Genomic DNA, 115,343 nt, shown 5'->3' with positions numbered 1-115,343 from the left:
TGCCGTGATCTGCTGTAATAATTAATAAATCGTCTTCTGACATGGCTTCTAGAATTTCTGGTAGGCGTGCATCAAATTCTTGTAATGCTTGTCCATAGCCTAGTGGATCACGACGATGGCCGAAATTGGCGTCAAAGTCCACTAAATTTAAGAAGCTAAGTCCGCGGAAGTCACGACGTACAACCTCTGCAAATTGATCCATACCATCCATATTATTTTTTGTACGGACAGAATCTGTCACACCTTCACCGTTGAAAATATCTGAGATTTTTCCAATGGCAATCACATCTAATCCCGCGTCCTTCAAAACGTTCATCGTTGTACGACCAAATGGCTTTAACGCATAATCATGACGATTGGATGTACGAGTAAAGTTTCCAGGCGTACCCACAAATGGTCGGGCGATGACGCGACCTACTAAATAGTCAGGCTGTAATGTTAATTCACGAGCAATTTCGCAAATTTTATATAACTCTTCTAGTGGAATGATTTCCTCATGAGCCGCAATTTGTAAAACAGGATCGGCTGATGTATAGACAATAATCGCTCCTGTTTCCATATGCTCCTTCCCGAAGTCTTCAATCACTTGTGTACCACTTGCTGGCTGATTGCACAGTACTTTACGACCTGTACGTTTCTCTAGCTCATCAATTAGCTCCGCTGGAAACCCATCTGGATACACTTTAAATGGTTTATCAATATTTAACCCCATGATTTCCCAATGGCCTGTCATCGTGTCTTTACCAACTGATGCTTCTTGCATTTTACCGTAGTATGCTTTAGGGTCAGTAGTTGCATGTATTCCATGCAATGGTTCAATATTCGCTAAACCAAATGACTCCATTACTGGCATTGTAAGCCCATTCATTTTTTCAGCGATATGTCCTAGTGTATGTGCGCCAACATCACCGAAATTGGCAGCGTCTGGTGCTTCACCAATACCTACGGAGTCCATGACAACGACATGGATTTTATTAAATGGTTTATTCATAATGGTTGCCTCCTAATCTCATGACTCTATTTTACCAAAAAAATGCGAAAAATAAAGGTCAGACATCCGACTGAAACATAATTTTTTCCTATTAAGTTTTAAGCACGTGGATGGAATTGCTTATAGACCTCAGATAATCTTGTTTTGCTAATATGTGTATAAATCTGCGTAGTAGAAATATCTGCATGACCAAGCATCTCCTGTACCGCTCGTAAATCGGCTCCATTTTCAACCAAATGAGTGGCAAAGGAATGACGCAATGTATGTGGTGTTAATTCATGTTGGATGCCTGCCTTTAATGCATGCTCCTTCATTAATTTCCAACAACCCTGCCTTGTTAAACGTTTCCCTCTTTGATTAATAAAAAACGCATCTGTTTTGGGGTGCTTTCCCTGTAATTGACCACGAGCACCGTTTAAATAGCCATTTATTGCCGAAAGTGCGCTTTTGCCGAGTGGAATGATACGCTCCTTGCCACCCTTCCCAAATACACGTACAAAGCCCATGGTTAAATGAATATCAGCTAAATCCAGTGCAATGAGTTCACTGATACGCATACCAGACCCATATAATAACTCCAGCATGGCGAGATCACGTATACCTTGTGGCTTACTTCGATTCGGAGCTGTTAGTAACGCTTCAATTTCTTCGATAGATAAGATATTAGGCAGTTTTTGCTCAATTGTAGGCATTTCCAAATGAACTGTTGGATCGGTTTCTGCACGCTTTTCTCGTAGTAAAAATTGGTGGAAACTCCGAATAGATGAAATATGACGGGCAACTGTACGACTTGTCTTCCCCTGTGCCCGCAATTGCTCTAAATGGCGTAATATAGTTGTCCGTTCCACACGACTAAAATTAGCCATACCCTCTGCTTCCTGTAAAAAATGCACATAGCTTTCTAAATCTCGGCGATAGGATGCTAATGTATTAACAGATAACTGCCTTTCCACCTGAATAAAATGGATATAGTCCTCTACTGCATATTGAAATTCATTCATCACAACGCCCCCTTACTGTCAATTATTCTCTATTTTAGCATGGCCTTAAGAAATGTGCTAAAGCACCCTCCGTTCGACATAAACCACCAACCATAATAGAATTTGTACTTCATTTTTATAAAAACAAAAAACTGCCCGATTCAATCTATACAAAAGATTAAAACAGACAGTTTTTTGTTATTTTTCTTCATTCGATTCGTCGTTTTTATCATGACAGCGCCAGCATATGCCGTGGAAAGTTAGTCGGTGATCTTTTATGATAAAGTTCCAACGTTTTTCAACAACGGCTTCCACATCTTCAAGTAAATCTTCTTGAATTTCATCAACAGCACCACATTCGATACAAACAAGATGATGGTGGAAATGGGCAGCTCCCTCTTGGCGTAAGTCATAGCGCGATACGCCATCGCCAAAGTTGATTTTGTCGACAATTTTGAGCTCCGTTAATAATTCTAACGTTCTATAAACAGTAGCTAGACCAATCTCTGGTGCTTTTTCCTTTACCAAAAGATAAACATCTTCAGCACTTAGGTGGTCCTCTTCGTGCTCAAGCAAGACAGCAACTGTCGCTTCTCGCTGCGGCGTCAGCTTGTAACTAGCACTATGCAACTGTTTTTTTATACGATCAATTCGGCTCTCCATGTGACGCCCCCCTAAACTCTTTCCATTATACCAAAGGAGTAAATCCTATTACAAGATAGTGAATAGATTTCTAACCTGTTTCTACTTTTTTATCTGATCACAATTTTTGTCTATTCAATCCATCATTTTAACACATATGAAATAACAATAAACTCAGCAACTATTATGATGAAAAATGCGATAAAATTCAACAAAATTGTCCGACCAGATACTTGTTTCCCGATTTTTCGCTTTGACCAAGCGGGTACAAGTAAATTGCATAGGACTAGCAACAATATACAATAGATGAGCTGAAATGGAAACCACCAAATCGTATAAAGCCAAAAAGCTTCAAGTTTTTGTAATAAAAAAACCGAACTAAAGCCAAAAAAAGTGGCACGCATGGCTACGGTCACACGCACTAACACCTTTAAGACGCTATGTGTTGCTAGTAATAATACAAGACCTATGGAAATAGCGACAGGCAGCACTAAACGAAAAATGGATTGCCTGTCCCCATCTGCTAAACGAGGCTCTATAAATAAAATAAAGGGTTCCGCTTTCGGTCCACCAATAATATGAAAGAAAATAACGCCACAAACAAAACTTACTGCAATGATGGAAGCGTGATAAAAAATAGACACCGTACGAGACATAAACATGCTCCTTTTCTATCAAGGTTTGTACAGCTTATGCTCGTCCGTCTCTATTATGCTAAAAGATTATTTTCTAAATTTGCAGCCAGCCACAGTACTGCAAATGCTGTTTTAGCATCATATATACGCTGGTCAGCCACCATTAATTGTGCTTCTTCCAACGAAACTTCTAAAAGTTCGACAAATTCATCCTCATCTAAATCTGCTTTATTGTCTATTGTATATAATTCCTTTGCTACAAACAAATGAATGACTTCATCCGCAAAGCCTGGTGATGTTGCAAAGGTTTGTAAAAAAGTAAGTTTATGCGCTCCATAGCCTGTTTCTTCCTCTAATTCTCGGCGTGCTGTCACCACAGGTTCCTCACCAGGCTCAAGTTTTCCAGCCGGAATTTCAATAATAGAACGCTCCAGCGCTTTGCGATATTGTTCTACTAACACTAGTTTCCCCTCGTCCGTAACAGCAATCACTGCTACGGCACCTGGGTGCTTAATTATTTCACGTTTTGCAACCTGTCCATTTGGTAATGTAACATCATCAATTTGTAGTTTTATTATTCTTCCGTCATAGATTGGTGTCGATTTCGTTGTTTTTTCCTCAAACTTTTTCATTGACGATTACCTCGCTTGTTCTTCAGATATGTTCATTGTACCATTACAAGTAGAGAAATCGAAGGAGGTCATTCGTATGAAAAAAAGACAGCTTGGTACAAGCGAATTGTTTATTTCAGAGATTAGTTTAGGAGGCATGTCTCTTTCGACAGATAAAACACAAGCAGCTGCCATTGTCGATATGGCACTAGATGCTGGTATTAATTATATAGATACAGCTGATTTATATGATTATGGTGCTAACGAAGAGATTATTGGCACAACGTTAGGTAAACGTCGTCATGATGTCATCTTAGCAACAAAAGTAGGTAATCGTTGGGTAGAAGGTGTAGATGGCTGGCAGTGGGATGCATCACCATCCTATATAAAAGAAGCTGTCCATGCTAGCTTACAACGTTTAGGAACGGACTATATTGATGTATATCAATTACACGGTGGCACAATCGAGGATGATTGGGATGGAATTATTGACACTTTTGAGGGATTGAAAAAAGACGGGCTCATTCGTGAATATGGCATTTCCTCTATTCGTCCAAATGTTTTGCAACGGTTTTTACCTGTAAGCTCAGCTAAAAGCGTTATGATGCAATATAGTGCTCTAGATCGCCGCCCTGAAGAATGGCTTGAGTTTATTGCGAGTCAAGGTGCATCTGTTGTAACACGTGGCACAGTGGCAAAGGGCTTATTAACGAATAGCTGGCAACAACGTCTACAACAGGTTAATGGTTTTAACACCTATACAGCTGAGGAGTTAACAACAACGTTAACAGACTTAGCTTCACACTATGATGATTTGCATGCATTGGCTATCGCTTTTAATCTGAAAGAGCCGACAATCGCTTCTACGGTCATTGGCGCAAGCTCACAACAACAGCTAGCTCAAACACTTGCTGCCTACGAGAAAATCAATTCCATAACAGATTTTAAGTTAGCGAATGAGCGAACAAAAAATGAGATTTATCAAGAACATCGATGAAAAAATGGCTAATTTTTATCATTTGTCTAGTTGTACTAGTAATCTCCTCTAGTATGACCTATGAGCAACAGAGCATACTACCAGAATTAGAAGATTTGCTTGCCAATAAACCTTTTGAAAAACAACTATCTATTTTAAAAATTCCCTATTGGGGAACCATCGTTTCAGTTGAAGAACGTGGTTATTTTCCATTTGTAGAGTTTTTAATTCGTAAATTGACACACTTCATGGGATTTGGCTGTATCGCACTTGGCCTATACTTTGCCTGGGGAAAACGACGTTTTGCAGCAAGTATTGCCATTGGTGGAACAGCTGTGATTGCTACGCTTGATGAATTTCGCCAAAGCTTTACACCAGGTCGTACAATGAGTGCTCAGGATGTACTTGTCGATACAGCTGGAGCCATTGTTTTTGTTAGTCTCGCTGTAGCACTGAGAAAAATACTCAAAAATAAAAGACAAAAGGCATTATCCTAGCCTTTTGTCTTCATTGTGTTGAATAACAAAAAATCCATCGAAATTAAAGTAAAAAAGGTTTGCCGTTCCGCAAAAGAGCGCTATTTTTTACAAAGGTTTCACAAATAAAATGAAGGTGTTCACTACTCACTTTATTGATGGTCGTTGTGATGAATCCCTTCTCCACTCTCTAAAAATAGAAATATTTTATTCACTACTGCTACTATGAAGGACCATGAAGTGGCACTTTTGCAGCATGGTTGATTGAGCGGAGCCAGCATCACTCCTAGGGGATTTAGCGTCACAGTGAAGCGGCTCATCGGACGCCCCACGGAAAGATCTCTGGCGGAACGGAAATCAACCCCACGCCTTGCTAAAAAATCTTTTTCTTGTGACATTACCTTTTTTCAACAACATAAAGACAAAAGGTACAATCATAGCCTTTTGTCATAGCCATTTATTTCAAAGTTGGAACCTCCAAAAATAGAGGGAGTTTGTTTCTTTATACAAGGCAGCTCCTGCTTTTTCTAAAACTCGATGGGATGCCACATTATCTTTTTCGGTATCTGCAATAACGTATTTTACATTTGGCTGATGAAGTAACCAGTTTTTTAGAGCGATGATTGATTCTGTCATATAGCCCTGCCCCTGATAATAAGGAAAAGTATAATACCCAATCACAACTTCCTCTTGCTCATTCGGCATACCTTTTAGCATTATGCCACCAACAGCACAATTTTTTTCTGTTAACACAAGTAACCAATTCGTATGCCACAGATAGTTTTGCTCATCTTCTACTACTTTGGAAAGTCTAAAATACAGCGCTTGTTTAAGCTCGCAATCTAAACTCCCTACACCTTTAGACAATGACAATTCCTCCGCCATTCGCTCCTCATGCTCTATTAGTAATTTTAGATACTTGGCGTTTAAAGGAATTAAACTTATTCTTTCTGTCTGTAATTCTACCATGTTGTTCTCCTAACATAATTTAATCGATACTAAACTACAATTAGGTATATGTTATTGGCAGCGTCTCCCGTTCCATTGAATTCAAAAATCTCTCTTTATATATCGACTATAACGACATAATTTTAATGCTGTAAAAGACAAAACAGTGAACCCACCTGTGTGAATTCACTGCTTTTTTCTTAAAATTTAGAGCCTTTATCGCCATATTCGTTTAGTAGTTCTTCAAACGATTTATTTTTTTCACGTTGTTTACGTTCAAAAGCTAGTTTTGCTTGGCGTTCTTCTTCTGTTGCCTGCTCTTTCGCAGTTAAATCTTGCTTCGCTGCTTTTAATTTTGCTAGCACATCGCCACCTAGCTGATCCGCTAATGTGACCGCCTCTTGCTTAGGTAGGCTAGCTGTTAAGCTATTATCTGTATGTTGTTGCTGTTTTCGTTTCTTTCCCATTTCATTCACCTTCTTATTGACATCAAGGGCGCTTCACTACTGTTGCTACGCCTTGTCCACCACCGATACATAATGTGGCTAAGCCCGTGCTCACATCACGCTTTTCCATCTCATGTAATAGCGTTACCAAAATACGAGCACCACTTGCACCGATTGGGTGACCAAGAGCAATAGCACCCCCGTTAACATTTAGTTTATCATGATTAAAGCTTAATTCACGATCTACAGCAATCGATTGTGCTGCAAATGCTTCATTTGCCTCAATTAAATCGATATCGTTTAAAGTAATCTCGGCCTTTGTCAGCGCTTTTTGTACTGCTTTTACAGGACCTGTCCCCATAATAGCAGGATCTACACCAGCACTAGCATTCGCTGTAATAATCGCCATCGGTTGAATTCCTAGCTCTTGTGCTTTTTCCTTTGACATCACCACTACCGCTGCCGCACCATCATTAATACCAGATGCGTTCGCTGCTGTGACAGAGCCATCCTTTTTAAATGCTGGTCGTAGCTTAGCTAGGGACTCCGCTGTCACACCTGCTCGTGGGAATTCATCTTGATTGAAAAGAAGTGGCTCTCCCTTACGCTGTGGAATTTCGACAGCGACGATTTCATCTTCAAACTTGCCAGCTGCAATCGCTGCCTCTGCACGTTGCTGAGAACGAGCTGCAAAAGCATCCTGCTCTTCTCGAGAAATTTGGTACATATCACATAAATTTTCAGCTGTAATCCCCATATGATAATCATTAAAAGCACACCATAGGCCATCATGAATCATTGTATCTACTACCTTTTGATCGCCCATTCGGAAGCCTTCTCGTGCATTTTTTAAGACATATGGAGCCTGACTCATATTTTCAAATCCACCTGCAACAACAATCTCAGCATCTCCCGCTATAATCGCCTGTGTTGCTAAATGAACTGCCTTTAAACCTGATCCACATACTTTATTAATTGTTAATGCAGAAACCTCATGTGGTAAACCAGCCTTAATTGCTGCTTGACGAGCTGGATTTTGTCCAAGTCCAGCCGCTAAAACATTCCCCATAATGACCTCATCGACGTGTTCCCCTGCTACGCCAGCACGTGCTAATGCCTCTTTAATGACAATGCTGCCTAACGTTGTCGCTGGTACGTCTTTTAATGTCCCCTGAAATGAGCCGATAGCTGTACGCACCGCACTCACGATTACTACCTCGTTTGTCATAATCATTCTCCCCTTTTCCCCGTTCAAAAATCAACACTGCATGCATATGCTACTAGCAGATATGTATATTTTAACAAATATTATGACGATTTTCGATAATAGAAATAATCGTAGTTTTGCCAAAGATATTGTAAAATGTTGACGTGTTTTAAACAATCTTAGTTGGGAACATTACAAATAAGAAACAGCATGTGGAGGTGTTTTATGATGAAAAAGAAGATGCTTTTATTCTCTGGTATTACAACAACGCTAGCCGCAGCTGCAACAGGTCTGTTCGGCTTTGCGCTTTCCAATAAATTAATGTATATCCAACAAAAAGACCCTGAATTTATTCGGGAACGAGAAACGACCGCAAAGCGCTTTGATGAGGCTTGGTACAATAAAAACTTGAAATGTGAGCTGAATATTGATTCCCCAAATGGCTACTCAATTCGAGGCATTATGTTTCAGCCTTTGCAAACCAATAACACCATCATCATTTGCCACGGGGTTACCGAAAATAAAATAAATTCCGTGAAATATGCTCGCCTATTTGAAAGACTTGGCTATAATTCCGTTATATTTGACCACCGTCGCCACGGTGAATCGGGAGGCAAGACAACCAGCTATGGCTACTATGAGAAGAATGATCTTGATGCCGTTGTGAAAACAGTAAAAGCCATGATTGGCGAGGATGCTATTCTTGGCATTCATGGTGAATCGATGGGTGCTGCAACCATGCTCCTCTATGCAGGAACGGTTGAAGATGGAGCTGATTTTTATATCTCAGATTGTGCATTCTCTGATTTTTCTATGTTACTCAAACAAATTGCAAAAACTGAATTTAAATATGGCTCCATTATTCCTATTCGTTTTGCTGACTTTTTTGTTCGTCTCCGAGATGGTTACTCATTTAAAAGTGTAACACCTGCCGAAGCCGTCACACATATTGAAAAACCTGTGCTCTTTATCCATAGTATTCCAGATACGTTTATTCCAGCTTCCATGTCACTCGATCTCTACAATAAAAAAACCGGTCCAAAAAAATTAAAACTTTTTGATACGGGGGCACATGCACAATCCTTTAATGAAAATATGGATGAATATGAGGATTTAATTCATGATTTTTTAGACAATTTTATTTATCAAAAAATCAATCGGGATTCCTCTTCTTCGAATGTCATTCCATTCCATTTTTAGGGCAATGAAAAACCTTGCGTTATTTTACTCGCAAGGTTTTTATTTTATTTAATCTTCAAAAATAATATGCCATTCATCACGTTTCGCTAAAAACTCTTTCGCTAATGCTTGGGCCCCTTCTAAACTATGGCTAGCAGCCCAGCCACATTGCACTTCATTGCAGGCAGGCACTGCGGTTGCCTTTGTCACATCTGTAAATGTGTTCTCTAAAATAGCTAATAAATCCTCATAATCATTATGATTGATCAAGGACACATAGAAGCCTGTTTGACAACCCATTGGACTGAAATCAACAATATGATCAGAGTAATTACGGATAATGTCAGCAGATAAATGCTCCAAAGAATGCAATGCAGGCATTTCCATATGCTCCTTATTTGGCTGTTTAAAGCGAATATCGTATTTATATACCTCATCGCCATTTTTGCCCGTTTTCACACCTGCTAAACGAACATAAGGTGCCTTTACTTTTGTATGATCTAGATCAAAACTTTCTACATTTGTTTTTTCTTTTTGCAATATACACTACTCCCTTCCGTATAGTAACTCCATTATACATAGTTTCCCGATAGAGTTGTATGATTTTTAAGAATTATTTAAATACTATTAAAAATAAAAAAACAACTAGTTAAGCTTGAACTAGTTGCTCGGAACATTCCAAATTACTTCTGGAATTTATTCATTTGCGCCATCATTTGACGTACTTGCTTTTCAGACGGCGTACGACCCATTTGCGCCATCATCATACGAATCATTTGCTCATTAATAGGTGGGTTTTCTTTCAAATATTTCATCATAGCTTGACGAGCGAAATAGAAACCAAGTGCTGCGCCCGCTGCTAATGCGATAATTACGATAATAATCCAGCCCCATGTAGGCATACAACCAACCTCCTCCACTACAATATACCGAGAAAAACTCTCCACGCTCCATTATACACCAAATAATAGCGTGTTACTATATATTGTAGTGAATTTTCCTAGTGCATTGTATACTTCATCGGCTTTAACCACCCACACTCATTATCCTGTTTATTAAAAGCAATAAAACGTTCACTCATTTTAGCAAGCATTTGAAATAAATCTAAATCTAGCATTCGCGAACCTTCACAGTAAACACAAATTTTACGATCTACTAAATAAATAGCCATTTTACCTTTGATCGGATGTTCTAAAAACAAAGCATTACGAGCTCTTTCTAGGTGTGCATATTTGGAATCAAGTTGATGCTCTAACATGGCTGCAATCTCCTCAAAACGAACGGATTCACATATATATGCAAGCTCTTTTAAGGATTTCTCATTGGCATCTTCACAACCTTGCATCATCTCTAACAACTTACGCTCTCTGCCAAAAATAAACGTTAAATGCTCTTCTTTTATCTTATATATAGAATAGGTTCTCACCAGAAATCCTCCTTCGCTCAGTTTCTTTTTCATAAGTATAGCTCATTCAATCTTGTTTATTTGTCAAACGAAGGAGGGATCTCTCTTCTATTTTTGTCGAAAAAATTCTAGTTTCGGGTCTATAAATGACTTTATGACAAATGGTATTTCCAACCAAAAATAATTAATATTTTTCCAAAAACAAGAAAAAGTCTTATTAAACACGGCTAAAAAGCTTCTATTTTGGCTGCTTAGATGAATCTCAGCCTCAAGACCTAGTTCAAAATCAATTTCGAGTCCGTTTTAGACAATCTTGTAAATAGGTAACATAAAGGTACAAACGAAAGGAGCTAAAACAAATGAAAAAATTTCTTTTATTAACTGGAGGCGTCATTGCAGCATGTGTTGCACTAGCGTTAATTGGACCACTGGCGGGGTTATTATTCTCTGGATTATTTGTAGCACTGGGCATGCACTTCTACATTGCTAGTAAGTCATCTTTCGGTAAAATTTTCTGGTTTACAGTTGGTCTAATCGGTGTCCTATCAGCAGTGTCTAACATTCCAGCAATGGTAGGTCTTGCTGCCATCGCCATTATCTATGTTATCTATAAAAAATGGAATGGCGAAGATGTAAAAATCCCTACAATTGAAGGAAAAAAAGAAGAAGATCCGTTTACAAACTTTGAAAAAGAATGGTCAAATTTAACAAAATAAAAGGAGCGATTTTAAATGAACTTATTTCAACGTTTTAGATATACAATAGAGGCAGACTTACACCAATTATTTGATAAGAAGGAACAAAAAAATCCGATTGCGATGTTAAATCAATACATTCGTGAAGCAGAAAAACAAACAGAACAAACAGGCAAATTATTAGAGCGACAAGGGCAATTAAAAGAAAAGCTAGAGCAAGAATATAAAGAAAACGCAGATTTACTAGCGAAACGTGAATCTCAATTGGCACTAGCAAAAACGAGCGGAGAGCAGGACTTAATTGATTTCGCTACGGATGAAGTAACAGCTTATTCAGCCCGTAACCTTACATTACAAGCTAGCATTGAAGCAAGTACACGTGAATACTTCGAGCTTGAGCGTAAATTTGAAACAATGAAGCATAAAATTAAAGATATGAAAGTGCGTCAATTACAGCTGATGGGGAAAGAAAATGTAACTCGCGCCCATCATCAAATGGATGGAATGATTGCAAAAAACAATAAAACAAACTTTGAAGATTTAGAAGCGTATATCGATAAATTAGCTTATCAAATCGATAAAGATCATGAGCTAACAACTTTTGAGGCAAGACTCGCAGAATTAGAAAAAAAAGCAGTAGAAGATAGCTCACCACTGCTAATTGAAAATAAATAACATGGTATAATATAAAGAGATAAGGGATGCCTCTATTTAGGAAGCATCCCATTTCTTTGAAGAAAAGTAGTCTAGTTTATAGGAGCTTTTCTCTTCCAAATCACAGAAAGTTCAATGCAACAGATTTTGCAATAGCATTTTTCCTTGGTGGTTTATTGATATTTGTAGTCACCTTGATTTGGGTATTGTACTAGCGATTTATACTGGAAAAGGAATTAACTAAGATGAAAATTAAAAAGTGGGTTCATCATATGATTAAAATCTGCCTTTTTGCTTTAATTTTTTTCCTTGTACTAACAATCTGCTTATTGTGTTATCGTTTCATTGTTCAACAGCAGATAAAACAACAAAGTGCGGCCATTATTGAAAATGGTGGTATTAGTGAAATAAAAGAAATAACTGTAAATGGAGATAAACAATTTATATTAGTAGAAGGGCAAGATAAAGAAAAACCTTTTTGTTTTATTCCTACATGGTGGCCCTGGCTCCCCGTTTCCATATGGGGTAAGTGCTAGAACACTGTTTCCTGAGATTACTGAGAATTGCGTAGCTGTATTTTATGATCAACGTGGTTCTGGTAAAAGTTATAATAAAAACTTATCATTGAACACAATGAACCTAGCTCAATTCACTGAGGATGCTAATAGTATTGTGGATTTTATAAGAGTACATTACAAACAGGAAAAGATCTTTATCATTGGGCAATCTTTTGGAACAGTAATCGGAACACAATTAATAGCTCAATATCCCGAAAAGTTTCACGCTTATCTAGGTATTTCGCAATTAACGAATCCAACAAAGGGACAGGAACTTGGTTATGAGTGGCTAAAGAACGAAGCCCAAGCAATTGACGATGAGAAAACTCTTAGAATCTTGGAGAGTTTTGATAAAAAACCCTATCTTGAAGAAGATGAAGACCAGTTTAGTAAACTTATCAATCAATATAAAGGAATGAATTATTCTGATGATACCATAGAAAAGGTGAACCTTTTTAATTTAATCAAAGGGGCTTTCACATCACCTGACTATTCTTTACAAGATATTTATCATGCATTTATTTCTGGTCCCCAATTTAGTCTTATCAAAAGCAAGGAATTAAAAAAAGAAATTATCCTTACTAATTTTTTTGAAACTGTTAAAACTATAGAAATCCCTGTTTATCTTATTCATGGAATATATGATAAACAGGCAAATTATGAATTATCTAAACAATATTACGAGATTTTAGATGCACCAAATGGCAAGGAGTTTATCACATTACAACACTCTGCTCACTATCCAAACAAACTTGATGTCACACTAATAAATGACACATTGAAAAAAATGCTTGAAAGGTATTAAAGCATGTAGAGAAGTTCAGCTTCTCACATCAATTTCTAGAAGGAAGGGTGACCCTCTTGCAAAATTTCACAACAAATAAGCTCACATTTTGGGTACTTTGCTTCTTTTTACTCGTCTTCGTGGAGCTAACTATTTTTAATAACGGTGGTGCCTTCTGTTTATTGATTGGGGCTGTACTTCTTTATTTAAGTTTTTCCAAAAAAGTTCGATTTTTTAAATGGACAGGAATTTTCTTTATTGCCATTGCTTTGTTCACGATGTGGAGCTTACGTTTATTTATCGTCATCATGCTCTTATATATGCTCTATCAATACTTACAAAGAGAAAACGAGCCAAAAGTAGTTGGTGCTGAGCTTTTTGAAAAGCTTCCTACAATTAAAAATGACTTAATTGGCACAATGCCAGCGCCTACAGAAGCATATAAATGGCAAGATGTACAAATTCAGCGCCTTGCAGGAGATATTACCATCGATACAACGCAAACGATTTTACCTGCTGGTACTAGTCTAATTACAATTCGACAAGGTATCGGTAAAGTTCAAATTTATATTCCTTATGAAATTCCATTCCGTTTACAGTATACGACGTTATTTGGTGAGCTTACCTGCTTACATGTCGGGCCACAACGTATATTAAATGAAAGTATTACTTTCTCCGATGGCAACCCTGAGGATGCTAAACGTGTACTGATTATTCATGTCGCAACCTGGCTTGGAGATTTGGAGGTGCTACGAAAATGATTGCCTTTATCTCAAGATTATTTACATTATTTTTTATTTTAATGAGTGCTGTTTTCGGTCTTCTTGTCGCACTATGGGGCAATCCTGATGAAAAAACATGGGAGCCCTTGTGGCAGCAGAATTACGATAATATCCCTCTAGGTGGCATCATTATAGTTAGTCTGTTTATTCTTAGCTTCCTGTTTGCCAGCTGGATCAGTATGACTGCAAGGGCACGAGAAGCGCAGGCAACACGTATAGTGAAACAATTAATCGAGCCTGATTTTGTTTTTCCTCAAAAACAAGCTCTTCCGAAATCGTTAAAAAAAGCTCTTGTCCAAACGAGTGAATTAATCGATACGCAACGTAAAAGTTTACAGCGTTTATCCAATGAACGGGCTGAGGCCAATGATAAGATTATTCAGGAGCGTATTATTGCTGAACGCCAACGTCTAGCTAGAGAACTACATGACTCTGTGTCACAGCAACTATTTGCTGCCTCTATGTTACTATCCGCATTAACTGAAAATGACGAACATGCTACTAGCTTAAAACAGGTGGAGAAAATCGTTCAGCAGGCACAGCTAGAAATGCGTGCATTACTGCTACATCTACGACCTGTAGCTCTACACAATAAAACTTTGGCACAAGGCTTAGAGGAATTAATTATTGAGCTTCAGCAAAAAGTTTATTTCCATATTGAATACGAGCTAGAGGAAATGGCCTTAACAAAAGCAGAGGAAGATCATTTATTTCGTATTGCACAGGAAGCCCTCTCCAATACGCTTCGTCATGCCAAAGCAAGTGAGGTCGAATTACTGCTTGTGGCAAGAGACGACTTAGCTATTTTACGAATTCAGGATAATGGGTTAGGCTTTGATGTGGAGGCTGATAAATCGACGTCGTACGGCTTACAAAATATAGCTGAACGAGCTGTCGAAATTGGCTGCACCTATAAAATTGTGTCCGTGCCTGAAGAAGGAACGATTGTGGAGGTTAAAATTCCACTACATAAGGAGGAGGTTCATATCGATGATTCAAGTGCTCATAGTGGATGATCATGAAATGGTACGGATTGGTGTTTCAGCCTATCTTTCAGCACAGCCAGATATTACGGTTGTAGGTGAGGCTGAGAACGGCAAAGAGGCTGTGGAACGTGCCTTAACGCTAAGGCCTGATATTATTTTAATGGATAATGTGATGCCCGTTATGACAGGAGCAGAGGCGACAGTAGAAATATTAGCAGCATGGCCTGAGGCTAAAATCATGATGGTGACTAGTTTTTTAGATGACGATAAAGTCTATCCTGCCTTAGAGGCTGGCGCAGTAAGCTATATTTTAAAAACATCAAATGCCAAACAAATTGCCGAGGCTATTCGTAAAACGATGGGTGGCGAAACGGTGCTAGAGCCAGAGGTCACTTCCAAAATGATGCACCGCATGCGCCATGGCAATAGTACACCACTATACGAACAATTGACTGAACGTGAAATGGAAGTATTATTGCTGATGGCTCAGGGCAAAGCGAATCAGGAAATCGCTGATGAGCTATATATCGCCCTAAAAACGGTGAAAACACATGTTAGTAATATTTTAGCCAAGCTAGAAGTTCAAGATCGTACACAAGCCGTCGTCTACGCATTCCAAAACGGACTTGCTAAATAATCCTACATAAAAAACTGCATTTTGACATGCAGTTTTTTCGTGCTTTTAGAGGTATTTTAGGAGGTCGTTTACATGATCCACAATATATGTAGGCTTTTCATTTTTTAATTCTTCTAGTGACCCAAAACCATATGTTACACCGATGGCATCAATTTGATTTTCACGAGCGCCGATCAAATCATATTTTCGATCCCCAATCATAATAAATTGCTCCTTTGGATAGGAAGCAAATTGTTGTATCACCTCTGCTATAATCTCACCTTTGGCAGAACGTGAACCATCTAAGTGACTACCTACGACAAGATCGAAATAGGATTCTAGCTGAAAGTACTTTACGATTTGTTCTGCAAAGACAGTTGGTTTTGAAGTGGCAATAGTCAATATATATCCTTGTTGCTTCAAATTAGCTAACAAAGCTGGAATATCTTCATAGAGTTTATTTTCAAACATTCCCCTTTCCGTAAATCGTTCGCGGTAATCACTAATTGCTTGCGTTATTTGTCTATCATTGAAGCCATAGATTTCTCGAAAAGATACTTGTAATGGTGGTCCGATGAAAGGTTCCAGTTCATCCAAATCATTCACCACGATGCCTGCCTTATGTAAAGCATATTGCACTGATTTAGTGATTCCTGTTTTGGGATCAGATAATGTTCCATCTAAGTCAAATAACACAACACTATAATTCTTCATTCGCTCACCCTTCTTTTTGAGTTTTTACATTACTGTGTTTGACGCTATAAAAAGTACCGCAACACGCAGCTCATGTTTATTTCGCTGCGTGTTGCGGTATTGGTTGTAAATTATAGTGCTTTCACTTTTGCTACTACGTTTTCAACAGTGAAGCCGTATTTTTCCATTACTAATTCACCTGGAGCAGATGCACCGAACTTATCAATTGCTAGAACATCGCCTTCAAAGCCAGTATATTTATGCCAGCCGAATGATGCGCCCATTTCAATTGCAAGACGTTTTGTTACAGCTTTTGGTAGTACAGATTCTTTGTACGCTGCATCTTGTTTTTCAAAGCGATCCATAGATGGCATTGAAACAACTGCTACATCTACGCCGTCTGCTTTTAATGCTTTTTGTGCTTCAACAGCAAGCGAAACCTCAGAGCCAGTTGCAATTAAAATAGCATCTGCTACTTCTTTCGTAGCTGGAGACACTGTGTAAGCACCTTTCGCTACGCCATCACGTACTGTTTCAATAGAAGCGTCAAGAACAGGTAGGTTTTGACGAGACAATACTAGAACAGTTGGTGATTTTTCTGATGCTACTGCAAGCTCCCATGCAACTGCTGATTCATTTGCATCTGCAGGACGAATAACAGATAGGTTTGGCATTGCACGTAATGATGCAAGGTGTTCGATTGGTTCATGTGTTGGACCATCTTCCCCTACTGCAATCGAATCATGTGTGAATACATATGTTACTGGAAGACCCATTAATGCAGAAAGACGAATTGCTGGACGAACGTAATCAGAGAATACGAAGAATGTACCACCGAATACATTTAAACCACCGTGAAGAGCCATTCCGTTCATAGCAGCACCCATTGCAAATTCACGAACACCGAACCAGATGTTGCGACCAGCATAGTCGTCTGCTGAGAAATCTCCAGCACCCTTCATCGTTGTTTTATTGGAGCCAGCAAGGTCTGCTGAACCGCCAAAGAATGAAGGTGTTTTCTTCGCAATAGCATTAATCGCATCGCCTGAAGAAGAACGAGTTGCTACAGATTTACCTGCTTCATATACTGGTAACTCAGAAGCAAAGTCCTCTGGTAATTCACCATTCATCGCTTTCTCGAATTGAGCTGCTAACTCTGGGAATTCTTCTTTGTATGCAGCAAATTTAGCATTCCAAGCTTCCTCTGGTTGTGCTCCTTGCACTTCAGCAGCCGCATTAAATGTATCGTAAACTTCTGCAGGAATTTGGAATGGTTCATGTGCCCATTCATAAGCAGCTTTCGTTAAGACAACTTCATCTGTACCAAGTGGTGCACCGTGTGAATCTGCTTTACCAGATTTATTTGGAGAACCAAAACCAATCACTGTTTTCACTTCAATTAATGTTGGTTTGCCAGTTGATTTTTTCGCTTCCTCAATAGCAGCATTAACAGCATCTACATCTGTACCATCTGCCACTTTTAAGTAATTCCAGCCATAAGATTCGAAGCGTTTTTGCACGTTTTCTGAGAATGACTTTTCTAAGTCACCATCTAAAGAAATATCATTAGAATCGTAAAGCACGATTAATTTTTCAAGTTTTAAGTGACCAGCTAATGAAATAGCTTCTGCTGCTACACCTTCCATTAAGTCACCATCGCCACATAGCGCAAATGTGTAGTGGTCAACAATGTCATGACCTGGTTTATTGTAAGTAGCAGCTAAATGGCGCTCAGCCATAGCCATACCAACAGTCATAGCGATTCCTTGTCCAAGAGGACCAGTTGTTGCCTCTACCCCTACTGTATGACCGTATTCAGGATGTCCTGGTGTTAATGAATCCCATTGGCGGAAGTTTTGAATTTCTTCCATTGGTAAACCATAGCCTCCAAGGTGCAGTAAGCTGTATAAAAGCATTGAACCATGGCCTGCTGATAGTACAAAACGATCACGGTTAAACCATTTTGGATTTGCTGGATTATGGCGTAATTGTTTTGTCCAAAGCGTATAAGCCATTGGCGCTGCCCCCATTGGTAAACCTGGGTGACCAGAATTTGCTTTTTCAATAGCATCGATTGACAAAGTTCGGATAGCATTAATTGCTAAAAGATCCGCGTGTTGAGTCATTATATTGTGACATCCTTTCTCGTCCTATATATTGTTCTTTTACAGTTTAGTCAACATTGCTTTAGAAAACAATGCTTTTGTTATACTATTTGTGTTTTCATACATACTTTATTGAATTGTGTCACATTAATTTAGAAATTTATTTTTTTTCGCTTGTTTTACCTTCTCTGGGGTTACATCATTTCCTTCTGCGTCTACCACTTTTACGTTTTCAATCGTATCTCGCATAGTCGCTCTAAACGTATCTAAGTACTCCTTACGAAGCGCTGTTCGCTCCTTTGCCTCTGCCTCTGTTAATTGTCCGCTTTTCGCTTTAGCAGATAATTCATTAATTCGGTTAATTTTTTCCTTTGATAACATTGTTACACACCTTTCAGTACCTAGCTTAATGACCTCAGTATGCAAAGTATAGCACGGTTTCCCTTAAAATGCAGTTATACCAACCCTTAAAAACACTTCTTAGCCATTATTTACATGACTTCCAGATGTTAGAGGTGTATAACTAATTATAAAAGGAAAAATTTGATAGATAATAGGAGGAAATATTGTGAACATCACAACACCGAGACTACTTATTCGAACATTTGAAGCACAAGATTGGCAGGCTGTTTATAGCTATATGTCCGATAAAACAGTGATGCACTATATGCCTGAAGGTGTGTTGAATGAAGAACAAGTTCAAAATTTCATAACAGAGAATAACAACGAGCAAGCAAAACATTTCGCCATTGTTTTACGTGAACAACAGCGAGTCATTGGTCATCTTGTTTTCCACAAATACTTTGGTGACCATACTTATGAAATTGGATGGGTTTTGAATCCTGTCTATCATAATCATGGCTACGCTTCTGAAGCTGCTCATGCCCTATTAAATTATGGCTTTACTAAAATGAAACTTCATCGAATTATCGCCACATGCCAGCCAGAAAATGTAGCTTCATACCGAGTCATGGAAAAGATCGGGATGCGCCAAGAAGGATTTTTTAAAAAATGCATATCACACGGAGATGATTGGTGGGATGAATACTATTACGCTATTTTACAGGAAGAATGGAACAATCTAAAGGTAAGGAGTGTGTGAAATGAAAAAAACTGCGGTGTTATTATACCCACAATTTAATGAATATGAATTGAGTGTTTCTTTGTCCATTTTAATGCAGGCTGCTCTTGCAAAAGAATGTGGGGTTGTGAGGCAGACCATTAATAGTATTGAAAATGATAAATATGATCCAACCCTTGAATTAGCTTTTAAGATTGCTAAGGTTCTCAATAGTCGTATTGATGAGGTTGTTTATCTATGACTAAATTTCACCCCAATTATATGATTACAATGAAGGATTTCGTGAAAGAACACTCGACAATTTTAAGAAAACAAACTCAAGAAGTGGCGATACCTGTGACCACAGAGGACCGAAATACCCTCTTATCCATGCTACAATATTTAAAAAATAGCCAAGATCCTACTCTAGCAAAAAAATATAAGCTTCGCCCTGGAAGTGGACTCTCTGCTAATCAAATTGGCGTAGATAAACGAATGTTTGCTGTGCTCTTTGATGACCAAGAAATGATGCTGATTAACCCTAAAATAATGAGTCATTCCCTTAATATGATTTATCTACCTGAGGGAGAAGGCTGTCTATCTGTAAATCGTCCTGTTCCTGGTTTTGTACCGAGATACGAACGCATTAAAGTTAAAGCTTACGACATCGATGGACATGAAATCATTGTTCAGTTACATGGCTATGGGGCTATCGTTGTACAACATGAAATCGATCATTTAAATGGCATCATGTTTTATGACCGAATAAATAAAGAGCACCCATTCCAACTGCCTAATCATGTTATCATCGAAAGCTTTTCTTCCTTTCAATAGTCTCTTTACAGAAAAAAAGATTAGCAGGAATATTATTTTCCTGCTAATCTTTCTTGGTGCTCTTGGAAACGACGATGTACAGTCGCCTTACTTACCTCAAAGCCTAACCCTCTAAGCGTTATAGAAATTTCTTCAAAGGTAAATCCTCGTTTGCGTAGCTTCACAATTTCATCTACAGGTAGATCTTTACGCTCCTGACCTTGCGGATTACCCCGGTTCGATAAATTATTTTCAGGACGATAACCGTTTTCTACAGCACGTCGCATACCACGGCGTATTTTAGCATTATGAATTCTACGCTGATATTCCTCTACAATCGCTAAAATTTCAAGCAGCATCGTGTCCATTTCATTTAATTGGACTGGGCCTGCATCACGCATAGAAAAAACATCCGTTGCTGATTTTTGTAATAAATGCAATACAGCCATCCTCGCATTGCCTCGTCCTAAACGAGTTTCATCTTGTACAAAAAGGGCATTAATGTCCTTATCTTTTATGAAATCAAGCATTTCTAGTAAGCCTTCACGTTCTACATCATAGCCACTATGCTGATCTTTAAACACGCCCTTCACCGCATAGCCTTGCTCTTTAGCATAGTGCAACAACTCTTCCTGCTGGCGCTCTAATGAGGAACTTTGTGTTTCTTTTTCAGTACTTACACGACAATAGACAACAGCCGACAGTTGATTATTTATCATTGTTCATTTCTCGCAATTTCGATAGTATTGATGGGACTGGCTTGATCACTCACGACAGGAATGACTAGAGATTTTCCTGCTACAATTTTAATATCCGCTAGTTCATTTTCAGTTTTTACAAGCTTTATCCAATCATCTGTACTCATTTTACCACGATATTGCTCCGCTAACGACCACAAGCTATCCCCATGTTCGATTTGGATTTCTGCGTAACTAACTTTTCCAGGATCAGTGATGTAAAGATATGCTGCAAATAGTAGACAAGCTCCTAATAAAATTGAGATATGTGTGTTTTTTTTAAACCATGTCATAATCATTACCCCTTTTAAGAATGTTTGTTCGGAATGTATGTTCTCATAATAAAGCGAACAAACGTTTTTGTCAAACACTTTTCGAACCTATGTTTGCATACATGTTCGCATTCTGTTATACTATCAAATAAGAAGAATGATATTAGAAAAAAGAGGTGAGCACTCATGAAAAAAGTTTCGAAAAGACAAGAGGACATTTTAGCTTTCATTAAGGAAGAGGTACGAGCTAAGGGCTATCCGCCATCAGTACGTGAAATTGGTGAAGCAGTTGGCCTTGCTTCCAGTTCAACTGTTCATGGTCATTTGGCTCGATTAGAACAAAAGGGTTTTATTCGTCGAGATCCAACAAAGCCACGTGCAATTGAAATTTTAGAGCCTGAAGAATCCATCCAAAAGCAACAGGTGATTCATGTACCACTTGTCGGGAAGGTTACAGCTGGTTCTCCCATTACAGCTATTGAAAACATTGAAGAATACTTCCCATTACCCGATACGTACGGCACAAGTGAAGATCAATTGTTCATGCTAGAAATTATGGGGGAATCAATGATTGAAGCTGGGATTCTAGATGGGGATTTAGTCATTGTGAAACAAAAGGCAACAGCTAATAACGGGGATATTGTTGTAGCTATGACAGCTGAGGATGAAGCAACTGTAAAACGTTTCTTTAAAGAGAAAAACCATTTCCGTTTACAGCCTGAAAATTCATCTATGGAACCTATTATCGTCGATCAAGTTTCGATTTTAGGACAAGTTGTAGGTCTTTACCGTCGTGTACATTAATCATTAAAGTAGGTTTCGAGGATTATGTTCCTTCTTAGAGCATGTATCCTCTTTTTTACGCAAAAAAAGAATCCAATCATGTATGGATTCTTTGTACAATGCCCCATCTAAGCTTCCTTCTTAAATTTCAAGCTAGCTTCAACAAAGGCTGAAAATAGTCTTTGAGCACTGTCATCTCCTGCTATGGCCAGTTCCTCAGGATGCCACTGAACAGCCAAGCAAAATGGTAATTCCTCATGAACTACCGCTTCGATAATACCATCATTTGATTTTGCTGCTACTTTTAATTTTTCCGCTAAAACATTCACTGCTTGATGATGAAATGAATTCACTGCCAGTTTCTCTTGTTCTACTATAGTCGCTAATAAATTGTCAGCAATAACCTGTACAGAATGGGTAGCTACAGCTCGACCTGATTGCTGCGTATGTTGGAGTAACTTGGTACTAAAATGGTCACTATCAATGTCCTGATATAAAGTACCACCTAATGCAACATTTAATATTTGAATCCCTCGACAAATACCGAAAATAGGCATTTTCCGTTGGAATGCAGCTTCAATTAAGGCTAATTCAACCGTATCTCGCGCTGGATGAATTTTTCCAAGCTTTAATGAAGGCTCGGCCCCGAACAGAAATGGATGCACATCATGGCCACCCGATAACATTAAACCATCCGTCATGGCTAAAATCTGTGCTGCCTCTTCCTCTACTCCAATCGGAATAATCAGTGGAATTCCACCTGCTTCAATAATGCTTTTGCTGTAAGCAGCATTTAATCGAGAGGATAAATCATCCTCCACAAAGGCTGTAATACCAATAATCGGTTTCACTTGCTTCCCTCCACATTCTTGAAGATTAAACAATTACCAAAAGCCTAAATACCAATTGATTAATAGATCGCCATAGAAATAAACAATGACTGCGGCCAGTGCAATAGAAGGCCCAAACGGAATGGGTGTTTTTCTCCCCTGTTTGTTCTTCGATAACACAGTAAATCCGACAATCATACCAATAACAGCAGCTAAAAACAGCGTTAACAGTGTATCAATTGTACCCAGAACGAGACCAATTAAAAAGAATAATTTAATATCGCCTCCACCCATGCCACCGTTCGATAGCACAGCAATTATATATAATATGCCAAAACCAACAACAGCACCCACAAGAGAGTCCCACCAAGGTGTTAATGGTGATAGAACTCGTCCAATAGCAAGCAAGGGTAAAAAGAATAATAGCACCTTATCTGGAATCTGCATATAGGCCAAATCTGACACTACAATGATGACTAATAAGGAGATAAAAACGAAAGCTACTATTAATTCTATGCTCCAGCCTAGCCGCCAATAAGCAAAGGCAAATAATACACCTGTCATTAATTCTATGACTGGGTAAACCCAAGAAATTTTGTTGCCACAACTCCGACATTTTCCTCCTAAAAATACATAGGACAATACTGGCACTAAATCAAGCGCCGTTAGTCGTCTCTGGCATTTCGTACAATGGGAAGGAGGGTGTACAATCGACTCCTTCTGCGGTACACGTAAGCCGACAACATTATAAAAAGAGCCAAAGACAAGTCCAAATAAAAAAATAAAGATCGTATAAGCCATTTCCAATTTTATGTCCTCCTAAACCAATAGGCGCCCATACAAATGAAGTATGGTGCGCCTATCAATAAAGTTTATTGTTGTTCTTCGTAATAGAACGTCGTCACTTGCACTGTTGCCTTTAACGTAAGATCTGCATCTTTCTCTAGCTGTTCCTGCTCTCCAGGTAATTTAAATTCAATCTTATCGGTTTTCATCACGCGCTCTAATTGTTCAACCTCCTGTAAAAAGCTTTCAAGCGAATTAAAATCAAGCGCCCCAACCTCTAAGATAAAAGTAATGAGCTTTAAATTAGCTGGTAAAGAGTCCTTTGAAAGAGAAGCAATCGGTGTAGTGGTCTCCTTGTTCTCCTGATCACCATTGACCTCTGCTTCAGCCTGTTCTAACATATTGAGCTCATTCGATACATCTGAAGGTTTCACAGTGCCATCCTCACCTTGAACAGTTAAAGTCTGTATACGAGTTCCTGTCACCTCTTCAATCTCAGCCAAATCGAGAATTATCTTTTCAACGGCTCTTGTTGCAGGTAGCTTTTGTCTTAGCGTTAATATATTAATAGTAGGCTGTCCCTGCTCCTTGTCCAATTGAGCGAGTTGTTCTTTGACACTAGCTAATCCTTGCTGCACCTGCAATACACTACGCTCTTTTTCATTCACTTCATTCAATTTTGGTGATAGCAAATAATAATACAGCGCAAATAAAATAGCAGCTATCAGCGCAAGCAATAAGATGATGGATGAATTTTTACTACTCGTTAATTTATTCATGAGCGTCGTCCTCCAGCTAAATACATAAAGTCGATTGTCGCTGTAATAGACACTGAATAGCGCGGTACTTCTTTAAATTTTTGTTGGGGTGTTAATTCCCTTTGTTCCCCTAGCTCTATATCAAAGTTTGAGACCGTGTTAATTTGAGCGTCTGTAAAATAGCTACTCATTAAAAGTCGCTCCACATATTTCGATATATCTGTCATCGTTTCAAAATCTACTTCAATGTTTACCGTATTCTCCCCGAAAACGTAGCTACGTAAATACGAATGAGTTGGTAATAAAGTTCTCGTTTCATCAATCAACGGTGTTACAGGATAAGAAACACCTTGAATAAATGTCACAGATTCTTCCAACGAACCTTGGTCGACACTTTGTCTTGCATCTAGCTCTTGCTGTAATTGATCAAGCTGTGTCGTTAATGCCTGTTCCTCTGCAGTCAATCGTGCTAAATCACTTTTTGACGTAAAAAATAAAAAAAGTAAATAAGCCACAATGAGTCCAACAATGACTATCACCAAGCTATAAAAAAGCTTTGGAGAGGTCGTTCTTTTTTCAAGTTGTGGTAAGAGGTTTATATCTGGAACCATTAATGAACCTCCTTCAAAGCTAAGCCAAGCAACGTTGAAAATTCTCGCTTAAAGCGAGGAAACAATTTCTCAATTTTTTTCCCATCGACAACCCTCAGTGGTGGTTCTAAATTAGAAGCTAATAAGTTTCCTATTGATTTCAATAATGGGTTATCCCCAAGCATGATAATTTCATCCACTGCTTTTTCACCTTTATGTAAAGAAAACTTAAAGAAATTCATCATTCGATCGATCTCCAAAACCTGATCCATCACGACCATTTGATAATTCTCAGCCTCGCCATTATAGATAAATTGATAGTTAAACTCATTCTCTTTCTTCCCCTGCCATTGCGTCATATCCACTTCAATCGATTGATAGCGCAAAAACTCCACTTGGCCATTGGAAAAAATACTGATAGAGAGCTCATTAATCGACCATTCCGCAATTAAATACGTTTTATTAGGCATTAATAATGACATGTGCTCTAATAAACGTATATTGCATAGCGCTCGAATATCGGCAGCTTCCGGTTCTAATGAAACATCTAGCAGCATCCCTACCATTTTCGTAATCTCTTCAGAGGGCGCAGCAAATAAAATGGCCTTACCATCCTCGGCATCTGCATCATAAACATCAATTAAAGGGTCTTGAAATGGTAAATGAATGGAATGCCCCAATTCCATTTCAGCATATCCTCGTAATTCCTGAGGTTTGACATCTTTAGGGTGCTCAAAGTTTTTTAATAAAACCGTCGTATCAGGTACAAACATACGGACAACCTGTTTTTTCCCTGTCCATTTCATCACTTGCTCTTTAATAATCTCAAAAAGAGCTACCTCATCGACGATTGTCCCATTTTCAACGATTCCAGCTGTTAAAGGGTATTCATAGCCTTGCCACTGATTAGGCTCTGGTCCTTTCGCCACAATCGCACGCAGCACATAATCCTTCAGTTCAATCGAAACATGCGACTTTCTTTTTCTCTTAAACATGTGAAAAGACCTCCTTATCCTATTCAGTATAAATGATTTTTTCAATTAGTCATCCATTTCCCAGCCAGAAACGCAAATTTTCTTGCGCTTCTGAATGGGTTGGGAGGACTGATTAAGGAGATACCGTTGATGTAATTGCATTTAATGGTGACTTACTACCTTTTTGTTTGTCTCCATTGATAGATTGTAATGTTGCTCCTGTAAATGAAATAGTTTTTGTAGAACCACTATATGGTACATTCGCAGCAGTTAATGTGTTAGGACTTCCTTTAGTAACTGTAGCAGTTGTAGAAACACTTTCAAGTTTACCTGCATTATCCAAATATTTTTCCGTTTTTAATGTAGATACTGTCACTGAAGTTTGATCTGGCTCATCAGTAAAATAAAGATTTGCTGCATTTAGAACATTAATTGCATCCGCTTTTGCTGCGTTATAACGCGTATTCTCAATAATATTCCCAATTGCTGGAACTGCTATTGCTGAGATAATAGCTAGAATAACTATTACAGCTAAAAGCTCAATTAATGTTAAACCCTTTTCATTTTTCACTATTCTTCCATTGCTTAATTTTTTGAACACGATAGGTTCCCCCTTATAATAATATTTGAAGTGTAATCACACATACTTCCTTATTTCACAGATTTTCATATAGTTGGAACATTGGTAAGAATATAGCCGCTACAATTACTCCTACAACTAGGGCCAACACCACTATCATTAAAGGCTCGATAAGTGACTTCATTGTATCGACGGCACGGTTTACTTCTTCTTCATAAAAATCAGCAATCTTTTCAAGCATGTAATCCAAGGACCCTGTTTTCTCACCAATTGATGTCATTTGTGTAACAAGTGGTGGAAATAGCCAGCTTTTTTCAAGTGGCTCTGATAATGTGCCGCCCTTTTCTAAATTATCGCGGGCTTCCAGTACTACTTTACCCATTACTGGATTACCACCAACCTTTTCGACAATTGTTAAGGCTTGTAGAATTGGCACGGAGCTACTAAAGAGTGTCGACAAAGTTCTTGTCATTCTCGCGATAATATCCTTTTGCAACAGCTGTCCAAAGATTGGCATACGCAGTAAAAATACATTGACGGCATAATGAAACTCTTTATTATTTTTATAGAAATAGTGTAAGCCCACTACTAACACCAATAGTCCCAAAATCACAAGGTACCAAAATTGAATGAGCCAATCACTAATACCTACTACAATGACCGTTATTAATGGCATTTCCAAATTCATTTCTTTAAATGCATCCATAAAGGTTGGCACAATGAAAACCATTAAAAACATACCAACCACTAGTGTTAAAAGTGATAAAATCGCTGGATAGGTCATGGCAGATTGAATTTTTTTCTTAATGTTATATTGCTTTTCTAGTGTGCTTGCAAGGCGATCTAATGTATCATCGACGTTTCCTGTAGCCTCACCAGCACGCATCATATTGACAAATAGCAATGGGAACACTTTTGGGTGTTTGCCTGCCGCATCTGAAAATGCCATCCCATTTCGAATATCCTCTTCAACCTGCATCAATGCTCGCTTCAGTGGTTTACTCTGCGTTTGCTCACCCAAAATATGGGTTGCTTCAACGACAGGAACGCCAGCACGAATTAATGTCGCATATTGCCGACAATAAATAACAAATTCCTGGTGCTTTACTTTTGTCCCAAAAGCAATATCTTTATGTAAAATGCTATTTGATTCTTGAAGTTCTCGTGCATTAATTCCTTGTGCTCGAAGCTTTTCCATGGCTACCTTTTTATTTGGTGCCTCGATAATGCCCTTTTTAGGTGCTCCTGTTTTGGTACGACCACTATAACGAAATATCGTCAACTATAATCACCAGCGTTCATATATGGTCGTGCATCCTCAAGTGAAATCTTACCTGTCGTAATTAAGTGTTGCATCGAATATTCCAACGTGTGCATACCTAATGCTTTACTTGTCTGCATCACACTTGGAATTTGATGGATTTTTTCATTACGAATTAAATTCGAGATGGCAGGTGCCTGTACTAAAATTTCTGTCGCCGCAATACGCCCTTTTACATCCTTACGTACAAATAAACGCTGAGAAACAATACCTTGCAGTACATTCGCAAGCTGCACACGAATTTGACTTTGCTGATGTGGTGGAAATACGTCTATAATACGGTCGATCGTTGTTGGTGCACTACTTGTATGAAGTGTAGCCATGACTAAATGCCCTGTTTCAGCAGCCGTAATAGCCGTTGAAATGGTTTCGTAATCTCGCATCTCACCGACTAAAATAATATCTGGGTCCTGACGTAGTGATGCACGTAAACCATTTGCAAAGCTCATCGTATCGACACCAATCTCACGCTGATTGATGACAGATTTCTTATGTGTATGCAAGTATTCGATTGGATCCTCTAACGTAATAATATGTTTTGATCTCGTTTCATTAATATGATCAATCATTGCTGCCAAGGTAGTTGATTTCCCTGAGCCTGTTGGGCCAGTCACTAAAATTAAGCCTTGTGGTTTTTCCGCAAGCTTATATAACACTTGTGGCATATTGAGCGCTTCAATAGAAGGAATTTTAGCCTCAATTAAACGAGCCGCAATCGTTACTTCATTTCGCTGATGATATGCGTTGACACGGAATCGACATTTCCCAGGCAATGAAAAGTTAAAGTCCGTTTCTCCTTTGTCCTCAAACTCCTGTTGTTTATGGACAGGGAGAATGACCTTTACCATTTCCTTTAAATCTTCTGTTTCTAGCGGCACTGTGCCATAATGCTCCAGTTGCCCATGAATACGATATACTGGTGGAATATCTTTTGTTAGATGTAGATCCGATGCTTTCTCTTCAAATGCACGTGTTAATAATTCAACGATTGAATATGCTGTCATTTCTTTCACCCCTAGTCTGCACTTGCAACACGTAATATTTCTGATGTGGTTGTTTTGCCAGCTACAACCTTTAGTAATCCATCTACTAATAAGGTATGGAAGCCTTTCTCATTCATATAATCACGTAGAACGCTATCACCAACACGATTTAAAATCATATCCTTTATTTGGCGATCAACAGGGAGGATTTCATGAATCGCCATACGCCCTCGGTAGCCTGTATGGTTGCAGGCAGGACATCCACGACCTTTTTTTCCATGCGTTACGCCCTCCACCCCATTTTCTTCAAGTATTTCAAGTTCACGAGAAGTGAATACATATGGCTCAGCACAATCACGACAAACTTTACGTACAAGACGTTGCGCCATGATTCCTACAAGGGAAGAGGATAGTAGAAATGGCTCAATTCCCATATCATGTAGTCTTGAAATAGATTCTATGGCACTATTAGTGTGCAGCGTACTTAACACTAGATGGCCTGTTAGTGAAGCACGAATAGCAATTTGAGCTGTTTCAAGGTCACGAATTTCCCCCACCATCACAATGTCAGGATCCTGTCGTAAAATCGATCGTAAACCTACCGCAAATGTTAAGCCGACTTCCTCTTTTACTTGTATCTGGTTGATACCATCTAATTGATATTCCACTGGGTCCTCAACCGTAATAATATTGACGCCTTCTTCATTTAAATGAGAAAGTGCCGCATATAAAGTAGAGGACTTCCCTGAGCCTGTTGGACCAGTAATCAACATCATACCGTTTGGATGGGCTATCATTTTCCTAAAAAGTGCCTCATTACTTGCACTAAAGCCTAATTTATCAATATCATTGGCTGAATTGGTTAAATCTAAAATACGCATAACAACCTTTTCACCATAGACTGTTGGTAATGTGGCTAAACGTATATCGACAGGTCTAAAATTAACATTGGTTTTAATACGTCCATCCTGTGGGATACGATTTTCTGTAATATTTAAATTCCCCATAATTTTAATACGAGCCAATACGACATTTTGCATATGCTTGGGCAAGGATCGTTCAGTACGAAGCACACCATCTACTCGATAGCGGACACGTAGCTCTGTCTCTTGTGGATCAAAATGGATATCACTTGCGCGCTGTGCGACACCATTGGCAATTATTTGATTCACTAAACGAACAATAGGTGAATCCTCATTCTCAATTTCGTCTTGTGTTTCCGTACTTGTGGCAGCCAAATCCAACATGGCCGCATCCATTGATTCCTGCAAATCATAGTATTTTGTTATCGTCCGATATAAATCATCTTTTGCTGCAATACTTGTCTCGATTTGACAGCCCGTCGTCATACGAACTTCCTCAATGGCGAAATAATCCATCGGGTCTTCCATTGCAATAAACAATTTATTTTTTTCTTTGCGAATCGGCATAATATTTGTCCGCTTCGCAAGCTCTGCAGGAATTAGCTGTAATAATTCGGGACTAATTGAAAACTGATTCAAGCTGATATGAGGAATACCCAGCTGGAATTCTAAGACCTCAATAAGCTGCTGCTCTGTTAGGAAGTTTTCTTTAATAAGGAAATCTCCAAGCTTCTCATTTTTCATCTTAGTAGTTAATGCGTACTCTAGCTGGTCAGCTGTGATAACACCTGATTCAACCAGTAAATCCCCTAAACGTTTACGCCCTGGCTTCATTGCCATAAACATACCTCCAATCGTTATGGACTTGTTTGTACAAAATTACCACCCTTGTCATAGTAGCCATAGACAATTTCTGGTCCATCTTCTTCCTTTGTTTCCTCTGGTGTTGAAGGTTTCACGTCAGGCAAGCCATTGCCATCTAAATCCACTTCTAAATCAGGATCTGATGTTCCTGCCCCAACGTTTTGAGTAGGTGTTGTGATCGTAACAGGCTCCTGCGATGAACGCGTAACAATTCGATTTTGAGGTGCATAATAATCTCTACTAATGAATTGTTCTTCTGTTGCTCCGTTCTCTACAATGGAACGATACACTTCCACTCTTGAACCCTCCTTACCCTCTTGCTCCACTCGTTCTTGTCCAGCTTTTAAATCCTCCGAATAGCGATAAATAATTCGTGGCTTCACGATTTTATCCTTGCTGACGCGAACTGTAATGTCCTTGTCTTTCGCTGCTGCAAAAACTTCTATCTTTAATTGATTACCTTCCATAGATGCTTTCATTTTACCAAGCTGTTCGGAACGATTAATAAATTGTAAGTCTTTTACTAATGCTGCATTGATATCCGCTTCAATTCCCTGCTGTAAATAGCTTGGATTGATTTCCTGAGAATGTCTTTCAAGAATTTCGTAATCTGTTTGAAGAATGACACTATATAGGATAGACGCGACAAAATCTAAACCTGCATCATTGACAACCCCAGCCTGTTCACCTAAAAGTGTAAGCAACGAGATTGATTGATTTGGAACAAGATTAACATCATTTAATAACGGAATGATTTTCGCTACCCCTTGACTATTTGCTGGTAGCTCGGCAATCTGAAAGGCAATCCTTTCCTCGGTTTGCATGGAATCTTCATTGATAACGGCTTCAACCTTATGCTCCTTCAAATAGCTGGCCTGTAAGATTAATTTCTGAAGTGTTTTATCTGTATCCCAAATACCTGCTTCATCTATTTGCTGTGTAATTACTTCATTAACGGTAACAGGAATGGGAATATGAACAATTTTCTCTTTTTGCCAAAATGCATACCAAGGCTTTTTTGTCAGCGTTCCGTACTGAGCAATAGCTGAAGATGTATCAAAAACAAATTGTTTTGGGTCAATGGTTTTGGAAATGCCCTCACTAACAACTTCCATTTCCCCACCTTGCCATTCTGAGATTGCATTTTGTAAAGTTGTGGCTAAATCTGATGTTTTTACATCATTGATCTCAATACCTCCAATGGTGGAAGATTCGGGACCTTCTTTAGCAAAAACTGTGTCATTTAGCACAAATGATGGAATAAAAAATCCCACAATTAGAACAATTACCAAAAACAAGCTAATTATTTTTATGTATGTTTTCATCCACATCATCCTTTATTTTACTTAGTGGTTTTTCTATTTATATACAAATGATACTACAACTATGGTATTCTGACACTACCAAAATGCAACTTTGTTCCGTCATTTCTTTTAACGATTACACAGAAATTCAAAAATTCTTCAATACTTAGTTAAAAAGAACTACCGATAAATCTAAATATTATTAGATGCAAGTTTGGGATTTGTTATAATATCCTTGATAGTCATTTTTATCTAGTTTTAAATAATAAGTTTACTTTAATAAATCAAGAGCAAGAGAATGAAAAGAAACATTTAAATAAAAAAATTTGATTGAGCTTGCTGAATAAATCTAAGTTAAAAAATTATAAATTATGGCTAATTTAGGAGGAAATCATGAAAAAGACTAGTCTTATAAATCAAGATTGTGGCCTAACATTAATTGAAGTTATTGCCTCAATCGTATTAATCTCTGTTATCCTTTTAAGTTTTATGGGGATGTTTTTACAAACTAGCAAAACCACAGCAACCTCAGATGATATTGTAAATGCTACATATATTGCGCAAAAAGAGATGGAAAGTATTTATAAATATCGAACTGCACTTACACGTGAAGCTTTAATTGACGAGTTAAATAAGCAAAGTACAATTCCTTATGTAGCTACTAATGAGGATACTTGGTTAAAGCAAGACAACACTATACTCATCTATTTAACACTGAAAAAACCTGACGATTTAGGATTAACTCCTATTATTATAAAAGTATTAGAAAGTGGAAAAGAAAAAAGTAAAATAGAAAATAGATATAAATTAGGGGGCTAATAAAAATGCAAATAAAACAGCAACAGGGCTTTACTTTAGCTGAAGTATTAGCCGTCGTAGTTATTGTCAGCATTATCTCCGTTCTTCTATTTAGTATATTAAGTTCCAGTACATCAACACACCAAAAACAAGCTAAAAAAAATAAAAATTTACAGGATACCTCTTACGCCCTAAAATTAGTTACCAAGGATTTTAGGAAAGCAACGCAATTTGATGATGCTACTGATACATTCACTACTAGAGATGGACAACAAACATACACCCTTTTGAATAATACAATTACCCGAAATGGGGAGATTATTGCAAATAATATTAAAGAATTTAAACTAGAGGCTAAAAAAGATACTCCTGTTGTTCTAACCATAAAAATTGTAAATACATCTGATAAAGAAATAAATGCAGAATTAACTTCACGTGGTATCAAAATGCCTGATAAGGAAGAAAACTAGTTAAACAAGGTGGGAAGTTTTATGAGGAAAATAAAAATATTCGTATTGAAAAATGAAAATGGCTATACTTTTCTACTTGTTTTTTTTACCATTATTTTAATATCGGTATTAGGTTTAAGTATTCTAAAAGTTTCCAGTAATACTTTAAAAACCTCTGCTCATGAACGAGACGATCAATCAGTTTACTATATTGCAGAGGCTGGATTAAATTATGGGCGTGAGCATACACGTAAAAATTTTGAAATTGCTGAAAGTTTAGCGACTACAGAGTATCAAACAAAAAAAATTGCTTATGAAAAAAAGCTACTTCCTAACCCTCCAGATTTTAGTGAAATTATAAAAAATAAATTAAAAGACTTAGGATACCCTACTACAGATAAGGATGAAGGAATACCAATAGAATTAGAAAAAAGATTTAGAGATGATTTTAAAACACCTACATTTGAAGACCAATTTAAACATACTCCTAAAGCAAGTGTACTTCTTACACTAAAAAATGCGGCTAGCCTTCAATATATAATTGAGTCGGAGGGTGAGTTTGAAGGAACATCTATAAACAGAACATTACAACAAAGTATAGCAGTGAAATTAAACTATTCAGATGATAATGAAGACATAGACGACGGTAGTTCACCTAATGAAGGTTCAAATAGCGGATCAAATAACGATGGTCATTTTGTTCCAAATGAATATACTGTACAAACAAAAGGCGATATTATTCTAAATGGTGGTGGTAAAATTAATGGTAATGTAGCAAGTGCTAACGGAACAATAACGTTAACAGGTGGAGCCTCTATAACAGGTAATATAGGTATTTCTCCGGATAAATTAATTGTCGATAATGAAGGCCTTCATAAACACAAAGATCAAATAACAGAACATCAAGACTTTCCAACTGGCAATTTACTAGCACCTTTTCCAGATGATAAAATGAATAATCTATCGCAATTGAGTTTTCCTCCTAATCAAGTGGTTACAGCAAATTCTAGTAAAACTAATGTTATTAATAATGGTAATTTCCAAGCAACTAACTGGATAACAGATAATTACACACTTAATTTAACTGGAGACACACATTTTAAAGAATTTAAAGTTGCTGAAAACAATACTATTACCATCAATGTTGGTGATACGGATAAAGATCTTTATATTGAAAATCTAAATATTTTACAGGGACATATTAAAATCATCGGTACAGGAAAGCTGAATATTTATGTGAAAGACTCACTCTATATTAAAGGCTCCTTTAACGATGGCGGTGATGTTAGTCAAATTAATTTTTTATATAGTGGCTCTAAATCGTTAGCGCTTACAGATGAAACAAAGCTTAATGGCTCTCTTTATGCAAAAGACGCGGATTTATCATTTACAGGCGGTGTTGGTGTAAAAGGAAATATCTATTCTGGTGGAAATAACATTACATTTAATGGTGGTTTTAATTCAGAAGGGCAGCATATTATTGCACCGAATGCCGATGTGAAAGTAGTGGCAGGCGCACATATTAAAGGGGCAATTGTTGCAGATAGAATTATTGTAGATGGTGGTGCTTCCATCACCTTTAGCGAAAGTAATGCTTCAAACGGAAATGGCGGAAACGATAACAACAATCAACCAAACGTACCTCCTGCTCCATCTCCACCTAAGGTAGATATCACAGAAGATATTATACTAGAAATATAAATTAGCACATGGACAATAATTATTGTCCATGTGCTTTTCCATTTACTCATTTTTCCTCAACAACCTACCCGACAACAGCATGCCAATACCACCAATGGTAATAAATAGAATAGCTCTAATCAATAAATCAAGGGCAGATAAGTCAAAGAAAATTAGCTTAATAAATGCGATGACTAAAATAATAAAGCCTGTTGTGCGCAGTGTTTTTAAATGATGTGTGGAACTAATCCATAGTGAGACACTGGCTGTTAAGAATAATGTAATGGTTGCAAGGGCGATGCTTAGCTTCCAATCAAGCACGTTATTATACGTGAATTGATGGATTAGCCCCCATATTGAAATCATCGTGAGCACGATACCACCGCTTACAATGGCGTCCACATATTTCCCTAGACGATCCTCGTACAATCGATAAATAATTCCTTTTACAAGCACATCCACGATGATTGCTACAATGACTGCTATATAAATTAATCTAGTAATACTATTGAAGCTTTCCAGCATTGACAGTCTCGTGCCAATCATCAAGGAGACTAGTAGGAAAAATGCGCCGAGAACTGGCGTTAAAGCACGTCCTTTATAGGTTTCCTCTACAAATAGAGAGCCCGTAAATAAGGCAGCTAATACGATACACACCATGTATGGAATGTCATTTGTTGCTGCAAAATAAACGGTATCTAGTTTGCTAATATAGGCTAAGAAATAGCCAGTTGTGACCACTGCTAAAATATCAATCACATACAAATCCTTCATGACCTTTTCAAAAGGTGAGAGTGTCTCTTTTGGACGTCTTGCATATAAATAAATAATGATGAAATAGATGATTGGCATAAATAAGCTTAAATGATCTATGCTGAAAAATGGACTTGGTTCATGAAAGAAGAAGTTTAGTGTAAATGTGATCACAAGAGAAAGCGAAGTGACAACCTTCATTATACTTGCACGTATTCGCAAGCTCATCATCACGCCTGCAAATGCGATGAGTGGATACAATAAATCATCCACTTTATTCGGTATGTTCAATAGCAGTATCATATTGCAGAAGGTGATAAACGCAAGTGTCACAGCACTATCCAATACTTCCTGCCATTTCTGACGATAGCTATAAAACGCTAGTGCTCCAAATAAAACCATTAAGATAAGGAGTAGCATTTCTCCATTTTCAAGAGAACGAATGATCAGGTTCAGCAGTAATAAACTAAATGAGCCTAAAGAAAATTGGACGCCGATGTGAAGCGGCTTCCATTTTGATTGTGCATTATACAGTAGGCACCAAATTGCATAAAAGATTGCTAAAATTGCAATCAAACCAAGTGCGAAAACTACTTGCTGATCACTATTCATAAACGCTACAACACTCACTGCTAGCACCGAAAAGAATGTGGCAATATAAAGGGCTAGCTTTTGCTTGTGCTGATAAATGACCCATTGCAATGCAGCAAACAAGACGATCACAAATAGTAAGATAATGACGGCACTAAAATCCATATATTCTAGTAAATAAGGCAGTAATAACGACGTAAAGGCAACAAAAACAGTTAGTGCTTCATTTTTCTTCAAATAGCTAATGGCGATACCATAGGCTATATAAAGTAGCGTAATGCCTAGTGCTGGGGTAAGACCAATGATTTCGTATAAAATGGCACTCGCTGCAGTTGTTAAAATACCAACAATAAATGCCCCACCGTATAAAGAGATCGTTATCGCCGTTGAGCCTACTTTTCTACGTTCTAGTGCATAGGCTATAACCGCTAACCCTACCGATAGTGCATAGGCAAGGATGATTTTCACGCCATTCGATAAATAACCATAATCACTTACAAGTTTTAGACCCCAAAGTACGCCCATTACTAAAATAACCATGAATACTTTTGGAAGTGCCCACATAACACGTTCCTCCATCGATGGCTGTGGTTGCACTTCTTTTTCCGTTACTTTAGTCGGGATAGGCTTCGACTCCAGTACTGGTTTTGGTTTTATTGGTTCTGATTGCTTGATCATCGACTGTCTGGCATCAAGAGTATTTATTTTTTCAGCGCTTTGTGAGCCTTTTAATAAAGACAACTCCTGACGTAAATCTGCCATTTCCTCCTCAAGCTTAGCAATTCTTCGCTCCAATTCAACAGACATTCAATCATCCTCCCCACTTTATCAATTTTCTAACAGTATAACATATTTATCCTTATTGTAAAATTACACTTTTTGTTTATTTTATCTCGGTCTCCGATACATTAAGGCACGCTCACTATCACTGGTGCCCCGTGTGGTTGGATCTACAATGACACCCATTAACACAAGAATGGATAAAACTGTATTTAAAATAGATGACATTTGCTCACTCATCACCCCTGTAAAATCATAGCCAAAAATCGCTGCTACTTGTTGTGCGAGTAAGAGTAACAATGAAAATAGCCCTAGTAAAAATGGAATATGTTGAAGACGAACCTTCCAATTGATTCTCATAAAAGCTCACCTCCCCCCCTCTTGCCACAGTATATGCATAATGGTTATGTGACACATATGCAAAAATGGAACTCTCGCTATGTTACTAGGATTTTTTAATAATATTTTGTGATGCAAACTATTTTCAGACGTTGAAAGAAAGACAGGTTTTATCATGAATGACATGTTCATATATTTAGTTAGGTTGCATCGCTGTAGCGAGATGCCCACCAATTTACTGAAAATGAGGGTGATGGAGATGGTGTATGAGTGGAACGCAGTAAGGGTAATGGCTTGCTTAAGTATTGTGTTATTACATGCTACAACCAATATTGAAATTATGAATGGCTATATAGAACAGCCATACTACCAGTTTTTTAGATTATTGTTATGTTTCGCTACACCGACTTTTATCTTATTATCCATTTTAATATTAGCGAAACGCTATCAACACCAGCTTCCTCCCCATTTTTTATGGCGTCGTTTTCAGTTTATTGTCATACCGTTTGTAGCAGCTGGCATTTTATATGCCGCTAACGCAGCCTTTCATTATGATGAAAGCTTTTGGGATGCATTATATCGACATATTGTGTTAGGAGATTTTTCAGGTTGGTTTGTCATGACTATCTTTCAGCTCTATATACTCTTTTTTTTAGTCAAAAAATTTCAGCTATCTAGCATCTGGTTCACGCCTATTATGTTTTTGCTTGGTATTTTCTATATGACACTGGCAAATGTAAAGATAGATTATTTCATCCAGAATGAACATTTTATGCGCCTACTTTTTGTGGGCTGGCTCCCTTATTTTGCACTAGCCTATATGATGGGCAGTCATTATGAAAAAATCGCCCATTATCTCGTCCGATATAAATTTTTCACAGTTCTAGCTGCCCTACTTGCAATGGCGATTTTATATACAAATTATTATTCAGGTGCCCAACAGATTACATCAAGAAGAATTGATATGATGCTATTCGTATTGGCGATGACGTTTTGCATCCTAGCATTTGCACAAATTTTGCCCAAACTCCCTTTTATCCCTATTTTAAGTCGCTATTCCTTTGGGATCTTTTTAATTCACTGGCTAATTCAAGAATATATAGCACCCTATAGCGCATTACTACCCAGTACCTTCCTTCAAGTCACTTCTCTTTTTTTATCCAGTTTACTTGTCTGTATGTTGCTCATCAAAATCATTTCTTTTATTCCTTTCAGTGCCTATCTGATAGGAAAATCTCATCAAAAGCCCTCTCAAGAATGAGAAGGCTTTTTTGATGATTGTGTACAGATTTTTTTTGCCAAGTGATTGACAGTTGACGCCATAAGTTATATGGTTAGTTACACAAGTAATTAACCAACTAACAAGTGAGGTGGATTGTGATTCATTCTTTAAATAACGAAAAGCCTATTTTCCAACAAATTCGCGAAAGAATAGAAGATGCCATTCTAGATGGACAGCTACAGCCTGAAGATCGCATTCCATCTACGAATGAATTTGCCAAAGAATATCAGATTAATCCTGCAACTGCTGGGAAAGGCGTGAATGAATTAGTGGATAAGGGTGTCATTTATAAAAAGAGGGGTGTCGGCATGTTTGTACATGAGGGCGCCAAAGATATTTTAATTACTGAGCGTAAAGCAAGCTTCTTCCAGCAACATATTGAACCATTGAAAAAAGAAGCGAGACGTCTAGGCATTTCAGATGAAGAGTTACAACAACTACTACAAGGAGGATCATGAATGAAAATCAATGTGAACCATGTCACGAAAACCTATAAGCATAAATCAGCCTTGAAAAATGTCACTTTCACTATGGAGGGTCCAAAAATTATTGGCTTTTTAGGCCATAACGGAGCTGGCAAAACGACTTTTTTAAATCTATTATCAGGACTCATCACTACAACAAGCGGTGAAATTTTAGTTAACGGAGAAAATGTTTTCAATGCCCCTTCTACATTACGTGATATTTGCTTTATCGCTGAAAGTGGCAATTTTCAAGAAGAAATGACCATTGCCCAAACATTAAAGGCCAATCGCTTCTTTTATCCAAAATGGGATGAAGAGCTAGCTCATGAACTGCTACAAGTATTTGCCCTGAATCCAAAAGATAAAGTGCGGAATCTTTCAAAAGGAATGGTATCTGCACTTGGAATTATTACGGGCTTTGCGAGTTGTACATCCATTACTATCTTTGATGAACCGTATATCGGTTTAGACGTAGCTGCACGTAATATGTTTTATGATTTGTTAATTGAGCAGCAAACAGAAAATCCACGATTATTTATTTTATCCACACATTTAATTGATGAGGCGAGCGAGCTATTTGAGGAAATTTTTATTCTACATGAGGGCAAGCTTTTGCTCCAAAAGACCACTGATGAATGGCGAGAGCATATTGTGGCTGTAAAAGGCAATGCCTCAGATGTTGCTGTAGCAATTGGCGATTTACAAGTAATCTATCAGCATACATTTATGCAAGAAATGACAGCTGTTGTTTTTGCAAATGGTCAATCCATAGAAGGTCAAAACATCTCGATTGAATCTGTTTCTCTTCAAGATATGCTTGTCTATTTAAGTAAACAGAAAGTGAGGTCTGGGCGATGAACACAATGAGCGGCAGTTTTTATATCTTATTTCAAAGCTATAAGAAGCAAAATATTATTTTTTGGAGCATTTTATTTTCTATCGTGCTTTTGTCATTTTTCTTAGATGCATTTTTTGGTCAATATGTATCTTTTGCTATGACTATTTCGATTCCAGTCTATATTTTTTACAGTACGATGGCAACAAAGCTTCTAAATAAAACCTTACCCTATTTTTTAAAGCTAGGATTAAGTCGCCAGCAATATATGTTATATGTCGGACTATTTTTCATTAGCTGGAGTCTAATCGGTGCCTTCATTATTGCGAGTGCACATCAAATCATTTCCTATGTTTCTACGCTATTCAATATCAAGAATATTATAATTATCCACCCTATCCTATTTTTTGATATCACCCATTCATTTTTACAAACCGTAGTATTGGATACGGTCTTACTACTATTTTGTCTTAGTTCTGGCCTTCTCCTTAACGTTGTTTTTTATCGCTTAGGCATACTTGGTGGCTATAGCTTAATTGGTTTACTAGCATTGATTCCTATATTAATGGTGATCTTTGAATGGTATTCTCCGTTGTATGAGCTTTTAGCCCAATCATCCATATTAGGTATTTTAGGTAGCCTGTTTATTTTTAGTATCTTACTCTATTTAGTTATTGCAGCTAACATGCGAAAGGTTTCTGTGAATCCTGTATAAATACAGAAAAGGAAGAAGGTAATAGAATGAACAAAAATGTGCTGATGAAAATAATTGCCTTAGAGTTTCTGCTCATATTTTTCTATGTTTTAAACGGTGCCTTTGTTTCCATTAAACAACCTACAAGCCCTTTTCTACAGTTTGCACTGTTAATCCCATTCGCATTGGGTCTCTTCATATATACAGGAATGAAAAAGAACTGGCAAAAATATTTCTTTCTTCCTATTAAAAAGAATCATTTCTTCATCACCTTACCGCTCCTTATTATTTTATGTATCATTTTAGTGAGTACAAAAGGATTGAATATGACATCTATTAGTGATTTCATTGTCATGTTTATCATGCAAATCTTCATTGTAGCGTTTATAGAGGAGACTGTATTTAGAGGCATTATGCTACGAATGCTATTAACAAAAGGAACATTCACTGCTGTCTGGGTTTCTAGTATATTGTTTGGCATCACACATGCGCTACAATTACTAGGTGGTCAATCTCTAGAAGATACGATTGTTCAAATCATCTATGCCCTTTTAGTTGGCCTTGTTCTAGCATTGCTTGTATTAGATGGTCAGTCGATTATCGTGACGATTCTTTTCCATGGCTTGAATAATTTTTTCAATTTTATGGGGAATATGGAAGGCTCCATGTTAAGTGCCTATCTTATCATTTTTGTGCTCTTTATCTATATGCTTCTGTTATGGAAACGTGTAAAGAAAACCAATCACAATCCGTTTACGAAAAATGCCAAGTCCATTTAAGACTTGGCATTTTAGTTAGAAAAGTAAATGACCAACCAATGCGGCAATTGGAAGAGAAATGAGCGTACGTAGTATAAATAAGACGACTAAATCGAAAAACTTCAATGGAATTTTTGTACCTAAAATAAGTCCACCTACCTCAGACATATAGATCAGCTGTGACACAGAAACAACAGCAATGACAAATCTAGTAACATCCGATTCAATGCCCGCACCTAAAATAGAAGGTAGAAACATATCGGCAAAGCCAACAACCATTGTTTGCGCTGCTTCAGCGGCTTCAGGCAAGCCAAGTACGGTTAAAATTGGCTCAAACGGCTTTCCTAAAATCGCAAAAATACTTGTAAATTCAGCAAGCATTAAGGCAATTGTCCCAAAAGCCATAACGATAGGCGCAACACCTACCCATAAATCAATTACGTTTCTAGAGCCATCTTTTAAAAATTTTCGAGGATCACGATTTGCATGCGCAATAGCAAGTGCATTTTCTAAGCCATGTGAGACGGAATTATAGCCCTCAGGTAATTTCTCACGTGAATAATCTACTGGTGTCCCATCTATATACGTATCCTCCTTCTTCGCAAGTGGATAGATTCGAGGCATAATAATGGCTAATACAATTCCACAAAGGACTACTGTCAAATAATAAGGAATAAAATAGCGTGCCAAATGTACCGTATCCAATACAACGATACAGAATGTGATAGACACTACCGAGAAACTTGTAGCAATAATCGCAGCTTCTTTTTTTGTGTAGTTCCCCATCTCATATTGTTTACTTGTCATTAACACACCTATTGTGCCATCGCCAACCCATGACGTAAGAGCATCAATTGATGAACGTCCTGGACTTTTAAAAAGAGGTCGCATAATTTTCACCATCATTGTCCCGAAAAATTCAAGTAAACCGAAGTTTGTTAAAAATGGTAAAAGAAAACCTGCAAACAAAAAAATGGTAAACAAAAACGTCACAAGTCCCCCATTTGGATCCATTAGGAGTCCACCCGTATTTTCATTATTGATGGCAGAAGGTCCAAAATTGAAGACCACCATTGAAGCAAAGACTAAACCGATAAAACGAGTAATTGTCCAAAACCAATTAACATAAAACAATGTATCTAAAATACTAGGTTCTTTCGCATTTTTACGAGGTATAAATTTCGCTATAAGTGCACCAATTGCAGATATTGCAAACATTATAATTGTAAAATAACTAATGACTGGAGCCACATTACCCGCTAAAATATTGGCTAAAATGGCAATAGGCACTTTCCAGCCCTCTACCGTTAAAATGGGGGTCATAAATAGGAAGATACCAATTAAAGAAGGAATAATGAAATAAAAATATGTAGAAACAGAATATTTTTTCATTTTTTATAAAGCCTCATCTCTATTAATCTCAATAATTTATGTATTTTTCATTACAACAATTCGAATAGTGTTTATAAGAAGCATTTATTTGTCCATCGTTGTACTACTATACAAACAAATATATGTTGTTTTCATTCACTACCTCATTCCTCCTTCTGTTATAGAACGTTTTTAAAAGCTTTGAAGTATGGAGCATTAAACAGAAAAACACTCAAATTATTCATGTTTTTATAACATAAATCTGTTATAAAACTATTGTAAACGCTACACGCTAGTTGGTTCAACCTCGCAATATTCTGAATATTTATACATCCATTGTTTTTACATTTACTGACCATCCATAATATATAAAAGCCTAACTTCTTTATAAGAAATTAGACTCCTTGATTTAGATAGCAATTCTATTATTGCATCAACGATTTTTTAATGTTTTACTGGACCTTTCGTGATTTTAGTCAGTTTTGAATTGATAGCAAAAATCTTTGCGTTGAGATTTGTGATTCCAAATTCAGCTAATCTTTTTGAATGCATTTCTATATATTGTTCAGCAGCGTGTTTTGTTTCGAACATGTAGATTCCGCCTGCTTCGTTTGTTTCAGGGCTCTCCGTCCAAATTTTCCACAAAAGTCCTTTCTCTTCATTAATACTTCTTGCTAGATCCGAAAATGCTTCTGCCATGTCTTCTCCAAATGGTCCATCCATTTTAAAATCCACCTGTAATACGTATGTCATTGCCATTCTCCTTATTATTTAGTCGTAATATAACATTCACCAAGCATTTCCTTCATTTCATATTGATCTGATGAAAGCTCTTTTTTCACATAAGACGTAACCTCTGACTTTTCCAGATCATACATGACTTCAATTTCTTTCGAAAATAGAAGTTTTTCTTTTTCGAGCAAGCTTAAAAGAGATGGCTGTTGTCTTGGTTGCAGTTCCTCGATATTAAGAACCTGTTTTAGTCCATCCACATAGTTTACAAATGGACGCCCACCAACAATTTTTAAGCCTTTATTGTCCTCATTCATCATAATAATAGTTGGAAACCCTCTAACACCTAGGTTTCTTGCACGGTCAAAATCTTCATTTAATAACTGCTGTCCGATTGTTTGTTGTGACTCATTTACAATGGCCTCTCCATCAAGACCAAGTTTATTTACAATATCAATCATAACGGATTTATCTGCAATATTTTGATTGAATATGAATAGTGCTTCTCTTGCTCTGCGCAAATATTCATAGGCTATAGCATCATGATGATTTTTTTGAATCACTTTAAATACCCGAGATGGTGGGTAGGATGATTGAACTGGATTGTCAATCATGACTGTTCCATCAATTGGCATGCGGTAATATGCACCAACTTCTCTCCAGTGTCCCACAACATCGGCAGGTCCTGATATTCCATTTGCAGGATCAACTGGACCATCACCCCATTTTTCTAGTAATCCTCCCATTATCGTATGAAAGTTAAAATAGTGGCCGTACTGCTCGATAAAACGGCGAAGAACAGGCTCAAGCGCCCAACAATGAGAGCAAATCGGATCAGTTACATAATATACTTCAACGGATTTCTTTGGTTGATTAAAATCAATCATTCCGAATTCCTCCTCTCCAGCTACTCCACATACACCTGTCTCTAAATCACAAATCATAGGATTGTTCTTCATTTTATTTTCCTCTTTTCTTACTTGAATTAAGCATAGAAAGATTACTCTCTCATTTGCCTTACACTTGTATTTTATTCATAATAAAATCATCAAGAAACCAATAATCTATTTGATGCGTTGTTTATACAACACATTTAAGAAATTGTTTAAAAAAGGAGTGACAATAAAATGACCTCACCTAAGACAGACCTTCGCGTTATACGTACGCGTAAATTAATTATGGATTCTTTCATTGAACTTTCTAGTAAAAAAGAATTCAAGGATATTACGGTTAAGGATATTACGACAGAGGCCATGATTAATCGTGCGACTTTTTATTATCATTTCGAAGATATATATGATTTGTTAGAGAAGGTATTATCAGAAGTTTTGTTAGTTAATTTGAATGATGATTTCCTTCAACATAATGAACTTAATGAAGAAGCTTTCGTTATTATCTTTAAAGCAATAACTAATTTTCAAAAGTCATTATCCAATCGGTGTCATAGAGGCTATGAAGAGACGATTGCTCGTATTATTAGAGAACAGCTAGAAATTATTTTTTACAAGATGTTATTGAAACAACATGCAACGACTGAGAACAAAGCACTAAAAATGACTGCGGTTATATTAAGCTGGGGAATCTATGGTGCTTCTATAGAATGGAAAAATAATCATCAGGAGAGACAGCCCGAAGAATTTATCAAATCTGCAATCCCTTATTTATTGGCAGGTATTGATAGTCAAGACAATGTGTTATAGATTAACGTTCACATTTAGAAAGCATTCTGCTAAAGAAGTTTTATTGGCATGCTAGATTTTACAAAGATAGAAAAAGTGAATAAACACTTATATGATTTCATCAGTGTTTATTCACTCTTGGTGGTAGAATATTTTGTTGAGGTTATGATTGTCTTTTTATTTTTGGACAGGAGATACAATAATCATTTGCTTCATCAGAGGTGTGATAATAGAAACAACATGTTTTTCTCAAGCGTACAGGTTGCTCCGATTCTTTGATGGTCACTTTAGGCCCACAATAGTTCGTCAAAGGATTTTTTCTTTCACCAAAAAGGGTGCCTGGTGCTAGGTTTACAATATAGTGATAATCCTCTTGTATACGAACCTTTTCTTGCTCGCTGGCCCCTTCCCTTATTTTCGTTTCATAGAGCCAATTCACATAAATAGCTGTGTTTTCCCATAAGATTGATTTTGGGATTTTACTTATTTTCGTTAATGACTGCCACACCTTCGCTAAATTATTCGCAAAGATTTCTCTAAGAACCTCATCACGCCATTTTTCACGGTCTTCAGTAGGTATTGACACTGTGCTATCGATTAGCCGAATATTTGGAAGCCATGGCTTCGCATATTCGGCTTCTACCCATGTATTTTCGATTCCACACTGTAGTCCTTTATCGTATCTGGACATAGCATAGAATGCTGAAGCCATCGTTAAGACGCTATAGCGCTTCGCAAATAACGATGCCGTAACTAGTGTAGATGGCGAATGGAAGAAGTGGGCAATTTTTTGTAAATAATCTAGCGCTTGTTCAGTATCCAATAGACTTTGGGCACATATAGAATAAGTAGCGTCTACTGCTGGCTCTATCGCCAATCGATAATCTCGTAGTAGCACGGATGATTCTTCAGCTGACAGTGTTAAGCTCAACTGATGCCTACCTCCTCTAGTTCCTTGGTTTGAACTGTTCGTCCCTTGCCATGTGGAACACATAATGGTGTACCAAATATTGGATCTTCAATAATGGTACAATCCATACGAAAAACTTCTTGTACCATCTCAGCTGTCACTACTTCCTCTGGCTTGCCTTGCGCATAGACCTGTTTATTACGCACCGCCACAATATGATGGGCATAGCGACAGGCTAAGTTTAAATCGTGCAATACCATAACGACTGTACGGCCTTCATTTTCATTTAAATCAAATAGTAAATCTAAAATTTCTACTTGGTGAGCCATATCTAAATAAGTTGTAGGTTCATCTAGTAAAATAAGATCTGTTTTTTGAGCCAATGTCATGGCAATCCATACACGTTGCCGCTGACCACCTGATAATGCATCTACTGGTCGATCCGCAAATTCAGTCATCTGCGTTACCTCAAGTGCATTGTTCACAATTTTTTCATCCTCTGTAGACCATTGCTTTAACCAGCTCTGATGCGGATAACGACCTTGTTTAATCAATTGCTGAACAGTTAATCCTTCTGGCGCAACAGGACCCTGCGGTAGAATAGCTAAACGTTTCGCCACCTCTTTCGTTGAAATGGCATCGAGTTTATTATCATCTAAGAAAATTTCACCCGACTTCGCTTTTTGTAGCCGTGCAAACGTTCGTAGTAGCGTAGATTTCCCACAACCGTTGGCCCCTACTAGTACCGTAATTTTCCCTTTTGGTATTTGAAGATTCAAATCTTCCAATATAAGATTTTCACCATAGCTTACATGTAAATTTTGTGCCTCTAAAACATTTTTCAAAATCCTGTCACCTTCTTCTCACGCTTTTAACTTTTTTATCATGAAGCTTTATTGATTGCGCGTTCTAAATAATAAATAAATAAAGAATGGTGCGCCAATTGCAGCAGTAAAGACACCTGTTGGTAAATCCTTTGGTAAAAAGGCTGTTCGTGCCACAATATCAGCTACAATGACAATGATTCCACCTATAATAGCTGTCACAGGAATTAACCCTGCAAAGGAACGCCCTACAAGCATTCTGCTCATATGAGGGGCCACTAATCCAACAAAGGCAATGCCACCAGCAAAAGCGACAGCAGAGCCAGCTAGCATCACACTAATGAGTAGAAAAAGCAAACGATACACTTGCACTTTTACACCTAGCCCTATCGCTATTTCATCGCCTAATTCCTTCACATTCACCGTTCTTGCTAAAATAAATGTTAGTGGTAATAAAATAACTAGCCATGGTAATAGCAAATAGACATCCTGCATATTCGCCCCATACAAACTACCTGTCAGCCATAAATAGGCCTTCGTTGTTGCGGCTACATTACTGATCACAAGCAACATCGTCACAACGGCCTTTGCTAAGGCTGAAATCCCAATACCAATAAGCACCATACGTATAGGTGTGACGCCTTTTCTCCATGACAGTAGATAAATGATAAAGGAGACAATGCCTGCACCTAAAATCGCAGCTAACGGTAAAAATTGAATGCTGACTGACCCCATAAAGTACACGATAAAGATAATTGCCCCCATGGATGCACCACTCGTTACACCGATAATATCTGGAGCAGCAAGTGGGTTACGGATAATTCCTTGTAAAATTAAACCGGCAACTCCTAGCGCAGCACCAACTAATAATGCCATCAATACGCGTGGAAGCCTTAATGTATGTAAAACAAAATCATAATCTCCATTGCCATAGCCCAATAATTCTTTCACCACTGTAAAAGGATGGATAAACTCGCTACCCGCAGATAAACCCAGAATCGTTATGATGACTAATAATAAGCTTAATAGTAGTAGTATCCAACCTGTTCTTTTAGCAATTTGAAAAGAGATACGATTAGATTTCGTTCGAACTGTTACATAATTAGGCATTTTTTGCTAACCCCTTTCGTGCAATATAGATGAAGAAAGGAGCTCCGATTAAGGCTGTCATGACACCTATTGGCATTTCTAATGGCATAATCACATACCTCGCCGCTATATCAGCCAACAGTAGCAATATCGCTCCCAACACCGCACTATACGGAATAATCCAGCGATAATCCGTCCCAACAAGATGGATCGCCATATGAGGGACAATCAAGCCAATAAAGCCTATTGAACCTGCAACCGCTACTGAGCTGCCTGCAAGTATAATAATAATGATGCCTAATGTGATTTTCGTCATCATTGTTCGTTGTCCTAATCCTTTGGCAATATCATCACCTGATTGTAAAATATTTATCGAACGCCCCATAAATATTGCCACAACAGTAACCACTAAAATAAACGGTAGGACAGGTATGAGCATTTCAATGCTACGACCCGATACAGAACCTGCTAACCAAAACAGGACACTTTGTAAACCTTGTTCATCAATGACTAAAAGTCCCTGCGTAAACGAGACAAATAGAGCTGTAATCGCTGCACCAGCTAATACTATTTTAATCGGTGTTAAACCTTCTCTTCCTAATGAACCTAGGAAAAATACCATAGCTCCCGCGGCACCTGCTCCTAAAAAAGCAATCCACATATAGCTCATTAAAGATTGAATGGAAAAAAGAGTAATGGCACTGACAATAAAAAATATGGCTCCTGCATTAATACCTAAAATATCAGGAGCTGCTAAAGGATTTCTTGTTAATGCTCGCATTAATGCCCCCGCAATGGCAAGGCTTGCGCCAACTACTGTAGCGATCACAGCTCTTGTAAATCTAGATGTTCGAATAATGACATGCTCCTTATTAGCAGCATCAAAATGAAAAAAAGCATCATAGATTGACGAGAAAGGTATGGGCGTTTGACCAATAGCTATGCTGATTATAAATGCCAGCAAAAGGATCAAACAACTGATGAATAAGCCTATTTGTTTCATCGGGGTACTAGAAAGAATAATTCTCATTTTATGCCAACTTTCTTGATCCACAATTTATCTTATGCATATAGCTGTAGGTTTCAATTATGCTCAAACACTACAATGAGAGGGCTGTTATTCAAGTATTCTCTAACACTTTTAACAGCCCATCCCTCATTCACTATTTTTCTAATTCAAACTTGTCATAAATATCATCTAGCATTAAATTAGCACTAATAATGCCACCTGCTAGATTCCAATTGATTTCATCTACTTGGTAAACTTGATTTGCTTTCACTGCGTCAAGCTCTTTCCATAGTGGATGGTTTGTCCAATCTTCATAAGTTTTTTTCACTGTTTCATCATTTTCCATAAACATATAAATAACATCCGCATTCATTTGTGTAATGCTTTCCTTATCAGTTAGCTTCACAATTTCTAAAGAATCATCTGTTAAATTTTTAGGACCTTGGAATCCAAGCTCAGATAAAATAGAACCCGCATACCCTGTCACATAAATACGAGCATGGTCTGCTCTGAAGTTGACAACAGAAACATGGAATGGCCATTTGTCTCCAAGTTTCTCTTTGATTTTTGTTTGGAAATCAGCAACTCGCGTATCCCAATTGCCTAGTAATTCTTTCACCTTATCTTCTTGATTCATTGCTTGACCCATCATTTCAGCTGTTCCTTTGAAATCGAAAACTGTTTCATGAGCAACGGTTGGAGCAATCTGTGATAACTGATCATAGATTTCTTCATGACGTACTTTAGAAGCAATAATTAAATCTGGTTTTAGCTTTGCAATTTCTTCAAGGTTTGGTTGTGTTTCTTGTCCCACAATTGCAACGCCATCAAGATCATTTTTCATATAATTATAAACAGGCGCTTCAGCCCAAGATTCTACTACCCCAACTGGCTTAATGCCCATTGCTACTGCAACATCTGTAGCACCTTGATATAGTGTAACGATTTTTGTAGGTGTTCCTTCAATCGTTGTAGTACCCATAGCATGTGTAATCTCGCGACTAGTAGCTTCTGATTCTGTGTTACTTTCTTCTGCTTTGTCATTTTCTTGTGAACTACTGGAGTTCGATGATTTCTCCCCACAACCCACTAGTAATAACGCGAAGGTTAATAGCAGTGTGAAAAGTACAAAAAAATTCTTTTTTTGTAGTGATAATTTTGGCATATATTTCCTCCTAAGAAATGGTCGACAACGATAATCATTATCAATTAAAGAGTATACTGTACGTTTGTTTTATTGACAATATGTATTTTTTCAAAAAACATACTTTTTTAATAAAAATTTATTTTAAATTAAAAATTCATGACATTGAACCAATTCGATTGCTCTAGACAATGAGCGAATGACGCTAGGAAGAACGTTTATTATTCAACCTATTCATCGTGTCGGAAAACAAGCAAATGGATGATTGTTATGACTCATTACTTCTTCACATTGAAAATATGCGCCTTCCCTTTCTCTAAAAAGTAGAAATAATGGGCTATTTTGTTCACTACTGTAAGTATGATTTGCAGCATGGTTGAGGGGAGGCAGATCATTGCCCACGAAAAGGACACTAGCGGAACGGAAATCACCCCTCGCCTTGCAAATTTGCTTTTTTTGTCGTTGACATCATCTTTTTTCAACAACATGGAATGCTTTCATTTCACTCACTGGCGTAGGCAAGTTGATTAAAGATTTTCTAGCATTTTAGTTACTTGTTAGATTTACCTATGCATTAATAGGCAAATAAATAGACCCTATCGACGTATATCTCATATCTTAATAATGAACTACAACTTATCAAAACAGGAGGTAATAACATGTTTCAACGAAGACGCCATCCGGCAAAAGGTCCACACTGCTGTCCGCCACAAATGATGCCAATGCAATATGATCCACCGCAGTTTTTACCACCAGAGCAATATGTTCGCACAAATTATATCCATACGGTTGTTCCCCATGTTCAACCAGCACACGTTACAACGGTGAACAAACATATGATTGATCATCAGTACTATTTCCCATGCACAGAGTCTGTTGTTAACGAATGCTGTGAAACACATACAATGTGCGGTATGCCACCTAACCCTTGCCATATGCCACACCATCATAAACATATGCGCTAATCATAAAATAACGATGGGGTTATCACACGACCCCATCGTTCCTAATAAGTTTAGACAAAAAAACCGAGTAACCTTTATGAGGCACTCGGTATCTTTATGATTAATACATTTTTAAATATTGATCGCGTTCCCATTGATGAACGGTTGTACGGTACATATCGAACTCAATTTCTTTTGCTTCTTTAAAGTTTGCATAAATATGCTCACCTAAAGCTGCTTGCGCTACTTTATCTTTAGCAAGTAATGTTAGTGCATCATCAAGTGCTGCTGGTAAGTTTTCAATACCATTTGCTTGACGCTCTTCTTCAGACATCACATAGATATTGCGGTTAATAGCTGCTGGTGGCGTTAAGTTTTGACGAATACCTTCAAGACCTGCCTCTAAAATAACAGCCATTGCTAAATATGGGTTTGCTGAAGGGTCCACAGAACGTACTTCTACACGAGTTGAAAGACCACGTGCTGATGGAATACGAATTAATGGTGAACGGTTTTGTGCAGACCAAGCTACATAACAAGGTGCTTCATAACCTGGTACTAGACGTTTATAAGAGTTAACTGTTGGATTTGTTACAGCTGTGAAACCTTGTACGTGTGCAAGAACACCCGCCATGAATTGCATAGCTGTTTCAGAAAGACCTAATTCTGTAGATTCATCATAGAACGCATTTTCCTTGCCTTTAAATAGTGACACGTTAAAGTGCATACCAGAGCCTGCTTCACCAAATAGTGGTTTTGGCATAAATGTAGCGTGTAGGCCATGTTTACGAGCAATTGTTTTAACTACTAATTTGAATGTTTGGATGTTATCACACGCAGTAACAGCATCAGCATATTTAAAGTCGATTTCGTGTTGTCCTGGAGCTACCTCATGGTGTGATGCTTCAATTTCAAAGCCCATTTCTTCTAGCTCTAATACGATATCACGACGGCAGTTTTCGCCAAGATCTGTTGGAGCTAAGTCGAAGTAGCCACCATGGTCATTTACTTCTAACGTTGGCTCTCCTTTTGCATCTAATTTGAATAAGAAGAATTCTGGCTCAGGCCCTAAATTGAAGCTTGAGAAGCCCATTTCTTCCATTTTTTTAAGAATACGTTTTAGGTTGTTACGTGGGTCACCAGCAAACGGTTCGCCTTTCGCAGTGTATACGTCACAGATGAGACGTGCCACTTTCCCTTTTTCAGAAGTCCAAGGGAATACTACGAAAGTATCAAGATCAGGATATAAATACATATCAGATTCTTCGATTCGAACGAAACCTTCAATAGATGAGCCATCAAACATCATTTTATTTTCTAATGCTTTGTCTAATTGACTTACAGGAATCTCAACGTTTTTGATTGTGCCAAGAATATCTGTAAATTGTAAACGAATAAAGCTTACGTTTTTTTCTTCGATGAGACGTTTAATGTCCTCTTTTGTGTATTTACCCACAGTTTTCCACACTCCTATAATTTGTCTAGCTTTTATGTTTACCCTACCCTATTTATTAATAGAATCGAGATAAATCCCCTCGTCGGATGGATGATTTTTGCATGCGCTGTGCTTGACGCATTTCTTCGCGCATAATTTGGCGTAATTCTGAATCACTTAAATCTTGTTCATCAGTTGTAGCAACAGGATTTTTCTTTTTAGCAAATATTTTTTTAATCTTCGCCATATTCATACCCTGTTCTAAGTAGTCTTTAACCTCAAGCAATGTATCGACATCATTTAGTGAAAACATACGTCGATTGCCTTCTGTTCGGTGCGGCTCAATTAAATGGTGTTCTTCATAATAACGAATTTGTCTTGCCGAAAGCTCTGTTAATTGCATCACAATACTCATCGATAATAACGGCATAGTTCGTCTAATTTCACGACTCATTTAAGTCCTCCTCCAATACCCGCTTATCATATAACGAAATTTTTTCACTGTCAACCAACCATGTAAGGTTATCTAACATGGTTGGTACTATTTTTTTCAATCTCATAGAAAATTGTAAAAAACTATTCATATTTAGGCTTAATCTATTGTCTTGTTATGATTTTTGAATGGCTTGAACCGCACTACAAATTGCAAATTTAACGTGTTCATATGTTAGTCCACCTTGGATAAAAGCAGTAAATGGCGGTCGTATTGGGCCATCTGCTGTCAGCTCAATGCTGGAACCTTGAATAAACGTTCCAGCCGCCATGATGACATCATCTTCATAGCCTGGCATATATGCTGGTTCCGGAGCATAATGGGCATTGATTGGTGAATTCGCTTGTATTTCACGACAAAAGGCAATCATTTGCTGCGCTGTTTGGAAAGACACAGATTGAATTAAATCTGTACGTTTCGCATGATAGCTTGGAGAAGTGTTCATACCGATTTCCTCCAGCATTCCAGCTGTAAAGATCGCACCTTTTAATGCTTGCGATACAACATGTGGCGCTAGGAAAAATCCTTGATAAAAATCACCTAGTGTATTTAATGTGGCTCCCGCTTCTGCACCTATACCTGGAGATGTCATGCGGTAGGCACATTTCTCCACTAAATCTGCTCGGCCAGCAATATAGCCTCCGATTTTCGCCAATCCTCCACCAGGATTTTTAATGAGCGAGCCAGCCATTAAGTCAGCACCAACTTCTGTAGGTTCCTGCGCCTCTACGAACTCACCATAGCAGTTATCTACAAAAATAACAGCTTCCGGGGCTAATTTACGTACCTTTGCACACATATCAGCAATTTCATCAATCGTAAAGGATGGACGTGTTGCATAGCCTTTTGAACGTTGAATGGCAATCATTTTTGTTTGTGTTGTAATGGCCGCTTCTACACCTGCCCAATCAATGGCCTGGTTATCTAGTAAATCCACATGTCGATAACCGATTTTATAATCTTTCAGTGAGCCTGTATCTTTATCACCACCATCAACAATGGATTGCAATGTATCATATGGCTGACCAGAAATATAAAGCAGCTCATCACCAGGACGCAAAACACCGAATAGACTAAGCGTGATTGCATGTGTCCCTGAAATAATTTGGGGGCGAACAATGGCAGCCTCTGCTCCAAATACTTCCGCATAAACACGTTCTAGGTTATCCCTTCCCTCATCATCATAGCCATAGCCGTTAGATGGATGTAAGTGGTAGTCACTCACTTGATGCTTGCGAAATGCTGCTAGCACCTTCTGCTGGTTATAAAATGCCATTTCTTCTACCTTGGCATGATAAGGCCGCACTTGCTCCTCTATTTTTGTCGCTAAGGATATCGTTTGTGTAGATAAATTTGATGTAAACGTCATTCTTTCTTCTCCATTTCACAATTGTCCCGCATTTCATTCAGTAAGATTTATTGACTATCTAAATTGACATCAATCACTCTAGAATTCCCTAACCAAACACTGGTATATAAATGCTTTTGACGAATGTTTTTCTTTATTTTAATCACATTTTATCAATTTGTATGTGCACCTGTAAAACTTGCCTATTGTTTCTAAAGGAATTTTACGCTAAGCTAATGTGCGGACTTATTTCAAGAAGCGTATTTAATGACTGATTTTGGCTATTAAATTCATAGATTCTGTTACGTAAAAAAGTCTTTTAACTTATAAAAAAGTTTATTTATTGATAGAAGGGGTGAAAGGGATGGCTTGGGAGGTTTTTAGTATTATAGGAACAATTGCCTTTGCTATTTCTGGGGCAATCATTGCCATGGAAGAAGAATACGATTTATTCGGTGTATATATACTTGGTATTGTTACGGCCTTTGGTGGTGGAGCAATTCGAAATTTACTCATCGGACTACCTGTCACAACACTATGGGGGCAGGATATGATGTTTCAAATTGCACTGGCTGCAATTACGATATTCTTTATTTTTCCACATCATCTGATTCAGCATTGGCATCGTTGGGGTAACTTCACAGATGCTATTGGCTTATCAGCATTCGCTATTCAAGGGGCACTCTATGCTGTGAAGCTTGATATGCCAATTAGCGCGGTCATTGTAGCTGCAGTTTTGACAGGTTCAGGTGGTGGTATTGTACGAGATTTATTAGCTAGACGAAAACCACTAGTTCTCCGTGATGAAGTCTATGGTGTTTGGGCAGCTCTCGCAGGGCTGATAATCGGATTTGAGGTTTTTACAGGGGACATTTTCCTTTATATTTTATTCGCAGTAATTACAGCGTTACGTATTCTTTCCTATATGATGAAGTGGCGCTTGCCATTACGAAAATTAAATCGTGCATAAATACCATTCAGCCAATGACCAAAAATTAAGTCATTGGCTGTTTTATTGTTTTTATCTTTTTAACAACTGCATTGATTCTTCTAAAGTCACCATATTTTTCATCATCGAGCAGGCTGCATCTAAAATGGGAAAGGCTAGGGCTGCACCAGAGCCTTCACCTAAACGCATATTCATGTACAACATTGGTTCAATGCCAAATAATGCAGCGGCAATTTTAGCCCCTGGTTCCTCTGAGACATGGGAAGGAATAATATAATCTTTTACTTTTGGTTCGAGCTTATAAGCAATGAGCGCGGCAATAGTTGAAATAAATCCATCAATGACAACAGGTTTACGATGGACTGCAGCGCCAAGTATAATGCCTATCATCGCCCCTATCTCTAACCCGCCAACCTTAGCTAGAACATCGATGACATCTTTAGGATTAGGCGTATTTAAGCTAATTGCTTTTTCAATAATCGCCGCTTTATGGGCAATTCCACCTTGACCAACTCCTGCTCCAAATCCTGTTACTTCAATTGGGTCACAGTCAGTTAGAACAGCTAATATCGCAGCACTCGGTGTTGTATTGCCGATGCCCATTTCCCCAGTTCCAAGTACATTGGCACCTTTTCTGATTTCCTCTGTTGCCACACGAATTCCTACTTCAATGGATTGAATAGCCTCTTCTCTAGACATAGCTGGACCTTGTGCCATGTTATCTGTACCATATTTAATTTTATGAATGAGGACACCTGCATCAAGTGGAATATCTTCTTTTACCCCAACATCTACTGTTACTACCTTTGCATTGGTAATGCCCGCAATCGCACAAACACCTGTACCTCCCTTAGGAAAATTTAATGTTTGAAAGACCGTCACATCTTGTGGATTCGTGGTTACACCCTCCTCACAAACACCGTGGTCTGCTGCACAAACAATGATGACTTTTTTATCAATCACCGGAAATAATTGTCCAGTTATGCCAGAAAGCTGCACGGCAATGGACTCTAGTTTTCCTAAACTGCCAGGGGGCTTACATAGGGCATCTATACGCTGTCTAGCTTGCTCCATCACCTTCAGGTCAGCACCTTGGATGTTTTGTATCGTGTCTTGTAGTAATTGCATGATAATTGCTCCTCTCTTTTTAAGACAAAAAGAAAAAGTCTGTAGTTTATTGTCATGACAAATAAACTACAGACTTTTCCATCATCTATATCTTCTAAAGCATGTAGGCAGGTCTCCTGGCTCAAGTTCAACATCTCATAGCACCTTCCCAGCAATTTGCTAGTGGCATTCACTATGAAACTCCCTTATACAGTGGCGGGTCCGCTAAAGCTTTTCACTTTATTCCCTATTCTCCCTATTGGGCACCTATTGCTTTTATTTAACTACTTTAAATCTACGACAGCTCACTTTTCCTGTCAATATGTGAAAAGTAAACTTGTAAAACTAAACAATAAACTATAAAGTGGCTTATGTCTTTTCCAATTCACTTAGTAATGTTGAGCCTAATAGAAGAACAGCCCCTATTATTTGTAGGACTGTCATTTGTTCACCAATAATCATTGTTGAGATTACTAATGATGTCAGTGGATCAATATAGCTAAGAATGGCTATACTTTGACCTTTTAGCTGAGACATACCTAAAAAGAACAAAAAGAACCCCACACCTGCATGCACAATACCAAGTACAATTAATACTAGAACGAACCCAAAACTAATTTGCATCACTTGGAAACCCGTAGTCCCTACAATATAGAGACAGAGGAAAAATGCAGCTAAAGAGAGTTGGATAATTGTATTTTCGGGCTCTTTTAAACCACGAATACGTTTATTTGTAAAGGTTAGTACCGTGTAAAAGCATGCTGCGATCAAACCATAGACAATACCAATAAAGTGACCACTGTTGTCTATGCTTTGACTTTGGACAATCAAAAATAGACCTATTAATGCTACACCAACATACACTATTTTTCTCCCTACTAACTTCTCTTTTAAAATAATAGGAGATAAACAGATGACTAGTACTGGCGCAAAATAATAACTTAGTGCTGCATTAGCAATGGTCGTTTCCTTATAAGCCTGAAATAAAAATATCCAATTACCGCATAATGCTAAACTTGAAAACATTAACGGCCATTTATTTTGGACAATCGTGATCCTCGAAAAGCTTTCCTTTTTATAAACAAATATGGCCAACAAAAAACAAGAGCCAATGATACTCATCCAAAAGGCAATTTCACTTGAGGATAAAGGAATAAACTTCGCAAAAACACCGACAGCGCCAAAAATAATCATGGACAATACAAATGCTAATTTTCCGCTCATTACAAATTCCTACTTTCTACGTATATCGTTTTAGCCTATACAGTAGAATCTATCGAAATGAGCAAGCTATTATCGAATGCCTAAACAGTAGATTCTACTGCAAAGACATTGTTGGGGGTGCTATGGATCGAAACATACAAAATCCCTCCTTCATTCACTATAATCATAACATATTTCTGAAAATTCGGGATTTAAAATATTAAAATTAGGGTAAGGTTCAGCAAGTAATAAAACGATGAAAAGTTAGGGGAAGATACGATGAATGCAAAAGAATTAAGAAACGCCATTGCTGAAACCTGTGAAACGCATGATAGCCTCTATGCCAAGTTGGTAAAACCGATCAATCAGCTGCTAATAAATGTCGACGCTTCTATTAGTGAAGAGACAGCAAATAAAATACTAGAAAACTTAAAGTTATTTCATAGTGGTGATAAATACATTACGGAGTGTCATTTCGAGGAGAGTCAAAATTTCTTGAAAGACGGCATTGAGCTTCTCCAAAAGGGTGATTTGGCGAATGGAGCACTACAAATTTATGGCGCTGGTCTAAACTTTGCTAGCTATGCTTCAAAGGTACAGGGACAAAAAAATGTTCATCTCTACAAAAATTTTGAAGAGAATTTTAATTTCATCATGGACTCCCTGAAAAAACAAGCATAAGAAAAACAAAACCAGCAATAGCTTTTTTTGTGAAAGGTGAAAATGGTTTCCGTTGCAGGCTACTTGCTTTCCTGTGGGCGAACGCTAGTGAGGGAAGGCTCATCGGACGCCCCCTGGAAAGGACGCTGGCAGAGCGGAAATCAACCCCTACCTTGCCAAAAGGTCTTTTTCTGCTAGTGACACGATTTTTTTCAACAACATAAAAAAAGAAAGAGTATATGCTCTTTCTTTTTTCATGGTTTATTTAAATTCTAATTCTCCATCATAAGCCAGCATGCCGCCTTCAAGGTTTGTTACATCAAATCCTTGTGCCTCTAAGTAAGCACACGCATTGGCAGAACGAGCTCCAGCCTTACATACAATAATATATGGCTTTTCTACATCTAATTCCTCTAAACGTTCAGGGATAGTTCCGAGTGCAATATGTTGAGCACCTGGGATCATGCCATGGGCTACTTCATCCTCTTCACGTACATCGATAATATATAGGTCCTCATTTGCATCTAACAGATCTAATAATTGTGTTGTTTCCATTGTTTTCATAAACTTTGTCCTCCAAAATATCAAATTCCACTATCATTATAGCTTGTAGCAAAAAAAACAGCCAGTGTGAGAACACTAACTGTTTAACAAACTTATTATACTTCTGTCTCTAAAAACTCTATTTGTTTTGCTGGTACGAATGTAGAAATGGCATGCTTATAGATTAGGTGCTGCTTATTTTCAGCATCAAGTAGTAATACTGTAAAATTATCATATGATTTCACAGTCCCTTTTAACTGAAATCCGTTTAATAGAAATACAGTTACAAAAACACTGTTTTTACGTAGTTGGTTCAAGAACGTATCTTGCAAATTGATTGATTTCATCAAATAGCCTCCCTACTAACTTTCTACCTCTTCATTCCTATAGTAGCATGTTCTACCAATTTATCAATTAGTAATTTTTAGAAATTTTTCTTTATTCTTATAATCGATCATCCGGCGTAATAAAATGGACATCCATTTTATTACGGAAATAAGTAAGCTGTCTTTTTGCATAGCGACGGGAATTTTGTTTTAAGCTATCAAGGGCTTCCTCTAGGGTACATTTGCCATCTAAATAATCATATAATTCTTTATACCCGATGGCTTGTATAGACTGCACTCCACGGATATTTTGCTGCCATAATCCCTTCACCTCTTGCAGAAGACCATTTTCCACCATTAAATCAACACGACGATTAATACGGTCATATAGCACGTCACGGGACATGTTTTGACCTAGCCCTAAAATAACATGGTCGTAAAGGGGTACTTCCCCTCGATTTTGCGCTTCCGCTGCTTTTGATACACCGCTTAATTCCAGCATTTCTAATGCACGAATAACACGACGTGTATTGTTTGGATGGATTGTCTCCGCTGTTTGAGGGTCTAGTTGTTTTAGTTTGTCATGCATTGCCTCAGGGCCAAGCTTTGCTAATTCCTCATAGTAGGCTTTTCGTGCTTCTTCATCTACTTTTTCATCAGTAAATTGGAAATCATAGAGGACAGCTTGTACATATAAGCCAGAGCCTCCTACTATTATAGGTAATTTTTGACGAGCTTGTATTTCCGCGATCTTCGCACGTACTAATTTTTGATAATCTGCTACCGAAAAAGATTCTGTAGGCTCTAAAAAGCTAAGTAAATGATGAGGAACGCCCTCCATCTCTTCTTCGGTAATTTTAGCTGTCCCAATATCGAGCCCTTTATAAACTTGCATGGAATCACCATTAATGACTTCACCGTGATATTTTTTTGCCAGTTCAATGCTTAATGCCGTTTTACCTGAGGCAGTCGGTCCTACTATTGCTACGACCTCTGCCTGCTGCAATTTAGTTTCTATCATATTTTTCTAACCACCGTAATAAAACTTGAAAGACCGCTTCTTGATTGTCTTCATTTAAAATTTCATGTCGTTTATCCTCGAATAAATAAACCGTTACATCCTCTACACCCACCGCTGCTAACTGTTCAGCAACTTTGTAAACGCCTAGCCCCTGTTCACCAACCGGATCTTTACTGCCACTAATCAAGAGAATAGGGAGGTCTTTTCTTACTTTTGCTAATTCTTTTTTACGATTTAGTGTGGCAAAGCCAGTTGTCAAATCCACGAAAAATTGATTCGTTGGAATAAAGCCACAATAGGGATCATCGATATACTTTTCCACCTCTTGTTGTACTGAACATAACCAATCATAGGCAGTCTTCGGATTGGGAAATTGCTTATTAAAGCTACCAAAGCTCAATTGATTTAACAGCTTACTTTCAGTTTCTTTTCCTAGTCCCTTTGCTAAAGCCTTGGCTACTAGATTTCCTACAGCATGCAAGGCTGTCACATTTCCAGTGCCACAGAGAATAACATTATCTACTTGCTCTCCGTATAATTGAATATAGCGTCTAGTAATGAAAGAACCCATACTATGGCCAAAGAGAATTAATGGTACATTAGCGTATGGTACGTGAAGTTGTGTAATCACTTCATGAGCATCTTTTACAACACGCTCAAAGCCGTTTTCTTCAGCAAAAAAGCCCAATGTCCCATTATATGCTGCCGTTTCACCATGCCCACGGTGATCGTGCATCGTCACAACATAGCCTGCTGCGTTGAGTGTTTTCGCAAATGTTAAATAGCGACCGCTGTGCTCTGCCATGCCATGCAAAATGTGAATATGTCCAATACATGGCGTTGAAGGCTCCAATGTTCGCGTGAAGACAAATTGTTCATCCGACATTTGAATATAACGCTCCATCCCTTACTCCCCTTCTTTCACAAAATTTGTTGCATCGTTAATGGCTTGCTCTAATTCAGCAATATATCTATTTTTTTGCTCCTCTGTATAATTTAAGCGTTGTTGCATCACCTGAATCACTTGCTGTTTATAAAGCTTTACTGCTTCAATATCGAAGTATAATAAACCAGTCCGACGGATAAAGAAGTCGCTTGGTGTATAGACCATTTCGGCTTCAATGCCATACAGTAGCATCGCATGTAAGGCAAGAGGCATTGTACTACCATGTTCATGTAAAAATTTCACCCGATCAAATAAGGCATCTACATTCGTGCCATACTTTTGTACGAGATGCTTTGCTTCATCATAATTTAAGCCATATTGTACGCCTTCACGTGCTTTATAGGCAATATAGTCAGGGAAATTAATAGCGTTAATCCCCTTTGCACCAGAAAGTGCTAGCTCACGTGTTAAACAGGCACTTGCATGCTTGTAGCGACGGGATTTCACAATTTTATCCACAATCGTTTCAGCCATTTGGCGATAGCCCGTAAGCTTACCACCCGCAATCGTCATTAAACCACTTGGCGCTGTCCAAATTTCATCTTTCCTTGAAATTTCTGATGGATCCTTACCTTTTTCATAAATCAGAGGTCGGACGCCTGCCCAAGAGGATTCAATTGTGTCTCTTGTGATAGTAGCAGTTGGAAAGACCTTTTTAGCAGCCTCAATTAGATAATCCACATCTTGCTGTGTTGCCACTGGATGTACAGGATTACCTTCATAGACAGTATCCGTAGTCCCTACATAGGTTTTGCCATCTCGTGGAATGGCAAAGGCCATACGACCATCAGCAATATCAAAATAAACAGCTTGCTTTAGCGGGAAATCCTTTTGTTTGAGGACAATATGAACGCCCTTTGTTAGACGTAATTGCTTGTTATCTGCTACTTTATCTTTTTGTCGTACGTCATCAACCCAAGGACCCGTTGCATTCACAATTTGGGCGGCATGGACATTGAGCATTTTCCCCGTCACATGATCCCTCACTTTAATGCCAACAAGCTTTTTCTTTTCATAAATAAATTCCGTCATTTCAGCATAGTTGAGGCAAAGCGCTCCATATTCTACAGCCTTTTTTAATACTTCAATTGTTAGACGGGCATCATCTGTACGGTATTCTACATAATAGCCACCGCCGACTAAGCCATCTTGATTAAGTAAAGGCTCTAATGCCAGGGTTTCCTGAGCATTTAACATCGTTCTACGTTCATGTTTTTTGACGCCCGCCAAGCGGTCATAGACCTTTAATGCCATAGATGTTGTGAAGGGACCGAGTGAACCCTTTTTATATAAAGGTAATAGCATTTTTTCAGGCGTTGTGACATGTACAGCATTATCATAAACAATTTCACGCTCTCGCCCTACCTCGGCTACAACTCCTACATCAAATTGCTTTAAATAACGTAGACCACCGTGAATCAATTTGGTTGAACGGCTCGACGTACCAGCTGAAAAATCCTGCATATCAATTAATGCGACAGAAAGGCCTCTTGATGCGGCATCTAATGCAATTCCTGCACCTGTTATACCACCACCAATGACTAATACGTCAAAGCTATAGTGCTCTAGATAATATAAAATTTTTGGTCGCTGCTCAAATGAAAACATACCTTTCTCCCCCAATAGCTATGATTTAAAAATTCGTGTTGCCTCTACAGCCTTCTGCCATCCTGTATACAGAGCTGTGGCTTGTTCTTCATCCATGTGAGGTTGATAGGTTTCCCCACTCACCCATAATGCAGATAAAGCCTCTTGGTTTGGCCAGAAGCTTGTCGCCAGCCCCGCTAAATAGGCTGCACCGAGTGCTGTTGACTCATTCAGTTTTGCTAGCTCTACTTGTAGCTGTAAAACATCACTTTGGAACTGCATTAAAAATTGATTTTTGACAGCTCCACCATCTACACGGAGTACTTCAATCGGAGTACCTGCTGCTTCTTCCATTGCATCTAGTACATCTTTCGTTTGATAGGCTAATGATTCTAGTGTTGCTCGAATAAAATGTTCTTTTGATGTTCCACGTGTTAACCCGAAAATGGCGCCACGTGCATCTGTATCCCAGTAAGGTGTACCGAGTCCAACAAAGGCAGGGACAACATAAACCCCATCGGTATGATCTACTTTTCTAGCATAGGATTCAGAATCCTCTGCTGTACGAATCATCCTAAGTCCATCGCGTAGCCATTGAATAGCTGACCCTGCTACAAATACACTACCTTCCAATGCATAGGTCACTGTCCCATCAATTCCCCACGCAATGGTTGTCAATAAACCATTTTCCGATGTCACTGCCTGCTCTCCTGTATTTAATAGCATAAAGCAGCCAGTGCCATACGTGTTTTTAGCCATTCCTTTGGTAAAACAAGTTTGTCCAAAAAGTGCGGCTTGCTGATCACCCGCAATTCCAGCTATCGGAATTTTTTCTCCAAAAAATATACTTGGAGCCGTTTCTGTATATATTTCTGATGAATTTCTCACTTCTGGAAGCATGGACATTGGGATAGCTAAAAGCTCACAAAGTTCCTCATCCCACTTCAATTCATGAATATTGTAGAGCATTGTTCGAGCTGCATTTGAGTAATCGGTCACATGAGCCTTTCCCTTTGATAATCGCCAAACAAGCCATGTATCAATCGTCCCAAATAATAAATTCCCATTGTCTGCCTTTTCACGAGCGCCTTCAACATTATCTAAGATCCATTTAATTTTTGTCGCTGAAAAATAAGCATCTAAGCGAAGCCCTGTCTTTTGCTGAAAATGTTCTTCCTGTCCTTGTTCTTTTAAGGTATTCACAATGTCCTGTGTTTGGCGTGATTGCCAGACAATCGCATTGTAAATCGGCTGACCTGTGTGTTTATCCCACACCACTGTTGTTTCGCGCTGATTGGTAATGCCGATCGCATGAACCTCACTTGCTTCATGGCCACTTTCGGTTAATACCGCCGCAATAACGGACAAGATAGAACCCCATATTTCATTGGCATTATGCTCTACCCAGCCAGCCTTTGGAAAAATTTGTTGAAATTCTTTTTGTGCTACATGAACAATTTGACCTTTTTTATCAAATAAAATGGCTCTTGAACTTGTCGTTCCTTGATCAATCGCTAAAATAAATTCACCCATCCATTTTCCCCCTCTCCCTTACATAACCCGTTTAAACATTTTTTCCACTTCATATGATGTAAAGTGAATAAGCACTGGACGTCCGTGTGGGCATGTAAATGGATTATCTGCATTGCGTAAATCTCGTAGCAATGTTTCCATTTGCTCTTTTGTTAAATAATGATTGGCTTTGATTGATTTTTTACAGCTCATCATAATTGCGGCTGCCTCACGTAGTTTTTTGATATCGGCCTTTTTAGTTGTCAACACCTGTTCAATTAAATCCTCAATGATTTCCTGTTCCTCCCCTTGTGGGAACCAACTCGGATGCTCACGTACAACAAAAGATGACTGTCCAAATTCCTCTAAAAATACGCCTACAGCTTCTAATTCATGCCTGTGTTCTCGTAAGATCAGAGCTTCATCTGCTGCATAATGGAATGTTAGTGGTAACAATAATGCCTGACGTTCATGAGGATTAACTTGACCGACTTTTTCACGGAAGAATTCATATTTAATACGTTCCTGAGCAGCATGCTGATCAATTAAATAAAAACCATCCTCCATTTGTGCGACAATGTATGTGCCATGGATTTGTCCCACTACTTCGAGTTCAGGAAAGGGTTCCTTCGTAGGCATCTCTTCTAATATTTCCGACTGTACGGCTATTGTTACTTCATCAATTGTTTCAGCCTCTATTTGTGGTGTAGGCTGCCAACTTTCCTCTCTAACCGTAGAAATAGGCTTAGGCTCAACTATCTGTTCAAGATTGTTTTCTTGAATGGTTTGGACATCATATAATTTTTCTACGATGGCATTCATTTTCTCCACATCAATCTTCGGAGCAGGCTTCCAAATGTTTAATTGCTCAGTAGCTGGTTTAACTATTTTTTCTTTCTTTTCCATTTGTGGGACTCGAATAATTTTGCGTATTGTTTCACGAATGGTTTCCTCTATTAACTTTAAAAGCTCAGCCTCTTTACTTAAACGAATTTGATGTTTTGCAGGATGCACATTCACGTCTGTTAAGTAAGGATCACCCTCTATATATAGAACAACTATTGGGAAGCGCTCGATAGGTAAATACGTATGGTAAGCATCTACAATGGCCTTTTGTACTAAATAATGCTTGACCCAACGACCATTAACAAATAGAGACATATAATTTTTAGAAGCACGTGTTACCTCCGGTAAGGATACAAAGCCAGAAATTCGATAATCATGTGACTCGCCTTGGAATGACACCATTTTCTTCGCATTATGTATTCCATAAATAGCTGCTAGCACTTGTTGTACATCTCCTCGGCCATTTGTTTGCAGTAGTTGTTGACCATTATGCAATAATCTGAATGCTATTTGTGGATTACCAAGTGCGAGGCGATTCATCAGGTCTATTGTATGCCCTAGTTCGGTTTGAATGGTTTTCATATATTTTAAACGGGCAGGTGTATTAAAGAATAGCTGGGAGACTGTTAAATCAGTCCCTTTACGTAACGGACCAGGTTTATGAGTGAGGATATGTCCACCTTCAAGTTCTAAATGTGTTCCAGATTCACCATTTGATGTAATCAATGTCATTTTAGAAACAGAGGCTATGGATGCTAACGCCTCACCACGGAAGCCAAGTGTTCGAATACGAAATAAATCATGTTCCTGATGAATTTTACTAGTAGCATGACGAGAGAATGACATTAGAGCATCCTGTTCATCCATACCGCTACCATTATCTATTACTTGAATAGAAGTGAGACCTGCTTCTAGTAAAAAAACATCAATGGACGTACTCCCAGCATCAATAGCATTTTCCACTAGCTCTTTGACAACAGAAGCTGGCCTTTCTACTACCTCTCCTGCTGCGATTTTATTGGATAGCCATTCGTCCATAATTTGTATGTTTCCCACTAACGTATCACTCCTTTATTTTTTAGCGTTCACTAGCTCTTGCTGTAGCTCATATAAAATATTCATTGCCTGCATCGGTGAAGTACCTAGAATATTTACCTTTTCTAATTTCTTTAGCACCTTTGTCCCGGCTGGGGAAATCGGTTCGTCCTCTGTAAATAAAGACATCTGTATTGGTTGTTCAGCTATCACCTGTGTTTCGGCAACTACTTCTTTCCCTGCCTCAAAGTTCTCAAGTAATACACGTGCTCTAGCTAAAATTTCCTCAGGTAATTGAGCAAGCTGTGCCACATGTATACCATAGGATTTATCAGCCGCTCCTTTTTTCACCTTATGCAGGAAAACGACCGTACCATTTTTTTCAGTGGCTGAAACATGCACATTTTGTAAGCGTGGCAAATCCTTTTCAAGTGCTGTCAATTCATGATAGTGCGTAGAAAATAACGTATTGGCTCCTATTTTGTCATGAATATATTCCATCATCGATTGTGCCAAGCTCATACCATCATAGGTCGATGTTCCACGTCCAATTTCATCAAATAGCATTAAGCTATTTTTTGTTGCATGCATAATAGCATGTTGCGATTCAAGCATCTCCACCATAAATGTAGATTGTCCTGCCGCTAAATCATCAGCCGCCCCAATCCGAGTAAAAATTTGATCGGTAATTGGTAGCTTCGCTTTTTCAGCAGGTACATAGCAGCCCATTTGAGCCATCACAACAATTAATGCTACTTGACGCATATAAGTACTTTTACCAGACATATTCGGCCCTGTAATAAGCATCATATTGTTCTGCTCTTCTAGCACACAATCGTTTGGTACATACATTTGCTTGTTCAGCATTTTTTCAACGACAGGATGGCGTCCTTCTATAATTTTAAGGGCACGTCCACCATGAAATTCTGGTTTCGTAAATCGATATTTTTCTGAGACGCTTGCAAAGCTTAATAAGACATCCAATTCACTAATGTTTGCTGCTAGTGCTTGGACACGCGGAATATAAGTTTTTAATACATCACGAATTTCTACAAACAGGTTGTACTCTAATGTTAAGCTTTCTTCTTCAGCATTTAAAATCAATGCTTCTTTTTCTTTTAGTTCCTGTGTAATATAGCGTTCCGCATTCGCCAGTGTTTGTTTTCGCTCATAGCGTGTTAAATCTGCTAAATGAATATTTGATTTTGTAATTTCTATATAGTAACCAAAAATGCGATTATAGCCTATTTTTAAATTTTTAATACCCGTTTTCACACGCTCTTCTTGTTCAAGTTGGGCAATCCAATCCTTACCATTACGAGCGGCATAGCGAAGTTCGTCTAAGCGTTCATTATAGCCGTCACGGATAACATCCCCTTCTTTAATGGTAATAGGGGGATTATCTGTAATCGCTTTTGCTAATAATGCCTCGACATCTGAGCATGTATCAAGTTCCGCACCTAATTGCTGTAATGTTTCTTTATTTGACCCCACCAACTGCTGTTGAATAGTTGGCACTTGGCGTAAAGAATCACGCAATTGGGCTAAATCTCGTCCACCCACATTGCCAAAAGCAACACGACCAGCCAAACGCTCTAAATCATATACTTGTTTTAAGGATGCTTGAAGCTCTGTTCGTACAAAATATTCTTCCAATAAATCCGTAACAATCGCTAGTCTAGCCTCGATTGCTGAACGTGTGGCAAGCGGTTGGTGTAGCCATTGCTTTAATTTCCGTCCACCCATCGCTGTCACCGTGTCATCTAATAGCCATAAGAGTGTACCTTTTTGATCGCCACCTCGAATCGATTGAATCAGCTCTAAATTGCGCTTTGAGCTAGAATCAATGCGTAAATAATTTTTAATTTCATTAAACGTGAATGCCTGAATATGTGATAAAGATCTCATTTGTGTTTGGTCAATATAAGCTAACAATCGAAGACACGCAATTTGTAACGGTTGTGGTACAGCTTCTAGATAACTTGCTGCTTTGTCCATTGGCATTTCATTCACTTCAATTGAAAGTACGATCCCAGCATTGACGGCATGCTCTGCTAATAATAGCTGCAAACTATCCGTTACAATCAGTTCTCGAATTCCGTAAGCCTGCATTTGCATTAATAAGGCTTTTCCATCGCCTTCAATAGAAGACGCTACGGCTTCACCTGTGGATAAATCTAAATAAGCATAGCCAAATGTTGTGTCATCTAATTGCTCTGCCGCTCCAATAAAATGATTAGATTTACCATCAAGAGCCTTCCCTTCCATAATTGTTCCTGGTGTGATAAGCTGAACAACTTCACGTTTGACCACACCTTTTGCTTGCTTTGGATCTTCAGTTTGTTCACAAATAGCCACTTTATAGCCTTTTTGCACAAGTGTTTCAATATAATTTTTAGCCGAATGATGCGGCACACCGCACATTGGTATTCGCTCTTTTGCGCCTGCATCTCGGCTTGTTAATGTAATTTCTAAAATTTGTGAGGCATTGATTGCGTCCTCAAAAAACATTTCATAAAAGTCACCTAATCTAAAAAATAAAAAGGCATCTTTGTAATCTTCCTTTACCTGTAGATACTGTTGCATCATTGGTGTATATGTTGTCATATCACTATTTACCTCGCTCTTGCCTTATAGATATATTTATTATAACAAAAGATACATGCGAAACGCTTTATTCACCTTTTTTAAGATGCTAGCATTTCGCATGTATCAAAAAATGATGTTTTTTAGACTTATCTTGGTCGTTCATCAGGAAACGATGAAGACTCTAACACATACCTGCCTTCTCCTTCAGGACTTGAAGAGGAGCTAGAACTAGAGCTTGATGAGGATGAAGATGAACTTTCATCATTAAGGCTCCAATCTTCTTCATAGTCTAGTGGATGGACACTAATACAAATTGTTGTTTCACCCATTACCTCAACAACTACTTCACGTTCCACTACAATTTCAAACTTTGTACCACATGGAGAGATAATCGCTTCAATACAATTTGGTTCTTGTATCACACGTACACGAACATCATCACCAACGCTAATTTCACCGTCTCGATAGTGAAGCTTCACTTTGTCTTTATAGTGAATCGTTTCAGAAAACACAGCTGTTTTCGAATGATTACTATAGGCATACCAAACATTGACATCAAATTTCCCTGTTACTTCTACAAATTTCCCGACTCTTTTTGCAGAGCAAGTGTGATTGATTACCCAGCACCCTAAAATACTTGTCGGTTTATTTGTTGGTGATAATGTTACACGTTCTTCCGTTCTCTTCTTCCCTTTGGCAACTACTGCTTTCGTCACGATTTGTCGTAAACGTTTCAGCGCAATTCCTCCTTCGACTCTTTTCACTCCATCATATGCAGGTAGCGCCCATTGGGTGAACATATATTTTTAGAGAATGAAATGGATCATTTAAAACTTTTCGATGAGAGGTCTATTATAGCAGCTGAATGCTTCAATAGAAGAAGACGTAAAAAAAGCTCGAATGACAGCATTCGAGCTTTGATTTCTATAATCTGTTAAGAGCAGCTACCTGGTTGACTATTTTCTACGTATGAACCCGTTTCACCACGAAGAACATCGCCACCAGTTGAGCGAATAATTTCATTTGTAACATTATTTGCGATCGTATTTGAAACAAGTTGCAATAAATCATTCACATCGCCTTGTGATTCTTTAAATTGTTGCACAACTGGGATGGCATTAATTTCTTCCTCGATTTTAGCAATTTTATCTTCAATCATTTTTAATGCTTTTTCTTTCCCTAGGTGTTGGAAATTAACCGCTTGTTTTTGTAAGCTTTTTAAGCTTGCAATACGTTCACGTACTTGTTGATTTTCGTTAATTTGCGCTTCTGCCTTTTTGAAAAATTCAACCTCTGGCGTATTTGCAATCATATGTGCAATTTCATGTGATTTTTTAATTAAATCTTCTTTTGTATATAAGACTTGTGTCATTTATGCTTCCACCTTTTCATTTTTTACGACTTCCACAAATTCACCAGTAAGTGAATAGGATGTAGTCTCTGTTATTTTTACTTTCACTAATTGACCAATTACTTCTGCTGGTGCTTTGAAGTTAACTAAACGATTTTTCCTCGTATAGCCCGCTAACACATCGTCGCGTCGTTTACTTGTGCCTTCAACTAATACTTCGACAACCTGACCATTTAAACGCTCTAATGCTTTGCGAGAGTATTCACCCACCACTTCATTTAAACGTTGAAGACGCTCTTTTTTCACCTCTTCAGGTACATTGTCAATCATTTTTGCAGCTGGTGTACCTTCACGCGGCGAATAAATATACGTAAAGGCTGCGTCAAAGCCAACTTCACGGTATAAGGACAATGTTTCCTCAAACTGTTCCTCTGTTTCATTCGGATAGCCAACGATAATATCTGTTGTTAAGGTTACTTCAGGTATTGCCGCTTTAATTCTATCCACTAAACCAAGGAAATGCTCGCGTGTGTATTTACGCGCCATAATTTTTAGCACGTCATTCGAGCCCGATTGTACTGGTAAATGGATATGCTCCACTAAGTTGCCACGCTTTGCAAGAACTTCGATTAAATGGTCATCAAAGTCACGTGGATGACTCGTTGTAAATCGAATCCGCGGAATATCGATCTTTCTTAATTCATCCATTAAATCGCCAAGACGATAATCAATATCCTCAAAATCTTTACCGTAAGCGTTGACATTTTGCCCCAATAACATAATCTCTTTGTAGCCCGCTGCCGCTAGCTCACGAACTTCAGCAATGATTTCCTCTGGTCGGCGACTGCGCTCTTTACCACGTGTATATGGAACGATACAATACGTACAGAATTTATCGCAACCATACATAATATTAACCCAAGCCTTAATGGAGCCAAGACGTTTCTTCGGCAGATTTTCAATGACATCGCCTTCTTTAGACCAAACCTCTATGACCATTTCTTTTGACATGTAGGCTTCTTTTAAAATGTTTGGCAGACGGTGAATATTGTGTGTACCAAACACCATATCAACATGTGGGTAGCTTCTTAAAATTTTATTAACCACAGATTCCTCTTGCGACATACAGCCACAAACCCCTATTAGCATCTCAGGGTTTTTTCGTTTATATTTCAGCAGGAAACCAAGTTCTCCAAATACTTTGTTTTCTGCATTTTCACGAATAGCACATGTATTTAGCAAGACAACGTCAGCCTCTTCAATCACCTCTGTTGGTGTGTAGCCTAGCTGCATAAAAATCCCGGCCATTACTTCTGTGTCATGCTCATTCATTTGGCAGCCATAAGTACGAATATAGAAGGTGCGATCTTTGCCCATTCCTGCGAACTCTTCTGCAATGCTAAAATCCTTATGATACTTCACATCTTCTTTCCCACGTTTTTTAGCATCTTTTAAGGATGGAGCTGTAAAGACCCTCTCAAAATATTTACTATAATCCTTTTCAGGCTTGTCTTCTTTTTTTGGTTGATTGACTTGTTGATTAGCTAAGCGTTGTTCCTCATTCATCGCAATCAGGTAACTCCTTTCAAACGAAATCCATGCACTTGAATTCCCATTTTATTATTATACTGAATAGTTGATACTTCCTACAAGGTTTGCGCCTCAAATGTCGAGGTTTCGACTTAATTATATGAAGATAGGCGTAATTATCCATCAGCTCTGGCGTTCTATCCTGAAAGTTTTAATGTCCTATCCATCAGTTCACATTTGCTAACTATTGCTCTTATTAAAATACTTGCTGTATTTTATCTGTAAATATGAATGATACAATTTCAGCTTTATCCAACGCTTGATATTCATATCTTCTTTATATAGTAATGCATCCGTGTATTGCCCTTCTTTCATTAATTGCTTTGCTTCTATTTTTAATTTTTCATTCTTCATGTATTTAAATAGTGTTTTTGAAGGAAGTAATGACCATACATGCTTCGTCTGGACATATGTTCGTTCATGATTAACCTGGTATAAATAATCATCCACCACATATTGCATTAAATTATACCCGCTTGCGGTCACATAGTAGCTTGAAGCCCCTGCTCGCAAATTCATTTCAAATAGCTTGTATTTCCCGTCCCTTGCATCATATTTCATATCAAAATTAGCAAAGCCCGTATAGCCGATGTCCTCTAAAAAATGCCGAATGGATTCCATTAGCTGTTCATCATAATCGATCATAACAGCTAAAGAAATACCTTTGTTTTGTGGAGATGGATCTTCGAGTAGCTTGTTGCTAAGACACATTAATTTTACTTTTCGATCTCTTCCTACATATACATCTAGAACACGGATATAGGAATCGTCGCCTGGAATAAATTCTTGAACGATTAAGGTGTCTTGATAGCTAGAACGATAAATACAGCGAATAATGTGCTGCATCTCATCTGCATCATGCACTAGATATATTTTTTTCTTTTCAGGAAAGGAACAGTTCGTATAGGCAACGGTATTGGAGGGTTTAATAATAATGGGATACTGGATTGGAATTTCTCTATTTGGATGATGTTCCTTTGTTATAATGATGGTTTTGGGGTATTTTAACTGATATTTATCACAAAGCCTGTAGAACTTCTCCTTTGTTTGCACCCTATTTAGTAAAGCCTGATCAATGTAAGGTAAAATAAAGTACTTTTCAAGCTGCTCTTTATTTTCAATGATAAGCTCTGCATAGTAGCAGTCACAAACTAATAAAATCAATTTCTTTTGTTGGCACTGCATGGCCAATCCCACTAGCGCTTGTACAAAACGGGTAGGATCATCTAAATGTTCAACGTATTGAAAATCCAGAATACCGCTATTCTGCGTGGCAATTCCCTGTGAGCCTTTCAAAAGGAGTGAGCGCATCGTCCTCCCTTTTTTTGCTGGCTCAATGACAAGACTTTTCATGCGGTAGGCTGCATAAAATGAGCGTGCTACCCCGTACGCATGCTGACCCGATTGTATAATAATAGGTAAAAAGGGTTGTTCTTTAATAGATGTCAATCTGAATCGCCTCACATTATAAAAATGAATTTAATCATTTGTATGCGAGTAAAATTGTACTTATGTAATACGAATAAAAGGCACTACATTGAAGCTTTAGTGCCCTTTACTCAACCTATAACGTCATCATTTTTTTCACTCTCTGTTCAAAGGAGGCAATAGCTTGAACGCCATAACCCTTTAGCAGCTCTGTATTGGCAAATGTATATTTACCTAAATCATCTGGGAAATGTGCATCAGAGGATACAGTAAAAGCAACTCCATGCTCAAGTAAGGTTTGTAAAAAACGAGGACCCGGGCACATTTCCTGTACAGGGTAACGATAATACAGCCCGGCATTGATTTCAGTGGCGGTTTCAGTAGACGTTAGTGCCTTTGCAATACGTTTATACCAAACTTCAAGAAACGCACGATCCTCCACCTGATAATTAAATACTTTAAAATTATCTAAATGGGCAACAAAATCAAACATATTGGAAAGAATCATTTTCTCTACTACTTTAAAAAAACGCTCATAATTTTGTTGTAAAGAGGGTTGATCCATTTGCTCAAAAAGATACTTTGTTTGTGGATTATCAAAGCCCCACCCATCAACAAAATGAACAGAACCAATTACATAATCCCAAGGATAACCTGCTAGCAAAGCAGTTAATTCCTCCTCACCACCAACAAAATAATCTGCCTCTATACCAAGTCTCAGTGTAATGCCATGTTGACGCCATTTTTCCTTTGCCTGCTGAATGGTCGTCACAAAAGCATCCATATTTTCTGTCATCACACGATCCAGCCAATAGCGCTGAATTTGTCCAATTTTACTTTCATCCAGCCTCATAAATCGCTCAAAATAGGCACGCGTTTCTTGAAAACGATATAAGTGATCGACAATCCCCACCTCACGTAAGCCGAGCTGCTTTGCCTGTTCAAGATATAAATCCAACCATTCCTCACTATAACAGCCATTTTTCACACGCCTTGCTAGACGCTGTAAATGACAAGTTATTTGTTGTTTGGAGCCTTTTTCCGTTTCATCATCCGGATAAAAAAACTCCAGTGCCTGCGATGTACGCTCTAGCCAGCGAAATGAATAAGGTCCCTCTTCTAAATGTACGTGATAATCTATTGTCATCCACTCTTCCCTCCATTACATATCGTCCATTTTTCCTCATACGCCTGCCACTCTAATGGACAAGTGCTTTCGCAAAGAATTTCTGTACATTCATCAAGATGACAGATTTGAAAAAATGATTTGCCATTGATTTTGGATGCATCAGCTAATAAATAACTCACTTTGCTATGCTTGAGCATTTTCTTTGAAATAAGAGATTCATCCAAATCGTAATCATAAACAATGCCCTCACTCATGCCACCGCACGATAGAAAGGCCTTATCAAAATTCATATTATCTAGCATCTCTAACGTCATAGCACCTGCAACAGAAGATTGTTTTGGATTCGCCGTGCCCCCTAGTAATATGACCTTGCCTGTCATGCGTCGTTCTTCTATGGCTAAATTAAATTGAATAGCTGCTGCAATTGAATTCGTTACAACCGTTATATCTTCCACAGCTAGTAAAAAATCGGCTATATGTACTGTTGTAGTACCTGTATCTACTGCAATAGTATCGCCATCGCAAATGCGTTTTGCTGCAATACGAGCAATTTGTCTCTTTGCGTCCTTGTGCATTTGTAGCTTGCGTAAAAATACCGGTTCATTACGTACATTCGTATATTTAATAGCCCCACCATGAACTCTTGATAATAAATGCTGTTGCTCTAATTCATCAAAGTCCCGGCGAATTGTTTCTGGTGCTACCTGAAGGGCATCAGCAATATTGGCAACAATAATTTTCCCTTCAGAATCTAATTGTTTTAAAATAAAATCAAATCTTTCCAGTTTAGCGTAAGTCATGATAGCGCAATCACATCTTCTTGTGCGACATAACATTTATAGGATTTTCCCATTTCAATCGAATACCCTTGTTGATGCAGTTGTTCCATTGCAAACGCCATTTCTCCTTCAAATGTAGTACGAATAATATTGCCGCTCATTAATGATTGTTTGGCAACCCCAGAGAGACATAAGTCTCCATCTCGTTGCTCGAGATGTAATGCCTCAGGGCGTATTGCAAATTTCGTGGATTGCTCTATTAAAGATGCTCCAAGCATTTTTTCTAAAGTTTGGCGTGGAAAAACATTATAATGACCGATAAAATTAGCAATAAATTCATTATTTGGTCTCATATAGATTTCCGTTGGCGTACCGTTTTGGGCAATGCTGCCATTATTCATGACAAATATTCTATCCGAAACAGCCATTGCCTCCTCCTGATCATGCGTAACTAGAATCATTGTCATATTTAATTTTCGTTGAATTGCTCGTAAATCTGCTTGTAGTTTTTTGCGAATTTGAGCATCAAGCGCACTAAGTGGTTCATCTAATAGCAGTACTTTAGGACGGACAATTAATGCACGAGCTAGAGCAACACGCTGCTGTTGACCTCCCGATAATTCTTTCGGGTACGCATTAGCTTTCTCACTTAGATGAACAAGCGCTAGCATTTCATGAACACGCTGCTCTATATCTGCCTTATTAACTTTTTGCATACGCAAACCAAAAGCAACATTTTCAAGCACCGTCATATTAGGAAAAAGTGCATAGGATTGAAAGACCATACCCACTTGACGATCCTTCGGTTGTACGCCACTCATATTTTTTCCTTCAATCAAAATCTTACCTGCCGATGCATCTGTTAAACCTGCAACAATACGCAAAATCGTACTCTTTCCACAGCCACTAGGACCTAATAGTGTGATAAATTCGCCTTTTTGAATTTCCATGTGAATATTGGTTAAAACAGATACTTGTCCATATTTTTTATGAAGCCCTTCAATAACAAGATAACTCATAGAATTGTAGCACCTTTCGATCGTTTCGTTACGATAGCAATGACGAATGTTAAAAGACCCATTAGTACGAGATAGATGAAAACAACAGCACTAGCAATATGTCCACTTGTGCTAAGCTTTTTCATTAAATAAATTTGAACGGTTTCAAAGCGAGAACCTACAACAAGATTAATTAAGACAAACTCACCAAATAAGACCGAGAAGGATAATAATGCCCCCGCAAATAAGCCTGGATAAACGGTAGGCAGTAAAATTTTTGTGAATGCCTGCCTTTTTGATGCGCCTAGCAATTGAGCCGCATCAAGCAGTTGCCTCGCATCTATATTTCTTAAACTATTTCGTGTACCTTGATAGATATAAGGAAGAATCCCCACAACATAAGCACCTAAAACAACAAATATCATCGGTATACCTATTTGGCTATAAACGCGTATAAGCCCTACAGCTAAAATAATTCCTGGAAAAGAATACACCATCACCACTGCCATCTGTATCCATTTTTCGTATCTTGGAAAGTATAGGACGATGACGAAAATGGCTGGCACAATGACAAGGAGCGCGATACTAACGGCACCCCCTGCTAAAAGAACTGAACGGCCGAATGCTTGAATAAAATCAGTATCACGAAACAATGTGGAAAGCCATTTTAATGTGAGTCCTTCTGGCAATATCGTTTTATTCCATTTTGTTGCAAACGCATAGAGCATTGTTGCTAACACTGGTAATAGTAAATATCCCACGAGCAGAAGGAAAAAGAAATCAGCCAAACCACGCTTTTTCATTTTACTTTCCTCCTTGTTTTAGAGATGCTCCACTCACTGATCAGCATGGCCGTCACCATTGTCACTGCTAATATAACTGCAATGGCGCTAGCTAGCTCTGGCTGAGCAAAAATATCACCTTTTATTAAGGAGCCGATACGAATCGCCACTAAATTATAATTACTGCTTGTTAATGCATAAGCAGAGGCATACGCGCCCATTGCATTAGCAAACAATACACTAAAGGTTCCCACAATCCCCGGGAGCATAACAGGGAGACCAATTTTCATCCAAAACTGCCAGCCAGATGCCCCAAGAATGGCTGCCGCCTCCTTCCACTGTTGCTGAATTCCATCATAAATGGGATATAGTAGCATTAGTGATAATGGCAGCTGAAAGTAAATGTAAATAAGTAACAAACCGCTCCAACTGTATAATGAAAAGGATGTCAACACATCAATATCCCATTTGTCAAATAACAATGTAAATAAACCACTATTGCCAAGTAAAACGATAAAAGCAAATGCTAGCGGAATACCTGAAAAATTGGAGGTTAAGTTCGTAAGTATTAAAATCTTCTCCCGTACTGGCTCTGAAAAGTTCATCATGGCATAAACTGCAAACAAGGTGATAAGTAACGCAATCATAGCTGAGATAACAGATAATGTAATACTATTTTTAAAACCTTGAAGAATGTAGTGGTTCGTAAAAATTGATTCATACTGCTTCAGTGTAAAGCCCTCACTATTTTGAAAGCTGGTAATGAGCATATATAGGAGCGGTACTAAGAAAAACAATAATAGTAATACAAGAAAAGGCGAAAGCCAAGCAATGGATTGCCGCTTCGATATCAACACACTCACTTCTTTCTATAAATGACTTGCGGCTTATGGGGATAATAGTCGCTCCTTAGAATAAGAGCGACTACTATTTATTTAAACCTCTTTTGCTGTAAAGACACCTTCTAACAGGAGTGGCACCATATCTTCAGCAGGCTTGATATTTAATAAATGACAGCACAGTGGTGCAACTTGTAATTGAGAAATAATGCCTTCTTTTATACCTGCCTTTACAGCATCTGAAATGACAAATAGCGGGACATGACGATCCTCATGCGTTGTGCCGCCATGATTACCATCTCTTGTCATGCCATGATCAGCCGTAACGATAACCTCATAGCCCAGCGCCATACACTTTGGAATAAACAATGACAGTAAAGCATCCACCGCTAAAACTCGATTGCGATATTGAGCAGAATCTGCCGTAAATTTGTGACCATCATCATCAACATTCATTGGATGAATATACAGGAAATCAGGCTGCTTTTGAGCCATTAACCATGCTGCATCAGCAAATACATGACTATCTGGATAATGATCCTCAAAATAGAACATACCGTTGTCAATTGGTAATTGTGTATCGAGTTGTAGCCTGTCCTCCATATGATTAAATGGCGCTCTATTATAAAGCTCACTCACCCAATAATAGGCGGAGGCTGCTGTAGTTAAACCATGCTCCTTTGCGATATGAAAGACACTTTGCCCTTTCGATAAACGCACTGTCATATTGCTGGTAACACCATGTACAATAGGGGGTGTACCTGTTAAAATCGTCTCATACAATGGTCTTGATAAAGACGGCACCTCTGAGCAAACCTTATAGCGAGCAGCTACCTGACGCTCGACTAAATGGTGCAAGAACCCCATATGTGTGCAGGCTGTGTCAAAGCGCAATGCATCGATAACAATGAGAACCACTTTGTTATTTTGCATGGATTAACACCTGCTCTTGATAGAGTTGAGGGATTTGCTTCGTTGTATCTTCCCATGTCTTTTGATCTTTAACAGGTTGTGCATTCGTATACATATCAGCGGGTAATAGTAAATCTTTTACATCCTGTGGTAATTTTACTCCGTCTCGAATTGGACGCGCATAGCCTTTTGCTAAATTTTCTTGACCTGCATCAGATAAAATATATTCACGTGCGAGCATGGCAGCATGTGGGTTTTTGGCATATTTGTTAATTACCGTTGCATAACCAGAAGTGACAGATCCCTCTTTAGGTATCACTACATCAAAGCGGTCCTCATCAATTTGATGACGATAACCTAATGCATTAAAGTCCCATAAGATCGCAACATCTATTTCACCTTTTTCTAGGTTCGCTACTGATGGATCTCCCTGTAGACGTCCTTGCTTCGCTAATTCTGCAAAGAAATCTATACCTGGTTGGATGTTCGACTCATCTCCACCAAATGCCATAGCCGCTGCTAAGATGGCAAACTGTGCTTGGTTAGCTGTTAATGCATCCCCAATACTGACTGTGTAATCTCCATTTTTTAGATCTTCCCATGATGTTGGAGCATTCTTCACATTATTTTTATCTGTCAAGAAAGAAATGGTCCCCGTATAGCCAACAATCCAGTGTCCTTCATCATCTTTAGCCCAATCAGGTATTTCATCCCAATAAGACGTTTTGTATGGTAATGTTAAGCCCTTGTCCTTAGCGATTGGTCCAAAAGCAATCCCGACATCTCCAATATCTGCGGTAGCATCATCCTTCTCTGCTTCAAACTTGGCTAACTCCTCAGCACTCGACATGTCCGTATCCTTGTGTTTGATACTATATTCGGTCCCAAGTTCCTCCCATGTTTCCACCCAGTTCGCCCATGTATCTGGCATACCGACAGAATTAACAATGCCTTCTTCCTTTGCTTTTTCTGTAATGTCCTCAAGCGATAAGTCCTTTTTTACCTCATTTGCACTAGATGAACTGTCAGAACAAGCTGCCAACATGGAAATAGCTAATGCACCAATTAGACCTTTTTTCCACAGTTTTTGAATTGTCATGTGTTGGACCCTCCATTTGTTTTGCTTTATTTTTATTTGCTTACAAACGTAATGTTATAAAACAAACATTAAGCAAGTATGGAGGTGTTAAGAATATTTAGTAAAAATTATTGAGGAATTATAAAAATCTATGAATTTAATGAATAAATATAGTAGGCTTGTAAAGCTAGCGAGGGTAGATACGGAAAAACCTAAGTATGTGTACATTTGCTTTACAGACGTACACATACTTAGGTTATTTGGAGAGACCTAAAAAATCAGCATAGGTATGCGGCTCATTTTCCTTGAGAATTGTTAAAAATGTAAATGCCAATTGCACAACTGACCACCATCTCATATTGTAGGTCATTTCAAAACGAGGGGGCTCTAATGAAAAGACATCTTGAAAAATATCTAACGGTTCTATTTGCTCATCCTTTAAAATGGATAGAAAGCCAAGAAATAACGTATGATCTTTAACCTCAATCAATTTGTCCTCTACAAGAGCATCAATATTTTCAGGGTGTTGAAAATTACATTGTGTAGCTACATAACGTTCTAAATCCTGAGCACGCTTTCGGTCTTCACGTTCCTTTTTTTTTGCAATAAAATCAATGACGTTATTCACGTACATCGCCTCTTTTTTTCTTTTATTGTAGCATTTTTTATAGAAATATTGCCTGAAATAGCCCTTTATCCATTCCGTTTAAATGGTTTGTTTTTTATTAAATTCCTCTAAAAAAGTAGTCAATTTGTGAAATTCTACAGAGAAGACATCTTGCATTCCAAAATATCCTTCTTTTTCATCTATAATAGTGGCAAACTTTTTATATAGACGGTGAATATAGCCATGATGGCGATAAGCATAAAATTGGACTTCCTTCACTTCTGGGTGTTCTTCTAAAATATGTTTTAGCATTTGTAGAAAACCCCTAACAAAGGATCGACTATTTTGATATTCTTTCTTTAATAGTGCGCAATCAATAAAAACGATATGTTTATTTTTAAATTGATCTTCTCTTACACCCAATGTATAGCTTGCTGCAGCAAATACTTCCTGCTGTGTATTTTGAAAGAGGAGCAGATTTGTTTCCTCTATCATGACATATAAACTACCAAGTGTATCTAAAATCGGATACATATCATCAAATATATTTCTATTTTGCAAAAAGAAAACAGCGAATTTTTCATAATCCTTATCAGTCTTACACTGCACTATTTCCATTCATCTTCCCCCTTATTTAATTACCCATTTACCATTCACTAAAATTGCTTCGGCAGTACCGTCCTCTCGTATTCCATTCACCTTTAATTTTTGTGAGCCTATCATAAAATCAATATGGATCATACTATTATTTATGTTTTCTAGGTTTGCACCATCTTCTTTCAAGCCTGAAGCATAGGCTTGCCCAATGGCTAAATGACTGGATGCATTCTCATCAAATAAATTATGATAAAATAGTAGATTGCTCGCAGAGATTGCAGAATCATGAGGAACCAATGCAACCTCACCTATATATCTAGCACCCTCGTCTTTTTGAAGAATACTTTGTAATGCATCCATCCCTTTTTCTGCAAAGAAATCAGTAATTTCACCATCTTTAAATGTAAGTGTAAATTGATCAATGATCTGCCCTTCATAAACTAATGGCTTTGTATTTTTGACTATGCCATTTACTCCTTTTTTGAGTGGTGTTGTATAAATTTCTTCAGTCGGCATATTACAAATAAATGAGCTTCCCATGTCATTCGTTTCCAAGCCATTAACCCAACGATGATTTTGTGGTAGCTCTATTTTTAAATTTGTTTCTTCGCTAATGAAATGTAAATAACGGAAATACTTTTCATTCAATAATGTGGCCCTTTTATTTAATGTATCAACATGCTCTTCCCAGGCTTGTAGTGGGCTCTCTTCACTTAATTTTAGTATTTCAAAAAACTTTTCCCATAATTCCTCAAGAGCATTTTTGGGCTCTAAGTCAGGGAAAATAGATGCTGCCCATTGCTCCGTCGGATAAACAATAACAGTCCAACTAACTTGCATTTTAATCAATTTTTCGGTAAAAGAACGAAAAGCAAGTGCAGAAGCATACTCTGCTTTTTCTACCTTAACATGGTCTATTCCCTCCATATTTTGCAGGTGGGGTGAAATAATATAAAGAAAAGCGGCACCACTACTCGCCATTTCTTCATACCCCTTCACAAGCCAATCTGGTGTATAGGCTAAGCCTTGCTCTGTCATATATTCATATTCAATTCGAGCAAGCTCTTCATCAATCCACTTTATATAAACATAATGTGCACCATTGAGATAGGCATGTCGGCAAACCCTTCGAACAAAATCGGCAGCAGCCATTGAGGCAGAAATCACTAAAGTCTGTCCTTGTTGAATATTAATCCCTACTTTTATGACCAATTCCGCGTACTGCTCTAACTTAGTTTCAAAAGTTTTCATTTTAAATTTAACTCCCTATTCAAATAATTTATTGAACACGCCAATGTATTTTTTTACTGATTAATAGATAAGAAAAACAGGAAAAAATGAGTAAGATTAGAACATCTATGAATGTAGAATTGGTCCATCCAACCGTTAGCATACCGTGTAATACATTCGCTACATATGTTGTTGGTAACACGTAGGAAATCCACTGCAGAACGATGGGAAGGTCTTTCAGCTCAATCATAACTGGTGTTAAGAAAGTAACAAACATCAACAAAAATTGCGCTACAATATTTGTAAATTGAGGATTTGGAGATAAAAACCCCATTAATACACCAATGCCTACTACACTAAAAATCGCCAATAAAGCGACTGGTAGTAGAAGCCACTCAAAATGAAGATTGACCCCGTAAATTTGCTGACCAAACGTAAATACAATAATAAACGAAGGTAAGGAAGTTAAAATACCATAAAACAACAAAGATAAAATAAAATTAACCTTTCGAATGGGAAGGGAGGAGTAATATGTAAAATAGCCCCCAAATTTTTGATACGAGATATCCTGCCCTAGAATATTCATACCCATTAATAGAATACTAAAAATCATATTACCGATAATTAATCGTGCCAATTGTTCAGAGCTAGATTCACCCAGTAAAAATTCGAGAAACACTAAAGTAACTATTGGAAAAATGGAAGACATTGCAATAATCCATAATAATTGATGCCTTACGATGGCTATTTGTATACGAAATAAAATAAGTAATTCAACAAAGAATTGACTAAAGGCATTCATTAACTATTCACTCCTTTGCTGTTCTTGAAGTAGTGAATAGACATCTTCTAGACTTGGTGGAAACAGAGAGTATTGGTTAATGTTCAATGTCTCATCCTGTATTATTTCAACAATAGTACGAACCATATTTTTCTCGATTAACATCGTGAGTTTTGTATCCTCTACTAATTCTGCTTGTCCAAAATCTTTCAGTCTGTCTTTGATATTGTGAATAGAGGCCTCCTGCGCATAAATTTCTAAACGCATTCTTTGGTCTACTCTTCTCTTTAGCTTTTCGACATGGTCAATGGCTAAAAGCTTTCCGTTATCTATAACAGCTACACGATGAACAACTTTTTCAGCTTCCAAAATATTGTGAGTGACTAAAATAATTGTTGTACCCTTTTGGTTAAGCTCACGAATGATGTCCCATACTAATTTCCGTTTTAATGGATCCAGCTCATTTGTAGGCTCATCCAAAATCATAACAGATGCCTGACCAATCAAAGTTGCTCCTAAACTAATGAGTCTTCTTTGACCACCCGAAAGCTTTGACAGTAGCTTATCTCGATAAGCTTCCATGTCTAACCTCAGCAAAATATTATCTGTCTGTTGCTTCGACTCTTTTTTGGAAAGCCCCTTTAATCTACCCGTAAAATAAATGGCTTCCCATGTTTTTAAAAATGATAAAGCAAAAGTCTCCTGTGAATAATAAGCAGTCTGTTTCAATACATACTTCGGATTCTTAGATACTTCTTGTTGATGAAATTTCACGGATCCCTCTGTTGGTGCTAGCTGTCCTATCATTTGCTTTATCAATGTCGTTTTTCCTGCACCATTCGGGCCTAATAATCCAATTATTTCACCTTTATATATAGTCAATGAAATGCCATTATTTGCTTTAAATTTACCTTTTTTATAGTAGAAAGTTACATTTTCTAATTCATATATTGGTTCAAGCATGGTAAACAGCCTTCCCTGATTAAATTTCAAAAGATGAGGTCTGACTAAAAAGTCAGACCTTGAGGTAATAATTATTTACCGAATGGCTTTGTATCGCCTTTTGGGAAACCCATTGGAGGAAACATCATTACTTTTCACCTCACTTTCTTTTCTCTATTGAGTGAACAACCATCAGATAAGCTAATGATAATCACTGCTTATTTTTGATTCTATATTACTTTAAAGTAATATACAACTAGAAAAATAGAAAAATCAGTTTTTTCTACTTCTAATAATAGACTAATTTAACTTATAATTTCTTCTATCTATTGGACTATTTACAAATAGAAAATATTTTTACCCTTTGTTGCTATACGTAATATCCATTACTTTTCTTCTTTAAATTAATGAGCTTTCAAATGTGATTATAAAAATATCTATTCATCGCTAATCTATATTACTTAAAGTAATATTCGACTTTACAGTGTTCATAACGATGTGAAGCTGTTAGATTACACAAAAGATAGTTAAAATTGGAGTGCCCTGAATAAAAAGGTCGCTAGCTCGGCACGTGTTACTGGCGTTTTGGGATAAAATTCACCATTACTCCCCAATGCAATCTCAACCTGTTCTAGTGCTGCAATATAATCCATGCTCCAATGATTACTAGAAACATCACTAAATGAACTTGTACCCTCAGAAGTTAGTTGTAATGTTTTTGCTAAAATTTTTGCTACTTGTGCACATGTAATAGCTTCTAATGGTCGGAATGTGTCACCCCACCCATCAATAATTCCCCCTTGCTGTAGCGTGTTGATCTCTTCATAGTAGATAGGTTTTGGTGCTATATCAGAAAAGACTTTTGCTGAGCGAATTGATTCAAACTCGAAGGTGCAAGCAAATAATACTGCTACATGCATTCGACTAATTGGTTCATTCGGACGGAAAGTCCCATGTTCATAACCTTGGATAATCTCTAGTGTCGCTAGTTCCTCGACTATCTCTTTTGCCCAATGGCTATCCATATCATCGAACCTTACCAGTGCTGCGGTGTGTCTGATTCGTACACTGGCAAAGGTATCCACTTTGCATATATTACTAAATTCTCTCGAATAACTGTATCTTCATCCCACTTAATTTTAAATGCTGCATCCTCATACCAGCCTCCAAAGCGAAAACCATCTTTGGTAGGCAAAGGTAAATCACTTATTTTTGTATTATAAGCAACCTCTAATGGCGGAAGTATTGTACCACCATTTGTATTTATTGTCACCTGATGATGGATTCTGTTGTAATTGTAAAATGAAGTGTCTCATTTATATTTGCAAATACGGTCACATTACCACACACAGGTTGTATAAGTAACAACCTGATGACAAATAACGAAACCACTTGTTGCCATGTTCTTCTCATAACATCCCCTTTATCCCATAATCACACATGTTGATTAACAAAATTATACAAATATGAACCATGTTGGATTTTATTATTGTTGTAAGGCTCTGTATAAAAATGCTACAAATTGGGCACGTGTTACTGAAGATTCTGGTTTAAAGTAACCGTTATCCCCTAACGCAATATCATTTGCCGCCAGAGCGATAATATAGTCATGTGCCCAATGTGTTGATGGAATATCTTTAAATGTATGTGTGCTCGTTGGTGATAAGTTTAATGCTATAGCTAATACTTTCGCTATTTGAGCACGTGTCATATTTTCATTTGGCTTAAAGTATCCGTTAATACCTTGATACAGACCAGCTTGTTGCACCAACTTGATGGTTTCATAATACCGATGATTTAGTGGAATATCCTTAAATGTTTGTGCTTCCTGTATGGGATTTAGTTTAAAAATACGGGAAAATATTAACGCAACATGCTGACGAGAAATCGGATCATTTGGTTTAAAAGTACCATCCACATACCCTGTAATATATCCACGTTTAGCAAAATCACCAATCATTGTGTAAGTCCAATGATGCACGGGCACGTCTGAAAAGATAATATCTGTAATGGGCTCTTGCGGTTGCTTAGGATCAGTCGGTACCAGCTGAGGAAGCTCTATTGGTGCTGGTGCTGCTGGCTCTACAGGCGCTGAGTTTCCTGGAATTTGTGGTGAATCTACGGGTGCTGGTAGCTGTTCACGATATATTTCAACTTTGTATTTCTTTTTCGTAACCCCGTCTGGTGCTGTTATTTCTAGTAAAATAGTATTTGCCCCGAAGTTTAGTGACACTGTCATTTTCTTTCCACTGCTGCTTGGTATTCCATTAATCATCAGCGTTGCATCATGGTCATCCAGTATTGGTGTTAAATCTATACTATTCACATTTACATCAACATTAACTGAATATTTTTCAATTTGAGAATCAAATGACGGCTTCAAATTTCCATAATTCAACGTTAGACTTTTTAAATTTGCGTTACTCGATGGGAATCTCGTTACCGTTACTGTATAGGTCTGCGTTGTGTTATCTTCTGCTGTTACTTCGATTGTTACCGTATTCTGTCCTACATTCAGCGGAATCGGATCTGATGCTGTGCCACTACTCACCGCATGCCCGTCCACCTTTATTTTAGCTGTGGCATCTGCTGCTGTTGGTGTTACTGTTAAACTAGTAATAGCATTCTCTACGCTTGCTGTATAGGTGAAATCTCCCCCATTAAATACAGGAAGGAATGACCCCGTGCTTAGAGTGAGATCACTCAGGTTAGCATTATTCGATGGGAATCTCGTTATCGTAATTGTATAGGTCCTCTGCGTTGTGTTATCTTCTGCTGTTACTTCGATTGTTACCGTATTCTGTCCTACATTCAGCGGAATCGGATTTGATGCTATGCCACTACTCACCGCATGCCCGTCCACCTTTATTTTAGCTGTAGCATCTGCTGTTGTTGGTGTTATTGTTAAACTAGTAATGGCATTCTCTACGCTTGCTGTATAATTGCTATCTCCTGAGCTAATTTCAGGAGATAGTATTCCTGAGCTTAAAGTAAGACTAATTAGATTAGCATTACTTGATAGCGCCCGCGTTACTTTCACTTGGTATGTCTTTTTTGTGCTATTTAAAGCTGTTACTTCTATTAATATTGTATTACTTCCAACATTAAGGGGAATTGTAGCTGATGTTGCACCACTACTGACTAGATTCCCATTAACCTTAACTGTTGCAGTTGAATCTATAGCATTTGGTATCACTGTAACGGTTGAAACTGTGTTCATTACATTGACATCATAAGAAAGTATTTTTTTAGAAAATTGTGGAGAAAGCGTTCCTTCATTTAAATGTAAGCCCTCTAAATCCGCTGAATATAAATGCACGGTGGAGATTGACTTATTTCCTGCATGATCTTCCGCAAACAATGTATATGTCCCAAAATTATCCACAACAATTTTATTCTCAGTGAACGGATTTCCTCCCGTCAAAAAATAAGATTCATTTTGATTTCCAAATGCCCATTTCTTCGTTTTCACTCCACTTTTACTATCAGTAATGGTAATTGGAACTTCTAATTTCTGATTGGTAATTATGGTCATATTGCCACTTGTAATGATTGGTGCATCTTTATCGATATTATCAATAGTAATCGTTTGAACAGTTGAATTTAATAAAATATCCCTTGCATACCACGTAATCGTTCGATTTTGATCTATACTAACAAAAGAATCTACTAATGAGTTTCCAGCTGTATTAAAATATGATTCATTTTGAATGCCATAATCCCACTTTTGAATCTTCAAATCACTTTCACTACTAATATTTGCCGTAACTGTAACATCACCATTTGTCCATCCTGTAGGGGACTTTGTTAAATTGATCACTGGTGGTGTTGGATTTAATTTTAATGTGTAATTCACTTTTTCATACCTTAAACGTTTATGTGTTCCATTAGAAATGGTTTCATAGTAGCTTAAATTAGCCCATAAAGCATTAGCAGGAACGGTAGCACTTTCCACAATATTTACACCATCTACACTATAGCGGTATTTTTGATTCGTTATTGGGTTTTTCCCACTCCCAATATCACCATCAAAATTACTTACTGTTATCCACTTAACATCAGAAGGAATATCAGTCCAATTGTGAACATACTGCTTTTCTACAGATTTTCCATCACGACTAAACATGTATTCTATACCATTATCTAATGGCAGAGTAATTGGAAAAAATGTTATCCATTTCGCATCTGTCGGTAAACTATCTCTATCGGTAAAATTTTTTGTTAAATAATCTCCACTATATATATGGAGAATCCCTGCAGAATCTCCTTCTAGGTATTGGATATAGGATAGAACCTCTCCATTAACTGTAATTTCTGCTGCCTTTGTTGCATTTGGTAACAAGCCCAAACTACATAAAATAATAACAACACTAGTGACTAACAATAGCTTCCACTTTTTTAACGGTTGTTGCATCGAATCCCTCCTTCTTCTTTATTTAGTGATTCATCAGAATTACCCTCACTATCTATTCACTACTTTATATTACTCAAAAGTAATATTCAACAAAAATATTACTCTTTCATAGTATAATGGCGCGAAGCTGTTAGATAGCCTCACGCCTAAAAAATCATTTTTATTGCTGCATTGCTCGGTATATAAAAACCGCCAATTGGGCTCTTGTCACAGAAGCTTCAGGGTGGAACTTGCCATTATCCCCTAATGTAATCTCTGCTCGCTCTAATGCCGCAATATAGCCAACACTCCAATGATTGCTATCTACATCCTTAAAAGAACTCTTACCTTCTGATTTCAGTTGTAGTGTATTTGCTAAAATTTTAGCTAATTGTGCCCGTGTAATATTGTCTGTTGGACGAAATGCTCCATCCGCTCCATCAATAATGCCTGCCTGCTGTAAGGTCATAATCGCATCATAGTACATATGGTTTGGTGCTACATCCGAAAAGGCTGCTGTTGGGCGAATCACCTCGAATTCAAAAGCACGTGTGAATAATGAGGCAACATGCTGGCGGCTAATTGATTCATTCGGTCGGAAAGTACCATCTTCATATCCTTTAATAATGCCCTGCGTTGCTAATGCCTCAATCATATCCTGTGCCCAATGGTTTTCGATATCTTCGAAAGTCACCACGGAAGGCTTTGACTGTGGGGATTGCTGTGGTTCTTTCGGTTCTTTTGTTGGCAATATTATCCATTTTGCATAGAGCGTTAAATTCTCCCTCATAAGCGTATCTTCAGCCCATTGTATCGTTAGCGCTTTATCTATATACCAACCGTCAAAACGAAAACCTTCCTTTGTTGGTACAGGTAAATCACTGACTCTTGTATTATAGGTAATCTCCATGTCCTCTAAAGATAGGCCACCATTTGTCTCGAAGGATATTTGAATAGACGTTGATGGATGAGAAGCACTACCTCCATGCGGCATTGAAGGACCATTGGCATTACCTCCACCAGGTGTTGAAGAATTCGCTATCCATTGAGCATACAAAATTATATCTGCCTCACCTATTATTAAAGGCGTATTTGCTATATAGGCTATACCCTTACCATCCTGTGCTGTATTCCAGCCCGCAAAAGTATAGCCTGTTCTTACTAGATTTCCACTATTTCCTTGTACCATTACTGTTTCATTTTCTTCATATAATGTACTATCCTTTGGCACTGTCCCACTTGTTGCACCATTTGCATTATATATGACTGTATAAGTTGGGTTCGCTGTCCACTGGGCATACAAGATGACATCGGCTTTTCCCATTTGAAAGGTTGCATTTTCGGCATAGGATATTCCCTTACCATCTGCTTGTGTATTCCAGCCTTTGAATGTGTAGCCTGTTCTTACTAGATTTCCACTATTTCCTTGTACCATCACTTTTTCATTTTCCTCATATAATGGACTATCCTGTGGCACTATACCACTTGTTGCGCCATTTGCATCATATTTGACTGTATATGTTTGGTTAGCTACCCACTCCGCATACAATATAATATTATCTGTACCCATTGGGAAGGTATCATCCACTGCATATGCTGTGCCTTTACCATCTGCTTGTGTATTCCAGCCTTTAAAGGTATAGCCTGTTTTCACAAGATTATCGCTATTAACCTTCACTGTCACAAGGGCATTTTCTTCATATTTCTGATCATCTTGTGGCACACTGCCTCCCGTTGCTCCATTTGCATCGTAGATAATGTTATAATAATTTGGCACTTCATACGCGCCTAAATCAATCGCCGCTCCTTGCACACGTTTTTTCCCAGCAAGGTCTGTTGTTATATCTGCTAATTCAGGATAACTAGCATTCCCTTGATCTATTACTGGAGAATCTGCTTTTAAGCGATAATCTTTCTTGCTTGAATCCATAAACACATCTGTTGGCAGATAAGTGGGCGTATCAACAGCCGTCCCAGTCGTATCAAATAGTTTCCCTCTTATGTTCTTTCCTACTTCCACATCGAGCAAGCTATTTTCAACTTTACCTTTATAATTATAAAAGGCAATTTTCTTGTTATTTCCGATAATAATACTATTTTGAATTTTACTAGCTGAGCCACCTCCAGAAATAGCACCCACTCCATATTTCGGAACATCGCCACTGATGGTCACATTCGTTAAGATGATATTACTAGTTGGAGAGTCAGTACTTATAGTAGCACCATCAAAATCTGCCTTGTTGCCAGTAAATAACGTATTTCTTAAATTGGGGCTGCTACTGCCATCATTGAACATACCGCCCCCAATATACGCTTCATTTCCAATGAATAGCATATTCGTTAAAATTGGATTACTGACACCATCATTAGACATAGCCCCTCCACCATAACCGGCCTTATTTTCACGAAATGTTACAGTTGTCATCATCGGGCTACTATTGGTATTGTGCATGCCGCCCCCATTGATTGCATTGTTTTGATCAAACGTTACATCAGTTAAGCTTGGGATACTATAGTTCGTATTAAACATCCCTCCTCCTAACTGACTTGCCTGATTTTTATTGAATAGCACATTTTTCAATAGTGGACTACTATTGCTACCAGTATTAAACATCCCTCCTCCATACTCCGCCTTATTCTCGCTAAATGTTACCTCCATTAAGTTGGGACTGCTAGCATCATTGTATAGAGCACCTCCATAAAAAGTAGCTTCATTTTCATTAAAGGTTACGTTTGTTAAAGTTGGATTATTGGCATAATTGTACATGCCACCACCATGTTGAGTTGCCTTATTTCTATTAAATTCAACTTCCGTTAAGATGGGATTACTCACGTTACCGTTGTATATACCACCTCCGTATACTGCTTCATTGCTAGTAAATGTTATATTTGTTAAAGTCGGACTACTGCTACCACCATTATAGATAGCGCCTCCATAGCCAGTCGCTTTATTTCCATCAAATTTGACACCACTTAATCTTGGACTACTACTAGCATTGTAGATAGCGCCACCTAGGTACGCTTCATTTCCATTAAATAGAACATTTGTTAAAATCGGGTTACTTCCTCTAGTATTATACATAGCACCTCCATAGCCTCCACCATCTCCCTGTGCCTTATTCCCGGTAAATAGGACATTTCTTAAGAGTGGGTTATTGCCATCGCTATTGTACATCCCACCACCATACATATGCGTCCCCTTATTAGCAAAACCTCCCGTAATGGTGACACCATCGAGAATGGCTGTTTCATTTAATACACTTACATCAGGGTCATATCGATGATAAAATACATGATAGGCATTTTCTCCACTAGGAAGTGCTCCACTTAGTATAGTTTTGTATGTGTTAAAATCTCGCTGCGCTAATGTCTCTTCATCACCTTTAAAACCGCCATAAATTTCCACACCATTTCTCATTCGGAATGCTACGCTGCGTGAATCATTTACATCCATTTTTCTAGTTGGTGTGTATGTTCCTTGGGCAATCCAGATTTGCTGTCCACTTAGTGCGCTATGTAAAGCGGATTGTAAATCTTGAAATGCATTGTCCCAACTTGTACCATCATTATTCCCAACAGTAGCAGTTGCGTCCACATAAATAATAGAGTTACCTGCTGACAATAACGATGGCTTTTGTTCTGCGATGCGAATTACATGCTTACTAATGGCGGATTGCCCAATGATTCTAAACCAAATATGATAGTCCCCTGCATCTGTTAAAACAAGTGGCGTTAAAGTATTGAATACTGTCCATGTATTTCCTTTGTCGTTAGAAGTCTCTATCTGTAGACTAGCACTATCAACTGTAGTTGTTGTCGCTTGAATAGTAACAGGACTTGAAGCAATGTCACCATCTATATAAGGCTCTCCATCTGTTGTGAGTGTGACAGTTAGTATGGGCTGTTCATGATCATTCGTTTCAGCATACACTGGGAAACTACCAACTACAATCTGTGCCATTAACAAATAGATGACAAATACCGATACTGCCTGCTGCCATTTTCTCATAGCATTCTCCTCTTTCTATACATTTTACTTCTACCAATATGTGATTGAAAAAGAATAGGAGCACTCTCTTACATCAATCATGTTCTAATGCATATACGAATAACAAACATATACGATAATTATATTATTTAAAAATTTTAAATTGCTATAAAAGCAAAATGCGACTCTATTTTGGATTAATTTTACATATTAAACATTAAACATCACTCCCATGTACAATCTTCCTTCTTCTTAATGGTGTCACTCATTCACTAAGTCTATTTAAAGCCCCATCGATTTTTACAGTAGTTTAGAAGGTTTGATTTGATCCTAAAAAATCTGGATGAACGTTAACAGAGATGTTATTTTGGTACTCATAGATCCTTCTTTCTACATCTTGATATAAAATAACAATAAGCAATTTTATATTACTCAAAAGTAATATTCAACTATATAAAAGAAAAATCATTTTCTTTTATATAGTTATTTCCTCTATTTTCTCTAGTAAATATCCTTTCTATTACTAAAGTTACAATTATCTATCTCTTGGCTTTTTACTTTGGCAACAATTGAATGAATGCTAATCATTCAATCAATTCACTAAAACACTCTGAAACCCATATGTGTAACTAAATCTTTCCAAAAACACCCCTTGTCCCCTGAAATTTCACTAATCCATCTACAGTTGCTAATTGACCAATCAATTGCTTTATACCTTCTTTTCTGTAGTAGAAAGTTACATTTTCTAACTTACTCTGTTCAAGCATATTAAACAGTCTCTTCATTTAAAAGATAAAGGTCTGACTAAATAAGCCAGACCCTTAAGTAATAATTACTTAACAGTAATACGGCCACCTTTATCTCCTACATATGGCATTGGTGGATACATCATTCCATTCACCTCCTCTTTTCTTCTTTAATTGAGTGAACCATTTGAAATACTAATGGTAATCACTACATATTCCTAATATTATATTACTCAAAAGTAATATTCAACTTTAAAAAAAGAAAAAATCAGTATTTTCTTTTTTTAAAATTATGAAGTGGTTGATTATTAGTCATGACTTCCCCTATCCAACATACCATCTATTAATAAATTCACAATATCAGTGGCTATCTCTTCTGGCTTTTTTTGCTTTGGCAGTAATTGAACAAATGTTAATCGCTCAATAATACCTATTAAGCTCTCTGCAACTATATGTGTATCTAAATCTTTCCGAAAATAGCCAGCATCTACTTCATAATCCAGATTCTCTTTAATTTGCTTGACGATTTGTGCCTTTATTTCATCAGCCTTTGTCGATAAATATAATCCAATTCTTGTTAAATTTGGGTTTTTAGCAAAAAACGCTAATAATTCCTTAACATTATGGATAATACGTGATTTTACTGTTGCTTGCTCTAATGCAGGCTGTAAGCGGCTTTTTTTGGCTAAATCCATCATTCGTAAACGAAAAAGATTCTCTAATTCTTCAAAAATGGACTCTTTATTTTTAAAATACAGGTAAAAAGTAGGCTGACTTAATGATGCACTTTTTACTATCGTACTCACCTTCGTTTCATGATATCCATGCTGCGCAAACTCTTTCGCTGCAATTTCAAGTAATAATGCGCGACTTTCTTCTCCACTTGCGCCTTTTGGTCTACCTCTTTCTGCCATAAAAAAAACTCCTCCATTTAAGTACCCTTAAAACTTTTTTCTATAAAAAAAGCCCTTTATAAGGATAGTTAGTTGTAAAACCTTACTTCCAATAAAAAGGACTAAATTTATTACTAGGGTAACATGAAGGACTTCATTAGAGCAATGACTTTGATTTCTACCCGCAGTAAATTGGAAAAAATAAACTGTTACTCCATCCTCATAACAGGAATAGTGACTGTCACTTTTCCTCCACCCGTTATCGAATCATTAGCGAGTGTCAATACCCCATCATGCTTTTTAATAATTGACTCTGCAATATAAAGGCCCATACCATGATGATTTGTTGTATTTCTACTTTGGTCTCCACGATAAAATTGTTTGGTAGCCTCTATTAAATCTTTTGATGAAAAACCAGTACCACTATCTTTCACAGTAAAATGAATAACATCTTCCTTTCCTTGAACAACTAAAGTGACTTTGCCGTTATTTGGTGTGTGCTCAACTGCATTGACAATCACATTTAATAGAGCCCGATAAAAAAGCTCTTCCTCTATCATAATGGAAGTAGGTAGCCTGACCTTTTCTACACTAACTTCAAGATTTTTTTCTAAAGCAAGAGCTTTCATTTGTTGTTCGACCTGTTGAATAAAAGAATGCATGGCTACATTTGATTTTGATGTGACAATACCTTGCTCCATATTCGAAAGATCCATTAATTGCTTTGTGAACTTTTCAATTTCAACCGTATTTTTTAATATATATTGGTTATATTCTTTTTGCATTTCGTCTAGTGCAGTGTCCGATAAAAGCTCGGCATTTCCCTTAATAATTGTCAGTGGTGTTTTCAGGTCATGTGCCAGTGCTGATATTTGTTCTCTGCGCAATCTTTCTGCCCGCCATTGCTGTGTCAAAGAAGTATTTAATGCTTCCTTCATTTGTTCGAAGGAAAGAGCAATATCATCAATTTCTTGGATTCCAGATGGTTGTAAATGAAATGCCAAATTCTGATGTTGTATTTTTTCAATAGCTTCTTGCAAGCCCATCATTTTTTGTTTTAGTCTTCTGCCAAAATGAACAGCAAGTACCGATGCTTGTACAACAACTCCAATAATAAAAACTAATAAAACCGTTAATTGTGGGTTAGGTAAATAATTTCTTATGATAGCAGATCGATACTCAGGGACTAAACTATAGCGTAAAATACATACTTCCTGTTCGCGCTCAATAAATGCATAAAATCGAGAACTTCCTTGCTTCTCTCCTTTTTGTTTTAAATGCCATGCATAGGAAGCCTCTTCTTTTGTTAAATTGCCTGAAATAAACTCTCCCTGCATAGAAACCACTGCATAATCTACAAGATCAGGGATCATCTCGTCCGTTACCGAGCTGCTTGTCGCAATTTTGTCTTTTGCTAAAGTGATTTGTGTCTCTGCATAATTTGCAGGTAAAATAATATTAGCTGAAAAGGCAAACATAAATAGACTTATTAATAGTGCTACTAAAAGAATGATGCCAATGCAAAGAAAAAATAAATATCTCAGGAAAAATGTATGCAGACGTGTTCCTTTCCTCGGTTTTACGGTTTCCACTTATAGCCAATCCCCCAAACCGTATCAATAAGTTCTATATCAAATGCATGTAACTTTGAACGAATATTTTTTATATGTTCTGTTATCGCTGTACTGTCACTTTTGCCATCAAATCCAAAAATCGTTTCGTATATTTGTTCTTTAGAAAAAACTTGCCCGCGATGACGCGCTAAAAATTCACATATTTCATACTCACTTTTGGTTAACGGAATCCTCTCATTTTGAACAAATAGTTCTTTACCAGAAAGATTAAAATGAACTTTACCATGATAAAGAACATTCCGTTTCTCTCTATTTTCACGTCGAATATGAGCATTTACCCTTGCCCGTAGTTCGCCAATACTAAAAGGTTTGATTAAATAGTCATCTGCACCTAAGCCAAGACCAAACATAATATCTTCCTCTAAGGTTTTAGCGGTAAGAAAAAGAATCGGACAATCTACAGCATGGCGAATTTGCCTACATAGCGTAAAGCCATCAATAGCAGGCATCATCACATCAAGTAAGATTAGATCAAAGAATCCTAGATCCATCTTCTCTACCTCTGTCGAATTAAACACAATATTTACTAAATGATTATCTTTATGTAGTGCATTTTTAACCAGCATTAAAATATCAATTTCATCATCAACTACTAATATATTTGCCATAATTTATCCTCAACCATCCATTCCTACTATTCAGCTGCTCTACCTTCCCATCTCCAAAACCATAGGCAAGATAATGCAAAAGCCAGTATGCTTCCAGCTAAGCACCATATTATACTAGTTTGGATACTTCCTTCGAGCAATGTTAAATTTGTGCCCGCCGAAGTTAAAATCCATAAAGAAACAAAGTGACCGCTCCATCCATACGGTAAAAAGGGCCAAATAGCATCACCTAAACCAGTAAGCAACAAAGCGACCAGCAGGGCTTCTACAATGCCTAAACCAATCGAAGCACCTTTTCCAAATTGGAAGCTTACAAATAAATGTAAAATATAAAAAATAATATGACTGCTGAATAAAATACAGGCAGCAACACTATAAAATAAATAGTCAAAATCTACTTCATGTAATAATTCTCTAAAGCCCATACTAAAAATAGCTACAGACATAAAGATGGCTCCAAAGCTATACATCAATAATAATATAAGCTTACTCAAGTATGCCTTTATTTTTATTTTTGTTGAGACTAGCATGCTTTGATAATGACCTGCCTTCGCCTCCTGATCGGATGCCATTGCACATACTAATCCTATAATCATAGGTAGTCCACACGCTAGGCCTTGAAAATAGGCAGTTACTTTTCCGTGAAAATCCCATGGTGAATAGGAATAGTAAGCTAAAAACAGTCCAGAAATAGCTATGGGGACAAGTAGATGTGTAAGTAACAATTTCGTGCGTTTTGTTTTAAGACATTCTGCTTTCAATAATCGTAACATGTCCATTTGCTATTTTGCCTCCCTTTTTTGAAACCACTTTGTTGTGAGAAAACTTATTATGATAAACCAAGCAATTGTTATCAATAAGCCAGGAAATATAACATCTTTATCGAGTAAAGAACTTCCTTCAGGTACAGGCAGACCATTTGGTAATATGCCGAGGGTTGAGCATAGTAAACGTGCACCAATCGTAAATGGATAGCAATACCATAGCTCTCCATCAGCAAATACTACAATCCCTACGATATTGGCCACTACATTAAGCAAAATAGCCAAATAGGTCCCTAATTTAGCTGACAGAAAAAGACATAAAGGAATTTGCCACAAAAATGTTACGAAAATAACTAGAGAACTTAATAAGCTGCTTGTTATTGGTAATGTATGACCAAATAGCCAGCCCCCTGCTGTAATTCCTCCAAAGAACATACTAGTGATAAGGAAAAGCCATATACCTGATGAAAGTATTTTTCCTAGCCAAACTTTTTTGAGGTCAAGCGGTAGTGCCAGTATACTATGGTATTTCAACTTCTTATCTTTTTCGACCACTAAGGCACAGCAAATCGTCAGTGCACCTGGCAGTAGCATCGTATACCACCAGTTATAAGCACCTGTTTGAAAGTAAGCACCTCCCATAAGTACAGCGCTTAAAACTAAGGTTATAAGAGGCGTAAGCCAAAGAAGTTTGGGAATAAAAGTTCGCTTCCATTTTAATCGTTCTGCTTTTATGATGGCTAACATGCTAGTGACCAGCCTTTCTGTTGGCAGTGACAACCTGCATAAAGAGTGATTCTAATTCATGACCTTGTGGAGCTGGTCCCTGATAGCCCAGCTTGCCATCAGCAATAATGCCAATATCATCCACGACTTGTTCTACCTCATGCAAAATATGACTTGACAAAATAACAGTGATACCTTGTTCTGGAAAGGCGCGAATGAGCTTACGCAGCTCTTGTATACCAATTGGATCCAAACCATTTGTCGGCTCATCTAAAATTAACAGCTTCGGTTTGTTTAACAGTGCAATGGCTATACCTAATCGTTGCTTCATCCCTAAAGAAAACTGACCTGCTCGTTTTTTCCTCGTGTTCGTTAAATCTACAATTTCCAATACTTCGTCAATCCGACTTTGCGGTAAGCCTAACGCGATCGTTCGAACTTTTAGATTTTCTTTAGCTGTTAAATTATCATACAAGGGTGGTGTTTCAATTAAGGCTCCGATATTCTGCAGATCTTTTCGAGTCCATATATGTCCATTAAAAATGATATCTCCTTCATTAGGTCGTAGCATGCCCGTTATCATCTTTAAGGTTGTAGATTTCCCCGCTCCGTTAGGTCCAAGTAAGCCATATACCGTATTGCGTTTAATTTCTAACGATAAATTGTCTACGATTTTTTGTCCTTTAAACGTTTTATTAAGATTGTTTGTTTTCAAAATCAAGTCTTTCATAATTAGTCATCATCCTTTCAATGACCTAAGTGTAAAAAATAAATATAAGGATTTTATAAGGATCATATCAAATACTCAAAGTGGCTATGCATTTACCCGCGATCAATACTTACTAAAGCACAAAAAAAGCATTTGGAATGTCATCATTCCAAATGCTTTGATTCTATTTTTTACATAAATTCTTTTATTAAATCATTAAAATCATTTTCGCTCATTTTGATATCGATATCTGTTAATGGTAACTCAGAGTAGCCAGGTACTTTTTCTTGATAAGACCTTGTTTCCGTATCATGATAAATAATGCCTGTTACTAAGCCCTCGTGCTCCATCACTGTACGCATCGCCATACCACGATCTGAGTGGTCATAACCTTCAACATCCGCTAATTTTGTTAGGTTTTCTTTAAACCAATCATATGTGTTCACTTTGTTATACGTTACACAAGGTGAAAAGACATTGATAAACGAGAAGCCTTTATGGTTAATACCAGCTTCAATTAGAGCTGTTAATTCTTTAATGTCAGTAGAGAAGCCCTGTGCCACAAATGTCGCACCACTTGTTAATGCTACCTCTAATGGTTTCAATGATGGCTCTATCGCTCCACCTGGTGTAGATTTTGTAATAAATCCAGCAGCAGAACGTGGAGATGTTTGACCTTTTGTAAGACCATAGATTTGGTTATCCATCACGATATAAGTAATATCAATATTACGGCGGATTGCATGAATTGTATGCCCCATACCAATTGCAAATCCATCACCATCACCGCCTGAAGCGATGACATGTAAATCACGATTAGCCATTTTCAAGCCCTGTGCAATCGGAAGTGCACGACCATGAATACCATGGAATCCATAAGAATTGATATATCCTGAAATTCGACCTGAACAACCAATTCCTGAAATGACAGCAAGTTCATTTGGTTCAATGCCAACATTTGCAGCAGCACGTTGGATAGCTGCTTGTACGGAGAAGTCTCCACAGCCTGGGCACCAGTTTGGTTTCACTGTATTACGAAAATCCTTAAATGTTGCCATTAGCGAGTCAACTCCTTCACACGATTTTCTAATTCACCTGGCAAGAATGGTGTACCATTATATTTAGTGATTGTCGCGATTTTATCGTGACCACCAACATTCATCTTCATAATATTAGCTAATTGACCTGTATAGTTATTTTCTACAACGATCACTTTTTTCGCTTGTGTAATAAGAGGTGCCATTTCCGCAGATGGGAATGGGTGAATTAAACGAATATGTGCATGATTCACTTTCATTCCTTGCGCATTCAGTCGTTCTTGCACTTCCTCAATAGCTCCTCTTGTTGAGTTAAAGCCTACTAATAAAATATCGGCTTCCTCATGTGGTGCATTGACATAGACTGGGTTATCAAATTTCAAGCTCTCTAATTTGCGGAAGCGTTTATCCATTTGAGTTTGGCGATTACCCGTTGCCTCAGATGGCTTCCCTGTTTCATCATGTTCAACACCTGTAACGTGATGAATACCATGTAATGTTCCTGGTAATACACGAGGTGAAATGCCATCTTCTGTATCTTCATAACGCTTGAAGTAGGCTTTATCTGCCGCTTCCTCAAGATCATCCATCACAATTTTACCGCGACGAATTTCAATTTTATTATAATCAAATGGCTCAACAGATTGTTTACCTAGAGATAATTGTAAATCTGTCATTAAGATTACTGGTAATTGTAATTCCTCTGCAATGTTAAATGCTTGGATCGTATCAAAGAAAGCTTCCTCCATCGTAGAAGGTGCAATGACTACCTTAGGAATTTCTCCATGTGTACCGTAAAGCATAGCCATCAAGTCAGATTGTTCTTGCTTAGTTGGTAACCCAGTTGAAGGGCCACCACGCTGTGTATCCACTACTACTAAAGGTTGCTCAGTCATACCTGAAAGACCAATTGCTTCCATCATTAATGAAAGACCAGGACCAGCAGAAGCGGTAAAGGAACGTACACCGCCAAAGTTAGCTCCAATAGCCATTGTTGCTGCAGCAATCTCATCTTCCGTTTGGATGACAGTGCCACCGAACTTCGGTAATTTTTTAATTAAATATTCCATAATTTCAGAGGCAGGTGTAATTGGGTATGCTGCCATAAAGCGTGTCCCAGCAGCTATTGCGCCAAGTGCTATTGCGTCGTTCCCAATCATAAACATACGACGTTTACCATCCGCAGGTGCAAGCTCCCATTCGCCTATACGATCAACTAAAAGCTCATTCATAATTTGACGACCACGTGTAATGGCTTCCATATTTTTTTGAACGACTTCTTCGCCCTTTTTACCAAAAATATCATCGACAACATTTTGGAAAACTGCATCTTCTAGGTTTAGCAATGACGCAGTTGCTCCGATAGCCACCATGTTTTTCATTAACGAAGTACCAAGCTCTGCTGCTACTTCTGTAAACGGTACTGCAAATAATGGAGCTTTTGAATCCTCTGGTTTAACAGGATCAAATTTTGCATCGGCTAAAATAATACCCTTTTCTGTAAGCTCTTTATAATTGACATCAATTGTTTCTTGATCGAATGCCACTAAAATATCTAAATCATCCGCAATTGAACGTACTTCTGTTGGACGAACTGTAATTTTATTATTCGTATGGCCACCTTTAATTCGAGAAGAGAAGTGACGATAACCGTATAGGAAATAGCCTAGACGATTCATTGCCATTGAGAAAATCTCACCTGTACTCTCAATCCCTTCACCCTGTTGCCCACCGACTTTCCATGAAAGCTGATGTAACATGTCAACAACTCCTTAAATCCAATGTGTACTATTATTTTTCCTTCATAAGTTTAACACGAAGAAACCGTCTGGACTATTGTTTCTCCACGATTTAGGCGAAAATCAGACCTTTGACTGAAAATCCTGTTCATAAAGTTGTAATTTTCAAATCTAAGCAAAATCACGCCCCTATTTCAAGTGACATCTATCATATGTAAATAGGAAAACGAAAAAATGCTCCACCACAATATTATGTGACAGAGCATTTTACTTCATTACTTTTTTATCGAATACGTTTTTCCACTAGCAGCTTTAATGCTGTTCGTTCTTCTCCAGCAATCAAAATATCGGCAAACGCCGGCGCGCAAATTAAATCTGTGCCACTTGGCGCTACAAATCCGCGTGCAATGGCCACTGCTTTCACGGCTTGGTTAAGTGCACCTGCCCCAACTGCTTGCATTTCTGCCTGCCCTTTTTCTCTGATTACCGCGACTAATGCACCTGCAACTGAATTTGGATTAGAGCGTGATGATACTTTTAATGAATCCACAATTATTCCTCCCCGTTTCGCGAATAGTGTTTACGCTCAACAACTCATGTGTCCCCCTTTTTGGACCTCAAGTTATTGTCCGTAGCACATTTTATGCTCCGCAAAACGGAAATAGACTAGTTTGACAAAGAAACCTATATCCCTGAAAAAGAAACGTAAAAAAACATTCTTCGACTTATCTACCCTTGAAATGGATAGTCTTCATTTATATAAATGCGTTCACAGGCAATAGCTTTCCCTGTGCGATCATTTATCTCTACAAAGAAACCACTTAAAACCTCTCGCCCTTTTTTCGGAACTTCAAAACGAGATGGCATGTTTGTTTGGAATTTGTAGATGACACTTTCCTTCGTCATACCTAAAATTTCATCATATGGACCTGTCATACCAACATCCGTGATATAAGCTGTACCTTGCGGGTAAATTCTTGCGTCTGCTGTTTGCACATGTGTATGTGTGCCTACAACGGCTGAAGCCTTCCCATCTAAATGCCAACCAAGAGCAATTTTTTCACTAGTCGCTTCAGCATGAAAATCCACGAAGACAAGTGGAGATATTTGTCGTGCTTCTGCAATCAATTGATCTGCCATTGCAAACGGATCCTCATGTGGAGGTAAAAATACACGACCATGTAAATTAATGACGGATAATGTCACACCATTTTTAGAAATTTGAACCATACCTTTACCAGGTGCTTCATTTGAAAAGTTTGCTGGTCGAATTAAATAATCCGCATCATCAATAAAATCAAAAATGTCTTTATTGTCCCATGTATGATTCCCCATTGTAATGACATCTACACCTATTTGTAGCAGGCTGTTATAAATATTACGAGTAATCCCTCGTCCAGCTGCAGCATTTTCTCCATTTGCAATCACAACATCTGGATTATACTTCTTTTTTAAGCGAGGTAAATATTTTTCCACCGCATCTCGACCAATTGAACCAACAATATCACCAATAAATAGAACTTTCATTATGCAAGACCACACTTTCTCTAAATAACAACTTTTAGTTTACCATCTTTGCTTTAGCAATCGCAAAGTAAAAACGTAAGCCATACTCAATTTACGTTTTTGGATACTTTTTGGATAGCACCAATTTATCTAGGATTGCTGGATGGGTAATTGTGCATCTTTTTTATTAGAGGAGTACCCATTGTTGGTGAGTTGCCCTACAAAAAATGCACCGAATTGCCATTTACTCATTACATAGGTTATACAAATAGAGCAACTAATACTGATAATAAATGAAATGGCAATAACAGAGAAGACACTTAATGTTTCGATAACATTCGTTAAAAAAATTTTAAGTAGGCTATTAACTAGGGGATGTAATAAATAGATACCGAAGGAATATCGACTAATAAAAATGATAAATTTCGGCATTTTTCTTCTGTTACTCGCGATGAAAAATAACAGAAAAGCTATACTGAATGTATAAAGGATAACGTCTATTCTCTTAGAATGAACTTCCGTAATGATACCTGATAGCTGGGAGGCTAGCAAAATGCTTACTGTAATTAGCGATACTATTAGCAGCAGATGACGAAAACGCTGTAACAACGATAGAAATTTTTCATAATTTTTTCCACAATAATAAGCTACTACAAAATAAGCAATCCACGCTGGAAATGGCATCTTATTAAAGAAATCCCATTGCAAACTAATATAAGACAAATACGGAAAATACTTATATGGATCCAAAAAATTAAAAAAGGCTAAGTAACCAAAATTAATAATAAACGCAGTTATTATTACTTTATGGGCTGGATATCTCGATACAATAAATTTTACAAAAAATGGATGTATGATATAAAACTGAAAGATAATAACGATAAAATAACCGTGAAAATCACCTTCTAAATAATTCAGTAGGAGTTTTTTTGCAAATTCAATAGTAGGTGATTCAATTGATTTAAGAACTGCATCAAGGAACCCAATAAAAAGAAACGGAACTAAAATATATTTATAACGTTTTACATAAAACTTTTTCGGCAAACGATCTGAATAGGAAAAGGCAATGACAAACTCTGAGATAAATATAAAAAGAGGTGTCCCGAACATAAAGATCAGCTGAATTGATGTCAGGATTACGAATTGTGGGCCTTCTTCTATGTTATACATGTTCAACGCCAACGTAACACTATGCATTAACACAATTCCTAAGCAAGCAACGAATCGTAGTAAATATATTTCTTTGACTTCTCTTTTCATCATCATCACCTGCCATTTCAAAGGAATCTATTTGCCTTTCAATTATGCTTCTTACCTTACTAAAATGCAGGGATAAAATTATTAGCTATTGGTAATTGTCCGCTTTAATTGCATCAAAATATCTCGCATTGCTTTAGGCTCAATAATAAAATTACCTATTAATACAATAAACATCGTCCACAGGGAAATACATATAGCTGCTACAAGCCATGAACTGGCACTTGTAATATGGAGCTCAAAAAAGAATATAAATGGTGTCGCTGCAAGAAATGCAAAGATACTATTACGCACAATTTTTTTGACAGTATCTAAAGGGGAACTTTGTAAAATCACTTTTGAAGAATAAATGATTAAATCATAAGTTCGGTAGACGTATGAACAAATTCCTCCTAGTAATATTCCTTCTGCGCCAAAAAACTGTACAAAAACAAGAGACGCTACTAGGTTAATTAATGCTTCCATAATGGCACGATTTTTCGTCTCTCCAAAATGCCCTGCAGCGTTCACTAACGTATTCGCAGGAATCCGAATTGTATTCACAATTCCTACAATGACAAACAATATTGCCAGCCATGGCCTTATGTAATTGGCATCTTCAATACCCGCTGTATAAATCGTTATAAAAGGCAATATTAAAATAGCCGTACATGTGTAACTAAAAGCAATAATGCCATAAAAAATATATTCAAAATGATGAAACTGTTTCCGAAGTGCGTCCTTATCCTCTTTAACGAGAATATCGCCAAAAGCTGCTAATATCGCCCCTGAAAAAGTGGAGATGAACAATGTGACTGCATTAAACACCATACTATAAACTGTAAATACACTAACTTCTGTTAAGCCTAAAAAAATCGTTATTAAAATAAACGGTGTGTTAAATATAATTAACGAGGCAATTTGATGAATTAAAGCATCCCATTTATTTTTAATTGCTAACGTATTAGCTTGTTCTTTACTATTGAAATACGGATATTTTTTTTTAACATATAATTTTAAAAAAAGAACATCAAGTAACATTAAGGCACTTGAACTAGCAACGACAACGACGATGGAAAAGCCAAGGACTATCAAAGCAATTGACAATAATGCACTCATAAAAAGCAAGATTGTTTGAATGCGAAAAATAACATAGCTTTTTTGATCTGCCGACAGTAGGACTAAATATTTCCCTATAAAAAAATACTCCCACATGCCACTTATCCCCAAAATAAGTACCATGTAAAAAGCTGTTCGAGGGTTCACCTCATCGCCTACTATTAACGGATAACAAATGGCCAAAATGGCGACTAACCCAACAAAGACATAACCCGAGCGTCTATAAAAAAGATTAGTTGCTGAAAGAATTCCATTTATTTGGTCCTTATCTCTCTGGGCTAGTGGCTTATAGAGCGCCACTATGGATGCACTACCAACACCTGCCTCTACTATTTTTAAATAACTTAAAAATTGCTTAATCGACGAAACAAGCCCGTTTGTAGCAGAGCCATATGTTGTCATAAATAGTCGAGGCAAAATGAAATTAATAACCGCTGCAACAACTTGTAGCAATACATTAGACATTAAATTTAAAACTACCCTCTTAGTTCTCATGCTGGTAAGCACCTTTTCTTTTAGTAAAAGTGGGAATTAATCCTTTACAATCAATTAACCACCGATTGATCCTATTCAACATGAAAAGTAATAGAATTTGTTTTTTCCTTAATAACCAAATGTAGGCCTTTGATTTGAGCGGCATATTTGTCATACGAATAGTGTGCAACGATTCATGAAACACTTCATGAATCAACATTTTCTTGATAAAGATACGCTTTTCATGTAAACGCTTATAGTTAAATCTATTCAATTCATTATTCACTGCTACAATCATTAAATAAGTAAAATAATACTGAAGTTGTTCAGTAAAATTAGGAACCAGGTCTGCTTTTCTGTGCTTTAAAACTTTCAATTGTTCATACAAAATAAGTATTTTGTTAAAAAACAGCTGATCATAACTAGCTGTCATGGAAGAAGTATGCTGACGGTAATGGTAGAGGTATTGATTTTCTAATATATAAATACTTTCTGCATCAAATAAGCTTGGATACGTACAAGCAGCATCGTCCCCCATGCAAATTTTTTCATCCACATCAAATAGATTTTTCTCTAATAGGTCTCTTTTAAATATTTTATTAGACAAAGATGGAAATAATCCAAAACGGTAATACTCGCCCGAATATAGCATAATCGGATACACTTCTTTTTTCAGCCTATCCTTCCTGTACAAACCGGGCGCGACAAGCTGCGCTCTCTTCACTTCTTGGAGTGGATAATTTTCTACAATGTCACAAATGACAATATCTACATCAAAATCACGTGCAGCATTGCATAATGATTTGTACATATCCACTTCAATCCAATCATCACTATCTACATATCCAATATACTGTCCTTTGGCGGCGCTTAGCCCTGCTTTACGGGCACTGACCGCACCACTATTTGCTTGATGAATGACAGTAATTCTTGTATCAGCTTCGGCATATTCATCGCAAATTACTGAGCAGTTATCAGTCGAGCCATCATTCACTAATATCAACTCAAAATCCACGAATTCCTGTCTCAAAATGCTATCAAGACACATATTTAAGTAAGGCTCCGTATTATAGATGGGGACAATAATGCTTAAAAATGGCACTACCTCACCTCTCATTCATCGTAAGTAGTTCCGTCTTACTTTTACTCATAGTCAGAGCTAACATAATTAATAAAATATGATATGGAAAATAATCCATGACAAATGAATCAAGTCCTATATTCGCTAGTAACACGATATAGAGAGGAATAGCGTTAATTGAGAGGATTTGAAAGCCTGGTGTATTAATAATACCGACATTCTCTCTAAGTACTTTATAGAGGCTTGAAATGTATAGTACTGACAAGGCTACTCCAAGTAAGCCTATATAATAGGGAGTTGATAAGTACATTGTATGTGCCATCTTCACCTTCGCAAAGCTTGTGCCAAATCCTGCTCCCAAAACAAATACTTTCGTGTTTTGAAGGATTTCATTGATAAATATGCTCCAACTACTCACTCGACCAGTGGTAATAGCATCTGTCGATATTCCTGACCCGAAAAACCGAATCCAATAAATTTCGAATAAAGACTCGTAAAAAAAATAGAGTACAACCCCACATATGATCACTATAAAAGTTGAAAATTTAATGGCTGTCTTCACATTATTTTTAATGAATACGATGAATGTCATCAAAATGAAAACGACGAATGTAATAATAAACATTTTGGAATATGTCAGTATGCCAAAAAACGCTAATATTACGAGTAATACAATTGACTTTTTCTCCTTTTTTCCATCCAGATTAAAAAGCACTAATAAACAAGCCATTGCTATTAATACTTGCAAACTAAAGTAGTTTGGATCTAAATCTAAACCCGTAAATCTTGTACTAATTGAGTTCATTGTCTTCACTGTATTCACAACGGTCATTGACTCTATAAAATGATCAATTTTTGGAACAGAATAACTGATTAATCGAACGATCGAAGCAGCTAGTAAACCCAATGCATAGATATACGTATACCTTCTGAAATATGTCCTCTCATTGATAGTCACTACTGCACAAAAGAGCACACTATAATTCAACACAAAGCCTAAAACTGCTATAAGATTGCCACCACTAATTAACGTTACGGCCACCGTATAAAACGCAAATAAGAAAAAGGTCAATAAGAGACGTTTTGATATACCTTGCTTTTGTAAAAAGATCGTCAAAATACTTAACAAAATATAGAAAGAACTAAGTACGACAAGCAGTGAATAGCCAGATATATCAAATTTAATGACATAAACCCATGAAATAAAAAACAATAAATAGTCAATTCGATGCTGCTGCTTATCTAGCAACATCGCCGTACTTGTTAAAAGAAAGAAGATCCAGAGAAATAGATTACTACCTGTATATATTTTTAATAAGACAAAGATACTAGAAATAATGCAAATGAGCACACTAAAATTTTTATTTTCCACTATCATATAGCATCAAACTCCAATTCTAGTTGCTCTTGAGCTTTTTCGTTTGTGTAGTGATTTTCTTCTATGTAATTTTTCATATTATTTAGTAATTCTGTATTTTTCATTACATTGGCAATGACTTGAAAGATGTCTTCAACATTAAAGCCTGTTATCAACCCGTTATGACCATTACATATTTGCTCACCTGCTGCAGCAAAGTCCGTTGTAATAACAGGCGTTTGTACAATTAATGCCTCCCCTATGACCATTGGATAGCCTTCATAGGCTGATGTTAAAATGAAAACATCACTACATTTTATATAGGGATACGGATTTTTTATTTCCCCTACAAATTCAACTACATCCTCTACGCCTAGTTGCAGAGCTAGTTGCTGATTGGCCAAAAGGTCTGGTCCATCCCCTAAAATGCGCCAGCGGAAATTATTTATAGACGCTTCCTTTAACAACTTACACAGATGTGGAATAAGGTCGAACCTTTTTGTACTATTTTCAATGCGACCAACAGATATTAAATCCAACTCGCTTTTTAGAAACGGTGTATATTGACATGCCAGCTCTTTAATCTCTTCAATTGGGAAAAAGTTATAAACCACTTGAATTTTATGTTGATATTCAGGAAGAAAATTTATCAAATTTTCCTTACATGCTACCGAAACACAGAACAATCGATCAAAATTTTTATAGGTTTTGACACAAGCGTCATAATTAAAATTCGCTTTAATGGGATCTGTATGGATCCATGCGAACTTACGATCTGCTGCCACAAAGTGATCTACAAATAAATTGGTACCTCTATTGAAATATTGATTAGGTACATCATTAAAATAAGAAATGGCGATATCATAATGACCATTAATACGATGTTTTTTTAATAGCATCGAGTAGAGGTTGTGGGAACCTATCAATCGAACGACTATCATACACACAATTCGTAAAATAATATGCCAGATGTTACTTCCTTTTTTCACTTCAGCAAAAGGTGTAGCAATTAGTTGCAACAGTAAGTTCCCTGTATTTACCTTCACATTGGAGGGAATATCGTTCATTAATTCCCCACCACTAAATGTAAAAACATCTATCTTATATTGCTCGTAGTGGCTGATTTCTTTTAGCATATTAATCAATGCCTTTTGGATACCACCCATTTGAAAATTTTGTGCAACAAATAATATCTTCATATTTAGTCCCCCTAAAAATCCAATACTATTGTAAATTTTCATATTGCTCTTACGATTGTGGATGAACAAATTTCCTCAATTGGGATATCGATTGCCGCTACGAGTCACTCCGTCCTTCGCACAGCTTTTATAAATTACTGTATAAATTAGTGATTCGTTTCTCCATTTTCGCCCAGCTATAACTTTCTTCGTACAGTGCCTTCATTTCATGAGAAATATCTGACCATTCTTTTCTACGCTTTACCAAATTCTCAATTCCTTTTTGTAAACTCTCTCTATTATAATCAATAAGTTCTCCAAAATTATTTGCTGCAACTACTTCCGACATTCCCGTATTTTTTACCATAATCAAAGGTTTACCAAGCATTAATGCTTCATAGAATTTATTGGGTGCAGCATAATAGTGGTTAGAAATGTTAGGATCATAAATAGCCGTCATAATGTCACAACTATTTTCTAACTCTATTGTTTTTTCATAGGGTAACTTACCATAAAAGTGAATGTTGTCATGCATTTTTGAAGTTTGCAGCAATGAATCGGCTAATTTACCAAATCCACCAATATGCAGCTCGTAACTTGGCGTATTCTTTACTACTTCAACCAATTCATTAATCAACCGATTTTCAGTAAGTATGCCTACATAAACTATTTTTACTTTTTTCGGATTCAAATCTAAGCGATTATTTGAATCTATATAACGCGGGGTATTATATATGATCTCTATTTTTTTAGGTGAAGCTTTAGCAATCTGTTCTTTACGCTTTTCTGTACATATAATGACTGCATCTACACTATTCAAAAGACGTAAATCTATACTTTCAATGACCTTTCCAATACTCGCTGGTCCATAAAATGGTGAGGTATACGAATCAAACATGTCATAGATTACTTTTTTACGCAGTAATTTCCCACATATTGTACCTATTAGTGCTGTATCAAAATCACAAGCGTGAATCATATCATACGTATTTTTATGGCGAAGTAACCACTGAAAAAGTTTAATCTGAAATTTTATAAATGGAAATAAGTTCCTTTTCAAACCTCCCCCAAATGTTGCAGGAATACCAAACCTTGTAATACGGATTGCATGTTCACCTTCTAGCAGTTGGTCCTTTACTTTATATTTATTATCTCTATCCCAAGCTAAAATGTGGACATTCCAATTATTTTTCACAAGGCAAAGTGCTTCTTTTTCAACCCTTGGGTCTGGTGAAACAGGGTTACTCCTCATAAAAACAACTCGCATCCCATACGGCCCCCTTAAACACTGAATGTCTCCAGCGCTTCAGCTACTTGTTGCTATCTTTTATATCCTTCCAGCTGAAAGATGCTCTCGCATTTTAAAAAAACTTCCACCATTTTTTTGTGAAAGTATCATCTGGTTCATATACAATTAATGGCTGATTGTTTATGATTCGTTCGTTGTTCTCAAGCAAAAAATCTACCATATCTAAGTCTTTTTGCTTTTCTAAATATCGAAGACCCCTTTCAAATAAGAAAGGACGTGTACTTAAGTTATGTACATCCGAACCATATGTATGGACAAGATTCGAGCGCACAAATTTTATTGAAAGCTTTTGGATGGCTTTTCCAAACAATCCTGCTAAACTTCCTGCTGTAATTTGTGCAAGTGCCCCCTCCCGTATAATTTGTTCCAAATGACTTGGATTTTCTGTAATGACTCTATTTCGCTCTGGGTGTGCAATAATGGGTGTTATGCCTGCTGTTAATAACGAGTAGATGATATCCTTTGTATATTTTGGAATATGATTAGAGGGGAGTTCCAACAGCAAATAATTGGAATGTGCTAGTGTATGTAATTGTTTTTTTTCATACAATTCTAGTATATTACCCGCCAAGCGTACCTCTTGTCCCGTGTAAAGTTTTAACGGCATGTTACGTTGGTCAATTGCCATTTGCAACTGTTCGATTTGTTCATTCACTACATTAAAAGGAACATTATACAATGGATGTAAAGCATGCGAAGTGGAAACAATCGTTGTAATCCCCTCCAAAACTGCCTGCTCAAATAAACAAAGTGTCTCTTCAATCGCTTTCGGACCATCATCGACATCAAATAATATATGACTGTGTATATCAATCACTGTACTTCACTTCCCTGTCTAAGTACTTGAATTAATAATAATATTGCTCATAATATTGATGGAGTGGCATTTTATAGTTATTTAATATGACGCCTAAAATATTTGCTTTTGAGGCTTCTAGGTTTGACTTTGCTTTTAACACACTTTCATTTTCTGCAACTCCACTGTTCACAATTAATAATGTACCATCACATTTATTGGACAAAATTTGAGCATCCGTCACAGATAAAATCGGTGGCGCATCAAAAATAATGATGTCAAACTCTTTCTTTAGGTTTTCTATAACACTCTCCATTACATTAGAAGCCAGTAACTCTGCTGGATTGGGTGGAATAGGCCCACTCGTCAAGACAAATAGATTAGCAATATCTGTACTATTGATAACTTCGGACATTGTAAAATGTCGTGTTAGTAAATTTGATAGTCCCCTAGCATTTTGCAATAGAAACGTATAATGCATTGTTGGTTTACGTAAATCTGCATCTACGATGATGACTCGTTTTCCTTCTTGTGCAAAAACAACGCCGATATTCGCTGCATTGGTTGACTTTCCTTCACCTGGTGTTGCAGATGTCACTAATATTGTTTTAATCTCTTTATCTGGCATTGAAAATGTAATGTTTGTACGGATTGTTCGAAATTGTTCAGAAATAAAAGATTGGCCATTTGCAATCGTCACAAGTTTTCGTGCCATTTTCACTAGCTTCTTTTTTTTCTTTTTTTTCCAGAACATTATGATCCCCTCCTCGTTTTACGGGATTTTATCCTAGCGCTTTTATTGTGAGCATCACTAATTTGACTAATCAAGCCTATAATCGGTAGCCCTACCAACTCTTCAATATCTTGCTCTGTCTTGATTGTAGTATCTAAGCTCTCTATTATAATTATGAAGGCAGCACTTAAAACAAAACCAATAAACGAGGCTGCTACTACATAAAGAGTTTTATTTGGCGCAATCGGTACAGGCTCCTTATCTAATTTTGCAACGGACAAAATATTAACATTATCAACCGTCATTAAAACTTGGATCTCCTCTTGAAACACATCTGCTATTGTATTGGCAATTTCTACAGCCAACTCTGCTTGCTTGTCTACAACATTAATATTGACGACTTGCGAATTATTGGCACTTGATACAGTAATTTGATCCATTAACACTTCAGGTGTGACATCCAAATCTAGCTTATTTATAACTTTAGATAAAATAGCTGAGCTTGTAATGATAATGTTATACGTATTAATAAGTCGGAGATCTGTTTCAACCTGTTGTACGCCTAAATGTGGTTGCTCTATATTCTTTTGGTTAACTAAAATTTGCGTTTCTGCCTCATAGGTAGGTTTTAAAATAAAGATGCTAATAAAGGCCGTAACCAACGCTACGAAAAGTGTAAAACTTATGATAAAAAGAAGATTTTCTCGGACTATTTTCAATATATCTTGTAATGTGATCGTTTCTTTCAATGCTTCTCACTCCTTGTCAAAACATAAACCAGTTGTAAAAACGGAGTATAACTAGGCTGGTTAATTTTTAAAAGGTATTCATGTTGAGGCTAGTTCACTATGCTTTATTCCATACTATATTGTTGGAATCATCCATTTATTCTTACTGGGTAGATTACATCGAATTTTATTCACATACAAAAAGGCATCCCCTGACCTCGGTCAAGGGATGCCTAATATTTTATTATTTATTTCGCGTATTCCACAGCACGTGTTTCGCGAATAACTGTTACTTTAATATGACCTGGATAATCGAGTTCTTCCTCAATACGTTTGCGAATATCACGTGCAAGACGATGAGAGGCTAAATCATCAATTTTTTCAGGTTGTACAATAATACGAATTTCACGTCCAGCTTGAATCGCAAAAGATTTTTCTACGCCATCATAGCTTTCTGAAATTTCCTCTAACTTTTCAAGTCTGCGGATATAGTTTTCAAGTGTTTCACTACGTGCACCTGGACGAGCTGCTGATAATGCATCAGCTGCAGCGACTAATACCGCAATAACAGATGTTGCTTCAGTATCACCATGATGCGAGGCAATACTATTAATAACAACTGGGTGTTCCTTATATTTTGTTGCTAATTCCACACCAATTTCGACGTGGCTTCCTTCAACTTCATGGTCAATTGCTTTTCCAATATCATGTAATAAGCCTGCACGGCGAGCCAATGCTACATCTTCGCCAAGTTCAGCAGCAAGTAATCCTGCCAAATGTGCGACTTCAATTGAATGTTTTAGGACGTTTTGTCCATAGCTTGTACGATATTTCATGCGGCCTAAAATTTTCATTAAATCTGGATGTAAGTTATGAATACCAATTTCAAATGTAGTTTGCTCACCTGTTTCGCGGATTTGTTCATCCACTTCACGTCGAGCTTTTTCCACCATTTCCTCAATACGAGCTGGGTGAATACGACCATCCTGTACAAGTTTTTCAAGTGCAAGTCGTGCTGTTTCACGGCGAATTGGATCAAAGCCTGATAATATAACCGCTTCTGGCGTATCATCAATAATTAAATCAATTCCTGTTAACGTTTCCAATGTGCGGATATTACGGCCTTCACGACCAATAATACGTCCCTTCATTTCATCATTTGGCAAGTTCACAACAGATACAGTTGTTTCTGCTACGTGATCTGCAGCAAAGCGTTGTAGTGCTAATGATAAAATTTCACGTGCTTTTTTATCTGAGTCTTCTTTCGCACGCGTTTCAGCTTCTTTCGTCATCACAGCAATATCAGTTGATAACTCTTTTTCTACTTCATTGAGGATAATTGATTTAGCTTCATCCCTAGTTAAAGCAGAAATACGTTCTAGCTCTGTTTTTTGTGATGCCATGAGCTCGTCCACTTTGCTCTCCATCTGTTCAATATGCTGTTGTCTTTCAGCTAGAGCTTGTTCTTTGCGCTCTAAGCCAGCTTCTCTCTTATTTAGAGCATCATCTTTGCGATCAAGATTCTCTTCTCTTTGCAATAAACGGTTCTCTTGTTTTTGAAGTTCTAAACGACGTTCACGAATGTCATTTTCAGCTTCAGTACGAAATTTGTGAGTTTCATCTTTGGCTTCAAGTAGTGCTTCTTTCTTCATTGCCTCCGCTTCTCGTTTTCCTTCTTCAACGATTGTTTCAGCGACATGTTTAGCACCAGTGATTTTTGAGTCATTCACTTTTTTCATGTAGATATAGCTAACAGCGGCACCAACGATGAGTCCAAGCAAAGCGGAGATGATAGTAATTCCATCCATATGAACACCTCCTCTTGCTATTTGGGTATTACAGTTTCAGTCGGCGCATACATCTATGTCGCCTTAGCTAAAATGCACCAGATTTTTTAGAATTTGTGCAAAACCCGTTTCATTGGCCAAAGGCATTATCTTCATCCACTAGGCGTTTAGACATCCATTTTAAAGGATATTTCACTATAAAACATTTGCTAAATGAAGATAAAATGTACTGCCTATTTAAAGTCATAATTCAGAAATTATACATATTTAATTGTATAGCTAGCCTCAAGCTCTGTCAAGGATAGTCGGGCGTCTGTTCGCCACCTTAGCCAAAAAAAAGTAAGTCCTATCCATTCAGCGAATTTTTTTCCTATTACTATTTCACTAGAAAATTTTCACGTTAAATACAATTAATAAAAAAACAGTACATTAGAAATAAACACCGAAATACAGCTTCTCTCTTATTATGTGTAAAAATTTAAGAATATAGACAAAAAAATGCATTGTCCCCTCAATAAAGTGGGAACAATGCAATCATTAATTATTCTTCTTCAAGAAGTAACATTAATTCTTCATCCATCTCTTCTTCATCATCATGTGCAGCAATTGTATAAGAAGAAGCCGCAATACCATAAGAAGCTCGGATTTTGTTTGCTATGTCTTCCAGGACAGCAGTATTTTCCTTTAAATACTGTTTAGCATTTTCTCGTCCTTGACCTAAGCGCTCATCGCCATATGCATACCAAGAACCGCTTTTTTGTACAATGTCTAATTCCACACCTAAATCGACTGTTTCGCCTTCTTTAGAAATTCCTTCTCCATACATAATATCTACTTCAGCTGTACGGAAAGGTGGTGCTACTTTATTTTTAACAATTTTAATTTTAGTTCGGTTACCAACAATATCATTACCTTGTTTAATAGCTTCTGCACGACGCACTTCTAAACGGACAGAGCTGTAGAATTTAAGTGCACGTCCACCTGGTGTTGTTTCTGGATTACCGAACATAACACCAATTTTTTCACGAACTTGGTTAATGAATATAGCAATCGTTTTTGATTTATTAATCGCACCTGATAGTTTACGTAAAGCTTGAGACATTAAACGGGCTTGTAAGCCGACATGAGAGTCACCCATATCCCCTTCA

Annotated in this window: 117 protein-coding genes and 1 riboswitch (2 of these 118 only partly in view); of the genes, 26 read left to right on the top strand and 91 right to left on the bottom strand. The window is 37.5% G+C overall.

The features are described from left to right. From deoB to ACEVFT_RS09095, 5 genes are all read right to left on the bottom strand, one after another. Positions 1 to 991 carry the 5' portion of a phosphopentomutase gene (deoB, locus tag ACEVFT_RS09115; RefSeq protein WP_393949323.1) on the bottom strand. Its footprint begins 191 nt before the window's first position, so the window shows 991 of its 1,182 coding nt (coding positions 1-991); it begins with the start codon at positions 989 to 991; the stop codon falls past the left edge of the window. 98 nt (positions 992 to 1,089) lie between these two features. Continuing rightward, a complete protein-coding gene (gene xerD, locus ACEVFT_RS09110) occupies positions 1,090 to 1,992 on the bottom strand; it encodes a site-specific tyrosine recombinase XerD (protein WP_393949321.1) in 903 nt (300 codons plus the stop codon). A gap of 177 nt (positions 1,993 to 2,169) precedes the next feature. Then, positions 2,170 to 2,634 carry a ferric iron uptake transcriptional regulator gene (fur, locus tag ACEVFT_RS09105; RefSeq protein WP_004232171.1) on the bottom strand — a complete coding sequence of 155 codons (465 nt, stop codon included), beginning with the start codon at positions 2,632 to 2,634 and terminating at the stop codon, positions 2,170 to 2,172. Positions 2,635 to 2,756: 122 nt separating this feature from the next. Next, positions 2,757 to 3,269: a hypothetical protein gene (locus ACEVFT_RS09100; RefSeq protein WP_205442117.1), complete on the bottom strand. Its 513-nt coding sequence runs from the start codon at positions 3,267 to 3,269 to the stop codon at positions 2,757 to 2,759. A 53-nt stretch (positions 3,270 to 3,322) separates the two neighbouring features. Continuing rightward, a complete protein-coding gene (locus tag ACEVFT_RS09095; RefSeq protein ID WP_393949320.1) occupies positions 3,323 to 3,880 on the bottom strand; it encodes an NUDIX domain-containing protein in 558 nt (185 codons plus the stop codon). Between the two features lie 76 nt (positions 3,881 to 3,956). On the opposite strand from ACEVFT_RS09095, the gene ACEVFT_RS09090 reads away from it, so the two are divergent. Together ACEVFT_RS09090 and ACEVFT_RS09085 are read left to right on the top strand one after the other, a co-directional pair. Next, positions 3,957 to 4,856 carry an aldo/keto reductase gene (locus ACEVFT_RS09090; RefSeq protein WP_205442114.1) on the top strand — a complete coding sequence of 300 codons (900 nt, stop codon included), beginning with the start codon at positions 3,957 to 3,959 and terminating at the stop codon, positions 4,854 to 4,856. Next, entirely contained in the window at positions 4,853 to 5,332 is a 480-nt protein-coding gene (locus tag ACEVFT_RS09085) for a VanZ family protein (protein ID WP_205442113.1), read from the top strand. The genes ACEVFT_RS09090 and ACEVFT_RS09085 overlap by 4 nt, the downstream gene beginning before the upstream one ends. A gap of 441 nt (positions 5,333 to 5,773) precedes the next feature. Here ACEVFT_RS09085 and ACEVFT_RS09080 read toward each other — a convergent pair whose 3' ends face one another. From ACEVFT_RS09080 to ACEVFT_RS09070, 3 genes are all read right to left on the bottom strand, one after another. Beyond that, the gene (locus tag ACEVFT_RS09080) at positions 5,774 to 6,280 is read right to left on the bottom strand and encodes a GNAT family N-acetyltransferase (RefSeq protein WP_393949319.1); all 507 of its coding nucleotides are present in this window, start codon (positions 6,278 to 6,280) and stop codon (positions 5,774 to 5,776) included. Between the two features lie 179 nt (positions 6,281 to 6,459). Continuing rightward, on the bottom strand, positions 6,460 to 6,726 hold the full coding sequence (locus ACEVFT_RS09075) for a YqkE family protein (RefSeq protein ID WP_393949318.1): 267 nt from the start codon (positions 6,724 to 6,726) through the stop codon (positions 6,460 to 6,462). Between the two features lie 22 nt (positions 6,727 to 6,748). Then, positions 6,749 to 7,933, bottom strand: a complete 1,185-nt coding sequence (locus ACEVFT_RS09070; protein ID WP_393949315.1) for an acetyl-CoA C-acetyltransferase — start codon at positions 7,931 to 7,933, stop codon at positions 6,749 to 6,751. 207 nt (positions 7,934 to 8,140) lie between these two features. Here ACEVFT_RS09070 and ACEVFT_RS09065 point away from each other — a divergent pair, with 207 nt between their 5' ends. Continuing rightward, positions 8,141 to 9,112 carry an alpha/beta hydrolase gene (locus ACEVFT_RS09065; RefSeq protein ID WP_342546890.1) on the top strand — a complete coding sequence of 324 codons (972 nt, stop codon included), beginning with the start codon at positions 8,141 to 8,143 and terminating at the stop codon, positions 9,110 to 9,112. 48 nt (positions 9,113 to 9,160) lie between these two features. Here ACEVFT_RS09065 and ACEVFT_RS09060 read toward each other — a convergent pair whose 3' ends face one another. From ACEVFT_RS09060 to sirA, 3 genes are all read right to left on the bottom strand, one after another. Further along, a complete protein-coding gene (locus tag ACEVFT_RS09060) occupies positions 9,161 to 9,631 on the bottom strand; it encodes an S-ribosylhomocysteine lyase (RefSeq protein ID WP_004232156.1) in 471 nt (156 codons plus the stop codon). Between the two features lie 143 nt (positions 9,632 to 9,774). Beyond that, the gene (locus ACEVFT_RS09055; protein ID WP_004232154.1) at positions 9,775 to 9,993 is read right to left on the bottom strand and encodes a YneF family protein; all 219 of its coding nucleotides are present in this window, start codon (positions 9,991 to 9,993) and stop codon (positions 9,775 to 9,777) included. A gap of 98 nt (positions 9,994 to 10,091) precedes the next feature. Then, positions 10,092 to 10,517: a sporulation inhibitor of replication protein SirA gene (sirA, locus tag ACEVFT_RS09050; RefSeq protein ID WP_004232148.1), complete on the bottom strand. Its 426-nt coding sequence runs from the start codon at positions 10,515 to 10,517 to the stop codon at positions 10,092 to 10,094. A 338-nt stretch (positions 10,518 to 10,855) separates the two neighbouring features. Here sirA and ACEVFT_RS09045 point away from each other — a divergent pair, with 338 nt between their 5' ends. The 7 genes from ACEVFT_RS09045 to ACEVFT_RS09015 all read left to right on the top strand — a co-directional run bounded on the left by ACEVFT_RS09045 (position 10,856) and on the right by ACEVFT_RS09015 (position 15,591). After that, complete coding sequence (locus tag ACEVFT_RS09045) at positions 10,856 to 11,212, top strand: lmo0954 family membrane protein (protein WP_048391315.1); 357 nt, start codon at positions 10,856 to 10,858, stop codon at positions 11,210 to 11,212. A gap of 15 nt (positions 11,213 to 11,227) precedes the next feature. Beyond that, a complete protein-coding gene (locus ACEVFT_RS09040) occupies positions 11,228 to 11,866 on the top strand; it encodes a PspA/IM30 family protein (RefSeq protein WP_393949313.1) in 639 nt (212 codons plus the stop codon). A gap of 224 nt (positions 11,867 to 12,090) precedes the next feature. Next, the gene (locus tag ACEVFT_RS09035; protein WP_393949310.1) at positions 12,091 to 12,381 is read left to right on the top strand and encodes a hypothetical protein; all 291 of its coding nucleotides are present in this window, start codon (positions 12,091 to 12,093) and stop codon (positions 12,379 to 12,381) included. Beyond that, positions 12,308 to 13,207, top strand: a complete 900-nt coding sequence (locus ACEVFT_RS09030; RefSeq protein ID WP_393949345.1) for an alpha/beta fold hydrolase — start codon at positions 12,308 to 12,310, stop codon at positions 13,205 to 13,207. The genes ACEVFT_RS09035 and ACEVFT_RS09030 overlap by 74 nt, the downstream gene beginning before the upstream one ends. Before the next feature lie 56 nt (positions 13,208 to 13,263). Continuing rightward, positions 13,264 to 13,947 carry a cell wall-active antibiotics response protein LiaF gene (liaF, locus tag ACEVFT_RS09025; protein ID WP_393949307.1) on the top strand — a complete coding sequence of 228 codons (684 nt, stop codon included), beginning with the start codon at positions 13,264 to 13,266 and terminating at the stop codon, positions 13,945 to 13,947. Continuing rightward, positions 13,944 to 14,984, top strand: a complete 1,041-nt coding sequence (locus tag ACEVFT_RS09020) for a sensor histidine kinase (protein ID WP_205442105.1) — start codon at positions 13,944 to 13,946, stop codon at positions 14,982 to 14,984. The genes liaF and ACEVFT_RS09020 overlap by 4 nt, the downstream gene beginning before the upstream one ends. Next, positions 14,959 to 15,591 carry a response regulator transcription factor gene (locus ACEVFT_RS09015; RefSeq protein WP_393949304.1) on the top strand — a complete coding sequence of 211 codons (633 nt, stop codon included), beginning with the start codon at positions 14,959 to 14,961 and terminating at the stop codon, positions 15,589 to 15,591. The genes ACEVFT_RS09020 and ACEVFT_RS09015 overlap by 26 nt, the downstream gene beginning before the upstream one ends. A gap of 45 nt (positions 15,592 to 15,636) precedes the next feature. Here ACEVFT_RS09015 and ACEVFT_RS09010 read toward each other — a convergent pair whose 3' ends face one another. The 3 genes from ACEVFT_RS09010 to ACEVFT_RS09000 all read right to left on the bottom strand — a co-directional run bounded on the left by ACEVFT_RS09010 (position 15,637) and on the right by ACEVFT_RS09000 (position 18,749). Then, complete coding sequence (locus tag ACEVFT_RS09010) at positions 15,637 to 16,284, bottom strand: HAD family hydrolase (protein WP_393949303.1); 648 nt, start codon at positions 16,282 to 16,284, stop codon at positions 15,637 to 15,639. 110 nt (positions 16,285 to 16,394) lie between these two features. Beyond that, positions 16,395 to 18,389, bottom strand: a complete 1,995-nt coding sequence (gene tkt, locus ACEVFT_RS09005) for a transketolase (protein WP_393949301.1) — start codon at positions 18,387 to 18,389, stop codon at positions 16,395 to 16,397. Positions 18,390 to 18,515: 126 nt separating this feature from the next. Continuing rightward, positions 18,516 to 18,749, bottom strand: coding sequence for a DUF896 domain-containing protein (locus tag ACEVFT_RS09000; RefSeq protein ID WP_205442101.1), 234 nt, complete (start codon positions 18,747 to 18,749; stop codon positions 18,516 to 18,518). A 187-nt stretch (positions 18,750 to 18,936) separates the two neighbouring features. On the opposite strand from ACEVFT_RS09000, the gene ACEVFT_RS08995 reads away from it, so the two are divergent. The 3 genes from ACEVFT_RS08995 to def are packed head-to-tail and all read left to right on the top strand — an operon-like array spanning position 18,937 to position 20,262. After that, entirely contained in the window at positions 18,937 to 19,470 is a 534-nt protein-coding gene (locus tag ACEVFT_RS08995) for a GNAT family N-acetyltransferase (protein ID WP_393949298.1), read from the top strand. A gap of 1 nt (position 19,471) precedes the next feature. Further along, positions 19,472 to 19,690 carry a helix-turn-helix transcriptional regulator gene (locus tag ACEVFT_RS08990; protein WP_393949296.1) on the top strand — a complete coding sequence of 73 codons (219 nt, stop codon included), beginning with the start codon at positions 19,472 to 19,474 and terminating at the stop codon, positions 19,688 to 19,690. After that, the gene (def, locus tag ACEVFT_RS08985; RefSeq protein ID WP_393949293.1) at positions 19,687 to 20,262 is read left to right on the top strand and encodes a peptide deformylase; all 576 of its coding nucleotides are present in this window, start codon (positions 19,687 to 19,689) and stop codon (positions 20,260 to 20,262) included. The genes ACEVFT_RS08990 and def overlap by 4 nt, the downstream gene beginning before the upstream one ends. Positions 20,263 to 20,294: 32 nt before the next feature. Here def and ACEVFT_RS08980 read toward each other — a convergent pair whose 3' ends face one another. Next, entirely contained in the window at positions 20,295 to 20,960 is a 666-nt protein-coding gene (locus ACEVFT_RS08980) for a YneB family resolvase-like protein (protein WP_205442098.1), read from the bottom strand. Next, on the bottom strand, positions 20,957 to 21,271 hold the full coding sequence (gene yneA, locus ACEVFT_RS08975; RefSeq protein WP_016992001.1) for a cell division suppressor protein YneA: 315 nt from the start codon (positions 21,269 to 21,271) through the stop codon (positions 20,957 to 20,959). The genes ACEVFT_RS08980 and yneA overlap by 4 nt, the downstream gene beginning before the upstream one ends. Positions 21,272 to 21,436: 165 nt before the next feature. Between yneA and lexA the strand changes: the two genes are divergently transcribed. Next, a complete protein-coding gene (gene lexA, locus ACEVFT_RS08970; protein ID WP_004232118.1) occupies positions 21,437 to 22,054 on the top strand; it encodes a transcriptional repressor LexA in 618 nt (205 codons plus the stop codon). 107 nt (positions 22,055 to 22,161) lie between these two features. On the opposite strand, the gene ACEVFT_RS08965 is transcribed toward lexA, so the two are convergent. The 10 genes from ACEVFT_RS08965 to ACEVFT_RS08920 form a co-directional block, all read right to left on the bottom strand. Next, complete coding sequence (locus ACEVFT_RS08965) at positions 22,162 to 22,884, bottom strand: gamma-glutamyl-gamma-aminobutyrate hydrolase family protein (RefSeq protein WP_393949291.1); 723 nt, start codon at positions 22,882 to 22,884, stop codon at positions 22,162 to 22,164. A gap of 33 nt (positions 22,885 to 22,917) precedes the next feature. Beyond that, positions 22,918 to 23,670, bottom strand: a complete 753-nt coding sequence (locus ACEVFT_RS08960) for a prepilin peptidase (RefSeq protein ID WP_342442775.1) — start codon at positions 23,668 to 23,670, stop codon at positions 22,918 to 22,920. A gap of 65 nt (positions 23,671 to 23,735) precedes the next feature. After that, the gene (locus tag ACEVFT_RS08955; RefSeq protein ID WP_393949289.1) at positions 23,736 to 24,428 is read right to left on the bottom strand and encodes a hypothetical protein; all 693 of its coding nucleotides are present in this window, start codon (positions 24,426 to 24,428) and stop codon (positions 23,736 to 23,738) included. Beyond that, positions 24,425 to 25,018: a PilN domain-containing protein gene (locus ACEVFT_RS08950; protein ID WP_205442093.1), complete on the bottom strand. Its 594-nt coding sequence runs from the start codon at positions 25,016 to 25,018 to the stop codon at positions 24,425 to 24,427. Before ACEVFT_RS08950 ends, ACEVFT_RS08955 begins: the two co-directional genes overlap by 4 nt. Next, positions 25,018 to 25,992, bottom strand: a complete 975-nt coding sequence (gene pilM, locus ACEVFT_RS08945; RefSeq protein WP_393949287.1) for a type IV pilus biogenesis protein PilM — start codon at positions 25,990 to 25,992, stop codon at positions 25,018 to 25,020. Before pilM ends, ACEVFT_RS08950 begins: the two co-directional genes overlap by 1 nt. 112 nt (positions 25,993 to 26,104) lie before the next feature. Beyond that, the gene (locus ACEVFT_RS08940) at positions 26,105 to 26,572 is read right to left on the bottom strand and encodes a competence type IV pilus major pilin ComGC (protein ID WP_393949285.1); all 468 of its coding nucleotides are present in this window, start codon (positions 26,570 to 26,572) and stop codon (positions 26,105 to 26,107) included. Positions 26,573 to 26,627: 55 nt separating this feature from the next. Further along, the gene (locus ACEVFT_RS08935) at positions 26,628 to 27,833 is read right to left on the bottom strand and encodes a type II secretion system F family protein (protein ID WP_393949284.1); all 1,206 of its coding nucleotides are present in this window, start codon (positions 27,831 to 27,833) and stop codon (positions 26,628 to 26,630) included. Next, a complete protein-coding gene (locus ACEVFT_RS08930; protein ID WP_205442089.1) occupies positions 27,830 to 28,876 on the bottom strand; it encodes a type IV pilus twitching motility protein PilT in 1,047 nt (348 codons plus the stop codon). The genes ACEVFT_RS08935 and ACEVFT_RS08930 overlap by 4 nt, the downstream gene beginning before the upstream one ends. Before the next feature lie 11 nt (positions 28,877 to 28,887). Beyond that, a complete protein-coding gene (locus ACEVFT_RS08925) occupies positions 28,888 to 30,558 on the bottom strand; it encodes a GspE/PulE family protein (protein ID WP_205442088.1) in 1,671 nt (556 codons plus the stop codon). Between the two features lie 17 nt (positions 30,559 to 30,575). Next, on the bottom strand, positions 30,576 to 31,874 hold the full coding sequence (locus ACEVFT_RS08920) for a G5 domain-containing protein (protein ID WP_393949282.1): 1,299 nt from the start codon (positions 31,872 to 31,874) through the stop codon (positions 30,576 to 30,578). Positions 31,875 to 32,279: 405 nt separating this feature from the next. Between ACEVFT_RS08920 and ACEVFT_RS08915 the strand changes: the two genes are divergently transcribed. Genes ACEVFT_RS08915 through ACEVFT_RS08905 form a run of 3 tightly spaced genes read left to right on the top strand, consistent with a single transcriptional unit; the run spans position 32,280 to position 34,834 of the window. After that, positions 32,280 to 32,705 carry a type IV pilus modification PilV family protein gene (locus ACEVFT_RS08915; RefSeq protein ID WP_279494293.1) on the top strand — a complete coding sequence of 142 codons (426 nt, stop codon included), beginning with the start codon at positions 32,280 to 32,282 and terminating at the stop codon, positions 32,703 to 32,705. A 5-nt stretch (positions 32,706 to 32,710) separates the two neighbouring features. Then, positions 32,711 to 33,154 carry a prepilin-type N-terminal cleavage/methylation domain-containing protein gene (locus ACEVFT_RS08910; protein WP_279494292.1) on the top strand — a complete coding sequence of 148 codons (444 nt, stop codon included), beginning with the start codon at positions 32,711 to 32,713 and terminating at the stop codon, positions 33,152 to 33,154. Between the two features lie 21 nt (positions 33,155 to 33,175). Continuing rightward, a complete protein-coding gene (locus ACEVFT_RS08905; RefSeq protein ID WP_393949280.1) occupies positions 33,176 to 34,834 on the top strand; it encodes a pilus assembly PilX N-terminal domain-containing protein in 1,659 nt (552 codons plus the stop codon). A 42-nt stretch (positions 34,835 to 34,876) separates the two neighbouring features. On the opposite strand, the gene ACEVFT_RS08900 is transcribed toward ACEVFT_RS08905, so the two are convergent. Both ACEVFT_RS08900 and ACEVFT_RS08895 read right to left on the bottom strand, forming a co-directional pair. Then, the gene (locus ACEVFT_RS08900) at positions 34,877 to 36,964 is read right to left on the bottom strand and encodes a DUF2339 domain-containing protein (RefSeq protein ID WP_393949278.1); all 2,088 of its coding nucleotides are present in this window, start codon (positions 36,962 to 36,964) and stop codon (positions 34,877 to 34,879) included. A gap of 81 nt (positions 36,965 to 37,045) precedes the next feature. Further along, positions 37,046 to 37,297, bottom strand: a complete 252-nt coding sequence (locus ACEVFT_RS08895) for a phage holin (protein WP_016991985.1) — start codon at positions 37,295 to 37,297, stop codon at positions 37,046 to 37,048. Positions 37,298 to 37,451: 154 nt separating this feature from the next. On the opposite strand from ACEVFT_RS08895, the gene ACEVFT_RS08890 reads away from it, so the two are divergent. The 5 genes from ACEVFT_RS08890 (at position 37,452) to ACEVFT_RS08870 (ending at position 41,330) form a co-directional block, all read left to right on the top strand. Next, positions 37,452 to 38,537, top strand: a complete 1,086-nt coding sequence (locus tag ACEVFT_RS08890) for an acyltransferase family protein (RefSeq protein ID WP_393949276.1) — start codon at positions 37,452 to 37,454, stop codon at positions 38,535 to 38,537. A 116-nt stretch (positions 38,538 to 38,653) separates the two neighbouring features. After that, on the top strand, positions 38,654 to 39,016 hold the full coding sequence (locus ACEVFT_RS08885) for a GntR family transcriptional regulator (RefSeq protein WP_342534125.1): 363 nt from the start codon (positions 38,654 to 38,656) through the stop codon (positions 39,014 to 39,016). After that, the gene (locus ACEVFT_RS08880; protein WP_393949274.1) at positions 39,017 to 39,880 is read left to right on the top strand and encodes an ABC transporter ATP-binding protein; all 864 of its coding nucleotides are present in this window, start codon (positions 39,017 to 39,019) and stop codon (positions 39,878 to 39,880) included. Further along, positions 39,877 to 40,572 (top strand): hypothetical protein, encoded by a 696-nt coding sequence (locus ACEVFT_RS08875; RefSeq protein ID WP_393949273.1) that lies wholly within the window; start codon positions 39,877 to 39,879, stop codon positions 40,570 to 40,572. Before ACEVFT_RS08880 ends, ACEVFT_RS08875 begins: the two co-directional genes overlap by 4 nt. A gap of 26 nt (positions 40,573 to 40,598) precedes the next feature. Then, positions 40,599 to 41,330: a CPBP family intramembrane glutamic endopeptidase gene (locus ACEVFT_RS08870; protein WP_205442079.1), complete on the top strand. Its 732-nt coding sequence runs from the start codon at positions 40,599 to 40,601 to the stop codon at positions 41,328 to 41,330. A 15-nt stretch (positions 41,331 to 41,345) separates the two neighbouring features. Here ACEVFT_RS08870 and ACEVFT_RS08865 read toward each other — a convergent pair whose 3' ends face one another. From ACEVFT_RS08865 to ACEVFT_RS08855, 3 genes are all read right to left on the bottom strand, one after another. Beyond that, positions 41,346 to 42,701: a YjiH family protein gene (locus ACEVFT_RS08865; protein WP_205442078.1), complete on the bottom strand. Its 1,356-nt coding sequence runs from the start codon at positions 42,699 to 42,701 to the stop codon at positions 41,346 to 41,348. Positions 42,702 to 43,124: 423 nt separating this feature from the next. After that, positions 43,125 to 43,433, bottom strand: coding sequence for a monooxygenase (locus tag ACEVFT_RS08860; protein WP_393949271.1), 309 nt, complete (start codon positions 43,431 to 43,433; stop codon positions 43,125 to 43,127). A 14-nt stretch (positions 43,434 to 43,447) separates the two neighbouring features. Further along, a complete protein-coding gene (locus ACEVFT_RS08855) occupies positions 43,448 to 44,371 on the bottom strand; it encodes a DsbA family protein (protein ID WP_393949269.1) in 924 nt (307 codons plus the stop codon). Between the two features lie 168 nt (positions 44,372 to 44,539). Here ACEVFT_RS08855 and ACEVFT_RS08850 point away from each other — a divergent pair, with 168 nt between their 5' ends. Further along, on the top strand, positions 44,540 to 45,112 hold the full coding sequence (locus ACEVFT_RS08850) for a TetR/AcrR family transcriptional regulator (protein ID WP_393949267.1): 573 nt from the start codon (positions 44,540 to 44,542) through the stop codon (positions 45,110 to 45,112). A 142-nt stretch (positions 45,113 to 45,254) separates the two neighbouring features. Here ACEVFT_RS08850 and ACEVFT_RS08845 read toward each other — a convergent pair whose 3' ends face one another. The 5 genes from ACEVFT_RS08845 to ACEVFT_RS08825 all read right to left on the bottom strand — a co-directional run bounded on the left by ACEVFT_RS08845 (position 45,255) and on the right by ACEVFT_RS08825 (position 50,088). Then, entirely contained in the window at positions 45,255 to 46,022 is a 768-nt protein-coding gene (locus tag ACEVFT_RS08845) for an IucA/IucC family C-terminal-domain containing protein (protein ID WP_393949266.1), read from the bottom strand. After that, positions 46,019 to 46,846 (bottom strand): ABC transporter ATP-binding protein, encoded by an 828-nt coding sequence (locus ACEVFT_RS08840; RefSeq protein WP_205442072.1) that lies wholly within the window; start codon positions 46,844 to 46,846, stop codon positions 46,019 to 46,021. Before ACEVFT_RS08840 ends, ACEVFT_RS08845 begins: the two co-directional genes overlap by 4 nt. Before the next feature lie 48 nt (positions 46,847 to 46,894). Continuing rightward, positions 46,895 to 47,935: a FecCD family ABC transporter permease gene (locus ACEVFT_RS08835; RefSeq protein ID WP_205442071.1), complete on the bottom strand. Its 1,041-nt coding sequence runs from the start codon at positions 47,933 to 47,935 to the stop codon at positions 46,895 to 46,897. Continuing rightward, complete coding sequence (locus ACEVFT_RS08830) at positions 47,928 to 48,944, bottom strand: FecCD family ABC transporter permease (RefSeq protein WP_393949263.1); 1,017 nt, start codon at positions 48,942 to 48,944, stop codon at positions 47,928 to 47,930. The genes ACEVFT_RS08835 and ACEVFT_RS08830 overlap by 8 nt, the downstream gene beginning before the upstream one ends. A gap of 133 nt (positions 48,945 to 49,077) precedes the next feature. Continuing rightward, on the bottom strand, positions 49,078 to 50,088 hold the full coding sequence (locus ACEVFT_RS08825; RefSeq protein WP_342534117.1) for an ABC transporter substrate-binding protein: 1,011 nt from the start codon (positions 50,086 to 50,088) through the stop codon (positions 49,078 to 49,080). A 638-nt stretch (positions 50,089 to 50,726) separates the two neighbouring features. Between ACEVFT_RS08825 and ACEVFT_RS08820 the strand changes: the two genes are divergently transcribed. Further along, complete coding sequence (locus ACEVFT_RS08820; RefSeq protein WP_016991980.1) at positions 50,727 to 51,032, top strand: CotD family spore coat protein; 306 nt, start codon at positions 50,727 to 50,729, stop codon at positions 51,030 to 51,032. Between the two features lie 100 nt (positions 51,033 to 51,132). On the opposite strand, the gene glnA is transcribed toward ACEVFT_RS08820, so the two are convergent. From glnA to ACEVFT_RS08805, 3 genes are all read right to left on the bottom strand, one after another. Next, positions 51,133 to 52,467 (bottom strand): type I glutamate--ammonia ligase, encoded by a 1,335-nt coding sequence (glnA, locus tag ACEVFT_RS08815; RefSeq protein ID WP_205442068.1) that lies wholly within the window; start codon positions 52,465 to 52,467, stop codon positions 51,133 to 51,135. A 55-nt stretch (positions 52,468 to 52,522) separates the two neighbouring features. Then, the gene (locus tag ACEVFT_RS08810) at positions 52,523 to 52,900 is read right to left on the bottom strand and encodes a MerR family transcriptional regulator (protein WP_004225812.1); all 378 of its coding nucleotides are present in this window, start codon (positions 52,898 to 52,900) and stop codon (positions 52,523 to 52,525) included. A 154-nt stretch (positions 52,901 to 53,054) separates the two neighbouring features. Next, complete coding sequence (locus tag ACEVFT_RS08805; protein ID WP_205442067.1) at positions 53,055 to 54,308, bottom strand: methionine gamma-lyase family protein; 1,254 nt, start codon at positions 54,306 to 54,308, stop codon at positions 53,055 to 53,057. Between the two features lie 343 nt (positions 54,309 to 54,651). On the opposite strand from ACEVFT_RS08805, the gene ACEVFT_RS08800 reads away from it, so the two are divergent. Continuing rightward, positions 54,652 to 55,257, top strand: a complete 606-nt coding sequence (locus ACEVFT_RS08800) for a trimeric intracellular cation channel family protein (RefSeq protein WP_205442065.1) — start codon at positions 54,652 to 54,654, stop codon at positions 55,255 to 55,257. 51 nt (positions 55,258 to 55,308) lie between these two features. On the opposite strand, the gene cobT is transcribed toward ACEVFT_RS08800, so the two are convergent. Together cobT and ACEVFT_RS08790 are read right to left on the bottom strand one after the other, a co-directional pair. Then, entirely contained in the window at positions 55,309 to 56,364 is a 1,056-nt protein-coding gene (cobT, locus tag ACEVFT_RS08795; protein ID WP_393949262.1) for a nicotinate-nucleotide--dimethylbenzimidazole phosphoribosyltransferase, read from the bottom strand. An 89-nt stretch (positions 56,365 to 56,453) separates the two neighbouring features. Next, a riboswitch (cobalamin riboswitch) is annotated at positions 56,454 to 56,629 on the bottom strand. A gap of 83 nt (positions 56,630 to 56,712) precedes the next feature. Further along, positions 56,713 to 57,567: a DMT family transporter gene (locus ACEVFT_RS08790; RefSeq protein WP_393949261.1), complete on the bottom strand. Its 855-nt coding sequence runs from the start codon at positions 57,565 to 57,567 to the stop codon at positions 56,713 to 56,715. Positions 57,568 to 57,825: 258 nt separating this feature from the next. Here ACEVFT_RS08790 and ACEVFT_RS08785 point away from each other — a divergent pair, with 258 nt between their 5' ends. Continuing rightward, complete coding sequence (locus ACEVFT_RS08785; protein WP_393949260.1) at positions 57,826 to 58,227, top strand: hypothetical protein; 402 nt, start codon at positions 57,826 to 57,828, stop codon at positions 58,225 to 58,227. 240 nt (positions 58,228 to 58,467) lie between these two features. Here the strand turns inward: ACEVFT_RS08785 and ACEVFT_RS08780 are convergent, their stop codons facing one another. The 50 genes from ACEVFT_RS08780 to recA form a co-directional block, all read right to left on the bottom strand. Further along, on the bottom strand, positions 58,468 to 58,770 hold the full coding sequence (locus tag ACEVFT_RS08780; RefSeq protein ID WP_009371183.1) for a rhodanese-like domain-containing protein: 303 nt from the start codon (positions 58,768 to 58,770) through the stop codon (positions 58,468 to 58,470). Between the two features lie 95 nt (positions 58,771 to 58,865). Continuing rightward, positions 58,866 to 59,096 carry an RNA chaperone Hfq gene (hfq, locus tag ACEVFT_RS08775; RefSeq protein WP_004225825.1) on the bottom strand — a complete coding sequence of 77 codons (231 nt, stop codon included), beginning with the start codon at positions 59,094 to 59,096 and terminating at the stop codon, positions 58,866 to 58,868. Between the two features lie 97 nt (positions 59,097 to 59,193). Continuing rightward, positions 59,194 to 60,096 (bottom strand): tRNA (adenosine(37)-N6)-dimethylallyltransferase MiaA, encoded by a 903-nt coding sequence (gene miaA / locus ACEVFT_RS08770; protein WP_269898898.1) that lies wholly within the window; start codon positions 60,094 to 60,096, stop codon positions 59,194 to 59,196. Beyond that, positions 60,083 to 61,000, bottom strand: a complete 918-nt coding sequence (locus ACEVFT_RS08765) for an alpha/beta fold hydrolase (protein WP_393949257.1) — start codon at positions 60,998 to 61,000, stop codon at positions 60,083 to 60,085. Before ACEVFT_RS08765 ends, miaA begins: the two co-directional genes overlap by 14 nt. Before the next feature lie 3 nt (positions 61,001 to 61,003). Next, positions 61,004 to 62,650, bottom strand: a complete 1,647-nt coding sequence (locus ACEVFT_RS08760; RefSeq protein WP_112117525.1) for a glycerol-3-phosphate dehydrogenase/oxidase — start codon at positions 62,648 to 62,650, stop codon at positions 61,004 to 61,006. A gap of 18 nt (positions 62,651 to 62,668) precedes the next feature. Then, a complete protein-coding gene (gene glpK / locus ACEVFT_RS08755) occupies positions 62,669 to 64,162 on the bottom strand; it encodes a glycerol kinase GlpK (protein ID WP_393949255.1) in 1,494 nt (497 codons plus the stop codon). A gap of 18 nt (positions 64,163 to 64,180) precedes the next feature. Further along, entirely contained in the window at positions 64,181 to 66,043 is a 1,863-nt protein-coding gene (gene mutL, locus ACEVFT_RS08750; protein WP_393949254.1) for a DNA mismatch repair endonuclease MutL, read from the bottom strand. A gap of 15 nt (positions 66,044 to 66,058) precedes the next feature. Further along, positions 66,059 to 68,629, bottom strand: a complete 2,571-nt coding sequence (gene mutS, locus ACEVFT_RS08745) for a DNA mismatch repair protein MutS (protein ID WP_393949252.1) — start codon at positions 68,627 to 68,629, stop codon at positions 66,059 to 66,061. A 128-nt stretch (positions 68,630 to 68,757) separates the two neighbouring features. Next, positions 68,758 to 69,411 (bottom strand): outer spore coat protein CotE, encoded by a 654-nt coding sequence (cotE, locus tag ACEVFT_RS08740; RefSeq protein WP_175400709.1) that lies wholly within the window; start codon positions 69,409 to 69,411, stop codon positions 68,758 to 68,760. Positions 69,412 to 69,545: 134 nt separating this feature from the next. After that, positions 69,546 to 69,983, bottom strand: coding sequence for a YlbF/YmcA family competence regulator (locus ACEVFT_RS08735; protein WP_048391473.1), 438 nt, complete (start codon positions 69,981 to 69,983; stop codon positions 69,546 to 69,548). Next, a complete protein-coding gene (gene miaB / locus ACEVFT_RS08730; protein WP_048391476.1) occupies positions 69,984 to 71,528 on the bottom strand; it encodes a tRNA (N6-isopentenyl adenosine(37)-C2)-methylthiotransferase MiaB in 1,545 nt (514 codons plus the stop codon). Between the two features lie 204 nt (positions 71,529 to 71,732). Next, positions 71,733 to 73,001, bottom strand: coding sequence for a carboxylate--amine ligase (locus tag ACEVFT_RS08725; protein ID WP_393949249.1), 1,269 nt, complete (start codon positions 72,999 to 73,001; stop codon positions 71,733 to 71,735). Between the two features lie 115 nt (positions 73,002 to 73,116). Then, positions 73,117 to 74,127 carry a histidinol phosphate phosphatase domain-containing protein gene (locus tag ACEVFT_RS08720; RefSeq protein WP_048391480.1) on the bottom strand — a complete coding sequence of 337 codons (1,011 nt, stop codon included), beginning with the start codon at positions 74,125 to 74,127 and terminating at the stop codon, positions 73,117 to 73,119. After that, a complete protein-coding gene (locus tag ACEVFT_RS08715; RefSeq protein ID WP_004225858.1) occupies positions 74,124 to 74,909 on the bottom strand; it encodes a DeoR/GlpR family DNA-binding transcription regulator in 786 nt (261 codons plus the stop codon). The genes ACEVFT_RS08720 and ACEVFT_RS08715 overlap by 4 nt, the downstream gene beginning before the upstream one ends. Continuing rightward, positions 74,906 to 75,907, bottom strand: a complete 1,002-nt coding sequence (locus tag ACEVFT_RS08710) for an ABC transporter ATP-binding protein (protein WP_393949246.1) — start codon at positions 75,905 to 75,907, stop codon at positions 74,906 to 74,908. Before ACEVFT_RS08710 ends, ACEVFT_RS08715 begins: the two co-directional genes overlap by 4 nt. Continuing rightward, the gene (locus tag ACEVFT_RS08705) at positions 75,904 to 76,689 is read right to left on the bottom strand and encodes an ABC transporter permease (RefSeq protein WP_004225862.1); all 786 of its coding nucleotides are present in this window, start codon (positions 76,687 to 76,689) and stop codon (positions 75,904 to 75,906) included. Before ACEVFT_RS08705 ends, ACEVFT_RS08710 begins: the two co-directional genes overlap by 4 nt. Continuing rightward, positions 76,686 to 77,531, bottom strand: coding sequence for an ABC transporter permease (locus ACEVFT_RS08700; RefSeq protein ID WP_393949245.1), 846 nt, complete (start codon positions 77,529 to 77,531; stop codon positions 76,686 to 76,688). The genes ACEVFT_RS08705 and ACEVFT_RS08700 overlap by 4 nt, the downstream gene beginning before the upstream one ends. A 72-nt stretch (positions 77,532 to 77,603) precedes the next feature. Further along, on the bottom strand, positions 77,604 to 78,440 hold the full coding sequence (locus ACEVFT_RS08695) for an alkaline phosphatase family protein (RefSeq protein ID WP_004225865.1): 837 nt from the start codon (positions 78,438 to 78,440) through the stop codon (positions 77,604 to 77,606). Further along, the gene (locus ACEVFT_RS08690; protein WP_202341631.1) at positions 78,430 to 79,518 is read right to left on the bottom strand and encodes an ABC transporter substrate-binding protein; all 1,089 of its coding nucleotides are present in this window, start codon (positions 79,516 to 79,518) and stop codon (positions 78,430 to 78,432) included. Before ACEVFT_RS08690 ends, ACEVFT_RS08695 begins: the two co-directional genes overlap by 11 nt. A 235-nt stretch (positions 79,519 to 79,753) precedes the next feature. Beyond that, a complete protein-coding gene (locus ACEVFT_RS08685; protein WP_225340785.1) occupies positions 79,754 to 80,131 on the bottom strand; it encodes an ELKS/Rab6-interacting/CAST family protein in 378 nt (125 codons plus the stop codon). Between the two features lie 72 nt (positions 80,132 to 80,203). Then, positions 80,204 to 80,722 carry a hypothetical protein gene (locus ACEVFT_RS08680; protein WP_305193148.1) on the bottom strand — a complete coding sequence of 173 codons (519 nt, stop codon included), beginning with the start codon at positions 80,720 to 80,722 and terminating at the stop codon, positions 80,204 to 80,206. 12 nt (positions 80,723 to 80,734) lie between these two features. Further along, positions 80,735 to 81,952: an aminopeptidase gene (locus tag ACEVFT_RS08675; protein WP_305193147.1), complete on the bottom strand. Its 1,218-nt coding sequence runs from the start codon at positions 81,950 to 81,952 to the stop codon at positions 80,735 to 80,737. 28 nt (positions 81,953 to 81,980) lie between these two features. Next, positions 81,981 to 82,733, bottom strand: coding sequence for an ABC transporter permease (locus ACEVFT_RS08670; RefSeq protein WP_004225875.1), 753 nt, complete (start codon positions 82,731 to 82,733; stop codon positions 81,981 to 81,983). A gap of 3 nt (positions 82,734 to 82,736) precedes the next feature. Next, positions 82,737 to 83,675, bottom strand: a complete 939-nt coding sequence (locus ACEVFT_RS08665; RefSeq protein ID WP_004225877.1) for an ABC transporter ATP-binding protein — start codon at positions 83,673 to 83,675, stop codon at positions 82,737 to 82,739. A 506-nt stretch (positions 83,676 to 84,181) separates the two neighbouring features. Continuing rightward, entirely contained in the window at positions 84,182 to 84,679 is a 498-nt protein-coding gene (locus ACEVFT_RS08660; protein WP_279494258.1) for an S-layer homology domain-containing protein, read from the bottom strand. An 11-nt stretch (positions 84,680 to 84,690) separates the two neighbouring features. Then, on the bottom strand, positions 84,691 to 84,927 hold the full coding sequence (locus ACEVFT_RS08655; protein ID WP_004225880.1) for an InlB B-repeat-containing protein: 237 nt from the start codon (positions 84,925 to 84,927) through the stop codon (positions 84,691 to 84,693). Positions 84,928 to 85,140: 213 nt separating this feature from the next. Further along, positions 85,141 to 88,068, bottom strand: coding sequence for a cadherin-like beta sandwich domain-containing protein (locus tag ACEVFT_RS08650; RefSeq protein WP_279494255.1), 2,928 nt, complete (start codon positions 88,066 to 88,068; stop codon positions 85,141 to 85,143). Between the two features lie 160 nt (positions 88,069 to 88,228). Next, positions 88,229 to 92,056 carry an InlB B-repeat-containing protein gene (locus ACEVFT_RS08645; protein ID WP_279494254.1) on the bottom strand — a complete coding sequence of 1,276 codons (3,828 nt, stop codon included), beginning with the start codon at positions 92,054 to 92,056 and terminating at the stop codon, positions 88,229 to 88,231. A gap of 608 nt (positions 92,057 to 92,664) precedes the next feature. Continuing rightward, on the bottom strand, positions 92,665 to 92,802 hold the full coding sequence (locus ACEVFT_RS08640) for a hypothetical protein (protein ID WP_004224881.1): 138 nt from the start codon (positions 92,800 to 92,802) through the stop codon (positions 92,665 to 92,667). Positions 92,803 to 93,089: 287 nt separating this feature from the next. Next, positions 93,090 to 93,695 carry a TetR/AcrR family transcriptional regulator gene (locus ACEVFT_RS08635; protein ID WP_004224884.1) on the bottom strand — a complete coding sequence of 202 codons (606 nt, stop codon included), beginning with the start codon at positions 93,693 to 93,695 and terminating at the stop codon, positions 93,090 to 93,092. A gap of 188 nt (positions 93,696 to 93,883) precedes the next feature. Beyond that, complete coding sequence (locus tag ACEVFT_RS08630) at positions 93,884 to 95,266, bottom strand: sensor histidine kinase (protein ID WP_393949241.1); 1,383 nt, start codon at positions 95,264 to 95,266, stop codon at positions 93,884 to 93,886. Next, entirely contained in the window at positions 95,254 to 95,916 is a 663-nt protein-coding gene (locus ACEVFT_RS08625) for a response regulator transcription factor (RefSeq protein ID WP_393949240.1), read from the bottom strand. The genes ACEVFT_RS08630 and ACEVFT_RS08625 overlap by 13 nt, the downstream gene beginning before the upstream one ends. A gap of 26 nt (positions 95,917 to 95,942) precedes the next feature. Continuing rightward, on the bottom strand, positions 95,943 to 96,695 hold the full coding sequence (locus ACEVFT_RS08620) for a lantibiotic immunity ABC transporter MutG family permease subunit (protein WP_393949237.1): 753 nt from the start codon (positions 96,693 to 96,695) through the stop codon (positions 95,943 to 95,945). A 3-nt stretch (positions 96,696 to 96,698) separates the two neighbouring features. Next, positions 96,699 to 97,427, bottom strand: coding sequence for a lantibiotic immunity ABC transporter MutE/EpiE family permease subunit (locus tag ACEVFT_RS08615; protein ID WP_393949235.1), 729 nt, complete (start codon positions 97,425 to 97,427; stop codon positions 96,699 to 96,701). A 1-nt stretch (position 97,428) separates the two neighbouring features. Beyond that, positions 97,429 to 98,136 carry a lantibiotic protection ABC transporter ATP-binding protein gene (locus ACEVFT_RS08610; RefSeq protein WP_393949232.1) on the bottom strand — a complete coding sequence of 236 codons (708 nt, stop codon included), beginning with the start codon at positions 98,134 to 98,136 and terminating at the stop codon, positions 97,429 to 97,431. A 170-nt stretch (positions 98,137 to 98,306) separates the two neighbouring features. Next, positions 98,307 to 99,173, bottom strand: a complete 867-nt coding sequence (locus ACEVFT_RS08605) for a 2-oxoacid:ferredoxin oxidoreductase subunit beta (RefSeq protein WP_342545997.1) — start codon at positions 99,171 to 99,173, stop codon at positions 98,307 to 98,309. Beyond that, a complete protein-coding gene (locus ACEVFT_RS08600; RefSeq protein ID WP_258859526.1) occupies positions 99,173 to 100,912 on the bottom strand; it encodes a 2-oxoacid:acceptor oxidoreductase subunit alpha in 1,740 nt (579 codons plus the stop codon). Before ACEVFT_RS08600 ends, ACEVFT_RS08605 begins: the two co-directional genes overlap by 1 nt. A 262-nt stretch (positions 100,913 to 101,174) precedes the next feature. After that, entirely contained in the window at positions 101,175 to 101,441 is a 267-nt protein-coding gene (locus ACEVFT_RS08595) for a stage V sporulation protein S (RefSeq protein ID WP_004224903.1), read from the bottom strand. Between the two features lie 179 nt (positions 101,442 to 101,620). Then, positions 101,621 to 102,418 (bottom strand): TIGR00282 family metallophosphoesterase, encoded by a 798-nt coding sequence (locus ACEVFT_RS08590; RefSeq protein ID WP_258859527.1) that lies wholly within the window; start codon positions 102,416 to 102,418, stop codon positions 101,621 to 101,623. A gap of 129 nt (positions 102,419 to 102,547) precedes the next feature. Further along, entirely contained in the window at positions 102,548 to 103,657 is a 1,110-nt protein-coding gene (locus ACEVFT_RS08585; RefSeq protein ID WP_016992843.1) for an acyltransferase family protein, read from the bottom strand. An 81-nt stretch (positions 103,658 to 103,738) separates the two neighbouring features. Further along, positions 103,739 to 105,247, bottom strand: a complete 1,509-nt coding sequence (locus ACEVFT_RS08580) for a lipopolysaccharide biosynthesis protein (RefSeq protein WP_393949229.1) — start codon at positions 105,245 to 105,247, stop codon at positions 103,739 to 103,741. Further along, a complete protein-coding gene (locus tag ACEVFT_RS08575; protein WP_393949227.1) occupies positions 105,237 to 106,328 on the bottom strand; it encodes a glycosyltransferase in 1,092 nt (363 codons plus the stop codon). Before ACEVFT_RS08575 ends, ACEVFT_RS08580 begins: the two co-directional genes overlap by 11 nt. 4 nt (positions 106,329 to 106,332) lie before the next feature. Then, positions 106,333 to 107,685: a hypothetical protein gene (locus ACEVFT_RS08570; RefSeq protein ID WP_393949226.1), complete on the bottom strand. Its 1,353-nt coding sequence runs from the start codon at positions 107,683 to 107,685 to the stop codon at positions 106,333 to 106,335. Further along, a complete protein-coding gene (locus tag ACEVFT_RS08565; RefSeq protein ID WP_393949224.1) occupies positions 107,682 to 108,863 on the bottom strand; it encodes a glycosyltransferase in 1,182 nt (393 codons plus the stop codon). Before ACEVFT_RS08565 ends, ACEVFT_RS08570 begins: the two co-directional genes overlap by 4 nt. Before the next feature lie 127 nt (positions 108,864 to 108,990). Continuing rightward, positions 108,991 to 110,109, bottom strand: coding sequence for a glycosyltransferase family 4 protein (locus ACEVFT_RS08560; RefSeq protein ID WP_393949223.1), 1,119 nt, complete (start codon positions 110,107 to 110,109; stop codon positions 108,991 to 108,993). 94 nt (positions 110,110 to 110,203) lie between these two features. Then, positions 110,204 to 110,968 (bottom strand): tyrosine-protein phosphatase, encoded by a 765-nt coding sequence (locus ACEVFT_RS08555; RefSeq protein ID WP_393949221.1) that lies wholly within the window; start codon positions 110,966 to 110,968, stop codon positions 110,204 to 110,206. A gap of 31 nt (positions 110,969 to 110,999) precedes the next feature. Continuing rightward, positions 111,000 to 111,701 carry a CpsD/CapB family tyrosine-protein kinase gene (locus ACEVFT_RS08550; RefSeq protein WP_036080346.1) on the bottom strand — a complete coding sequence of 234 codons (702 nt, stop codon included), beginning with the start codon at positions 111,699 to 111,701 and terminating at the stop codon, positions 111,000 to 111,002. Then, positions 111,701 to 112,429, bottom strand: coding sequence for a YveK family protein (locus ACEVFT_RS08545; protein ID WP_016992837.1), 729 nt, complete (start codon positions 112,427 to 112,429; stop codon positions 111,701 to 111,703). Before ACEVFT_RS08545 ends, ACEVFT_RS08550 begins: the two co-directional genes overlap by 1 nt. Before the next feature lie 227 nt (positions 112,430 to 112,656). After that, the gene (rny, locus tag ACEVFT_RS08540) at positions 112,657 to 114,216 is read right to left on the bottom strand and encodes a ribonuclease Y (RefSeq protein ID WP_036080352.1); all 1,560 of its coding nucleotides are present in this window, start codon (positions 114,214 to 114,216) and stop codon (positions 112,657 to 112,659) included. Between the two features lie 520 nt (positions 114,217 to 114,736). Next, positions 114,737 to 115,343 carry the 3' portion of a recombinase RecA gene (recA, locus tag ACEVFT_RS08535; RefSeq protein ID WP_016992835.1) on the bottom strand. The gene runs 458 nt beyond the window's last position, so the window shows 607 of its 1,065 coding nt (coding positions 459-1,065); the start codon falls outside the window, past its right edge — the gene reads right to left on this strand; the stop codon is at positions 114,737 to 114,739.

Origin of the sequence: Lysinibacillus sp. PWR01 (assembly GCF_043359455.1) — a bacterium.
GTDB lineage: Bacteria > Bacillota > Bacilli > Bacillales_A > Planococcaceae > Lysinibacillus > Lysinibacillus fusiformis_F.
The sequence above is the reverse complement of the archived record's forward strand: the minus strand, read 5'-3'. Positions and strand labels throughout refer to the sequence as shown.

Excerpts from the sequence above, each read along its gene's own strand:
- ACEVFT_RS08925 (WP_205442088.1), bottom strand. The coding sequence starts at position 30,558 with ATGGCAATGAAGCCAGGGCGTAAACGTTTAGGGGATTTACTGGTTGAA.
- ACEVFT_RS08705 (WP_004225862.1), bottom strand. The coding sequence starts at position 76,689 with ATGAAAAAGCGTGGTTTGGCTGATTTCTTTTTCCTTCTGCTCGTGGGA.
- ACEVFT_RS08590 (WP_258859527.1), bottom strand. The coding sequence starts at position 102,418 with ATGAAAGTTCTATTTATTGGTGATATTGTTGGTTCAATTGGTCGAGAT.
- ACEVFT_RS08980 (WP_205442098.1), bottom strand. The coding sequence starts at position 20,960 with ATGATAAATAATCAACTGTCGGCTGTTGTCTATTGTCGTGTAAGTACT.
- xerD (WP_393949321.1), bottom strand. The coding sequence starts at position 1,992 with ATGAATGAATTTCAATATGCAGTAGAGGACTATATCCATTTTATTCAG.
- ACEVFT_RS08625 (WP_393949240.1), bottom strand. The coding sequence starts at position 95,916 with ATGGCAAATATATTAGTAGTTGATGATGAAATTGATATTTTAATGCTG.
- ACEVFT_RS08805 (WP_205442067.1), bottom strand. The coding sequence starts at position 54,308 with ATGACGTTTACATCAAATTTATCTACACAAACGATATCCTTAGCGACA.
- ACEVFT_RS08650 (WP_279494255.1), bottom strand. The coding sequence starts at position 88,068 with ATGCAACAACCGTTAAAAAAGTGGAAGCTATTGTTAGTCACTAGTGTT.
- ACEVFT_RS08785 (WP_393949260.1), top strand. The coding sequence starts at position 57,826 with ATGAATGCAAAAGAATTAAGAAACGCCATTGCTGAAACCTGTGAAACG.
- ACEVFT_RS08895 (WP_016991985.1), bottom strand. The coding sequence starts at position 37,297 with ATGAGAATCAATTGGAAGGTTCGTCTTCAACATATTCCATTTTTACTA.
- ACEVFT_RS08620 (WP_393949237.1), bottom strand. The coding sequence starts at position 96,695 with ATGGACATGTTACGATTATTGAAAGCAGAATGTCTTAAAACAAAACGC.
- ACEVFT_RS09045 (WP_048391315.1), top strand. The coding sequence starts at position 10,856 with ATGAAAAAATTTCTTTTATTAACTGGAGGCGTCATTGCAGCATGTGTT.
- tkt (WP_393949301.1), bottom strand. The coding sequence starts at position 18,389 with ATGACTCAACACGCGGATCTTTTAGCAATTAATGCTATCCGAACTTTG.
- miaA (WP_269898898.1), bottom strand. The coding sequence starts at position 60,096 with ATGATAGAAACTAAATTGCAGCAGGCAGAGGTCGTAGCAATAGTAGGA.
- cotE (WP_175400709.1), bottom strand. The coding sequence starts at position 69,411 with ATGTTCACCCAATGGGCGCTACCTGCATATGATGGAGTGAAAAGAGTC.
- ACEVFT_RS08600 (WP_258859526.1), bottom strand. The coding sequence starts at position 100,912 with ATGTTACATCAGCTTTCATGGAAAGTCGGTGGGCAACAGGGTGAAGGG.
- ACEVFT_RS08800 (WP_205442065.1), top strand. The coding sequence starts at position 54,652 with ATGGCTTGGGAGGTTTTTAGTATTATAGGAACAATTGCCTTTGCTATT.
- ACEVFT_RS09080 (WP_393949319.1), bottom strand. The coding sequence starts at position 6,280 with ATGGTAGAATTACAGACAGAAAGAATAAGTTTAATTCCTTTAAACGCC.
- ACEVFT_RS08780 (WP_009371183.1), bottom strand. The coding sequence starts at position 58,770 with ATGAAAACAATGGAAACAACACAATTATTAGATCTGTTAGATGCAAAT.
- ACEVFT_RS08955 (WP_393949289.1), bottom strand. The coding sequence starts at position 24,428 with ATGAATAAATTAACGAGTAGTAAAAATTCATCCATCATCTTATTGCTT.
- ACEVFT_RS08610 (WP_393949232.1), bottom strand. The coding sequence starts at position 98,136 with ATGAAAGACTTGATTTTGAAAACAAACAATCTTAATAAAACGTTTAAA.
- ACEVFT_RS08820 (WP_016991980.1), top strand. The coding sequence starts at position 50,727 with ATGTTTCAACGAAGACGCCATCCGGCAAAAGGTCCACACTGCTGTCCG.
- ACEVFT_RS09070 (WP_393949315.1), bottom strand. The coding sequence starts at position 7,933 with ATGACAAACGAGGTAGTAATCGTGAGTGCGGTGCGTACAGCTATCGGC.
- ACEVFT_RS08760 (WP_112117525.1), bottom strand. The coding sequence starts at position 62,650 with ATGTTTTCATTTGAGCAGCGACCAAAAATTTTATATTATCTAGAGCAC.
- rny (WP_036080352.1), bottom strand. The coding sequence starts at position 114,216 with ATGGATGGAATTACTATCATCTCCGCTTTGCTTGGACTCATCGTTGGT.
- ACEVFT_RS08890 (WP_393949276.1), top strand. The coding sequence starts at position 37,452 with ATGAATGACATGTTCATATATTTAGTTAGGTTGCATCGCTGTAGCGAG.
- mutS (WP_393949252.1), bottom strand. The coding sequence starts at position 68,629 with ATGACAACATATACACCAATGATGCAACAGTATCTACAGGTAAAGGAA.
- ACEVFT_RS09065 (WP_342546890.1), top strand. The coding sequence starts at position 8,141 with ATGAAAAAGAAGATGCTTTTATTCTCTGGTATTACAACAACGCTAGCC.
- ACEVFT_RS08870 (WP_205442079.1), top strand. The coding sequence starts at position 40,599 with ATGAACAAAAATGTGCTGATGAAAATAATTGCCTTAGAGTTTCTGCTC.
- ACEVFT_RS08690 (WP_202341631.1), bottom strand. The coding sequence starts at position 79,518 with ATGACAATTCAAAAACTGTGGAAAAAAGGTCTAATTGGTGCATTAGCT.
- ACEVFT_RS08695 (WP_004225865.1), bottom strand. The coding sequence starts at position 78,440 with ATGCAAAATAACAAAGTGGTTCTCATTGTTATCGATGCATTGCGCTTT.
- ACEVFT_RS08670 (WP_004225875.1), bottom strand. The coding sequence starts at position 82,733 with ATGAATGCCTTTAGTCAATTCTTTGTTGAATTACTTATTTTATTTCGT.
- ACEVFT_RS09035 (WP_393949310.1), top strand. The coding sequence starts at position 12,091 with ATGAAAATTAAAAAGTGGGTTCATCATATGATTAAAATCTGCCTTTTT.
- ACEVFT_RS08580 (WP_393949229.1), bottom strand. The coding sequence starts at position 105,247 with ATGAGAACTAAGAGGGTAGTTTTAAATTTAATGTCTAATGTATTGCTA.
- ACEVFT_RS08680 (WP_305193148.1), bottom strand. The coding sequence starts at position 80,722 with ATGGAAATAGTGCAGTGTAAGACTGATAAGGATTATGAAAAATTCGCT.
- hfq (WP_004225825.1), bottom strand. The coding sequence starts at position 59,096 with ATGAAATCAATCAATTTGCAAGATACGTTCTTGAACCAACTACGTAAA.
- ACEVFT_RS08875 (WP_393949273.1), top strand. The coding sequence starts at position 39,877 with ATGAACACAATGAGCGGCAGTTTTTATATCTTATTTCAAAGCTATAAG.
- ACEVFT_RS08720 (WP_048391480.1), bottom strand. The coding sequence starts at position 74,127 with ATGACAATAGATTATCACGTACATTTAGAAGAGGGACCTTATTCATTT.
- ACEVFT_RS09015 (WP_393949304.1), top strand. The coding sequence starts at position 14,959 with ATGATTCAAGTGCTCATAGTGGATGATCATGAAATGGTACGGATTGGT.
- ACEVFT_RS08605 (WP_342545997.1), bottom strand. The coding sequence starts at position 99,173 with ATGGCAACATTTAAGGATTTTCGTAATACAGTGAAACCAAACTGGTGC.
- fur (WP_004232171.1), bottom strand. The coding sequence starts at position 2,634 with ATGGAGAGCCGAATTGATCGTATAAAAAAACAGTTGCATAGTGCTAGT.
- ACEVFT_RS09020 (WP_205442105.1), top strand. The coding sequence starts at position 13,944 with ATGATTGCCTTTATCTCAAGATTATTTACATTATTTTTTATTTTAATG.
- ACEVFT_RS08930 (WP_205442089.1), bottom strand. The coding sequence starts at position 28,876 with ATGACAGCATATTCAATCGTTGAATTATTAACACGTGCATTTGAAGAG.
- ACEVFT_RS08855 (WP_393949269.1), bottom strand. The coding sequence starts at position 44,371 with ATGAAGAACAATCCTATGATTTGTGATTTAGAGACAGGTGTATGTGGA.
- ACEVFT_RS09010 (WP_393949303.1), bottom strand. The coding sequence starts at position 16,284 with ATGAAGAATTATAGTGTTGTGTTATTTGACTTAGATGGAACATTATCT.
- ACEVFT_RS09090 (WP_205442114.1), top strand. The coding sequence starts at position 3,957 with ATGAAAAAAAGACAGCTTGGTACAAGCGAATTGTTTATTTCAGAGATT.
- ACEVFT_RS08570 (WP_393949226.1), bottom strand. The coding sequence starts at position 107,685 with ATGATAGTGGAAAATAAAAATTTTAGTGTGCTCATTTGCATTATTTCT.
- ACEVFT_RS08825 (WP_342534117.1), bottom strand. The coding sequence starts at position 50,088 with ATGCCAAAATTATCACTACAAAAAAAGAATTTTTTTGTACTTTTCACA.
- ACEVFT_RS08850 (WP_393949267.1), top strand. The coding sequence starts at position 44,540 with ATGACCTCACCTAAGACAGACCTTCGCGTTATACGTACGCGTAAATTA.
- ACEVFT_RS08585 (WP_016992843.1), bottom strand. The coding sequence starts at position 103,657 with ATGAAAAGAGAAGTCAAAGAAATATATTTACTACGATTCGTTGCTTGC.
- ACEVFT_RS08685 (WP_225340785.1), bottom strand. The coding sequence starts at position 80,131 with ATGTACGTGAATAACGTCATTGATTTTATTGCAAAAAAAAAGGAACGT.
- yneA (WP_016992001.1), bottom strand. The coding sequence starts at position 21,271 with ATGACATGGTTTAAAAAAAACACACATATCTCAATTTTATTAGGAGCT.
- ACEVFT_RS09040 (WP_393949313.1), top strand. The coding sequence starts at position 11,228 with ATGAACTTATTTCAACGTTTTAGATATACAATAGAGGCAGACTTACAC.
- ACEVFT_RS08640 (WP_004224881.1), bottom strand. The coding sequence starts at position 92,802 with ATGCTTGAACAGAGTAAGTTAGAAAATGTAACTTTCTACTACAGAAAA.
- ACEVFT_RS08880 (WP_393949274.1), top strand. The coding sequence starts at position 39,017 with ATGAAAATCAATGTGAACCATGTCACGAAAACCTATAAGCATAAATCA.
- ACEVFT_RS09055 (WP_004232154.1), bottom strand. The coding sequence starts at position 9,993 with ATGCCTACATGGGGCTGGATTATTATCGTAATTATCGCATTAGCAGCG.
- ACEVFT_RS08900 (WP_393949278.1), bottom strand. The coding sequence starts at position 36,964 with ATGTCTGTTGAATTGGAGCGAAGAATTGCTAAGCTTGAGGAGGAAATG.
- ACEVFT_RS09000 (WP_205442101.1), bottom strand. The coding sequence starts at position 18,749 with ATGTTATCAAAGGAAAAAATTAACCGAATTAATGAATTATCTGCTAAA.
- ACEVFT_RS08550 (WP_036080346.1), bottom strand. The coding sequence starts at position 111,701 with ATGTTCTGGAAAAAAAAGAAAAAAAAGAAGCTAGTGAAAATGGCACGA.
- glpK (WP_393949255.1), bottom strand. The coding sequence starts at position 64,162 with ATGGGTGAATTTATTTTAGCGATTGATCAAGGAACGACAAGTTCAAGA.
- ACEVFT_RS08715 (WP_004225858.1), bottom strand. The coding sequence starts at position 74,909 with ATGACTTACGCTAAACTGGAAAGATTTGATTTTATTTTAAAACAATTA.
- ACEVFT_RS08645 (WP_279494254.1), bottom strand. The coding sequence starts at position 92,056 with ATGAGAAAATGGCAGCAGGCAGTATCGGTATTTGTCATCTATTTGTTA.
- ACEVFT_RS08810 (WP_004225812.1), bottom strand. The coding sequence starts at position 52,900 with ATGAGTCGTGAAATTAGACGAACTATGCCGTTATTATCGATGAGTATT.
- ACEVFT_RS08560 (WP_393949223.1), bottom strand. The coding sequence starts at position 110,109 with ATGCGAGTTGTTTTTATGAGGAGTAACCCTGTTTCACCAGACCCAAGG.
- ACEVFT_RS09100 (WP_205442117.1), bottom strand. The coding sequence starts at position 3,269 with ATGTCTCGTACGGTGTCTATTTTTTATCACGCTTCCATCATTGCAGTA.
- ACEVFT_RS08735 (WP_048391473.1), bottom strand. The coding sequence starts at position 69,983 with ATGACACAAGTCTTATATACAAAAGAAGATTTAATTAAAAAATCACAT.
- ACEVFT_RS08565 (WP_393949224.1), bottom strand. The coding sequence starts at position 108,863 with ATGAAGATATTATTTGTTGCACAAAATTTTCAAATGGGTGGTATCCAA.
- ACEVFT_RS09095 (WP_393949320.1), bottom strand. The coding sequence starts at position 3,880 with ATGAAAAAGTTTGAGGAAAAAACAACGAAATCGACACCAATCTATGAC.
- pilM (WP_393949287.1), bottom strand. The coding sequence starts at position 25,992 with ATGTTTAAGAGAAAAAGAAAGTCGCATGTTTCGATTGAACTGAAGGAT.
- ACEVFT_RS08675 (WP_305193147.1), bottom strand. The coding sequence starts at position 81,952 with ATGAAAACTTTTGAAACTAAGTTAGAGCAGTACGCGGAATTGGTCATA.
- miaB (WP_048391476.1), bottom strand. The coding sequence starts at position 71,528 with ATGAATGAGGAACAACGCTTAGCTAATCAACAAGTCAATCAACCAAAA.
- ACEVFT_RS08835 (WP_205442071.1), bottom strand. The coding sequence starts at position 47,935 with ATGCCTAATTATGTAACAGTTCGAACGAAATCTAATCGTATCTCTTTT.
- ACEVFT_RS08635 (WP_004224884.1), bottom strand. The coding sequence starts at position 93,695 with ATGGCAGAAAGAGGTAGACCAAAAGGCGCAAGTGGAGAAGAAAGTCGC.
- ACEVFT_RS08865 (WP_205442078.1), bottom strand. The coding sequence starts at position 42,701 with ATGAAAAAATATTCTGTTTCTACATATTTTTATTTCATTATTCCTTCT.
- ACEVFT_RS08915 (WP_279494293.1), top strand. The coding sequence starts at position 32,280 with ATGAAAAAGACTAGTCTTATAAATCAAGATTGTGGCCTAACATTAATT.
- cobT (WP_393949262.1), bottom strand. The coding sequence starts at position 56,364 with ATGCAATTACTACAAGACACGATACAAAACATCCAAGGTGCTGACCTG.
- ACEVFT_RS08860 (WP_393949271.1), bottom strand. The coding sequence starts at position 43,433 with ATGACATACGTATTACAGGTGGATTTTAAAATGGATGGACCATTTGGA.
- ACEVFT_RS08910 (WP_279494292.1), top strand. The coding sequence starts at position 32,711 with ATGCAAATAAAACAGCAACAGGGCTTTACTTTAGCTGAAGTATTAGCC.
- lexA (WP_004232118.1), top strand. The coding sequence starts at position 21,437 with ATGAAAAAAGTTTCGAAAAGACAAGAGGACATTTTAGCTTTCATTAAG.
- ACEVFT_RS08765 (WP_393949257.1), bottom strand. The coding sequence starts at position 61,000 with ATGGAGCGTTATATTCAAATGTCGGATGAACAATTTGTCTTCACGCGA.
- ACEVFT_RS08990 (WP_393949296.1), top strand. The coding sequence starts at position 19,472 with ATGAAAAAAACTGCGGTGTTATTATACCCACAATTTAATGAATATGAA.
- ACEVFT_RS08830 (WP_393949263.1), bottom strand. The coding sequence starts at position 48,944 with ATGAGAATTATTCTTTCTAGTACCCCGATGAAACAAATAGGCTTATTC.
- ACEVFT_RS08660 (WP_279494258.1), bottom strand. The coding sequence starts at position 84,679 with ATGGATAGCCATTGGGCAAAAGAGATAGTCGAGGAACTAGCGACACTA.
- ACEVFT_RS08950 (WP_205442093.1), bottom strand. The coding sequence starts at position 25,018 with ATGGTTCCAGATATAAACCTCTTACCACAACTTGAAAAAAGAACGACC.
- ACEVFT_RS08665 (WP_004225877.1), bottom strand. The coding sequence starts at position 83,675 with ATGCTTGAACCAATATATGAATTAGAAAATGTAACTTTCTACTATAAA.
- ACEVFT_RS09075 (WP_393949318.1), bottom strand. The coding sequence starts at position 6,726 with ATGGGAAAGAAACGAAAACAGCAACAACATACAGATAATAGCTTAACA.
- ACEVFT_RS09085 (WP_205442113.1), top strand. The coding sequence starts at position 4,853 with ATGAAAAAATGGCTAATTTTTATCATTTGTCTAGTTGTACTAGTAATC.
- def (WP_393949293.1), top strand. The coding sequence starts at position 19,687 with ATGACTAAATTTCACCCCAATTATATGATTACAATGAAGGATTTCGTG.
- ACEVFT_RS08905 (WP_393949280.1), top strand. The coding sequence starts at position 33,176 with ATGAGGAAAATAAAAATATTCGTATTGAAAAATGAAAATGGCTATACT.
- ACEVFT_RS08615 (WP_393949235.1), bottom strand. The coding sequence starts at position 97,427 with ATGTTAGCCATCATAAAAGCAGAACGATTAAAATGGAAGCGAACTTTT.
- ACEVFT_RS08790 (WP_393949261.1), bottom strand. The coding sequence starts at position 57,567 with ATGAGCGGAAAATTAGCATTTGTATTGTCCATGATTATTTTTGGCGCT.
- ACEVFT_RS08710 (WP_393949246.1), bottom strand. The coding sequence starts at position 75,907 with ATGAGTTATCTTGTTATTGAAGGGCTTCATAAAAAATATGGACAAGTA.